Origin of the sequence: Williamsia limnetica, from assembly GCF_003217475.1 — a bacterium.
Classification (GTDB): Bacteria; Actinomycetota; Actinomycetes; order Mycobacteriales; family Mycobacteriaceae; genus Williamsia; species Williamsia limnetica.
In genome coordinates, this window is record NZ_QJSP01000008.1 from 226,748 (window position 1) to 311,461 (window position 84,714).

Annotated in this window: 79 protein-coding genes, 2 tRNA genes, 1 other RNA gene and 1 pseudogene (1 of these 83 running past the window's edge); 46 read left to right on the forward strand and 37 right to left on the reverse strand. The window is 64.1% G+C overall.

Going from position 1 to position 84,714, the window contains the following annotated elements; genetic code table 11:
• The 3 genes in view from DFR67_RS15195 to DFR67_RS15205 are tightly spaced (at most 49 nt apart) and all read right to left on the reverse strand, a layout consistent with a single transcriptional unit that may run on beyond the window.
• Window positions 1-227 carry the 5' portion of a hypothetical protein gene (locus DFR67_RS15195; RefSeq protein ID WP_110470325.1) on the reverse strand. Its footprint begins 124 nt before the window's first position, so 227 of the gene's 351 nt are visible here — the first part of the coding sequence; it begins with the start codon at window positions 225-227; its stop codon lies off the left edge, out of view.
• Between the two features lie 27 nt (window positions 228-254).
• On the reverse strand, window positions 255-1,148 hold the full coding sequence (locus tag DFR67_RS15200) for a pseudouridine synthase (RefSeq protein ID WP_245937968.1): 894 nt from the start codon (window positions 1,146-1,148) through the stop codon (window positions 255-257).
• Between the two features lie 49 nt (window positions 1,149-1,197).
• Entirely contained in the window at window positions 1,198-1,638 is a 441-nt protein-coding gene (locus DFR67_RS15205) for an SRPBCC family protein (RefSeq protein WP_110470326.1), read from the reverse strand.
• A 149-nt stretch (window positions 1,639-1,787) separates the two neighbouring features.
• On the opposite strand from DFR67_RS15205, the gene DFR67_RS15210 reads away from it, so the two are divergent.
• Together DFR67_RS15210 and DFR67_RS15215 are read left to right on the forward strand one after the other, a co-directional pair.
• Window positions 1,788-3,212 (forward strand): FAD-binding oxidoreductase, encoded by a 1,425-nt coding sequence (locus DFR67_RS15210; protein ID WP_110470327.1) that lies wholly within the window; start codon window positions 1,788-1,790, stop codon window positions 3,210-3,212.
• A complete protein-coding gene (locus DFR67_RS15215; protein WP_110470328.1) occupies window positions 3,209-4,534 on the forward strand; it encodes a class I SAM-dependent methyltransferase in 1,326 nt (441 codons plus the stop codon). Before DFR67_RS15210 ends, DFR67_RS15215 begins: the two co-directional genes overlap by 4 nt.
• A gap of 13 nt (window positions 4,535-4,547) precedes the next feature.
• On the opposite strand, the gene DFR67_RS15220 is transcribed toward DFR67_RS15215, so the two are convergent.
• Window positions 4,548-5,102: a TetR/AcrR family transcriptional regulator gene (locus tag DFR67_RS15220; protein WP_110470329.1), complete on the reverse strand. Its 555-nt coding sequence runs from the start codon at window positions 5,100-5,102 to the stop codon at window positions 4,548-4,550.
• A 121-nt stretch (window positions 5,103-5,223) separates the two neighbouring features.
• Here DFR67_RS15220 and DFR67_RS15225 point away from each other — a divergent pair, with 121 nt between their 5' ends.
• A complete protein-coding gene (locus tag DFR67_RS15225; RefSeq protein WP_110470433.1) occupies window positions 5,224-6,927 on the forward strand; it encodes a nitroreductase family deazaflavin-dependent oxidoreductase in 1,704 nt (567 codons plus the stop codon).
• A 36-nt stretch (window positions 6,928-6,963) separates the two neighbouring features.
• Here DFR67_RS15225 and DFR67_RS15230 read toward each other — a convergent pair whose 3' ends face one another.
• The 5 genes from DFR67_RS15230 to ffs form a co-directional block, all read right to left on the reverse strand.
• The gene (locus tag DFR67_RS15230; RefSeq protein WP_110470330.1) at window positions 6,964-9,183 is read right to left on the reverse strand and encodes a DNA polymerase III subunit gamma and tau; all 2,220 of its coding nucleotides are present in this window, start codon (window positions 9,181-9,183) and stop codon (window positions 6,964-6,966) included.
• 37 nt (window positions 9,184-9,220) lie between these two features.
• On the reverse strand, window positions 9,221-10,555 hold the full coding sequence (locus DFR67_RS15235; RefSeq protein WP_245937969.1) for a glycosyltransferase 87 family protein: 1,335 nt from the start codon (window positions 10,553-10,555) through the stop codon (window positions 9,221-9,223).
• A 31-nt stretch (window positions 10,556-10,586) separates the two neighbouring features.
• Window positions 10,587-11,876: a glycosyltransferase 87 family protein gene (locus tag DFR67_RS15240; protein ID WP_245937970.1), complete on the reverse strand. Its 1,290-nt coding sequence runs from the start codon at window positions 11,874-11,876 to the stop codon at window positions 10,587-10,589.
• On the reverse strand, window positions 11,860-13,140 hold the full coding sequence (locus tag DFR67_RS15245; protein ID WP_110470332.1) for an aspartate aminotransferase type Ic: 1,281 nt from the start codon (window positions 13,138-13,140) through the stop codon (window positions 11,860-11,862). The genes DFR67_RS15240 and DFR67_RS15245 overlap by 17 nt, the downstream gene beginning before the upstream one ends.
• An 86-nt stretch (window positions 13,141-13,226) precedes the next feature.
• Window positions 13,227-13,321: signal recognition particle sRNA small type (gene ffs, locus DFR67_RS15250), an RNA gene on the reverse strand.
• A 128-nt stretch (window positions 13,322-13,449) separates the two neighbouring features.
• On the opposite strand from ffs, the gene DFR67_RS15255 reads away from it, so the two are divergent.
• Window positions 13,450-13,538, forward strand: a tRNA-Ser gene (locus DFR67_RS15255).
• 625 nt (window positions 13,539-14,163) lie between these two features.
• Here the strand turns inward: DFR67_RS15255 and DFR67_RS30530 are convergent.
• From DFR67_RS30530 to DFR67_RS15270, 4 genes are all read right to left on the reverse strand, one after another.
• Window positions 14,164-14,556, reverse strand: coding sequence for a PA domain-containing protein (locus DFR67_RS30530; RefSeq protein ID WP_158539967.1), 393 nt, complete (start codon window positions 14,554-14,556; stop codon window positions 14,164-14,166).
• 169 nt (window positions 14,557-14,725) lie between these two features.
• The gene (locus tag DFR67_RS15260) at window positions 14,726-15,151 is read right to left on the reverse strand and encodes a hypothetical protein (protein WP_146240448.1); all 426 of its coding nucleotides are present in this window, start codon (window positions 15,149-15,151) and stop codon (window positions 14,726-14,728) included.
• A gap of 35 nt (window positions 15,152-15,186) precedes the next feature.
• Window positions 15,187-16,197 (reverse strand): hypothetical protein, encoded by a 1,011-nt coding sequence (locus DFR67_RS15265; RefSeq protein WP_146240449.1) that lies wholly within the window; start codon window positions 16,195-16,197, stop codon window positions 15,187-15,189.
• Window positions 16,198-16,232: 35 nt separating this feature from the next.
• The gene (locus tag DFR67_RS15270; RefSeq protein ID WP_110470335.1) at window positions 16,233-16,868 is read right to left on the reverse strand and encodes an MspA family porin; all 636 of its coding nucleotides are present in this window, start codon (window positions 16,866-16,868) and stop codon (window positions 16,233-16,235) included.
• Between the two features lie 906 nt (window positions 16,869-17,774).
• Between DFR67_RS15270 and DFR67_RS15280 the strand changes: the two genes are divergently transcribed.
• Window positions 17,775-18,107: a histone-like nucleoid-structuring protein Lsr2 gene (locus DFR67_RS15280; RefSeq protein ID WP_110470337.1), complete on the forward strand. Its 333-nt coding sequence runs from the start codon at window positions 17,775-17,777 to the stop codon at window positions 18,105-18,107.
• A gap of 20 nt (window positions 18,108-18,127) precedes the next feature.
• Here DFR67_RS15280 and DFR67_RS15285 read toward each other — a convergent pair whose 3' ends face one another.
• From DFR67_RS15285 to DFR67_RS15295, 3 genes are all read right to left on the reverse strand, one after another.
• On the reverse strand, window positions 18,128-19,849 hold the full coding sequence (locus tag DFR67_RS15285; RefSeq protein WP_110470338.1) for a cation:proton antiporter: 1,722 nt from the start codon (window positions 19,847-19,849) through the stop codon (window positions 18,128-18,130).
• 65 nt (window positions 19,850-19,914) lie between these two features.
• Entirely contained in the window at window positions 19,915-20,958 is a 1,044-nt protein-coding gene (locus DFR67_RS15290; protein WP_211325060.1) for a DNA polymerase domain-containing protein, read from the reverse strand.
• The gene (locus DFR67_RS15295; protein WP_110470339.1) at window positions 20,958-21,998 is read right to left on the reverse strand and encodes an ATP-dependent DNA ligase; all 1,041 of its coding nucleotides are present in this window, start codon (window positions 21,996-21,998) and stop codon (window positions 20,958-20,960) included. Before DFR67_RS15295 ends, DFR67_RS15290 begins: the two co-directional genes overlap by 1 nt.
• A gap of 1 nt (window position 21,999) precedes the next feature.
• Between DFR67_RS15295 and gluQRS the strand changes: the two genes are divergently transcribed.
• The gene (gluQRS, locus tag DFR67_RS15300; RefSeq protein ID WP_110470340.1) at window positions 22,000-22,944 is read left to right on the forward strand and encodes a tRNA glutamyl-Q(34) synthetase GluQRS; all 945 of its coding nucleotides are present in this window, start codon (window positions 22,000-22,002) and stop codon (window positions 22,942-22,944) included.
• A 4-nt stretch (window positions 22,945-22,948) separates the two neighbouring features.
• On the opposite strand, the gene DFR67_RS15305 is transcribed toward gluQRS, so the two are convergent.
• Window positions 22,949-23,902 (reverse strand): DUF2189 domain-containing protein, encoded by a 954-nt coding sequence (locus tag DFR67_RS15305; RefSeq protein ID WP_110470341.1) that lies wholly within the window; start codon window positions 23,900-23,902, stop codon window positions 22,949-22,951.
• Window positions 23,903-24,365: 463 nt separating this feature from the next.
• Here DFR67_RS15305 and DFR67_RS15310 point away from each other — a divergent pair, with 463 nt between their 5' ends.
• Window positions 24,366-25,064: an RDD family protein gene (locus tag DFR67_RS15310; RefSeq protein ID WP_110470342.1), complete on the forward strand. Its 699-nt coding sequence runs from the start codon at window positions 24,366-24,368 to the stop codon at window positions 25,062-25,064.
• Window position 25,065: 1 nt separating this feature from the next.
• On the opposite strand, the gene tgt is transcribed toward DFR67_RS15310, so the two are convergent.
• The 3 genes from tgt to DFR67_RS15325 form a co-directional block, all read right to left on the reverse strand.
• Window positions 25,066-26,328: a tRNA guanosine(34) transglycosylase Tgt gene (gene tgt, locus DFR67_RS15315; protein ID WP_110470436.1), complete on the reverse strand. Its 1,263-nt coding sequence runs from the start codon at window positions 26,326-26,328 to the stop codon at window positions 25,066-25,068.
• Between the two features lie 52 nt (window positions 26,329-26,380).
• Entirely contained in the window at window positions 26,381-28,729 is a 2,349-nt protein-coding gene (locus DFR67_RS15320) for an MMPL family transporter (protein ID WP_110470343.1), read from the reverse strand.
• A 66-nt stretch (window positions 28,730-28,795) separates the two neighbouring features.
• Window positions 28,796-29,452 carry a TetR/AcrR family transcriptional regulator gene (locus DFR67_RS15325; protein WP_110470344.1) on the reverse strand — a complete coding sequence of 219 codons (657 nt, stop codon included), beginning with the start codon at window positions 29,450-29,452 and terminating at the stop codon, window positions 28,796-28,798.
• A 160-nt stretch (window positions 29,453-29,612) separates the two neighbouring features.
• On the opposite strand from DFR67_RS15325, the gene DFR67_RS15330 reads away from it, so the two are divergent.
• The 5 genes from DFR67_RS15330 (at window position 29,613) to DFR67_RS15350 (ending at window position 33,731) form a co-directional block, all read left to right on the forward strand.
• A complete protein-coding gene (locus tag DFR67_RS15330) occupies window positions 29,613-30,107 on the forward strand; it encodes a hypothetical protein (RefSeq protein ID WP_146240450.1) in 495 nt (164 codons plus the stop codon).
• A gap of 2 nt (window positions 30,108-30,109) precedes the next feature.
• Entirely contained in the window at window positions 30,110-30,685 is a 576-nt protein-coding gene (locus tag DFR67_RS15335; RefSeq protein ID WP_110470346.1) for a TetR/AcrR family transcriptional regulator, read from the forward strand.
• 76 nt (window positions 30,686-30,761) lie between these two features.
• Window positions 30,762-31,214, forward strand: coding sequence for a DUF6764 family protein (locus tag DFR67_RS15340; RefSeq protein ID WP_110470437.1), 453 nt, complete (start codon window positions 30,762-30,764; stop codon window positions 31,212-31,214).
• 100 nt (window positions 31,215-31,314) lie between these two features.
• Window positions 31,315-32,472 carry an acyl-CoA dehydrogenase family protein gene (locus DFR67_RS15345; RefSeq protein ID WP_110470438.1) on the forward strand — a complete coding sequence of 386 codons (1,158 nt, stop codon included), beginning with the start codon at window positions 31,315-31,317 and terminating at the stop codon, window positions 32,470-32,472.
• Between the two features lie 92 nt (window positions 32,473-32,564).
• Complete coding sequence (locus DFR67_RS15350; protein ID WP_110470347.1) at window positions 32,565-33,731, forward strand: thiolase family protein; 1,167 nt, start codon at window positions 32,565-32,567, stop codon at window positions 33,729-33,731.
• A gap of 126 nt (window positions 33,732-33,857) precedes the next feature.
• Here the strand turns inward: DFR67_RS15350 and DFR67_RS15355 are convergent, their stop codons facing one another.
• The 3 genes from DFR67_RS15355 to DFR67_RS15365 are packed head-to-tail and all read right to left on the reverse strand — an operon-like array spanning window position 33,858 to window position 36,809.
• On the reverse strand, window positions 33,858-34,877 hold the full coding sequence (locus DFR67_RS15355) for an acyl-CoA dehydrogenase family protein (RefSeq protein WP_110470348.1): 1,020 nt from the start codon (window positions 34,875-34,877) through the stop codon (window positions 33,858-33,860).
• Complete coding sequence (locus DFR67_RS15360) at window positions 34,877-36,007, reverse strand: acyl-CoA dehydrogenase family protein (protein ID WP_110470349.1); 1,131 nt, start codon at window positions 36,005-36,007, stop codon at window positions 34,877-34,879. Before DFR67_RS15360 ends, DFR67_RS15355 begins: the two co-directional genes overlap by 1 nt.
• Complete coding sequence (locus DFR67_RS15365; RefSeq protein ID WP_110470439.1) at window positions 36,000-36,809, reverse strand: crotonase/enoyl-CoA hydratase family protein; 810 nt, start codon at window positions 36,807-36,809, stop codon at window positions 36,000-36,002. Before DFR67_RS15365 ends, DFR67_RS15360 begins: the two co-directional genes overlap by 8 nt.
• 118 nt (window positions 36,810-36,927) lie before the next feature.
• Between DFR67_RS15365 and DFR67_RS15370 the strand changes: the two genes are divergently transcribed.
• The 17 genes from DFR67_RS15370 (at window position 36,928) to nuoN (ending at window position 57,110) form a co-directional block, all read left to right on the forward strand.
• Window positions 36,928-38,511, forward strand: a complete 1,584-nt coding sequence (locus tag DFR67_RS15370; protein WP_211325061.1) for a long-chain-fatty-acid--CoA ligase — start codon at window positions 36,928-36,930, stop codon at window positions 38,509-38,511.
• Between the two features lie 35 nt (window positions 38,512-38,546).
• A complete protein-coding gene (locus DFR67_RS15375) occupies window positions 38,547-40,706 on the forward strand; it encodes an MMPL family transporter (RefSeq protein ID WP_110470351.1) in 2,160 nt (719 codons plus the stop codon).
• A gap of 42 nt (window positions 40,707-40,748) precedes the next feature.
• The gene (locus tag DFR67_RS15380) at window positions 40,749-41,168 is read left to right on the forward strand and encodes a DNA-binding transcriptional response regulator (RefSeq protein ID WP_110470352.1); all 420 of its coding nucleotides are present in this window, start codon (window positions 40,749-40,751) and stop codon (window positions 41,166-41,168) included.
• A 265-nt stretch (window positions 41,169-41,433) separates the two neighbouring features.
• Window positions 41,434-41,829 (forward strand): NADH-quinone oxidoreductase subunit A, encoded by a 396-nt coding sequence (locus tag DFR67_RS15385; RefSeq protein ID WP_110470440.1) that lies wholly within the window; start codon window positions 41,434-41,436, stop codon window positions 41,827-41,829.
• Between the two features lie 35 nt (window positions 41,830-41,864).
• On the forward strand, window positions 41,865-42,419 hold the full coding sequence (locus tag DFR67_RS15390; RefSeq protein WP_110470441.1) for a NuoB/complex I 20 kDa subunit family protein: 555 nt from the start codon (window positions 41,865-41,867) through the stop codon (window positions 42,417-42,419).
• Complete coding sequence (locus DFR67_RS15395) at window positions 42,416-43,117, forward strand: NADH-quinone oxidoreductase subunit C (protein WP_110470353.1); 702 nt, start codon at window positions 42,416-42,418, stop codon at window positions 43,115-43,117. The genes DFR67_RS15390 and DFR67_RS15395 overlap by 4 nt, the downstream gene beginning before the upstream one ends.
• Window positions 43,117-44,442 (forward strand): NADH dehydrogenase (quinone) subunit D, encoded by a 1,326-nt coding sequence (gene nuoD, locus DFR67_RS15400; RefSeq protein ID WP_110470354.1) that lies wholly within the window; start codon window positions 43,117-43,119, stop codon window positions 44,440-44,442. Before DFR67_RS15395 ends, nuoD begins: the two co-directional genes overlap by 1 nt.
• Entirely contained in the window at window positions 44,439-45,341 is a 903-nt protein-coding gene (nuoE, locus tag DFR67_RS15405; protein ID WP_110470355.1) for an NADH-quinone oxidoreductase subunit NuoE, read from the forward strand. The genes nuoD and nuoE overlap by 4 nt, the downstream gene beginning before the upstream one ends.
• A gap of 1 nt (window position 45,342) precedes the next feature.
• Window positions 45,343-46,644, forward strand: a complete 1,302-nt coding sequence (nuoF, locus tag DFR67_RS15410) for an NADH-quinone oxidoreductase subunit NuoF (protein ID WP_110470356.1) — start codon at window positions 45,343-45,345, stop codon at window positions 46,642-46,644.
• The gene (locus DFR67_RS15415; RefSeq protein ID WP_110470357.1) at window positions 46,641-49,079 is read left to right on the forward strand and encodes an NADH-quinone oxidoreductase subunit G; all 2,439 of its coding nucleotides are present in this window, start codon (window positions 46,641-46,643) and stop codon (window positions 49,077-49,079) included. The genes nuoF and DFR67_RS15415 overlap by 4 nt, the downstream gene beginning before the upstream one ends.
• The gene (nuoH, locus tag DFR67_RS15420) at window positions 49,076-50,410 is read left to right on the forward strand and encodes an NADH-quinone oxidoreductase subunit NuoH (protein ID WP_110470358.1); all 1,335 of its coding nucleotides are present in this window, start codon (window positions 49,076-49,078) and stop codon (window positions 50,408-50,410) included. The genes DFR67_RS15415 and nuoH overlap by 4 nt, the downstream gene beginning before the upstream one ends.
• Complete coding sequence (gene nuoI / locus DFR67_RS15425) at window positions 50,403-50,966, forward strand: NADH-quinone oxidoreductase subunit NuoI (protein WP_110470359.1); 564 nt, start codon at window positions 50,403-50,405, stop codon at window positions 50,964-50,966. The genes nuoH and nuoI overlap by 8 nt, the downstream gene beginning before the upstream one ends.
• Before the next feature lie 20 nt (window positions 50,967-50,986).
• Window positions 50,987-51,748 (forward strand): NADH-quinone oxidoreductase subunit J, encoded by a 762-nt coding sequence (locus DFR67_RS15430; RefSeq protein ID WP_211325074.1) that lies wholly within the window; start codon window positions 50,987-50,989, stop codon window positions 51,746-51,748.
• On the forward strand, window positions 51,745-52,044 hold the full coding sequence (nuoK, locus tag DFR67_RS15435) for an NADH-quinone oxidoreductase subunit NuoK (RefSeq protein WP_084892834.1): 300 nt from the start codon (window positions 51,745-51,747) through the stop codon (window positions 52,042-52,044). The genes DFR67_RS15430 and nuoK overlap by 4 nt, the downstream gene beginning before the upstream one ends.
• A 7-nt stretch (window positions 52,045-52,051) precedes the next feature.
• The gene (gene nuoL, locus DFR67_RS15440) at window positions 52,052-53,935 is read left to right on the forward strand and encodes an NADH-quinone oxidoreductase subunit L (RefSeq protein ID WP_110470360.1); all 1,884 of its coding nucleotides are present in this window, start codon (window positions 52,052-52,054) and stop codon (window positions 53,933-53,935) included.
• Entirely contained in the window at window positions 53,932-55,497 is a 1,566-nt protein-coding gene (locus tag DFR67_RS15445) for an NADH-quinone oxidoreductase subunit M (RefSeq protein WP_211325063.1), read from the forward strand. The genes nuoL and DFR67_RS15445 overlap by 4 nt, the downstream gene beginning before the upstream one ends.
• Complete coding sequence (nuoN, locus tag DFR67_RS15450; protein ID WP_110470362.1) at window positions 55,494-57,110, forward strand: NADH-quinone oxidoreductase subunit NuoN; 1,617 nt, start codon at window positions 55,494-55,496, stop codon at window positions 57,108-57,110. Before DFR67_RS15445 ends, nuoN begins: the two co-directional genes overlap by 4 nt.
• A gap of 130 nt (window positions 57,111-57,240) precedes the next feature.
• On the opposite strand, the gene DFR67_RS15455 is transcribed toward nuoN, so the two are convergent.
• From DFR67_RS15455 to DFR67_RS15470, 4 genes are all read right to left on the reverse strand, one after another.
• Window positions 57,241-57,331 (reverse strand) — tRNA-Ser (locus tag DFR67_RS15455).
• 81 nt (window positions 57,332-57,412) lie between these two features.
• Window positions 57,413-57,622 (reverse strand): CsbD family protein, encoded by a 210-nt coding sequence (locus tag DFR67_RS15460; RefSeq protein WP_110470363.1) that lies wholly within the window; start codon window positions 57,620-57,622, stop codon window positions 57,413-57,415.
• Window positions 57,623-57,833: 211 nt separating this feature from the next.
• Window positions 57,834-58,283, reverse strand: coding sequence for a nucleoside deaminase (locus DFR67_RS15465; protein ID WP_110470364.1), 450 nt, complete (start codon window positions 58,281-58,283; stop codon window positions 57,834-57,836).
• Between the two features lie 14 nt (window positions 58,284-58,297).
• Window positions 58,298-58,807: a tRNA adenosine deaminase-associated protein gene (locus DFR67_RS15470; RefSeq protein WP_110470365.1), complete on the reverse strand. Its 510-nt coding sequence runs from the start codon at window positions 58,805-58,807 to the stop codon at window positions 58,298-58,300.
• Between the two features lie 84 nt (window positions 58,808-58,891).
• Between DFR67_RS15470 and DFR67_RS15475 the strand changes: the two genes are divergently transcribed.
• Complete coding sequence (locus DFR67_RS15475) at window positions 58,892-59,848, forward strand: prephenate dehydrogenase (protein ID WP_110470366.1); 957 nt, start codon at window positions 58,892-58,894, stop codon at window positions 59,846-59,848.
• Between the two features lie 23 nt (window positions 59,849-59,871).
• Here the strand turns inward: DFR67_RS15475 and DFR67_RS15480 are convergent, their stop codons facing one another.
• The 8 genes from DFR67_RS15480 to DFR67_RS30535 all read right to left on the reverse strand — a co-directional run bounded on the left by DFR67_RS15480 (window position 59,872) and on the right by DFR67_RS30535 (window position 66,574).
• Complete coding sequence (locus DFR67_RS15480) at window positions 59,872-60,498, reverse strand: putative glycolipid-binding domain-containing protein (protein ID WP_245937972.1); 627 nt, start codon at window positions 60,496-60,498, stop codon at window positions 59,872-59,874.
• A 54-nt stretch (window positions 60,499-60,552) separates the two neighbouring features.
• Window positions 60,553-61,254 carry an ABC transporter permease gene (locus DFR67_RS15485; protein WP_110470368.1) on the reverse strand — a complete coding sequence of 234 codons (702 nt, stop codon included), beginning with the start codon at window positions 61,252-61,254 and terminating at the stop codon, window positions 60,553-60,555.
• Window positions 61,251-61,946, reverse strand: a complete 696-nt coding sequence (locus tag DFR67_RS15490; RefSeq protein WP_170135228.1) for an ABC transporter permease — start codon at window positions 61,944-61,946, stop codon at window positions 61,251-61,253. The genes DFR67_RS15485 and DFR67_RS15490 overlap by 4 nt, the downstream gene beginning before the upstream one ends.
• Window positions 61,943-63,043, reverse strand: a complete 1,101-nt coding sequence (locus tag DFR67_RS15495; RefSeq protein ID WP_110470444.1) for an ABC transporter ATP-binding protein — start codon at window positions 63,041-63,043, stop codon at window positions 61,943-61,945. The genes DFR67_RS15490 and DFR67_RS15495 overlap by 4 nt, the downstream gene beginning before the upstream one ends.
• Before the next feature lie 29 nt (window positions 63,044-63,072).
• Window positions 63,073-64,065 (reverse strand): ABC transporter substrate-binding protein, encoded by a 993-nt coding sequence (locus DFR67_RS15500; protein WP_245937973.1) that lies wholly within the window; start codon window positions 64,063-64,065, stop codon window positions 63,073-63,075.
• A 115-nt stretch (window positions 64,066-64,180) separates the two neighbouring features.
• Window positions 64,181-64,930 carry a class I SAM-dependent methyltransferase gene (locus DFR67_RS15505; RefSeq protein WP_110470369.1) on the reverse strand — a complete coding sequence of 250 codons (750 nt, stop codon included), beginning with the start codon at window positions 64,928-64,930 and terminating at the stop codon, window positions 64,181-64,183.
• Between the two features lie 3 nt (window positions 64,931-64,933).
• Window positions 64,934-65,707, reverse strand: a complete 774-nt coding sequence (locus DFR67_RS15510) for a class I SAM-dependent methyltransferase (protein ID WP_110470370.1) — start codon at window positions 65,705-65,707, stop codon at window positions 64,934-64,936.
• 9 nt (window positions 65,708-65,716) lie between these two features.
• Window positions 65,717-66,574, reverse strand: coding sequence for a flagellar basal body-associated FliL family protein (locus DFR67_RS30535; RefSeq protein WP_158539968.1), 858 nt, complete (start codon window positions 66,572-66,574; stop codon window positions 65,717-65,719).
• Window positions 66,575-66,788: 214 nt separating this feature from the next.
• On the opposite strand from DFR67_RS30535, the gene gad reads away from it, so the two are divergent.
• The 9 genes from gad to DFR67_RS15565 all read left to right on the forward strand — a co-directional run bounded on the left by gad (window position 66,789) and on the right by DFR67_RS15565 (window position 74,567).
• Complete coding sequence (gene gad / locus DFR67_RS15525; protein WP_110470373.1) at window positions 66,789-68,171, forward strand: glutamate decarboxylase; 1,383 nt, start codon at window positions 66,789-66,791, stop codon at window positions 68,169-68,171.
• Between the two features lie 91 nt (window positions 68,172-68,262).
• Window positions 68,263-68,901: a response regulator transcription factor gene (locus DFR67_RS15530; protein ID WP_110470374.1), complete on the forward strand. Its 639-nt coding sequence runs from the start codon at window positions 68,263-68,265 to the stop codon at window positions 68,899-68,901.
• A gap of 46 nt (window positions 68,902-68,947) precedes the next feature.
• Window positions 68,948-69,910 (forward strand): cation diffusion facilitator family transporter, encoded by a 963-nt coding sequence (locus DFR67_RS15535; RefSeq protein WP_110470375.1) that lies wholly within the window; start codon window positions 68,948-68,950, stop codon window positions 69,908-69,910.
• Between the two features lie 200 nt (window positions 69,911-70,110).
• A complete protein-coding gene (locus DFR67_RS15540; RefSeq protein ID WP_110470376.1) occupies window positions 70,111-70,500 on the forward strand; it encodes a hypothetical protein in 390 nt (129 codons plus the stop codon).
• A 95-nt stretch (window positions 70,501-70,595) separates the two neighbouring features.
• A complete protein-coding gene (locus tag DFR67_RS30260; protein ID WP_146240454.1) occupies window positions 70,596-70,982 on the forward strand; it encodes a hypothetical protein in 387 nt (128 codons plus the stop codon).
• Window positions 70,983-71,032: 50 nt separating this feature from the next.
• A complete protein-coding gene (locus DFR67_RS15550; RefSeq protein WP_110470378.1) occupies window positions 71,033-71,566 on the forward strand; it encodes a glutathione peroxidase in 534 nt (177 codons plus the stop codon).
• Between the two features lie 71 nt (window positions 71,567-71,637).
• The gene (locus DFR67_RS15555; RefSeq protein WP_110470379.1) at window positions 71,638-72,864 is read left to right on the forward strand and encodes an NAD(P)/FAD-dependent oxidoreductase; all 1,227 of its coding nucleotides are present in this window, start codon (window positions 71,638-71,640) and stop codon (window positions 72,862-72,864) included.
• A gap of 40 nt (window positions 72,865-72,904) precedes the next feature.
• Complete coding sequence (locus DFR67_RS15560) at window positions 72,905-73,513, forward strand: class I SAM-dependent methyltransferase (protein WP_158539969.1); 609 nt, start codon at window positions 72,905-72,907, stop codon at window positions 73,511-73,513.
• A gap of 82 nt (window positions 73,514-73,595) precedes the next feature.
• Window positions 73,596-74,567, forward strand: coding sequence for an NAD(P)/FAD-dependent oxidoreductase (locus DFR67_RS15565; protein ID WP_110470381.1), 972 nt, complete (start codon window positions 73,596-73,598; stop codon window positions 74,565-74,567).
• A gap of 334 nt (window positions 74,568-74,901) precedes the next feature.
• On the opposite strand, the gene DFR67_RS15570 is transcribed toward DFR67_RS15565, so the two are convergent.
• On the reverse strand, window positions 74,902-76,002 hold the full coding sequence (locus DFR67_RS15570) for a hypothetical protein (protein WP_110470382.1): 1,101 nt from the start codon (window positions 76,000-76,002) through the stop codon (window positions 74,902-74,904).
• Window positions 76,003-76,726: 724 nt separating this feature from the next.
• Between DFR67_RS15570 and DFR67_RS15575 the strand changes: the two genes are divergently transcribed.
• The 7 genes from DFR67_RS15575 (at window position 76,727) to DFR67_RS15605 (ending at window position 83,907) form a co-directional block, all read left to right on the forward strand.
• A complete protein-coding gene (locus DFR67_RS15575; protein ID WP_146240455.1) occupies window positions 76,727-77,308 on the forward strand; it encodes a tetratricopeptide repeat protein in 582 nt (193 codons plus the stop codon).
• Window positions 77,309-77,497: 189 nt separating this feature from the next.
• Complete coding sequence (locus tag DFR67_RS15580) at window positions 77,498-78,334, forward strand: hypothetical protein (protein WP_146240456.1); 837 nt, start codon at window positions 77,498-77,500, stop codon at window positions 78,332-78,334.
• 261 nt (window positions 78,335-78,595) lie between these two features.
• On the forward strand, window positions 78,596-79,009 hold the full coding sequence (locus DFR67_RS30265) for a hypothetical protein (RefSeq protein WP_146240457.1): 414 nt from the start codon (window positions 78,596-78,598) through the stop codon (window positions 79,007-79,009).
• Between the two features lie 904 nt (window positions 79,010-79,913).
• On the forward strand, window positions 79,914-80,705 hold the full coding sequence (locus tag DFR67_RS15590; protein ID WP_110470386.1) for a class I SAM-dependent methyltransferase: 792 nt from the start codon (window positions 79,914-79,916) through the stop codon (window positions 80,703-80,705).
• A gap of 306 nt (window positions 80,706-81,011) precedes the next feature.
• A complete protein-coding gene (gene lpqS / locus DFR67_RS31675; RefSeq protein WP_110470446.1) occupies window positions 81,012-81,401 on the forward strand; it encodes a putative copper homeostasis (lipo)protein LpqS in 390 nt (129 codons plus the stop codon).
• A gap of 104 nt (window positions 81,402-81,505) precedes the next feature.
• On the forward strand, window positions 81,506-82,618 hold the full coding sequence (locus DFR67_RS15600; RefSeq protein WP_110470387.1) for a PLP-dependent cysteine synthase family protein: 1,113 nt from the start codon (window positions 81,506-81,508) through the stop codon (window positions 82,616-82,618).
• Window positions 82,615-83,907 carry an MDR family MFS transporter gene (locus tag DFR67_RS15605; RefSeq protein ID WP_110470388.1) on the forward strand — a complete coding sequence of 431 codons (1,293 nt, stop codon included), beginning with the start codon at window positions 82,615-82,617 and terminating at the stop codon, window positions 83,905-83,907. Before DFR67_RS15600 ends, DFR67_RS15605 begins: the two co-directional genes overlap by 4 nt.
• Before the next feature lie 228 nt (window positions 83,908-84,135).
• Here the strand turns inward: DFR67_RS15605 and DFR67_RS15610 are convergent.
• Window positions 84,136-84,714: pseudogene (locus DFR67_RS15610) on the reverse strand (Fe-S oxidoreductase); the annotation flags it as partial.

Here is an 84,714-nt window from a genome sequence, read left to right on the forward strand (position 1 = left end):
GCGGCCGCCTTGGCCGACAGGGCGAACCCGAACTCGTCGTCGACCCGTTGCCAGGCGATCACACCCTGCTCGACGGGCGCACCGACACCCGCGCTGATCTGGTACGACCCCGGGGTAGCGGGCAGATCGCATTGGATCTGGAAGCAGTCCCCGGTCTCGTCGTCGAGGAATACGACAACCTCACACTGCAGGTCGTCGTAGTGGTCGTAGGAGACGACAATCGCCATGAGGGCTACCTCCCGGGTCGGTGCGGTTCAGCCGAGTGATCGGCCACTGACGAATCGCCGACGCGCGCCGGACAGCGGATCGTCGAACTCCACAGCGTAGGCCAGCAGCTGCAAGGGGTCGGAGAAGTCGCCGTGATCGGGCGCGGCCGCGACCTCGGGCCGCACGTGCGGGTAGAGCGGGTCTCCGTCGATCGGGATGCCGAGCCCCGACATGTGCAACCGGAGTTGGTGGGTGCGCCCGGTCTGCGGCAGCAAGCGGTAGATCCCTCGGTCAGCTGACGTGTCGAGCAGCTCGATCGTCGAGATTGCGTTCTCGGGGCCGGGCTCGAGCCGGGCACGTAAGTCACCGGCGTCTTTCATGATCCGGTTGCGGACGGTGACCGGGAACTCGAGACCGTCTCCGATGGGCGCGCGGGCGCGATACTCCTTGCTGACGAGGCGGTCGGCGAACAACTGCTGATACGGCGCCCGGGCCTGCGGTCGGGCGCTGAACATCAGCACCCCCGCGGTGAGCCGGTCAAGCCGGTGCACGGGACTGAGCGCCGGATTGTCGAGGCGCCGACGCAGGCGTACCAGCGCCGTCTGCACCACGTGCGCTCCGCGCGGCATCGTCGCGAGGAAGTGCGGTTTGTCGACGACGACGAGGTCATCATCAGCGTGGAGGATGTCGAGCTCGAACGGGATCTCGGTTTCCGTCGGCAGGTCCCGATAGAAATAGATGGGCCGACCCGGCGTCGCAGGCGCCGACAGATCGACTCGTTCGCCGCTCACGTCGAGCACCTGACCGCTGTCGGCACGAGCTGCCAGATCAGCAGAGGTCAACCCAGCACAGGCCGGAGCGGCCAGCATCGCGTCACCGACAGTGCCCTCGCCGCTTCGCAGCACCACCCGGGTCGCGTCGACCCCGTCGCGCAACGGCAAGGGTGCTGGTCTGCGATTCCTCACCGAACCGGCCTATCCCCCGAATCGATCAGCCGCGTTCGACGTGCGACTTCAGGTTTCCGAGCAGTTCGGCCTGGATCTTGGCCAGTCCCTTGGGCGCGAAGGTCTTCTCGAAGAAGCCGCCGATCCCGCCTGCGCCCTGCCAGGTGGTGACGGTGGTGACCTTGGCACCCGAACCCGCCGGCTGTACCTGGTAGGTGGTGATCATCGACGAGTTGGCGTCGGTCTCCGTGATGGTCGATCCGACCAGATCCACCGAAGCCTGCACGTTCCTGGAACGCTTCTTTGTCGCCTGCAGCGTCCACTTCGCGACGGTGCCGGCACCGACGCCACCTTCGAGGACTGCGTAGTCGAGGTACTGACCGGGCAGGATGTTCGGGCGCACGGTCTGGTAATCCGACAGGGCGGTGAGGACCTGCTCGGGTGCGGCATTGATGTCGATCGACTGGGATGCGGTTACCTGTGCCACGAAGAATTCACCTTCCGATATGCGAGCAATTCACTCCAGAGCCTGCCAGAACAGGCCCGGCTGCTCCCGGGCGGTCCACAATCGGACAAATACGGCCCGGCCCTGGTATGAAGTGGAAAGTACTGGACGGTAGTCCTAGGCTCTAACCTGTGTCGAAGGTAAGAGGGGTCGAATCGGGTCGCGACGCGTTCGACCAGGGGGTCGCGAACTTGCTGGCGAGCTACCGTGCGATTCCCCCTGAGGGTCGGGTTCGCCTGGCGAAGAAGACCTCGAATCTGTTCCGCAAACGCGCCAAGAATCCGTTCCCCGGCCTCGACGTATCGGGTTTGGACCGCGTGATCTCGGTGGATGTCGGAGCCCGTACGGCCGACGTCGCAGGCATGTGCACCTATGAGGAACTTGTCGCCACCACGCTCAAGTATGGGCTCGCCCCGAAGGTGGTACCGCAGCTCAAGACCATCACTCTCGGCGGCGCGGTGACCGGCCTCGGCATCGAGTCGACGTCGTTCCGCAACGGACTACCGCACGAGTCGGTCATCGAGATCGACATCCTCACCGGCGCCGGCGAGATCGTCACCACGTCGGCAACGAGCGACAACTCTGACCTGTTCTTCGGTTTCGCCAACTCGTACGGCACCCTCGGATATTCGACGCGGCTCAAGATCGAGCTCGAACAGGTCGCCCCGTTCGTCGAGCTCCGCCACGTGCGGTTCTCAGACCTGCAGACTCTGCAGGACACCATGAATCAGATCGTCGACGACCCGCAGTACCAGGGTGAACGCGTTGATTATCTTGATGGCGTCGTCTTTTCGGCGACCGAGAGCTATCTGATCCTGGGTCGACAGAGTGCTGATGCGGGACCGGTCAGTGACTACACCGGCGATCAGATCTTCTATCGCTCGATCCAGCACGGCGCCGATTCCACTCCGCTGCGTGACCGCCTCACCATCGCCGACTACCTGTGGCGCTGGGATACGGACTGGTTCTGGTGCTCGCGTGCATTCGGCGCCCAAAACCCACGAATCCGGCGATTCTGGCCGAAACAGTTGTTGCGCAGCAGTTTCTACTGGAAGCTCATCGCCCTCGACCATCGTTTCGACATCGGTGACAAGCTCAACGCCCGAAAAGGCGAACCGCCGGGCGAGCGGGTGGTCCAGGACATCGAGGTGCCCATCGAGCGGACCGCGGAATTCACGGCCTGGTTTCTCGAGAACATACCCATCGAACCGATCTGGTTGTGTCCGCTTCGGCTTCGCGACCCGTCTCCGGCCGGCGCCGACTCGAACCGGCCATGGCCGCTGTATCCGCTGGAACCACACCGCACCTACGTGAACATCGGGTTCTGGTCGGCGGTGCCCAAGCGCACCGATCAACCCGACGGCTATGCCAACCGGCAGATCGAGATCAAGGTGTCCGAACTCGATGGCCACAAATCCCTCTACTCCGAATCCTTTTACAGCGAAGAGGAGTTCGACCAACTCTACGGCGGCGAGCCCTACCGCCTACTGAAGAAACACTACGATCCCGGGTCGCGGCTACTCGACCTCTACGCAAAGGCGGTGCAACGTCAGTGACCACATTCAAAGAAGGCGAACTCTCCCCCACGTCCGTGGTTGGTCCGAAACTCAGCCTCGCCGAGGTCGTCGAGGCGGTTGCCGGTGGCGATCTCAAGGTGCGGGTGACAGCGTACGACGGTAGCTCCGCAGGCCCTGCCGATGCCGAATACGGCGTCGAATTGCTGACACCCCGCGGCTTGACCTACCTCGCAACAGCTCCCGGCGATCTCGGGCTCGCGCGGGCATATATCTCCGGCGACCTGCTGCTGCACGGCTCCCACGGCGGCGACCCTTATGACGCCCTGCATGCCCTGTCCGAGGACATCAGTTTTCAACGGCCGTCGGCACGGACGATGGCTCAGATCACGCGGTCGATCGGCCTCGAACACTTCAAGCCGATCGCCCCGCCGCCGCAGGAGCAGCTGCCCCGGTGGCGGCGCATCGCCGAAGGACTGCGGCACAGCAAAACCCGTGACGCAGAGGCCATCCACTACCACTACGACGTCTCGAACACCTTCTACGAGTACGTTCTCGGTTCTTCGATGACGTACACCTGCGCGTGCTACCCGAATCGGGAGGCGACGCTGGAAGAAGCTCAGGAGAACAAATACCGGCTCATCTTCGAGAAGCTCAAGCTCAAGCCCGGTGACCGGTTGCTCGACATCGGTTGCGGTTGGGGTTCGATGGTCCGCTATGCCGCTCGACGTGGAGTGCACGTCATCGGTGTGACCTTGTCCGCCGAGCAAGCCGAATGGGCGCAGCAGGCCATCGCCGACCAGGGCCTCGGCGAGTTCGCAGAAGTGCGTCACAGCGACTACCGCGACATCACCGAAACCGGCTTCGACGCGGTGTCATCGATCGGACTGACCGAGCACATCGGCATCAGCAACTACCGCTCGTACTTCAGATTCATCCGCGCGAAGTTACGCGATGGCGGAATCCTGCTGAATCACTGCATCACCCGGCCGGACAACCGCAGCCGCGGCAAAGCAGGTCCGTTCATCGACCGGTACGTGTTCCCTGACGGGGAGCTCACCGGATCGGGCACCATCATCACCGCGATTCAAGATGTCGGGTCGATGGAGGTGGTGCACGAGGAGAATCTGCGCGAGCACTACGCGATGACCCTGCGCGACTGGAACCGGAACCTCGTCGCGAACTGGGACAACGCCGTCGAGGAAGTAGGCGAAGGCACCGCCCGCCTGTGGGGTCTGTACATGGCGGCATGCCGATTGGGATTCGACCGCAACATCATTCAGCTGCACCAGGTGCTCGCGGTGAAACTCGACGACAAGGGCGGCAACGGTGACCTGCCGCTGCGCCCGTGGTGGGACGCCTGACCGGACCGGCTTCTCAGCGCGGCGAGTGCAGCTCGATCAGTTCGGTGATGTGCTTGGTCGCCTGCTCGAGAGGTCGCGTCGACCGCGCTGCCTGAGACAGGATCACTGCGCCCTCGACCGAGGCGATGATCGTCGTGGCCAGGGACTCTGCGGTCGCGGCATCGATCCCGTCTGCGGTCAGCCGCGTCAGGATGGCATCGCTCCACTCACGGAAGATGGCGGCCGCGGCGTCCGCAGCGTCTGGAGCCTCGGCTCGGCCCTGAACTGCTGCGACCACAGGGCAACCACCCTCGAAATTGCTGTCCATCAAGAGCTTCGACCACATCTGGCCGATTGCGGCCACCGGATCCGGCCGGCTGGTGAACGTCTTCAGCAGTGCCGTCATCGAATCGCCCACAGATCGGGTCGCGGCAGTCACCAGCTCGGACTTGCCTCCGGGAAAGTTCAGATAGATCGATCTTCTCGCCACACCGCTGCAGCGCAAGATCTCGGTGACCCCGGTGCCCGAAACCCCGTGCCGCCGCATCAGATCAGCCGTCGCCCCCGTCAGCCTGTCGCGCACACTCACACCGTCACCTCGTCCATCGCTCACCGTCAGGTTTGAAATATACCATTCGTTCTACTAGCGTCATCGAGGAGTAGAACGATCGATATAGCTTGACTCGAACCCAGGGATGGAGCACCACATCATGACGAAGACCGTGTCGTTGTCGACGCCACTGGATCTGCCATGCGGACAGATCCTTCCCAATCGGATCATGAAATCGGCCCTGAGCGAGGGACTCGGCACAGCGCATCATGCTCCCGATGTCCGCCTCGAACGCCTGTATGCACGCTGGGCGGCCGGTGATTACGGGCTGATCGTCACCGGCAACGTGATGGTCGACCGGCGGTATCTCGGCGAACCGGGCAACGTCGTCCTCGAGAACGACAGCGAACTCGACGCATTCCAGCGCTGGGCCAAGACGGCTCAGGACGGCGGCTCCCCGATCTGGATGCAGCTCAACCACCCTGGTCGGCAGGCCAATCCGATCACCACCGACGGCCCGACCGTCGCCCCGTCGGCCGTCAAACTGGACATCCCGGGCATCCCCACTCCCCGCGAGCTGACCGACACCGAGATCCGCGACGTCATCGAGCGGTTCGCCGTGTCGGCCGGCATCGCCGAGGTCGCCGGGTTCGACGGAGTCCAGATCCACGGCGCGCACGGCTATCTCATCTCCCAGTTCCTCTCCCCCCTGGCCAACAAGCGATCCGACCGCTGGGGTGGATCGACGGCGAACCGCGCACGGTTCGTCCTGGAAATCATCCGGCGGGTCCGCGAAGCCGTTGGTCCGGGGTTTGCCGTCGGCATCAAACTGAACTCTGCCGACTTTCAACGCGGCGGCTTCTCGGAAGAAGAGTCGCGCACGGTGGTCGAGATGATCGCGGCGGAGCGAATCGACCTCATCGAGATCAGCGGTGGCAGTTACGAATCACCGGCGATGATGGGCCGCCCGGCGGTGTCGGCGCGTACCCGTGCCCGCGAGGCATACTTTCTCGATTACGCCGAGACGATTCGCGAAGTCGCGGCAGACGTACCACTGGCCGTGACCGGTGGCTTCCGCACCCACACCGGCATGGCCGACGCCATCGCCTCGGGCGCCTGCGACGTAGTCGGTCTCGGACGCCCGACAGCCTTGGCCCCCAAAGCGGCACAGGGCGTTATGGCGGATACCTCGGCGACGCTGCCGACCACGCAACGATCCGTCAAATTGCCGCGTCGCCTCACCGGCACCGCCCAGGTCAAAGCCCTCAATGGCGCCCTGGACCTGCAGTGGCACACCGATCAGCTGCACACGATGGGGGCCGGTGGCGACCCTGATCCACACCGACCACTGTGGCGCACAGCGGTCACCACCGTCCGACGCAATGGGATCGACGCGTTTCGGAGTCAGCGTGGGCACCTCGGCACCTCAGACAAGAAGGCCGTTCGGAAGTTCCGGATCGAACGCGCCGTCGGCCGGTACGTCGCGAACCCGGTGGTGGCCGCGCTGACGAGGGTCGGCATCACCACGACTTTCGCTACCGAACTCGAGACCATCGGACGCCGAACCGGGCTGCGTCGGACAGTTCCCGTGTCGGCGGCCTTCGACGAGACCGGCGCCTGGGTGATCAGCCAGCACGGCGCGCGGTCGGGCTGGGCGAACAACATCAGCGCCAACCCGACGGTTCGCATCAAGCAGGGACGACAATGGCGAAGCGGCACAGCCGAACTTGTTCATGATGATGACGTAACCAAGCGGGTTCGTACTTTCGCGCCGAATCCGGTGTTCGCGTCGTTGACCGCAGCCTCGTTCCGGGCCCTGCAGAGCGACCCGGTCTCGGTGCGCATCTCGTTCACCGACCGGTAGTAGGACTACAAAAGCACCTCGGTCAGTCACGACGGGCTAGAGCAGCGGCTTGGCGCCCAATTCGGTGGCCAGCAGCGCGATCGCGATCTGCTCGGGATCCTGCCGCGGGTCGGGCTTGGAATCGCGTGCGGTGGCGATCATCTCGTCGCGTTCGTCGTCGGTGAGATCTTCATCGCTGACTGGTTCGGGCTCTGGAGGAAGCGGTTCCGGTTCCGGTTCAGGCTCCGGTTCAGGGGGCTCGCCGTCTCCGGCGTGCGACGCAACACCGCCGCCCCTGCTGGGGCGAACGTAAGGCTGCTTCGTCTCGGGTTTACGGGCTTTGGTGGGAGTCGCCGCAGCAGGTTTCGGTTCGGCGGGCAACGACGACGCGGAATGCACCGACACCTGCCAGGTCCCGCCGAACACGTAGTGGAGCGCCGAGGTGATGACGTCGACCGCATGCTTGGAACTCAAGCGCTCGACCAGGGGCGCGGACTCATGACTCAGGATGAGGGTGCTGCCTTCGACACCGCGCACCGACGCTCCCGACAACATCACCTCGGTGACCTTGTTGGCGGTCCGGACCGCAGTGCGGACCTCCTGCCACTTGGCCTGCACCGCAGCAAGATCGGGGCCGTCCGAGGCAGCGGGCGCCGCTGCGGCGGCGACAGGCTCTGGATCCGGCTCGGGTGCGGGCTCTGGTTCGAACTCCGGTTCCGGCGGCAGCGGGATGTCGGGTTCCGATGCCGCAACCGGCTCCGGAGTGGGCTCGGGTTCCGGAGCAGGTTCCGGCTCAGGCGTCGGGACCGGTTCGGGGGTGGGAGCTGGTTCGGGAGTAGGCGCCGGCGCAGGGGTCGGAGCTGGTTCCGGGGTGGGAGCTGGTTCCGGAGTGGGAGCTGGTTCCGGGGTGGGCGCAGGCGACGGGACCGGAGCGGCCTCTGATGTCTGAGCCTTGTCTTCCTGGGGCTTGTCTTCCTGGGGCTTGTCTTCTTGGGGCTTGCGCTGGGAGGGACGCACGAACTTCGCAGCCGGATCGTCCGCAGGTGCAGGCGCGGGCGCCGACCCCTGGAGCGCCACTGGCGCCCCCGGCCTCACCCCACCTGCGGAAGGTACCGGCGCGCCGCCTGCCAGTTGCGCCTCGATGCGTTCGATACGTTGCAACACCGCAGATTCGGAGTCGGTGGCCGCGGGCAGCAGCATCCGGGCACACATCACTTCGAGCAGCAGCCGAGGGGACGTGGTGCCCCGCATCTCACCGAGTGCAGCGTGGACGGTCTCGGCGAAACGGGCGAGCGTGCCGGGTGCCAGTTTGGCCACCTGCGCCTTCATCGCCTCGACCTGATCGTCCGGGGCCTCCACCAGGCCGCGCGCAGCGGCGTCGGGCACGGCGTCCATCAGGATCAGGTCGCGCAACCGCTCGAGCAAGTCAACAGCGAAACGGCGGGGATCATGACCGGCGTCGACCACCGACTCCACCGTTCCGAACAGTACGGCGCCGTCGTGGTCGGCGAGCGCGTTGATCGCGCTGTCGATGAGTGCCACATCGGTGACACCGAGCAGCATCAACGCGCGCTGATAGGTGACGCCCTCGGGACCTGCTCCGGCGAGCAACTGATCGAGCACGCTGAGCGAGTCACGAGGCGAACCGCCGCCTGCTCTGATGACCAGCGGGAAGACCGTCGGCTCGACCGTCACCTGTTCGCTGGCACAGATCTTCTCGAGAAGAGTCCTCATGACCGTCGGTGCGAGCAACCGGAACGGATAGTGGTGGGTTCGCGAGCGGATCGTCGCGAGCACCTTCTCCGGCTCGGTGGTCGCGAACACGAAGATCAGATGCTCCGGCGGCTCCTCGACGATCTTGAGCAGCGCATTGAAGCCGGCGGGGCTGACCATGTGGGCCTCATCGATGATGAACACCCGGTACCGCGACTCCGCGGGCGCGTAGAAGGCCTGGTCCCTCAGTTCACGGGTGTCGTCGACGCCACCGTGGCTCGCGGCGTCGAGTTCGATGACATCCATGTTGCCCGGCCCGCCCGGTGCCAACGCCACACACGACGAGCACACCCCGCACGGCGTCGAGGTCGGTCCCTGCTCGCAGTTGAGCGAACGCGCGAGAATGCGGGCCGATGAGGTCTTACCGCAGCCGCGCGGACCGGAGAACAGGTACGCGTGATTGATACGCCCCGAATCCAGCGCACGTCCCAGCGGCTCGGTGACATGCTCCTGTCCGACGACCTCGGCAAACGTCGCAGGGCGATAAGTCCGGTATAGAGCCACGCTGCGAGACTACCGGCGGGGTGTGACGACCGCGGCGTCAGGCAGAAGCCGGCGCGTGATCATCGGCACCACGCGTGCGCCATGCGCGCACTTCGCCTGGTCCCCACACGATCAACGTGCTGACGGCGCTCACACCGAACACCCAGAGATACGGGGCCGCAGAGAACCAGCGCAGCCAATCGGGGAACGGGGTCATGAACATGCCGGTGCCATAGAACGGCTTCATACCCAGCGCGCCACCGGGAAGATAGTTGCGCCAGACGAACACGGTGACGAACAGGGCGGGTGCCGCGAGCAGCGACCATCCGGCGGCCGTCCTGCTGCCCCGGCGCCACGCCGCGATGGGCAGATGTACCGCGATCACCAGCAACGGAACGAACCACACCCAGTGATGTCCCCAGGTGAAGGGCGACACCGCGGTGGTCGTCATCCCCGTCAGGCACAACGCGAGTAGTTCCTGACCGTGCCGATAAGCCAGGTACGCCGCAGACAGGCCCAGCACCACAGCGACCGCGGACAGCACCAGCCACAGCGCGTCACTCGGTGTCGTGGTGTGGAAAACGGTGGACAGCGCACCCTTGATCGACTGATTGCTCGGGGCGTCGGTCGGTCCCACCCGGCCCGAGTTGATCACCCGGTCGGTCCAGTAATTCCACGACTGCCTCGGGGTCACGAGGGCGCCGATGACGACGGTCGCCACGAAGGTCGCGATGGCCACCGTCACAGCTCGCCATCGCCGGGTGATGGCGAGATAGAGGATGAAGAACGCAGGGGTGAGTTTGATGCCGGCCGCGATCCCGACCCCGATCCCCTTCAGGCGGCTGCCATCGGGGCGCAGGAGGTCGGCGAGCACGATCGCCATCAGGAACACGTTGATCTGGCCGTACCAGATCGTCGTCCGCACAGGTTCCATCAACGTCGAGATGCAGACGATCGCCCCCGCCACCACCAGCAGGCGCCAGTCGGCGCGATAGCCCAGGCTCCGGAAGGACGCGACGACCACCCAGTACAGGGCCACGAAGATCGCTGCACTCCACAGCTTCACAGCCATGCCGACACTCACCCAGGTGGTCGGCTGGAACACGATCGTGGAGAACGGCGTATAGGTGTAGAGAAGCCCATTTCTGAGCATCGGGATGTCGTAGAGCGGCCTGCCGTCGGCCAGATGCTCGGCACCCGCGCGGTAGACGTCGAGGTCGACCTGGTTCTTGAAGAGCCCGAAATGTCTGGTGTCGAGAGGGATGAACTTCACCTGCACATACACCGCGATCAGTGCACCCACCACGAACGCCACCAACACCAGTGGGCCGGCCGGGAACCGCACCCGGTCCACCGCTTGCGTGCCGCCGGCCCCCACCTGCTCCGCTGTCACCTTCACTCCTCACACCCCGTCTGAAGGGATGCTAGCCCGCTTCGACCACAGCGGCCTGCACGACAGGGCGGGACTGCATTCGCAACCACAGGACGGCGGCGACTGCGGCAACCACGAAAACCCAGTTGTACGGGTCGTAGGTGAACCAGCGCAGCCACGAGATCCCGAACTTGTGGAACAGGCCCGTGTAATAGGCGTCAGGAACCATACGGTCGATCTGGGTGACCGGGAATCCGCGATAGGTCCGCCAGACGAACGTCGCCAGCAGAAGACCCAGCACGGCTGACACGGACAGCAGCAGGGTCACCCACCGCCGCGACTGCAGCACCATGTGCACTCCGATGACCAGCAACGGGACCACCCACACCCAGTGGTGACCCCACGACATCGGCGAGACGACCGTCCCGGTCATCCCCACCATCGTCACCGCCAGCAACTCGTGGCCCCGCCGATGAGCCATGGAGGCGGCCACCATCCCCAGCACGAGTGCGGCTACCGCCAGAGTGATCCAGACCAGCGCGTTGGGGTGCTCGGTCTGCCACAGATTGGCCAGCGCGCCGCGGATCGACTGGTTCCCGACGGTGTTGGGAGCACCCACACGCTTGGAGTCGATGAACGTACCGGTCCAGTACTGCCACGAATCACGGGGCAGGATCGCGAAACCCAGCGCGATGGTTCCGACGAATCCGGCGCAGGCCAGCCACACTGCCCGCCAGTTGCGGTTGATCACCAGATACAGCACGAAGATCAACGGGGTCAGCTTGATGCCGGCGGCGATACCGACACCCAGCCCACGAACGCGACTGTGTTTGCCCTGCAGCAGGTCCCACATGATCAGCAGCATCAGGAAGACGTTGATCTGGCCGTACCACATGGTGGTGCGCACCGGTTCCATCAGCGTGCTCACCAGCACCAACGCGATCGACAGCGTACGGATCGGCCAATTGATCTGGTAACCAAGGTATTTGAAGCACATGACGATCACGAGATACAGCGCGATGAAGATGCCCGCCATCCAGACCACCCGCGCCATCTCGACGGTCATCAACGCAAAGGGTATGAAGACGACGACCGATGCCGGGGCGTAGGTGTAGTCCATGACTCCGACGAACTTCGCCTCGTAGAGACGATCGCCGTCGAGCACCGCCTGCGCGCCCTGGCGATACACCTCGAGGTCGAGTTGATTGCCGAACAGACCCCAGTACGGGGTGTCGAGCGGGACCGCGAGATGTTGCAGGTACACGGCCAGCAAGCCGAGGACCACCGCTCCCCCGACGATCAGGGCCGGGCGCGGCAGGGTCGGGTCAGATTTGTTCTGCAAGCAACTTGTCCGCTGCAGCCAGCAACACACACGTTGCCACCCCATCCATCGCCGAACGGAGTTCTTCGATGCCGGGGAATGTGGGCGCCAAGCGGATGTTGCGGTCCTCGGGGTCGCTCTTGTACGGGAATGCCGAGCCCGCACCGGTCAGCGAGATCCCCGCCTCTTTGGCGAGTTCGATCACACGGCGCGCGGTGCCGTCCACCACGTCGAGGCTGACGAAGTAGCCGCCTTCAGGGTCCGTCCAAGACGCGACCTTGGCATCACCCAGCCGGTCGGACAAGATCTCCATGACCAGCGCGAACTTGGGCAGCAACAGGGCGCGGTGTTTGGCCATGTGCTCACGGACACCGTTCGCGTCGCCGAAGAAACGCAGGTGGCGCAGCTGGTTGAGCTTGTCCGGGCCGATGGTCTTCACACCGGCGTGGCGCTGATACCAGGCAAGGTTCTCGGCCGACGAACCGAAGAAGGCGACGCCGGCACCGGCGAACGTGATCTTCGAGGTCGAGGCGAACAGGTAGACCCGGTTGGGGTGGCCCGCGTCCGCGGCGAGACCGAGGATGTCGATCGGCTCGGGCGGCGCCTCGAGCAACGTGTGGACCGCGTAGGCGTTGTCCCAGAAGATCCGGAAGTCAGGGGCTGCGGCCGGCAGCGACACCAGAGCGCGAGCGACCTCGTCGCTGTAGGTGGCGCCGGTCGGGTTGGAGTACGTCGGCACGCACCAGATCCCCTTGATCTGGGGATCGGCCGCAACGAGTTCGGCACACACCGCGACGTCGGGGCCGTCGGGGTTCATCGGGACCGCGATCATCTCGATGCCGTAGGACTCCGCGATGGAGAAGTGCCGGTCGTAGCCCGGCGACGGGCACAGGAACTTGATCGGGCCGTGCGCCCACGGAGTCGCCGAATCCGGTGTGCCGTGCAGGAGCCCGAAGATCACGAGGTCATGCATGTACTCCAGGCTGGCGTTTCCACCGGCGAGCAGGTTGTCGGCGGGTACCCCCAGCAGTTCACCGAAGATCTCGCGGAGTTCGGGCAGGCCGGTCAGACCGCCATAGTTGCGGCAATCCGTTCCGCTCGCGTCGCGGTAGACATCGGCCCCCGGCAGCGACAGCAGGTCGGCCGACAGATCAAGCTGCTCCGGCGAGGGCTTGCCACGGGTGAGGTCGAGCGCGAGACCGGCTTCGATGAGCTTCTGGTACTGCTCCCGCAGGTCAGCCTGGGTGGCGGTCAGCTGGCTGGCACTCATCGAGTGGAAGTTCACGTCGGCCTTTCGCCCGGAACATCACTCGCCCCGGAACTGTAGTTGTGGGCGCGGGCACCCTCGACGGCGCAAGTGCTCCGAACAAAATTAGGGGACCCCGCGCACCCGACAGAGCCCGCTGACCCTTGCTGCCTTCCGGCCCTGGGGGAGTTCACAGGATGCACGCCGCGCGGGATCCGTTGTCGAGTGTAGCGGGCGCAATCCATGGGAGAAAACCCACCGACTCCCCGAGCCCGCTGCGCTGCGTCTGGCATGCCCTGGAGCAGGCGAGTTTGGGGAGGTCACCGGATTACCGGTAGGCTGCCGGACGGAGGATTCGCCTAGTGGCCTATGGCGCTCGCCTGGAACGCGGGTTGGGTTAATAGCCCTCAGGGGTTCGAATCCCCTATCCTCCGCCAAGTGGTCGTTATTCGAACCCGGCGCGCACGTAAGTGCGCGCCGGGTTCTTTTTGGTCCGGTGAAGCTGAGTAGCGCGCCACTCCAAGCCTCCGGCTCGGGCTCGGGCTCGGGCTCGGTAGCGCCTATAGATCCGGCAGCCCGGGCCTCATTCAAGAGCCTGTCCACGACGGGCTTCGCCCGCGCCGCCACCGTCGTGTCGGGGCCGGGGCCGGGGCCGGGGCGGGGCCGATAGTCATGATGCTCGCCAACGGCGCGCGCACGTCGGCGTACTCAACGCTTCCATCCTCGTCGAGGAAGAGCTTCGCAAACATGCCCTGGTTCAGCCTGAACCCATTGGAATGACTGCAACCACGGACAGAAGCGCCCCGGCAGCGGCGTATGGAAGGTAGCCGACACCCCGGCTACCACCGCCCCAGCCGCCAAGGGCAACGTCATCCCTCCGTATAACCAGATGGCTGTGCTCACTCAAGGCCCTGGTTCCGTATCTAGAGGCAACGATCTATCCCAAGGACAGGATTCATCCACCAGATGGAAGCCAATCGAGAACATCCGGATTTCACCTGAACGTGACGAATTGAGAAGGCGCACTAGGACGATCGGGCGCGCGTTCTTGCAGACAGAGCTTCAGTTCTCGCTCTCTCCAACTGACGCAGCGAACTGGATGCTGACCGCACCGCCCTTCTTCAACAGCTCTGCCGAGTCAGGCGACGTGCTGAACAGCACGGGAATGCCAGTCATCGTCAGTGGCGGCGAACTCCACTGACCAGCCTGTTCGTCAAGCGGAGCCACCTCTGCGACCAACAGGCCTGACGCGCCCGCCTTCACGGAGTTCGCATACTTGCTATCGATGGGGCAGCCGCCCGGTTCAACGACGACCACTGAACCTGGGCTATCGCCGAACGCCTCACCATTGCATCCATCCCCTGCTTGGACGATCGAAACGTTCGCGATATCAGCGCCCCGAGAGAACCCGAAGGGTCTGAGAGCAACTTCTGCGCCGTCGACGCTCGCGACCACCGGCCCCGGCGTGTAGGAGAAGGTCGCTACGGGAGGGCTACTACTACTCGGCGACACGGCATAGGCGCTGCTACTGCCGCTGGCCAACTGATCGTTGCCGTCCGTGGCGCATCCCGCCAACCCAGCGCATAGCGCAAGGACAGACAAGACGCTAGCTGCTCTATGTGATCTAGACATCGCGGCTTCTGCCCCTTAGAGACTTGATTTCAGCCACCGAAGCGGGAGCTGAAGACGGAATAGGTGAGCTCGGCGGCATGCTGCGCCAGTGAATCGCGTCTGCGTCTGACGAGCGCACTTCCGGGTAACGGTTCGGCTCGACAATCTCGAACATGACAATCGAATACGCGACCGCCGCCACATCGATCCCTTCAGGATGCTCAGCTTCGTCTCGTATGTCGAACCTCAGTCCCTGTGTGGCGAAAGGCTCATGCCGCGAACGGAATACCGCGATCACGGCGTACCGTTCCGACCAGCACGCAATCAGCTCGACATCCTCCGCGGCAATGAACGAGCGTCCTTGAACGAGGGTCGCTTCCACCTCGCCGGCCACTCGACGTGCAACCTCATCCCAACCGACGGATTCAGATGGCACCATGTCACCCTCCTCGAGCATTCGGCCTACCTGAATGATCATGCGTCTGGCGGCCTCTGACCGCCCTCGTCCTCAGGGTTCATCGAAATGCCATTGACCTTGTCGATCTGATCTCGGCTCGACATCCACTGTGGGCACTCGATCATCCCGACACAGTATCCAGTGACCACTCCCTGTGGCTTTCCGTCCGGAATCTGCTCCCCACCGGGAAGTGTTCCTTCCATCTGCACGACTGTCCTGAACGTGATCGGAGGAGGGACGCCTTCGCAACGTACTTGCCACGCGTTGATCGAATGGCACTCCTTACGCCAGAACTGCTTTTCGTAGATCAACGTCCGCCCCCGAGTGTCGTTTTCATCGAGCTTTCCACACTGGGATTCGATGGTTTGTTTGACGACATCGCGTTCGGTCATTTTGTGCTTGTGGAAGATCTTGTCCCACCCCCTCCCCTTGTCGGTACCCGCGTTGTAGTAGCCGCGCCGAAGGGGTACTTGGTTGCCGCACTGGTCCTCGTACGTACCAAGTATCTCGTTGGTGGGGTAATTGGCATCAGCGTCGTGCCGAGCGTCGGCGAGTACATCAGGCAGCGACAATGTCGGTAGATCCACCAAGCCGTTCCTGGTTTGGGGCCCTCCTGGGACTGGAACGATTGGCGTGGCACCCGGCGCCGGGATATCGGTCGGCGCGTGAGCGCCGACATTCGGTCCGGTCGGAATCTCGGGTGCTGTGGTCGGGATGCCCGGAGCCACAAGTTCAGGGCTGGTGGGCGTCGTGGTTGGTGCCTCACCTGGGTCTCGGCACACGTGCGGCACGGGCGGTGGCGGCGCCTGAGAAGGGTCGCTGCCCGGGTTGGCGGCCGACCAGCTGGCGACCCACGCCGCGTGGTAGGCGGCAGTTTCGCGGGCGCATCGCTCGGCGGGCGTTTCGCTGTTCGCCGATCCGGCAAAAGCGATCGCGACCAGCATCGAGGCTGTCATCAGCAGTGTCGCCAACAATGCGAGCACAGGCCGCGACTTGGGGTGGCCGATCGCCCAAGCAGTTTTTGACATAGGGGTGTCCCCTGAAGTCGTCACAGAGATAGCCGCTACAGCCAGGTACGTGCGGAAAACACGTTCAACGTGTCATCGGCAGTCGCCGTGGATACCGACATCCGCGCGCCGGACCGGATACTGACCGGTCCCCAGCAGCCATCCACCTTGATGTGGACTCGCTTGGCGGTGATCGACGCCCGATCCTTCTGGAACGTCTTCTTACCCAGAGGTATCTCGGTGATGGTGCCGGGCTTGATCGTCGTCTGTACCGACGGTCCAACGCTTGCCGATGCGCCCAGGTTTGCCGACGGCCCGGTTGGTCCGATCGAGACGCCCACGTTCGGGCCCACCGAGGCCGTCAAACCAACTGTCGCACCGGAAGATACGTCGATCTGACATCCAACGATCAGATACTGCTCGACGATCGCCGCCTGAACCGCCTCGGTTCCCTTGCCCGCGATCGTGCCGGCCACCTTGGCGGTGAACTCACCCTCCCGCGAAAAGGGACTCTGGGCGAGATTGTGCATCGGATTGGCAACCAGCTCAGTGGCATTGAGATCGAGCTGCCAGCCATCATCGGTCACCGTCGAATCGTGCTTGGACTCCAGCGGCGTCGGCGTCGCAGACGCCACCCCTGAACCTAAAACTGCCGCAGCCGCCACCGCGACCAAGACAGCAGACATCCGCATAGCTTGAGACATCAAGACCCCCGTTTGAATTTCAAGATCAAACACTGCGAAGAATATTGCATACACTAAACCCGAGCGCAAGCTGACCCCTACCTGGGTTGGAGCGTGTCACGTCGCCCCGCCCGTGCCCGTAGTCCGAACGGTCTGAACCTGACCTCGCCAAAGACAGACCGAGGCGCCAAGTCCCCTACTGCTTGGCTAAACATGGGCGGTCTGAGTGGAACCGCACTGCCCGACAGCGCGTCCGCGCATTTGCTGCCTGGCCTAGACCTGGTTCGATGGAATATGGAAACGACAGGCAGCCCTGATGCGGAGCTGACGACCCTCCCGCCTCTTCTATTGCTGCGCGGCTCCGACTTCGCCGTAGTCACCTTCGAGAAACGCCGACTCGCCACACGCATCCTCAGATCAGCAAACAACCTCCCCTAACCCCTCATCTCACGTACTGGGAACCTCGTGGAACATCCATCGACAACTGGCGCACCCATCGCGACAGAACACCAAGCCATCGGCTTCCGCTGCCCTCCACGGCCTCGAAGTCTTCCAAGCCGAACTTGCCGACGATCCGCTTCGCCTCCATCACTAACCCAGTTCCCGACGTTTCCGCAGGTCAGCAAAGTACTCAAGCACACGCTCGACCTCTTGTAGAGGGTTCGAAAGCCGTCCCGGTAGCTCCGCCACGAGCACGACGGAACCGGCGTACACGAGCAGTGTGCGCCGGTTTTCTTTACTTCTGGAGAGATACAGACCAGCGGTTCCGGTCTTCGAGGGCACATTCCCCTGCCCCGTCACCGCAGGCGATGTATTTCACCACCGAATCGAAATCAGCGATCCTACGGACCCTTTTGCTATAGTTCTCGGTTGAGACAGATACGTCCAACAAATGGCGCAACTACTGGGGGCTCGATGGCTAGGAAACAGATCGTTCAATTCATCGACGACATCGACGGCAGCGTGCTCGATGATTTCGTCACCGTCCGATGGGGACTCGGCGACAAGCAGTACGAGTTCGACACCTCCCCGGAGCATGCCGACGAGTTCTACGAGTCGCTCGAGAAATATGTGTCGATCTCACGCCGTGTCGAGTCTGTCCGACAGGGCCGCAACACCTCCCGCGGCGCACCGGCCTCCCGCGATGTATCCGTCATTCGGGAATGGGCTCGCGAGAACGGCTACGAGGTCAATGCCCGCGGTCGTGTTTCGGCCCCGATCATCGAAGCGTTCGACGCGGCGCACTGATTCACTCCACGACCGACAACTCACAGGCGACTCTCCAGCCGCGCTGACAGACCCGCCTCCTGCAGATCGAGACGTTCGAGCATCGCACGTACGGCTTCATCGTCGATGTCGCCCGCGTCGCGACTCTCGATCAACGCGTCCCGTTGTGCCTGCAGCACACGGCGGTACAGCGTCGCAAAGGTCTCGGCCCGTTCTGTGTGGGCGTCGGGATCCGGCATCTCTTCGACGTCACGAGACTGCCTCGCGACGGTGGTGCGAATGAAGTCGACGGTGGAGGAGTCGAGACCATCTGGCGGCGAGGCGACGAAATCCTCGATCACGCCGTCGGATGCAAAATGCACGATGCTCTCTGCTTTCGACGTCTCGCGCTGGACGTACCGTTCCTCTTCTTCGGAATGCAGATGCAGCCGGGCGATCATCCACGGCAGCGTGGTGCCCTGGATCAGAATCGTCCCGACGGCCACCACGAACGCGATCGCCTGAATCGCCGATCGCTCCGGAAACGGCTCACCGGATTCCAGAGTCGCCGGTATACCGGATGCCGCGGCCAAGGTCACCACACCGCGCATACCGGTCCACGAAACCACCAGACTCTCTTGGAAAGTCAGCTTTCTGCGGTCTATCTTGTCCCGCCACGACTTCACCTTCGCGCTCGAGCGGCGCGGGGCCTTATCGGGTTTGTCGGTCGTCTTTTTTCGCGGACGCGGAGCCCGCGGCCCCGCGGAGATCTCCAGCTCCGCCGCATTGCTGGACATGTGACTGCTCAGCAATCCGCGGCCGAACATGAGGAATACACAGAGCGGCCGAGTTACGAGAACGGCGAACAGGACCACCAGCGAGGCCAGCGCGACCCCGACCAGTGATTCACGCGCCTCTCGTAGGTCATCGATGATGAATCGCAGCTGTAACCCGATGTAGGCGAACACAAAAGCTTCCAACAGAACATCCACCGAGTTCCAGACGTATCGCTCCTGCAGTCTGGTCTGGTAGCCGGCATGTACCGATCCCGACCCCACCACGAATCCGGCGATCACCACCGCGAGCACCCCGGAGGCATGCAGGTACTCGGCGGCGACGAAGGCCGCGAACGGCACCACGAAACCGAGGACCGTTTCCAGCGCCGGGTTCTTGAGGTGTCGGCGGATCCACAGCGTCCCGAATCCCATGACCACACCCACGATGGGACCGAGGACCGCGTTGTAACCGAACAGCAGCAACGGGTTTCCGATGAATGAGTGGGTACCCGCGATCTGCGACACCGCGATCGCGAACAGCGACAGCGCTGCCGCATCGTTCACCAGTGACTCCCCGGTGAGGATCGCCATGACGCGCCTGGGAAGACCCAGCTTTCGTCCGATGGCGACCGCCGTCACCGCATCCGGGGGCGCCACGATCGCACCGAGCAGCAACGCCAGCAAGAACGTGAACTCGGGGATGAACAGGGTCGCCACCAATCCCACGGTGAAGGCCGTGACGACCACCATCGCGACCCCGAGGCCGAGAATCGGCTTGATGTTGCGCAAAAAGCTCGGGAAGGAAAAGCCGAGAGCCGCCGAATACAGCAGTGGCGGCAGGACAACCGTCAGCAGGATATGGGACTCGAGTTCCACCCGCGGCAACCCGGGAATGAACGAGATGAGCAGTCCGACCACCAGGATGATCAAGGCCGGTTGCATGCCACGGCGATCCGCGAGCGCGGTGACGATAACGGCGCCCACCAGCACCAGAAGGAGCAGTTCCATGGGCGGATTGTGTCAGCTGGAAGGTGTTCCCGCTGGGTGTCGGCCCACCGCCCACCCCTGTCTTGCTAGTCGTCGCCAGGTTCCTCCGGCCGCGCCTTGGACGGTTGCACCCGCTTGGGCTCCCCCGGCATCTTCGGATAACTCGGCGGGTACGGCATGTCTCCCAGCCCGTCGCGCTCGTCCCGTTCGACGAGTTCGATCAGTGAGTCGAGACTGCCGCGGCGCGAATCGATGTCGGCCATCGGATCACCGCGACGCGCGAGCAGCGCCGGAACGGTGGCGATGGTGCAGTCGAGCGGATCGACATCGACCAATTCCTCCCAGCTCACCGGGGTCGACACGGTCGCGGTCGGGGTGCGCCGCGCCGAGTAACCGGCCGCGATGGTGCGATCACGCGCGTTCTGGTTGAAGTCGATGAAGATCCGTTCCCCGCGCTCCTCCTTCCACCACGACGTGGTGATCGAGGAACTGTCACGACGTTCCAGCTCACGGGCCAGTGCGATCACCGCGCGGCGGGCCACGATGAAGTCCCACCTGGGCTCGATCGGCACATAGACGTGTAGCCCGCGACCGCCCGAGGTCTTGGGATAGCCGTGCAACCCGAGCTCGTCGAGCAGCGGCCGCAACACGTCGATAGCGACGCGGCGGGCATCGGAGAAGTCGGTCCCCGGTTGTGGATCGAGATCGATGCGCAGCTGATCCGGATGGTCGTTGTCCGGCGCGATCGTCGGCCACGGATGGAACGTGACCGTACCCAGGTTCGCGGCCCAGACGATGTCCGGCGCGCTGGTGGTGCGGATGGCATCGGCCTTGCGCCCGGACGGGAAGGTGATCGACGTCGATTGCACATGCTCGGGACGTTTTGCCGCGACCCTTTTTTGGTAGATCTCCTCCCCCTCGATGCCGTCGGGAAACCGCTGAAGGAATGTCGGCCGGTCGCGCAGCGCGTTCAACAGGGCGCCGTCGACTGCGACGGTGCGGTAGTACTCGACCAGATCTCTTTTGCGGCCGCCCTTTTCACCGAGCTGCGGAAAGTAGATCTTGTCAGGGTTGGACAACCGGACGGCGGTGCCGTCGACGTCGAGTTCTTCGGCGGGTGATCTGGCCATCAGTCCTGTCCCTCCAATACATCGAACAGGTCGTAGGTCAACGGGACCTCCAGCTGCTCGTAGCCACAACTCTCGGGGTCGCGGTCGGGGCGCCACCGTACGAACTGCACGGTGTGCCGAAAGCGTGGTCCTTCCATCTGGTCGTAACCGACCTCGACCACCAGCTCGGGCCTGATCGGGATCCACTGCGCAGAACCCTTTTCCTTCCACCTGCTCGGCTCGCCCTCTGCGACGTTGTCGGGGTCCAGTCGCATCGGTTCGAGTAGCTTCTGCAGCTCGATCCGCTTCGCGTCGGAGAACGCACCCGCACCGCCGACCATGCGCAGTTCACCGTCGGCATAAAGCCCGAGGAGCATCGAGCCCAGTCCGGTGCCGCTCTTGTGGACGCGGTAACCGATCACCACGCAGTCGGCGCTGCGCTTGTGTTTGACCTTGATCATCTCTCGTTTGCCCGGCACATAGAGTCCATCGAGGCGCTTGCTGACCACACCGTCGAGTCCTGCCCCTTCGAACTCGGAAAACCAGTTCTGCGCCAGATCGGCATCGGTGGTCACCCGGCTCACGCGACAACGTCCTGCACCCGGGATGGCTTCGAGAAGCGCTTCGCGCCGCACCGAGAACGGCTCCTTGGTCAGATCTTTGTCCCGAGTTGCCAGTGCGTCGAAGCCGATGAACATCGCCGGCGTCTGTTCGGCGAGCATGTCGACCCGGGACTTCGCCGGATGGATCCGGATCGAGAGGGCGTCCCAGCTGAGCCTGCGGACCCCGTCGAACACCGCCTGCACCCCGATCTCGCCGTCGACAACGACCCTGTCCGGCAGCTCTTCTCGCGCCGCCTCGACAAGCTCTGGAAAGTAGCGCCCCAAGTCCTTGCCCCCGCGGGAGCCGATGACGACCTCATCGCCGTCCCGAAAGATGATCGCCCGGAACCCGTCCCATTTCGGCTCGTGTGACCACGCCGAGGCACCCGGATCATTCGGGATCTTCGCAGCCGCTTTGGCCAGCATCGGCGTCACCGGAGGCATCACTGGGAGGTCCATGATGAACCATCCTTCCACTTGTAGGGTCGGAACCGTGGAAAAACGCCCTGCCGGACGCTACGCACCGTCACCGTCAGGCGACCTGCACCTGGGAAACCTCCGGACTGCCTTGTTGGCCTGGATGTTTGCACGCACCACCGACCGCGCGTTCATGATGCGGGTGGAGGATCTCGATCGAGTCCGCCCAGGATCGGAGCAGCGACAGCTCGACGATCTCGCGAAGGTCGGAATCGAGTGGGACTCGCCTGTGATGCGCCAGTCGCAGCGACTGCCCCATTACGACGCCGTCATCAACGACCTCCGCGAGCGCGGGCTGACCTACGAGTGCTTCTGCACCCGACGCGAGATCCTGGAAGCACCGAGCGCGCCACACGCCGCGGCGGGCGCCTACCCCGGGACCTGCCGCGATCTGAGTGCCTCCGCCCGTCAGGCGAAAATCGACGCAGGCCGCCCACCCGCCATCAGACTGCGTTGTGACCGTGACGAGTTCACGGTCGTCGACACCGTCCAGGGTCCGTATACGGGTGCAATCGACGACTTCGTGCTCCGGCGGGGTGACGGGGTGGTCGCGTACAACCTTGCGGTCGTCATCGATGACGACGCCCAAGGCGTCGACCAGGTGGTGCGGGGGGACGATCTGCTCAGCTCGGCACCTCGGCAGAGTTATCTCGCAGACCTGCTGGGCCTTCCGGCCGTCACGTATGCCCACGTACCACTGGTACTGAACACCGACGGGAAACGACTGGCCAAGCGGGACGGCGCAGTGACGCTCGAGGACTTGGCGCGCACTGGCGTGGATGCGCAGCAGGTCTTGTCACTGATCGCCGAATCCCTGGGACTCGGCGGACCGGGTGAGCGCATCTCAGCACAAACGATGCTCGGCCGGTTCGATCCGCAGACGCTGCCGAAGCATCCGTGGCGAATCGAACCGGCCGAACTGTGCTGAGGAGTCAGGCGGCTACGGGAGCCACCGGTCCACCGGTGAGCACGCGGTATGCGTAGACACCGGCCAGCAAGGTGACCGGGATGGTGACGAGCAGGCCGACGAGGCACAGGATGGCCCCGCCGATGTTCAACAGCACGCAAACCAGTGCAAGTGGGAGAAGCTGGCCCACATTCTCCGTCGTCAACTTGAAACTCGCCTTGATCGCAGCGATCGGATCGAGGTCACGATCGATCACGAACGTCAGCGAGTACCAGAGCAGATAACCGGTGATGAGGACCGGAAGGAAACAGAGGATGAACGCGACCGCGTTGATCAATCCGACCAGGATGGCGACGCCGAAAACCGGGGCCAGGGCCTTGAATCGGAAGAAGTCGCCGAAACCCGGCTTGACACCGTCGGTTTCGCTGAGCGCACCGCGGGTGAACGCCGCCTGGAAGATGATCGACACGATGACCGACACCAGCGACCCGATGATGCTGAGGAGCGAGAAGCTGGCGGATACGGTCAGATCGTCCGAGTTGGTGTATCTGTCCCAGCTGAACGCCGCATTGATCACGCCCGACACCACGACGGCGATCAGGCACATGCCGATCCAGACGCCGGCGTTGCCCTTGAAGCGTGCCCAGCCGTAGCCGAGCGCGTCACCGACGCTCACCGTGGCCGGCTGACCCCCGAAACCCGGCTGACCAGCGAATCCCGGCTGACCCGGACCGCCGTACGGCGGTGGCGGTGGGAATCCGCCCGGCCCCTGTCCGGGCGGCGGGTAACCGCCGGCCGGCGGCGGGTAGCTGCCCTGAGGCGGTGGGTAGTTGCCCTGCGGCGGTGGATAGCTCCCTTGCGGGGGTGGGTAATTGCCGCCCTGCTGCGGATAGCCACCGGGCGGTGGTGGCGGCGGGTTCGAGCCATCCGGCTTGTTCAGAGTCGGACCGTCGTCATTCGGGGGTTCGTTGCTGGTCATCAAGACTTCCTGTGTCGTTGTCGCTGCAATGCAGCTGCCGGCCGGGCCACAGGATGTGCCCCGAGCACGCGATAACCATATCGGCCACACGCCGAACGGCAGGCGCGAAAAGCTCTTCGAGCCGGTCCCTTTCGCTAACGGAGCCCGCGCCCAGGGCCCGAACCGATCGGCCTAGGGCATTTTCTCGCCCGTGAAGTCATTCGGACAACAGAACTTCACCGGCATTCGGTTCACGGCGCGAATAACCGCACTCGGCCACCGCACCGGCGGATGTGGGGCGGACGCCAGACCGCCTCACCAGCACTTACGCCGATGATGATGCTGCCTCAGGGTTGACGAACACCACGTCCCTGGGGCGCTCCCGGGCACGAATCCGGAGGCATCGCAGGGTTGTCCGGTTTACACTCACACCACACATCGGCGAACCGCGGAGCAGCGACTTCGCGTGAGAGGATCACACGACATGAGTGGACCGCAGTACCCAGGCCCCGACCCCACGAATCCCGCCGGCAATCCCCAAGGCCCGGATCTGGGCAAGGGCGGGCCGGCAGGTCCGCCCCCCGGTGCTTATCCGCCACCGCCGCAGGGCAACTACCCGCCACCGCAGGGCAGCTACCCGCCGCCCCCACAGCAGGGAGGGTTCCCGCCCCCGGCCCCGCCGGTGAACGCCGGACAGTACGGACAGCCCGGCGCCGTTGCCGGTGTCGGCGAGACGGCAGGCCTCGGGGTTCGCTTCGGAGCCCGTGTCATCGACTCGCTTGTGGTCGGCATTCCGGTCTACGTCATCAACCTGGTGCTGTTCTGGTCGGCGCCATGGGTCGTGGCACTGCTCGTCTCGATCGTGCTCGCGTTCGCCGGTTTCCTCTACTTCGTGTACTTCGAGACGCAGAAGCAGGGCACCACCGTCGGTAAGAAGCTGCTCAAACTCAAGGTCGTCGGCGCTCAGGGCGGGGTGCCGACAACGGACGAATCAGCCAAGCGCAACAGCTGGATGCTGCTCGGCGTCCTGTCGTCGCTGCCGATCATCTTCCTCGGGTTCATCTTCGGCCTCATCTGGCTGGGTCTGGTGATCGCCATCGCCGTCACCATCAATGGTGACCCCCGGAACCAGGGCTGGCACGACAAGTTCGCCGGCGGAACCACCGTCGTCCGCACCGGATAGTTCACGCCTTCTCGGCACCCGCGTAGTACCGGCGAAGGAACTCGTCCCGGTACTCGTAGTAGGTGCCATCGATGATGGCCTGGCGGGCCCGCTCCACCAACGTCACGATGAAATGTTCATTGTGGATGGTGCACAGCGTGGCCGCCAGGCCTTCTTTGGCTTTGAAGAGATGATGGATGTAGGCGCGGGTGTATTGCGTTGTGTAGTTGTCCATCTCAGGGTCCAGCGGCCTGAAGTCGCGGCGGAATCGACTATTTGTGACGTTGTAGCGACCATCGAGTGAATAAATCGCCCCGTTGCGCGCCACCCGCGACGGCGACACACAGTCGAAGGTGTCGATGCCACTTTCGATCGCGGTGAAGATGTCGTCGGGTTCACTGATACCCAGCAGATGCCGCGCTTTGTCCTCCGGCAGTTCTTCGTTGACCCAGCGGACGATCGTCCCCAGGTTCTGCTTTTCCAGCGCGCCCCCGATGCCGTAGCCGCCGAAACCCCGCCCGCCCTCGGCGACGTCGATGTCGCTCATCGCCCTCAGGTCACGGGCCGCCTTGCGGCGCAGGTCCTCGTACTGGGCCCCTTGGATCACACCCCACAGCGACTGCACCGGCCGGTGAGCACGTGCCGCGGTGAGCCGATTGTGCTCGGCCAGACAGCGAATCGCCCACAACCGGGTGCGCTCGAGCGAGGTCTCCTGATAGGCACGGGTATTCATCAACGTGGTCAGCTCATCGAACCCGAAGATGATGTCGGCACCGAGTTGGTGCTGGATCTGCATCGATATCTCGGGAGTGAACCGGTGGGTGGACCCGTCCAGATGCGACTTGAAGGTGACGCCGTCGTCGTCCACCCTGGCCAGGCGCTCCTTGCCCTCGGCAATCACCTCGTCGTTCTGCATACCGGTGACGTCCATGGCGATGACCTTCTTGAACCCGGCACCGAGCGACATCACCTGAAATCCACCGCTGTCGGTATAGGTGGGTCCGGGCCAGTTCATGAACTTCCCGAGCCCACCCGCCTCATCGATGATGTCCGGGCCCGGCTGCAGGTACAGGTGATACGCGTTGGCGAGCACCGCCTGCGCCCCCAGGTCGCGCACGGCCTCGGGTACAACCGTTTTCACGGTCGCCTTGGTACCGACCGGCACGAAGGCGGGGGTGTTGATCTGACCGTGCGGGGTGCTGATCACCCCCGTACGGCCGAGGGTGCCAGACAAAGAGGTCCCGACCGTAAATGTACGGTCGGGACCTTGATCGGTATCACTCACCGATGCATCTTCCCAGTCAGTGGCCCTGCCCGGCAAAACGCTCGGCAATCGATCAGACCTTCAATGCCTCTCGCTCGTCCGACGCCTCCTGCTCAGCGGCGAGGGTCTTGTTCAGCTTCTCGCCTTCGATGTCGACGTTCGGCAAGATCTTGTCCAGCCACTTCGGCAGCCACCACGCCTTGTCGCCGAGCATGGCGAGCACTGCCGGGATCAGGGTCATCCGGACGATGAAGGCGTCGAAGACCACTGCCACGGCGAGCGCGAAACCGATCGCCTTGATGAACACCATGTCCTGCAGCATGAACGCTGCGAACACCGAGATCATGATGGCTGCAGCGGCAGCGACCACCCGAGACGAGTGACTGAACCCGCTGATCACAGCCTCCTTGGCCGGCGTTCCGTGTATGTACGCCTCACGCATTCGACTCACCAGGAACACCTGGTAGTCCATCGCGAGACCGAACACGATGCCGATCAGGATGATGGGCAGGAAGCTGACCAGCGGTTGTGGGTTGCCCACCAGACCGAAGTCACCGTTGGTGAAGATCGCCACCGTGGCGCCGAAGGTCGCACCGATGCTGAGCAAGAAGCCCAGCGCGGCGGTGAGCGGAACCAGGATCGACCGGAAGACGATCATCAACAGGATGAAGGCCAGCCCGACCACGACGATCAGGTACGGGATGAGCGCCGAGGACAACTGGTCCGACACGTCGATCTCGATGGCGGTCTGACCGGTCACGCCGTAGGTCAGGCCGGTGTCGTCGGCGACACTCGACTCGAGCCCACGCAGATCCTTCACCAACTGCTGGGTGGCATCGTCGCCGGAGGCGCTGGCCGGGAGCACCGAGATGATCGCGGTGTCTTTCGCCTCGTTGAGGTCTCCCGGGCTGATCATCGCGGTGGCGACATCATCGACGCCCTTGATCTGGTTCACGAGGCCGTCGAAGGCCTCGATCCGCTGGCCTTCGTCGGCGATACCGCTGCCGTCGGCGACCACCACGAACGGGTTGTTCTGGCCCGGACCGAAGCCCTCGGCCACCAAATCGTAGGCCTTGCGCTGAGTGGTGCTCGGATCTCCGTTGCCGTCGTTCGGCAGGCCGAGCTTGAGTCCACCGATCGGGATGGCGAGCAAGCCGAGGATCACGATCGACCCGATCACGAAGATCGCGGGACGCTTGACGACCTGGTTCACCCAGCGCTGACCGTTGTGGCGACGGGCCGGGTCGTGCGGCGTGACGTCCGGCGGGTTGAGGAACTTGAGCCGTCCGGCGAACACCTTGTTGCCGAAGACACCCAGGATCGCGGGCAGCAGGGTAAGTGCCACCAACACGGCCACCAACACGGTGCCGGCAGCAGCCAGACCCATGGCGGTCAGGAACGGGATGTTCACGATGAACAGGGCCGCAAGCGCGATGAACACGGTCGCACCGGCGAAAACGACTGCCGAACCCGCTGTGCCCACGGCCTTTCCGGCCGCTTCGGCGCGGCTCTTCGAGGTGTGCACCTCATGCCGGTACCGCGAGACGATGAACAGGGCGTAGTCGATACCGACGGCCAGTCCGATCATCGTCGCGAGGATCGGGGTCTCCGAGCTCAGGTCGAAGAAGAACGTCGCCGCGGTGACACCGAGCATTCCGATGATGACGCCGACGAGTGCGGTGATCAGTGGCATGCCCCAGGCCACGAGCGAGGCGAAGGTCAGGATCATCACGATCGCGCCGACGCCCATACCGATCAGTTCGGAGGTGAACCCGATCGCCGGCTGCGGCAACGCCGTACCCGACATCTCGACCGTCAGACCGCTGGCCCGCGCCGAGTTCGCCACGTCCTCCATCTGGGTGTGTGCTGTGGAGGAGACATCTGCTGCCGCCTCGACGTCGAAGGCCGCTCCGAGTTGAGCGATGGTTGCATCTTGGTTGATCGGTGAACTGGCCTGCGCATCAGCCTCGGCCGATGCGGGCGACTTCCCGAACGTCTGTTCTTGGTACTCGATCACCGCGTCGCGGCCGGGACCCGGATTGTCCTTCGTTCCATAGGTGTCGAACGGATTCGCGATCGACTCCTCGGGGGCCTTCGCTTTGTCGAACTGCTTCATCTGCTCGACCATGGTGTTGATCGCAGCCTGATATTGCGGCTCGGTCAGGTTCGCACCGGCAGGAGCCTTGATGACGTACTTGACCGAGACGTTCTCGTCGAATTTCGGCTTCTCCGGAAAGGCCTCGACCATCTGGGTCTGTGCCTTCTCCGAGGGGATGCCCGGGATCGAGAAGCTCTCGGATGTGGGCTTCGACAGCGTCGCGGCGGCGACTCCCATCCCGACCAGCACCAGCAACCAGATCGCGATCATCTTGAATTTGTTCAAATAGGCCCACTTGCCTATTCGATAGAGATATGTGGCCACGTGCTGGTCCTTCCGTTCAGGTTTGTTCGGGGAGGTTGTCGTCGACGCCGCAGATGCGACGATCGGTCAGTTGTGTGCCGGCACCGGGCCGCCCAGTCCGCTCTTGGTCATGCGAAATGCCTCGCCGAGGAACTGCCGCAGGTCGCCGTCCCTGTCGACGCCGTGCGCCGTCTGCGTACCGACGCAGCCGGTGTCGATGTCCTCTGTCCACATCTCCAGCGCTACCCGCAGCGTGCACAACGCGTTCGTGAAGACAAGCCGCTCGAACAGTCCGAGTTCGGTGGTCTGACCGCGAGTGCTCAGGACTTCCTCGAACCGGTCCTTTTGCACGCTGACCATCGCGTCGCTGTGCTTGTGCTCGGCCAACGCCGGGTCGCTTTCGAGCAGCCGGATCAGCGTCATGAACTGGCCCGCTTCTGCCTCCGGGTCACAGGCGATCTCGGTGAGGGCGTATTCGACCACGTCCCAGAGGTTGTCGTCGGACGGACGCGACTCGATGAGGTCGGCCATGCGATCGAGCATGACGCCGACGAAGTAGATCAGCGCATCGTCTTTGCCCGAGAAGTAGTTGTGGAAGGTTCTCGTCGAAACACCCTCTTCTGCTGCGACCGTGTCGACAGAGACCGACTCGAGTCCGCCATCCGCCGCGTGACGAAGTACCGCGGTCGCCAAGGCCAGCCGGGTGGCTGCCTTCTTCGATTCACGTAGACCCATCTGTTGCATGACTGCCAGAGTACGGAACTTGCAGAGCCATGCAAATTTTCCTGCCCATGCAATATTGTCGAATCAGTCACTCACTCCCGTCGCTATGACCGGCCTCACACATGACTGCCACGGTCACCGAACGTCACTCACCCGCGCTTCGTTCGATACGGTTGACGGCATGCGCACACGTCTGGCCCGATCCATCGGAGGAGCCGTGATGGTCGGGGGCCTCATGGCCGCACTGACCGCCTGCGGCGGAGACGATTCGACCGCGTCGGAAACGCCCGCCGACACGACGCAACCTGTGTCTTCGGCGCCCGCGGGCACCAGCCCGAGCCGCACCGCGTCCGCCGAGAATTCCAATGCCCCCGCAGTACCCGGACCGTCGCTTCCGCCGGCGACGTCCATACCCGATTCGAAGAAACTGCCCGACGTCGAGGGCACCCGGTGCGAGACTGTGAACGGCCCCGACGGTGCCTTGCACGTCGTCATTTTTCCTGGAGGTTCTGTGGACTGCGCTGTTGTGATGCCGATCGCAAAGGAATACAGCCCAAAGATCGCTACCGGCAGTCCGCAGCAGGTCAGCGGTTGGGATTGCGGCCCGTCGCAGACCCGGGGAGTGCTGTCACGCTGCACCAAGGGCAGCGACGCCTTCGGATTCTCGATCGAATAGTCATGGGAACGCCGGCGTCGCGCGACGCGTATTTCGAGACCGGGCTCGACATCCTCGCCAACGAGGGATACGGAGACCTGAAGCTTTCCGAGGTGTGCAACCGCCTCGGTGTCACCACGGGATCCTTCTACCACTTCTTCAAGAACTGGGGCGCCTACACCGACGCGCTGCTCCAGTACTGGCTCAAAACCCGAACGGTCCGGCAGATGGAGGCCGCACGGGCCATCACCGACCCCTTCGAGCGCGTCAGCCTCCTCATCCAGGTGGGGCTGGCTCTCCCGCACGGCGCCGAAGCGGCGATTCGTACCTGGAGCAGTGTGAGCCCCGAGGTCCGGCCCATCCAAGAAGAAGTGGACAAGAACCGCTACGCCATCGTCTACGAATCAGCGCTCGACCTACTGGGCGACGTCGACAAGGCGCAGGGATTCGCCAGCTGGGCGATCTACATCCTCATCGGTTACGAGCAGGCCGCGCTGCCCCACGACGTGAGTTCACTCGGCTGGGTTGCCCAGCAGATGCTCGACTCACTCGCCGCGCAGGCAGGGTTGAACGTCAGCGGTAGTTTAGAAAATCAATAGTTTAGGAACCATCCCTATCAGGTGGGGCTTCGAATAACAGAGGCCTGCTAAACCGCACATGATGAGGAGAGTTCAGATGATTCGAATCGCGCGTACAACCTTGGGTGTTCTCGGAGCCACAGCCGGCGCCGCCGCACTGGCCTTTGCCGCCGCCCCCGCAGCCTCAGCGGCGCCGCCGCAGGTGTCCATCTGCCCCGGCCTCCCCGGCCAGGCGTCATCCACCGACCAGTGCATCGTCAGCTCCGGCCCGACCGGGCTCACGCTCGCCATCACCATCGACGGTGGCGAGGCCAGCGTGACCGGCGACAACTTCTCGGGACCCGCGGCCATCGCCATCGGCGAGGGAGCCACAGTTAACATGACGGGCGTCAACCCCGGCCTCTCGATCGGTATCGCCGGCCCGGGCGGAGAGGTCACCGTGGACGGCAAAACCGCACCGACCTGCGTCGGCGGACTCGGCTTCGCAGGCGATTTCCAGACCGGCAAGGGCTGCATCAACAACGGCACCATGCAAATTCCTCTCGGCTGAGAAAACCGATACAGCTCTCACTTCGTCCACAGGTGCTCTAAGTTCAAATTCGCACCTGCGTCGCACCGTCGCGGCCTGGGCACCTGTGGATGGAGGAGCAGTGCTTCGGACAGTGTTCGACGAGGAACATGAGGCTTTCCGCAAAGTCGTACGCGACTTCATCAGTCGCGAGGTCGCTCCGGTGCACCACGACTGGGAGCAACAGGGCCACCCACCACGCGAGTTCTACAACCGGCTCGGTGAGCTGGGCATCCTCGGGATCGAGGCTCCGGAGGAGTTCGGCGGTGGCGGCGCGAAGACATTCAAGTTCACCGCGGTCGTCACCGAAGAGGCGGCCCGCGCGGGCGTCACCTTCGGTTCGTACTCGGTGCACTCGAATTTGATCTTGCCGTACCTCGTCGAATATGCGACCGACGAGCAGAAGAAGCGCTGGCTCCCTGGCTTCGTCTCAGGCGACATCATGACCGCGATCGCGATGACCGAACCCGGAACCGGATCTGATCTGGCCAACATCTCCACCACCGCCAAACTCTCCGAAGAGGGCGATCACTACATCCTCAACGGCGGTAAGACGTTCATCACCGGCGGAGCGCTCGCCGACCTCATCCTTGTGGTCTGCCGCACCGCGGCCAGCACCGAAGAGAACCGCCGATCCGGCCTGACGATTCTCTGTGTCGACACGAAGTCCGAAGGCTTTTCGGTCGGTCGCAAGATCGACAAGATCGGGCTGAAGGCCTCCGACACCGCCGAGTTGAATTTCGACAACGTCCGGGTTCCCGTGACCGATCGCCTCGGCGACGAAGGCGAGGGCTTCAACTATCTGACCCACAACCTCGCCCAGGAACGGCTCACCATCGCGCTGCAGGCGTCCGCGTCCGCGCAGGCGGCACTGCAGCACGGGATCAACTACGTCAAGGAACGCACGATCTTCGGCAAGCCCTTGGCCGCATTCCAGAACACCAAATTCGTCCTGGCCGAATGCGCGACCGACGTCGACGCCATCGTCCTAATGGCCGATCGGGCATTGGAACTCCACGACTCCGGCGACCTCTCGGTGGCCGACGCCGCGAAGGCGAAACTGTTCTGCACCGAAGGTGCCGGCCGGGTGATCGACAAATGCCTCCAGCTACACGGCGGCTACGGGTACGTCACCGAATACCCGATCGCCCGGCTGTACGCCGACTCACGGGTGTCACGCATCTACGGCGGCACCAGCGAGGTCATGAAAACCATCATCGCCAAATCCCTTGGCATCTAATTCGGCGATAACGGGTAGATCTGGCGAGCAAAACGCCAGGTGGGCACCGCCACAAGGCCCCATCATCGGTGCAACAGAGGAGTGAAACACACATGCGCGATGCAGTGATCGTCGATGCCGTCCGCAGCCCCGTCGGCAAACGCGGCGGCGGTCTGTCAGGACTCCATCCAGTCGACTTGTCAGCCCAGGTGTTGCAGGCACTTGCCGCCCGAAACAATCTGGATCCCGCCCGGGTCGACGACGTCATCTGGGGATGCGTATCGCAGGTCGGTGAGCAGGCCGGTTGCATCGGCCGGTACTCCGTACTCGCAGCGGGCTGGCCGGAAGAGGTACCGGGCTTCACCGTCGACCGCCAGTGCGGATCGTCGCAACAGGCCGTGCATCTCGCCGCTGCCGGGGTCATCGCCGGCCACTACGACGTCGCCGTCGCCGGCGGCGTGGAGTCGATGTCGAGGGTTCCGATGGGTGCGGCGAAAGCAGAAGGCGCACACGGTAAACCGTTCGGGCCCATGGTTCGCGAGCGGTACAACAATTTCGCGTTCAACCAGGGCATCGGTGCAGAGATGATCGCCGACGAATTCGGCTTGAGTCGAACCGATCTGGATCAGCACGCCCTCGACTCCCACGAAAAAGCCGCAGCCGCCATCGACGAAGGACGCTTCGACGACCAGATCGCACCGATCACCGTGACCGCCGACGACGGCACCACCACCGTGATCACCACCGACGAGGGCATTCGTCGCGGCGGCAGCCTCGACAAACTCGCCGGCCTCAAAACCCCGTTCAAAGAGGATGGCGTCATCTCCGCAGGCAACGCCTCGCAGATCTCCGACGGCTCAGCCGCGCTGCTGATCACCACCAGCGAACTGGCATCGGTCTACGGCTGGACCCCGATCGCACGAGTCCACGCGGTGTCGGTCGTCGGCGCAGATCCGATCACCATGCTCAAAGGTCCGATCCCCGCGACCGCCAAAGTGCTCGCACGGGCGGGGATGTCGATCGACGACATCGGCACCTTCGAGATCAACGAAGCGTTCGCGTCGGTCTCACTGGGCTGGCAACGCAGCACCGGTGCCGACTACAGCCGCCTCAACCCAGACGGAGGCGCAATGGCACTGGGCCACCCCCTCGGCGGCTCCGGCGCGCGACTGATGACCACGATGATCCACCGCATGCGCGCACAAGGGATCCAGTACGGTCTGCAGTCGATGTGCGAGGGAGGCGGCATGGCGAACGCCACTGTGTTAGAGCTCTGCTAACTGCTCGCTTCAGGCTGGGCCTTGTTGCGCGTTCTTCGTTCGTCACGTGGACGCTTCGCGCCGCGTTCCTCTCTGCATCACGCGCGGCCCAGCCCTCCGCTCACGCAGAGGCGGGCCCAGGCGCGCTCAGCCGCCACTCACCAACAGAGGCCAAAGTCCTTCAGATCCTGCGGCTGACGCTGCCCGCGTCAGCTCGTCATCCCATGATCTGACGGATCCGTATTCGCTTCGCCAGGAGAGCAATCGGTTGGTGTAGCGGTGCAGGTCGTGCTCGCGGGTGAAGCCGATGGCACCCAGCACCTGGTGGGCGTTTCGCACCACCACCGAGGCGGCGTGCCCGGTCACCGATCTCGACGCCGCGACCGCCAGCGCCGTTCTCGGGTCGCCGAAGCCGTGTGTTCCGGCCAGGTCGGCCGCTGCGTCGGTGGTGGCATCCGCGAGGGCGGTCTCGGCAGCGAGGTCGGCGACCATGTGCTGTACCGCCTGGAACTTCGCCAATGGGCGACCGAATTGCACTCGGGCTCCCGCGTGTTCGATGACGATCTGCTGGATCCGGCTCATCGCGCCGACCATCAGGTGGCTTCTCGTCAGGGCACCGCGCAAGCGGAGTTCACCCACCACCGCCGCGGGCACCGGGGTTCCGTCCAGTTCTGAGGTGTCCACCACCACCGCATCGCGTGACTCCCCGGCCCTGTTGTGTCCGGGCTCGATACGCGCCCGCGAACGCGCGAGGGGGACGACCTGCCAATCATCACCGCTGCGCCACAACAGGACCAGCTCGTCGGCCTCACCCGCCCAGGGCACGGCACCAGATCGCCCCTCGTGATCCAGCACCGCCACGGTACGAATATCGTTGTCGCGCGCCGCGATACCTGCGGTGTCGAGCAACCAACCCGCCAGCACATCATTCTCGGCAACCGGCACCCGGGCCGCGTTCATCCCGACAGCGCGCAGCAGCTGAGCAGACTCGGCCCATCCGGCCTCGCCGCCCTGCCGGTCGGGGCCGCCGGTGAGCCGGTCGAGCCCGGTCTCGCGCAAGGTCGCCCACAGGTCCAGATCGATACCCGCGGAGTTCGGCGCCGAATCCTCATGACGGCCGAAGAGCGACGAGAGCAGCTCGGCCAGTTCGTTGTTCGGAGTACTCATCAGCGCATCCCCAATCCTCGTGCGATCACACCGCGGAGCACTTCGGTGGTGCCTCCACGCAACGTGAAGCCGGGCCTCTGGGTCACTCCGACGTCGACTCGGTGCACGAAATCCTCTCCGCACCCGGCACTGTCGTCGACCATGAGGTCGAACAGATCCACGATGTCACCCTCGGTGCCCGTGCCGAGCATCTTCACCACCGCAGCGTCGACGTCGGCGTCCTCACCGCGCGACAGGGTGGTGGCGACGTTGCGAGAGAGCTGATGCAGACCGAACATCCGGGCGGCCAGCCGGCCGACCGCCGGATCCTCCGGCAGCCGGCCCGCCGACATCTCGTCGCACGCCGACGCCAGCACCCCGAACGTCGACATGAAACGTTCGGGTCCGCTGCGCTCGAACCCCAGCTCCGACGTCACCTGATGCCAGCCGTCACCGATCTTTCCCAAGACCAGGTCGTCCGGCACGAAGACGTCGTCGAGACGCACCTCGTTGAAATGGTGGTCACCGCCCATCGTGATGATCGGACTGATCTCGACGCCGGGCGAATCGAGCATCACGATGAATTGACTGAGTCCCGCATGCCGGTTCGCGGGGTCGACCGGTTCGGTTCTCGCCAGGGCGAAGAACCCGTGTGCCAGGTGGGCTCCCGACGTCCACAGTTTGGTCCCGTTGATCGTCCAGCCGTTCTCGACCCGGGTCGCCTTGGTGCGCACGCTCGCGAGGTCCGATCCGGACTCCGATTCGCTCATCCCGATGGCCCAGAAAAGCTCGCCCGCGGTGATGGCGGGCAGGAAGCGTGCCTTCTGGGCGTCGGTGCCGAACCGCACGAGCGTCGGTGCCGCCTGGCGATCGGCGATCCAGTGAGCCGCCACCGGAGCACCCACGGCGAGAAGTTCTTCGGTGACCACGAACCGTTCGAGAAATCCCCGCCCGTGGCCGCCGAGTTCAACCGGGATGGTCATCCCCAGCCACCCCTGCTCAGCCAGCATCCGACTGAAATCCGGATCCCAGCCGGTCAGCCAGCAATCGACCGCCGGAGTGAAATCACCCTCTGCCACACAACGATTCAGGAATCCGCGCACCTCGACACGTAACTCGTCGAGTTGTTTCTGTGACGGAAGCTCACTCACCGGTGAACTCTCCGACCCGGCGTTCCCCGAAGGCAGCGAGCGCTTCGCGATGATCGTCGGTGGGGTGCGAAAGTGCCTGCATCGCCGCGGACAGTTCGAGGAATCCGTCGAAGTCCTGCCGCCCGGATTCGCGCAGCAGTCGCTTTGTGGCCCGCAATGCGTGGGGCGGGTTGACGGCCACCCTGGCGGCCAGATCGTTTGCAGCGCTGAGCAGTTCATCCGGTTCCACCACCCGTGAGACCAGACCCCACTCGAGCGCGGTGGCCGCGTCGACCCGATCGCCGGTGAATGCCATCTCCGCGGCGCGGGCGGCACCCACGGCACGTGGGAGCAACCAGGCACCGCCGTCGCCGGGAATGATGCCGAGTTTGACAAAGCTCTCGGCGAAAAACGCTTTGGTAGACGCAATCCTCATGTCGCACATCAGTGTCAGGTCGCACCCTGCACCGACTGCGGGCCCGTTCACCGCCGCGATCAGCGGGAGCTCGCAGGAATACACCGCGCGGGCCAGCTTCTGGATGCCCCGCCGGTACCCCTGATAGATCTGATGCGGCTTGCCACCGAACATGCCGTTGCCGTCGACCATGTCCTTGACGTTGCCGCCCGCCGAGAAGGCGCTACCAGCACCGGTCAGGATCACCACCCGGGCCTGCGGGTCGGTGTTCGCTGCCTCCACCAGCTCGACCAGCCGCTGCACCACATCGTCCCCCGAGATCGGGTTCCGGGAGTCGGGGAGATTCAGGGTCCACGTGGTGACGTGGCCCTCGGTGTGGGCAAGGACGACATCGGTCGATTCAGACATCATTCGATCCGTTCGGGTCGGGGGTCGTACGGCGTGGATCGACCCGCGGCAGGGCCGGCGTACCACCAATTCAGCACAAGGGCCCAGCCTAGCCACCGCACCGCGATACAAGTGGAGGATGCAGTTTCGAGATTCGCCGTCCGCAGGCGGCGGGATGACGCTCAGCGATCAGGTGGCGCGGCACGCGCGCCGGACCCCTGACGCGACCGCGATCCGCCACGATGACACCGGGACCAGTTACCGCGACCTCGACCAGCAAGCGGGCCGGCTGGCCCGGGTATTCGGCGAACGCGGAATCGGGGCCGGAGACCGGGTCGCGGTGCTTGCGCACAACCATCCGGTGATCGTCGTGACGTTGCTGGCCTGCACTCGGATCGGCGCGATCGCGGTACCGCTGAACTTCCGGTGTGTGGCTGCGGAAATCGAGTACATGCTGAGCGATTGCGGCGCGGTCTTCCTCATCGTCGACGCCGAGTGCACATCGGTGGCGGCCGCCGCGCTGCCGGGAGCCGGCGGTATCCGGGGCGGACTGGTGGTCGGGGGTGCGCGTGCGACATCCCTCCCACAGTTCGATAACTACGCGGTCACACTGGCGGCCACCGCCGACGTTGCGCACGAGTCCCCGGTGGACGAGAGATCGCCGGCCCTGATCATGTACACCTCCGGGACCACCGGGCGGCCCAAAGGCGCGGTGCTCAGCCATCTCAATCTCTTCGTCCAGGTGACGAGCCGCATCGCTCATTCGGGTACGCCGACCACGTGCCGGGTCTGGCTTGCCGCGACCCCGCTGTTCCACATCGGCGGTATCAGCGCCGTACTTCACTCGGTGTATCTCGGCGGCACCCTGGTCATCGGCGGGTCACGCGAGTTCGATCCCGCGGCCATCGTGGATATGTTCGAACGCGAAAAGGTCTCGTCCTGTTTTTTGGTTCCGCAGCAATGGCAGGCAGTCTGCGCGGTGCCGGGGATCGCGGAGCGGGATCTGTCCGCGTTGACAGCCATCGCATGGGGCGGTGCGCCGGCGTCGACGACCCTGTTGCGCACCCTGATCGACACGTTTCCGGGCGCAGAGCTGAGCACCTCCTTCGGGCAGACCGAATGCAGCCCCGTGACGACGGTGCTCCGCGGCGCCGACGCGACCCGCAAGATCGGATCGATCGGCACTCCGCTGCTGAACGTCGAGGTTCGCGTCGTCGACGCCGACATGAACGACGTCCCGCAGGGCATGGTCGGCGAGATCGTCTATCGCGGTCCGACTGTCATGAGTGGCTACTGGAACAACCCCGAAGAGAACGCAGCAGCGTTCCGGGGCGGCTGGTTCCACTCCGGAGACCTGGTGCGTGAAGACGAGGACGGCTACCTCTTTCTGGTCGACCGCCTCAAGGACATGATCATCTCCGGGGGCGAGAACATCTATTGCGCAGAGGTCGAGAACACGATCGCCGCCCATCCGGCAGTCGCCGAGGTCGCGGTCATCGGACTGCCGGACAGTAGGTGGGGCGAGGTCCCGCATGCAGTGATCGTCACGCGACCGGACGCCGTTGCCCCCTCTGATGCCGACATCGAGCAGTGGTGTCGGGCGCATCTCGCGGCGTACAAGTGCCCTCGGAACATCACGCTCACCTCTGAGCTGCCACGCAATGCGGGCGGCAAGGTGATCAAGGCAGAACTTCGGGAGCGGGTGCAGTCCGACAACAAGTGAGTCCAACGCCGCCTTGCTCCGAATAGGATCTGCCCATGTTCGCATTCATAGCGCGAGTCGTGGTCGGCCATCCGTGGCGTGTTGTTGCCGGCTGGGTCCTCGTGGCTGTGGCGATTGCGATCTTCTCACCGAGTCTCGACGATCACACGAGCGGCAACGAGCAGGACTTCTTGCCGAGCTCGTTCGAGTCGATCAAAGCCCAGGAACTGGGCAACGAGTACTTTCCGGAAACCGCCGGAGCCACCGGTTCGCTGGTGGTCTCCCGGCCCGATGGGGCGCCGATGTCGCCGCAGGACCAACAGACGGCCCTGAGTTTGGCGACCACGCTGCAGAACGAGAAGATTCCCGGGGTGACGGGGGTGGTCGGCAGCCCTGCGTCGTTCTCCCCCGACGGGAAGGTGGCAGCACTGCAGGTCATCTTCGCCGGACAGCCCGGTGAAGACGACGTCGACGCCGCGGTTCCGCTCGTCCGCGCAGACGCGAACAAAGCCCTGCAGGGCACCGACCTCGAAGCAGGCCTGACGGGTAACGCTGCCATCGAGGTCGACACCGTCACCGCCTACGGCGACGCCACCAAGGTCATCACCATCGCCACGATCGCCCTCATCCTGCTCACCCTGGGACTGGTCTTCCGCAGCCCGATCATCGCGATCCTGCCGATCGTCGTCATCGGGCTGGTCTTCACTGCGGTGCAAGGCGTGACGGCGATGGCCGCGAGCGCCTTCGACTTCGAGGTGAGTACCTCGCTCAGTGCGATCCTGGTGGTCGTACTGTTCGGCGTCGGCACCGACTACATCGTCTTCCTTCTCTTTCGCTACCGCGAAGAACTGCGGCAGGGCGACAATCCGCCACACGCCATCGCCCTGTCCACCAGGGTCGTCGGCCGGGTCATCACGTCGTCCGCTCTGACGGTGATCGGCGCCTTCTCTGCCCTGTTCCTCGCAAAACTCGGATCATTGAGTTCTATGGCGCCCGGACTGATCATCGCTGTTGCGCTGATGCTGATCACGGCACTGACCCTGATCCCCGCCGTGTTCACCATCGTCGGCAGACACCTCTTCTGGCCGCTCGGGCCCGGCCGCGAACCCAAGCGATCCCCGTACGGAGCACTCGGGAGTTTCGTCGGACGCCGACCCGCCATCGTGGTCGCGGCCGTCGTCAGCGGTCTCATCGTGTTGGCCGTCTTCAGTTCTGGCTACAAGGCCACGTACGACACGCTCGCCGAGATGCCGTCGGATACGCCGTCGCAGGAGGCGTTCGACACCCTCGCCGAATCCCTCCCGCCCGGTGCGCTGAGCCCGACTCAGGTATATGTGAAAACACCCGGCCCCGTGCCGCAGGACGAGTTGGCGACGCTGGCAACAAATCTCGGCAAAGTACCCGGCGTGTCAGCAGTCGAGCCACCGAAACTCAGCACTGACGGCACCGCGGCGTTGGTGAACGTGATCCTGACCGAGGGCCCGTACACGACGGACGCGATCGACACGGTCGAGGGACCGGTACGCGACACGGCACGCAGTTCGGTTCCCGATGCAGAGGTCGAGGTCGGCGGTCAGACCTCGACGCTCGTCGACGTCCGATCCCAACTCACCGCCGACACCAAGCTCGTCATGCCGGTGGCCTTTCTCATCGTCGGCGTGATCCTGGGATTGTTGCTCATGTCGGTTCTCGCCCCACTCAATCTGCTGCTGGGAGTGGGACTCACGTTTGCCGCGACTCTCGGCGCGGTCGTGATCGTGTTCCTGCACGGTGCGGGGTTGGTCGGGATCGACTTCTCCACGCCGATCGTGCTCTATCTCTTCGTCATCGCGATCGGGACGGACTACAACATCCTGCTCGCCGAGCGATTACGGGAAGAGTTCGGTAACGGGCACTCACCACAGAAGGCCGCGCAGATCGCCATCTCCAACGACGGCCCCACCGTCGCGGCGTCCGGCACGATCCTCGCACTGACCTTTGCTTCACTCGTGCTCACCGGACTGGACAACCTCAGGGAACTGGGCGCAGGCGTGGCGATCGGGGTACTGCTGGCCTCGTTGGTGATGGCACCGATGCTGGTACCCGGACTGTCGGTGCTGCAGCGCAGCGCATTCTGGTGGCCCGCGAACAAGGCCAAACACGCTGGGCCCGGCGATGATGCGGAGCTACCGCCCGGTCCGACGGACCCGGACGACTCGACGCTGGTCAAATCGTGAACATGACATTCCGCCGACAGGCAGACGAGTAGCATCGGCGACGTGACCGACGCCCCGGTACGCGCCACCAATCGCCTCGACGCCACCCGTGTCCTCGTCTACAGCGACGACGCGAGCGTTCGACGGCAGGTCATCGCCGCGCTCGGGGACCATCCGCCGTCAGGATTGGCCCCGTTTGTCTACGTCGAGGTCGCCACGGCTGCGGGGGTACTCCGCGAGATGGATGCGGGCGCCATCGATCTGGTGATCCTCGACGGCGAGGCAGCGCCCGCCGGCGGGATGGGCATCGCCAAACAGCTCAAGGACGAGATCGATCGGTGCCCGCCCGTTCTGCTCCTGACCGGCCGTCCTGAGGACCGCTGGCTGGCACGATGGTCGCAGGCCGAGGCCGTGGTACCGCGACCTATCGACCCCTTCCGGCTCACCGCAGCTGTCATCGGGATCTTTGCGCCTACGGTGTAATCCCCTGCAGTGCCCTGATTCCTCACGAGATGGGCGCTGCCGGCATCAGTCATTTATGAGCAATACAGATAACTGCAATGACAAATCGGCACCTTTTGCGGGGCTCATAACGCGGGCATCAGGACCATCGCCGCCGGTAGTGTGTGTCTCAGATCACACGCAGCCCTGGGTGGTCGCCACGACCGGACGTATCGGCTCGTCAATCCCCCGGTCGCCCGACCGCCTCTCCGCCCGCCGTTTCGCGCGAAAGGAGGAACGTCCGCCGATGAACCTCTACGTCCCGATTCTGGTGCTCGGCGCCATCGCGGTCGCATTCGCCGTCGTGTCGGCGATGCTCGCGAACCTGGTCGGCCCACGCCGGTACAACCGGGCCAAACTCGAAGCGTATGAGTGCGGTATCGAACCCGTCCCGAATCCGCTGGGCGGCTTGGGTTCCGGAAATCTTGCCGCCAGCGGCACCGGACAACGCATCCCGGTCAAGTATTACCTGACCGCGATGCTGTTCATCATCTTCGACATCGAGATCGTGTTCCTCTATCCCTGGGCCGTGTACTTCGACTCCCTCGGACTCTTCGGTCTCATCGCCATGGCACTGTTCGTCTTCAACGTGTCGGTGGCGTATGCCTACGAGTGGAGGCGTGGCGGCCTCAGCTGGGATTGACCGCACACCAAGCAGTTTCGGAAAGAGTGACCACCATGGGTCTGGAAGAAAAGCTACCGAGCGGATTCCTTCTGAGCACCGTCGAGGGACTCGCTGGATACATGCGTAAGGGCTCTCTGTGGCCGGCCACGTTCGGACTGGCCTGCTGCGCCATCGAGATGATGGCCACCAGCGGTGGCCGGTTCGACATCGCCCGCTTCGGAATGGAAGCCTTCCGGGCGTCCCCCCGTCAGGCCGACCTCATGATCGTCGCCGGCCGGGTCAGCCAGAAGATGGCCCCGGTACTCCGCCAGATCTACGATCAGATGGCCGAGCCCAAATGGGTTCTGGCGATGGGGGTCTGCGCGTCGTCCGGCGGGATGTTCAACAATTACGCCATCGTCCAGGGCGTCGATCATGTCGTCCCGGTCGACATCTACCTCCCCGGTTGCCCACCGCGTCCGGAAATGTTGCTGCACGCCATTCTCAAACTGCACGAGAAGATCGGTGAGATGCCGCTCGGCGTCGACCGCGAAGCGGCGATCGCAGCCGCAGAACAGGCCGCGATGGCGGCGACGCCGACCATCGAGATGAAGGGTCTGCTGCGATGACACCGGACGGCACTGACCAGAGCCGCGAGGGCGACCGCGAGGTCATCGGGATCCGGCGTGGGCTGTTCGGGGTCCGCGGCAGCGGCGACACCTCGGGATATGGCCGCCTGGTCCGCCCCGTCTCACTGCCCGGCAGTACGCCCCGACCCTACGGCGGCCACTTCGACGAGATCGTCGACCTGTTGACCGAGGCGTTGTCGTCGGAGGGGCATCCCGGCGCCGAAGAAGCACTGGAGAAGGTGGTGGTGTTTCGCGACGAACTGACGTTGCACGTGCGCGCGCAGCATCTTCCGGTGGTCGCTTCCGTACTCCGCGACGATCCTGCTCTGAGATTCGAACTCAGCCTGGGCGTCAGCGGTGTGCACTATCCCGATGAGACCGGCCGCGAACTGCACGCGACGTACCCACTGCTGTCGATCACCCACAACCGGCGGGTGCGCCTGGAGGTTGCCGTGGCCGACAGCAGTCCTCACATCCCGTCGCTGTACGACATCTATCCCACCTGCGACTGGCACGAACGCGAGACGTACGACTTCTTCGGGATCATCTTCGACGGCCATCCGTCGCTGACCAGAATCGAGATGCCCGACGACTGGGAGGGCCACCCGCAACGCAAGGACTATCCCCTCGGTGGGATCCCGGTCGAGTTCAAGGGCGCTCGCATCGCCCCTCCCGATCAGCGGAGGTCGTACAACTGATGAGCGAACACGTCGAGCAGAACAACATCGCCGAACCGCAGGGGCGCCTCTACAGCGCGTCCGGTCAGGACTGGGATGAGGTGGCGAGCGCCGCCACCGAGGCAGGCGAAGAGCGCATCGTGGTCAACATGGGGCCACAGCACCCGTCCACACACGGCGTCTTGCGACTGATCCTGGTCCTCGACGGAGAAACCGTCACCGAGGCCAGATGCGGAATCGGCTACCTGCACACAGGAATCGAAAAGAACCTCGAGTTCCGCAACTGGACCCAGGGCGTCACCTTCGTGACCCGCATGGACTACCTCTCCCCGTTCTTCAACGAGACGGCCTACTGCCTGGGTGTGGAGAAGCTGCTCGACATCACCGACGCCATCCCGGAGCGGGTCAACGTCATCCGCGTCATGCTGATGGAACTCAATCGGGTGTCGTCACATCTGGTCGCCTTGGCCACCGGCGGTATGGAACTCGGCGCGGTGACCGCGATGTTGTTCGGCTTCCGAGAGCGAGAGCTGATCCTCGACGTCTTCGAGATGATCACCGGACTGCGAATGAATCACGCGTTCATCAGGCCCGGCGGACTCGCCCAAGATCTCCCCGACGGTGCGGTGGAAAAGATCCGTGACCTGCTCAAGGTGATGCCGGGACGACTACGCGACGTCGAAGACCTGTTGAGCGAGAACTACATCTGGAAAGCACGTACCCAGGGGATCGGGTACCTCGACCTCACCGGATGCATGGCACTCGGAATCACCGGTCCCGTGCTGAGGGCCACCGGCCTGCCCCACGACCTGCGCCGGTCTGCGCCGTACTGCGGCTACGAGAACTACGAGTTCGATGTCATCACCGACACCGCATGTGACTCGTATGGCCGCTATCAGATCCGGATCAAAGAGATGAAGGAGTCGCTGAAGATCGTCGAACAGTGTCTCGATCGATTGCGGCCGGGTCCGATCATGGTCGAGGACCAGAAGATTGCGTGGCCCGCCGATCTCACGGTCGGCAAGGACGGACTCGGCAACTCGCCCGAGCACATCTCCAACATCATGGGTTCGTCCATGGAAGGTCTCATCCACCACTTCAAGCTTGTCACCGAGGGCATGCGGGTGCCCGCGGGGCAGGTCTACGTCTCCGTCGAATCGCCGCGCGGCGAACTCGGGGTGCACATGGTCAGCGACGGCGGCACCAGACCCTATCGCGTCCACTTTCGCGACCCGTCGTTCACGAATCTGCAAGCGGTGGCGGCGATGTGCGAGGGCGGGATGATCTCGGACGTGATCGCGGCAGTCGCGGGCATCGACCCGGTGATGGGAGGTGTCGACCGATGACGGCAGAACCGGTGTTCATCGATTTCGCGATGCACCACGAGACCACGGTGCACCGATATGCGAGTGACATCCTCGCCCGGCTCGAGGCCGACGCCGCCGAGATCATCGCGCGCTATCCGAGTCCACGGTCGGCGTTGCTCCCGCTACTGCACCTGGTCCAGAGTGAGGACGGGTACGTCACCCCAACCGGAATCGGTTTCTGCGCAGACCAACTGAGCCTGACCCCGGCAGAGGTCACAGCGGTGTCGACGTTCTATTCGATGTACCGGCGCCGCGAGACCGGCGATTACCTGGTCGGGGTGTGCACCAACACGCTGTGTGCGGTGATGGGCGGCGACGAGATCCTGGCCGATCTGAGCGAGTACCTCGGCGTCGAGGCCGGCGGGACGACTGCCGATGGCACCATCACCCTGGAGCACATCGAGTGCAACGCCGCCTGCGACTACGCACCGGTGGTGATGGTCAACTGGGAGTTCTTCGACAACCAGACGCCACGCTCGGGCCGAGAACTGGTCGACGCATTGCGCGGCGGCGAGCAGGTGACACCCACTCGCGGTGCACCGTTGTGCACGTTCCGCGAGACAGCGAGGTTCCTGGCCGGTTTTGCGGACACCCGCGCCGGCGCTTCTGATGCCGCCGTGCCCGGTGACGCGACGCTGGCGGGCCTGCGGATCGCTCGTGAGCAGGGCATGGAGACACCGGCACCGGAAGCCTCGGGCGATGCGTCCGGTCCTGATGACCAACGGGCGGCCGCCGAGTCGGTGGCAGACAAGCCCGCACCAGCACCGGGAACGACGGCGCCACCTACGTCGGGTTCCTCCGAGACCGCACCTGACAGTCCTGTCGCAGACGGCCCAAAACACCCTGTCGGAGACAGCCCCGAAGACAAGGAGGCGTGAGATGCCTTTGTCACCGGTGCTGTCACGTCATTGGGACGAACCCGAGTCGTGGACCCTGGACAACTACCGCCGCCACGATGGCTACGAGGCGCTGCGCCTGGCCCTGAAGATGGACCCCGACGCGCTCATCGCCTCCGTCAAGGCATCAGGTTTGCGTGGACGCGGCGGGGCGGGCTTCCCGACCGGCATGAAGTGGTCGTTCATCCCGCAAGGCGATGGCAAGCCCCACTATCTGGTGGTCAATGCCGACGAGTCGGAACCGGGTACGTGCAAGGACATGCCCCTGCTGCTGGCGACCCCGCACGTACTGATCGAGGGGATCATCATCGCCGCGTACGCGATCCGCGCGGCCAAGGCGTTCATCTACGTACGGGGCGAGGTGATCCCGGTACTGCGCAGACTGCAGACCGCCGTGGCGGAGGCCCGGGAGGCAGGCCTGCTCGGCACCGACATCCTCGGTTCGGGTTTCGACCTCGACGTGGTCGTACACGCCGGTGCCGGGGCCTATATCTGCGGTGAGGAGACCGCGCTGCTCGATTCGCTGGAAGGCAGACGCGGGCAACCTCGCCTTCGTCCCCCGTTCCCCGCCGTTGCCGGCCTGTACGCCAGTCCCACCGTCGTCAACAATGTCGAGTCGATCGCCAGTGTGCCGCCGATCATCCTGCACGGCAACGACTGGTTCCAGAGCATGGGGACCGAGAAGTCACCCGGCTTCACGCTCTACTCACTGTCAGGCCATGTCACCACGCCGGGTCAGTACGAGGCCCCCCTCGGCATCACGCTGCGTGAGCTCCTCGACTACGCGGGTGGTGTGCGCGCAGGCCACGAACTCAAGTTCTGGACCCCGGGCGGCTCGTCGACGCCGATCTTCACCGCAGATCACCTCGACGTCACGCTCGACTACGAAGGCGTCGGTGCAGCCGGTTCCATGTTGGGTACCAAGGCCTTGCAGATCTTCGACGAGACAACCTGCGTGGTACGGGCCGTGCTGCGGTGGACCGAGTTCTACGCCCACGAATCGTGCGGCAAGTGCACGCCGTGCCGTGAGGGCACATATTGGCTGGTGCAGATCCTGCAGGGACTCGAGGAGGGAACCGGCACCGCCGACGATCTCCAAAAGCTCCTCGACATCGCCGACAGCATTCTCGGCAAATCGTTCTGCGCACTGGGTGACGGCGCAGCGAGCCCGATCATGTCCTCGGTCAAGTACTTCCGCGACGAGTACGTCGAACATGTGCGCGGCGCCGGTTGCCCGTTCGATGCCGCCCGATCGACCCTGTTCGAGAAAGTGGGCGCGCCATGACGGTGACCAACAACTCGGTGCCGGCGGACACGGCCCCGGCCGACCTCATGTCCATCACCATCGATGGAAATCCGCTCCAGGTACCCAAGGGCATCTTGGTGATCCGCGCGGCAGAACTCATCGGGGTGCAGATCCCGCGCTTCTGCGATCATCCACTGCTCGAACCGGTAGGCGCGTGCCGACAATGCCTGGTCGAGGTCGAAGGGCAGCGCAAACCGCTCGCCTCGTGTACCACCACGGTCACCGACGGCATGGTGGTCAAGACCCAGCTCACCTCGGAGAGTGCTGAAAAGGCGCAGCGCGGCGTCATGGAACTGCTGTTGATCAACCACCCGCTGGACTGCCCGGTCTGCGACAAGGGTGGCGAGTGTCCACTACAGAATCAGGCGATGTCCACCGGCCGCACCGAATCGCGATTCGATGGCGTCAAACGTACGTTCCCCAAACCGATCCCACTGTCTTCGGAGGTATTGCTCGACCGCGAACGCTGCGTGCTGTGCGCGCGCTGTACCCGGTTCTCGGAGCAGGTCGCCGGAGATCCGTTCATCGACCTTCTCGAACGCGGTGCCCAGCAGCAGGTCGGGATCGCGCAGGACGAACCCTTCGAATCCTACTTCTCCGGGAACACCGTGCAGATCTGTCCGGTGGGCGCGCTGACCGGTGCGGCGTACCGTTTCCGGGCCCGGCCTTTCGACCTGGTCTCCACCCCGAGCGTGTGTGAGCACTGCGCGAGTGGGTGCGCGCAGCGCACCGACCATCGGCGCGGAAAAGTGCTGCGCCGACTGGCCGGTGACGATCCCGAGGTCAACGAGGAATGGAATTGCGACAAGGGGCGCTGGGCATTCACCTACGAAACAGCTCGCGACCGCATCACCACCCCGCTGATCCGGGGCGCCGACGGCACCCTGGAGGCGGCGTCGTGGTCTGCCGCGCTGGCCATTGCGGCCACCGGCTTGAAGGCAGCCCACGGCCGGGCAGGTGTCCTGGTGGGCGGCCGGGCCACTGCCGAAGATGCCTACGCCTACGCCAAGTTCGCGCGAACGGCACTGGGCACCAACAATGTCGACTTCCGGAGTCGCGCGCACTCGCCGGAGGAAGCCGGATTCCTGGCCGCCCACATCGCAGGGCGACCGATGAACCTGACCTACGACGACCTCGAGAAGGCGCCGGCGGTGCTGCTGGCCGGCTTCGAGCCGGAAGAGGAATCGCCGATCATCTTCCTGCGCCTGCGCAAGGCGGTGCGCAAGAACGGGCTGACCGTGGTGTCCATCGCGACGCACGCCAGCAAGGGCCTGCAGAAATTGTCCGGCGGACTCCTCCAGGTGATGCCCGGCACCGAACGCACCGCACTCGAACGACTTCGCGATTCGGAATTGTTGCGAGCGCCGGGGTCGGTGATCCTGGTCGGCGAACGTCTGGCAACGTCACCCGGGGCTCTGAGCGCCGCTGCAGCTCTGGCGATCACGACGGGCGCCCGCATCGGGTGGGTGCCTCGCCGCGCCGGCGAACGAGGAGCGCTCGAGGTCGGCGCCCTGGGCAATCTGCTGCCCGGAGGTCGGCCCGTCGTCGACGCGCAGGCGCGTCGACAGGTGGCACAGATCTGGGGAACCGAGCCGCCCGCTGCGGAAGGACTGGGCACCGACGAGATCCTGGCGCAGGCGGCCTCCGGCGATCTCGGCGCCCTCCTCATCGGCGGCGTCGACGTGTCCGATCTCCCCGACCCCGTGGCGGCCCTGGCGGCCGTCGATGCCGCACCGTTCGTCATCAGCCTGGAGTTGCGACAGAGCGCGGTGACCGACCGCGCCGACGTCGTGCTGCCGGTGTCGACGGTGGTCCGCAAGAGCGGCACCTTCGTCGACTGGGAGGGACGGCCACGCTCGTTCGACGCCGCCCTGCCCAGCGACGGGGCCATGGCCGACCACCGCGTGCTCGACGCCCTCGCCCACCAGATGGGCCGTGAGCTCGGGCTACCGACCGCTGAGCATGCGCGCGACGAACTCGCCCGGCTCGGTCCCTGGGACGGAGACCTTCCCGGCGGACCCTCACTACGCGAGACCTTGTCCGGTACCAGCCCAACCCCTGCCATCGCTGCGCCGGCTATCGGCGCCGGTGAAGCGATCCTCACAGGGTGGCGCATGCTGCTCGACGCGGGACGCCTGCAGGATGGTGAACCGCATCTGGCCGGAACCGCCCGGCGGCCGGTGATCAGGTTGTCGGCCGCCACAGCCGCCGAGAACGGCCTGGCAGCAGGCGAACTCGTCACGGTCAGCACGGACCGGGGTTCGATCACCCTGCCCCTCGAGGTCACCCGGCTACCCGATCGCGTGGTGTGGGTGCCCCTCAACTCTCCAGGGAGTGCGGTGTACCGCGATCTCGGACCCGTTGTCGGAGCTCCGGTCCGGATCAGTCGAGCGAATCGGACGGAGGACGCATGACCGACCTCTCCGCCTTCGGCCACGACCCTTGGTGGCTGATCCTCGCCAAATCACTCGGCATCTTTGTCTTCCTGCTCCTGACACCGCTCGTCGCGATCCTCGCCGAACGCAAGGTGATGGCGTGGATGCAGACCCGGGTCGGACCCAACCGGGTCGGGCCGAAAGGTCTGCTGCAGAGCCTCGCCGACGGGGCGAAGCTGGCCCTGAAAGAAGGCATCATCCCGAGCGGGGTCGACAAGCCCATCTACCTGCTCGCCCCGATCATCGCGGTGGTGCCGGCCATCATGGCCTACGCAGTCATCCCATTCGGACCGGTGGTCTCGATCTTCGGGCACCAGACACCGCTGCAGCTGACGGACATGTCCGTCGCGGTCCTGTACATACTCGCCGTCACCTCGGTCGGGGTGTACGGCATCGTCCTGGCGGGTTGGGCATCGGGTTCGACGTATCCGCTTCTCGGCGGCCTGCGCTCGAGCGCGCAGGTGATCTCCTACGAGATCGCCATGGGTTTGACGTTCGCCGCGGTGTTCCTCGATGCCGGCACGATGTCGACATCAGGAATAGTCGGTGCGCAGGACGGCACCTGGTACATCTTCCTGCTGCTCCCCTCTTTTGTCGTCTATGTGTTCTCGATGGTCGGTGAGACCAACCGCGCGCCGTTCGACCTGCCCGAGGCAGAAGGCGAGCTGGTCGGCGGCTTCCACACCGAGTACTCGTCGTTGCGGTTCGCGATGTTCATGCTCGCCGAGTACATCAACATGGCGACGGTGTCTGCGCTTGCCGCCACGCTGTTTCTCGGGGGATGGCATGCGCCCTGGCCCATCTCGCTGTGGGACGGCGCCAACTCCGGCTGGTTCCCGCTCATCTGGTTCGTCGCAAAGGTCTGGGGATTCCTGTTCTTCTTCATCTGGCTGCGGGCGACCCTGCCACGATTGCGATACGACCAGTTCATGAACCTGGGCTGGAAGGTGCTGATCCCCGTCTCGCTGGCCTGGGTCATGGTGGTCGCCACCGTGCGAGCGCTTCACAACGAGGGGTACGGCATCAGCACCGCGGTGATCGGTGTCGCAGGAGTCGTGGTGGCACTCGGACTTCTCGCGCTGCTCTGGAAGATGTTGCGCAGCAGACGTGATCGTGCGGAGGCCGACCGCGACGCCGTCGAGTCGGCGCGCGCTTTCGACGCCATGGCCGGCGGGTTTCCGGTGCCGCCGATGGCACCACCGGTGCCGCCTCGATTGCGCCGGGTCGATCATCCCGCCCACCCCGATCACGACAACGCCCCCCGAGGTGTCACCGAAGGTGTCGCAGAGAAGGAGAGCACCGATGCGTAATCCACTGGAACCACTCGCCGGCTTCGGCGTCACGTTCTCGTCGATGTTCAAGAAGAACAACACCGAGTTCTATCCCGAGGTGAAGACCCCGACAGCGGCGCGCTATCACGGCCGGCACCAGCTCAATCGGTATCCCGACGGTCTCGAGAAGTGCATCGGGTGCGAACTGTGCGCCTGGGCGTGCCCCGCCGATGCGATCTTCGTCGAGGGCGCCGACAACACCGAGGACGAAAGATACTCGCCCGGTGAGCGATACGGCCAGGTGTACCAGATCAACTACCTGCGGTGCATCGGATGCGGCCTGTGTATCGAGGCCTGTCCGACTCGGGCGCTGACCATGACCAACGACTACGAGATGGCCGACGACAACCGGGCAGACCTCATCTACGGCAAAGACAAGCTCCTGGCCCCACTCGCGGAGGGGATGACCGCGCCGCCGCACGCAATGGTTCCCGGCAGCACCGACGAGGACTACTACCGCGGCAACGTCCTCGGCGAGATCATGCCCGACACGCCAACAGATGTCCGGCCACGTCCCACCCCTAAGGCGTCGTGAACGCCCTGTTCGCCGCGCCGATCCTGGCTGCGGAACCCATGACCCAGACCTCCACCGCCGAGGCGATTCAGTTCTGGGTCCTCGGGACCGTCGCCGTACTCGGTGCGCTCGGTGTCGTGTGTTCGACGAAAGCGGTGTACTCGGCCGTCTTCCTGGCGATGACGATGATCATCCTTGCCGTGTTCTACATCGCCCAGGGTGCCTTGTTCCTCGGGGTCGCTCAGGTTGTGGTGTACACGGGCGCGGTCATGATGTTGTTCCTGTTCGTTCTCATGCTCGTGGGAGTGGACTCCTCCGACTCCCTGGTCGAAACCCTCCGAGGGCAGCGCCTCGGTGCGATTGCCGCGGGGCTCGGGTTCGGGATACTGCTGATCGCCGGGATCGGAAGCGCCTCCGTGACAGCCTTTGTCGGCGTCGACCAGGCCAACGCCGGAGGCAACGTCGAAGGATTGGCCGAGCTCATCTTCATCCGGTACCTCTGGGCCTTCGAACTCACGGGGGCCTTGCTGATCACGGCGACCCTCGGGGCCATGGTGCTCGCGCACCGAGAGCGACTCGGCGACAGAGAATCGCAGCGGGAGATGTCGATCCGCAGATTCCGGGAGGGTGCCCGGCGCACACCACTGCCCAACCCCGGTGTGTACGCGCGGCACAACGCCGTCGACATGCCTGCCCTTCTCCCCGACGGGACGTACTCCGAGCTGTCCGTCAGCGATGTCCTGGAGCCGCGTGACCCTGCCGGCCCCAACCTCGGGGCCTCGAATGCGCAGGGGCGATCATGAATCCCGAGAACTACCTGTACATCTCCGCTTTGCTGTTCACCATCGGCGCCGGTGGCGTGCTGGTACGCCGCAACGCCGTGGTGGTCTTCATGTGTGTCGAGCTGATGCTCAATGCCTGCAACCTGGCGTTCGTCACGTTCGCTCGCATGAACGGCAACCTCGACGGGCAGGTCATCGCCTTCTTCACGATGGTCGTCGCGGCCGCCGAGGTCGTGGTGGGCCTCGCGATCATCATGACCATCTTCCGCACCCGTCACTCGGCCTCGGTCGACGACGCAGACCTGCTGAAACTCTGAGCCGGCCATGGACTCCTCGATCTGGATTCTTCCGGCACTCCCCCTGGCCGGGGCGGTGGTCCTGCTGCTCGCCGGACGCCGCAGTGACGCATGGGGCCACCTCCTCGGCGTACTGATGGCGTTGGCGTCCTTCGCCTTCGGGCTGGTCCTGTTCTTCGACATGCTCGGCCGGGCCACGGACGAGCGGTCGATGACCGAGACGCTGTTCACCTGGGTTCCCGTGGGTGCCCTCCAGGTCGACTTCGGACTGCAACTCGACCAGCTCTCGATGTGCTTTGTGCTGCTGATCACCGGTGTCGGCACACTCATCCACATCTACTCCATCAGCTACATGGCCGACGATCCCGACAGGAGGAGGTTTTTCGCCTACCTCAACCTCTTCCTGGCCGCCATGCTGCTGCTGGTCCTGGCCGACAACTACCTGGGCCTCTATCTCGGCTGGGAAGGCGTCGGGCTGGCGTCATATCTGCTGATCGGCTTCTGGCATGAGCGACCGAGCGCAGCGGCAGCAGCCAAGAAGGCATTCATCGTCAACCGTGTCGGTGACATGGGCCTGGCGATCGCCATGATGATCATGTTCGCGACGTTCGGTTCGGTCGGATTCGGCGACGTCTTCGGCGGCGCCGGGGAGGCCGGCGAGGGTACGTTGACGGCGCTGGGTCTGATGCTGCTGCTCGCGGCCTGCGGCAAGTCCGCCCAGGTACCGCTGCAGTCGTGGCTCGGCGACGCCATGGAGGGCCCGACACCGGTATCGGCGTTGATTCACGCGGCCACCATGGTCACCGCCGGTGTCTACCTCATCACGCGATCCGGTCCCATCTTCAACCTCGCACCCAATGCCCAACTGGGCGTGGTGATCGTCGGCGCGGTGACCCTGCTGTTCGGTGCGATCATCGGCTGCGCGAAAGACGACATCAAGAAGGCGCTCGCCGCATCGACGATGAGCCAGATCGGCTACATGGTGCTCGCGGCCGGACTCGGTCCCGCCGGGTACGCCTTCGCGATCCTGCACCTGATCACCCACGGGTTCTTCAAGGCCGGCCTGTTCCTCGGAGCGGGTTCGGTCATGCACGGCATGGACGACGAGACCGACATGCGTCGCTTCGGCGGGCTGCGCACCCTGATGCCGGTGACGTTCGTGACCTTCGGCCTCGGGTACCTCGCCATCATCGGTGTCCCACCGTTCTCAGGGTTCTTCTCGAAGGACAAGATCATCGAAACCGCCTGGGCGGCAGGTGGGGTGAAAGGCATCATCCTCGGATCCGTCGCAGTTCTGGGTGCCGGGATCACCGCCTTCTACATGACGCGGGTGATGCTGCTGACCTTCTTCGGCGAGAAACGCTGGAAGCCCGACACCCATCCTCACGAGTCCCCGGCCACCATGACGATGCCGATGGTCGTGTTGGCGCTGGGTTCGGTGTTCGCCGGCGGGCTGCTAGTACTGGGCGGTTCCCTGCAGCACTGGCTGGAGCCGGTGGTCGGCGAACATCACGGCCATCTCTCGGTCCCGATCTGGGTCATCACGGCCGGCACCCTCGCAGTCGTCCTCATCGGGGTCGGTATCGCGTACCGGCAGTACGCCGGCCGATCCGTGCCGACCTCGGCACCCGACGACGTGTCCGCCTTGACCGAGGCCGCCCGCGCGGATCTCTATGGCGACGCATTCAATGAGGCGACGTTCATGCGGCCCGGCCAAAAACTGACCACCGCACTCGGACTGGCCGACACCAAAGGTGTGGACGGAGTGGTCAGCGGCGTCGCCGCGGCGGTGTCCGGCCTGTCGACCCGCGTGCGTCGACTGCAGACCGGGATGGTGCGGTCGTACGCGCTCTCGATGTTCGCAGGCGCCGCTCTGCTGGTCGCGATGATGATGGTGGTGAGGGTGTGGTGAGCGACTTTCCCTGGCTGACCCTGCTCTGGGCGGTACCGGTTCTCGGTGCCGTCCTCATCCTGACGCTGCCCCCGAGGCTGCGGCCCCACGTCAAATGGCTGGCCCTGGCGGCCTCACTGGTGGTGCTGGCGATCGCCATCGGATTGGCCATCGGCTTCGACCCCGGCGGCGACCAGTACCAGTTCGTCGAATCACGCTCGTGGATACCGGCGTTCGGTACCGAGTACGCGCTGGGCGTCGACGGTATCGCACTCGCCCTGGTGGTTCTCACCGCTGTGTTGCTGCCCCTGCTGCTCATCGCGGGCTGGAACGATGCCGATGAGGACCGCCGTCGGGCCACCCACCGTTACGTCGCGCTGATGTTGCTCGTCGAGGCGATGGTGATGATCTCGTTCACCGCCCTCGACATCCTGCTCTTCTACATCTTCTTCGAAGCCATGCTGATCCCGATGTACTTCCTCATCGCGGGGTTCGGCGGTCCCGCGGAGGCAGGCCTGCGCTCGCGCGCCGCCGTGAAGTTCCTGCTGTACAACCTGGCGGGCGGTCTGATCATGCTGGCCGCGGTCATCGGCCTGTACGTCGCCACCACCGACACGGGTAGCGGGACCTTCGATTTCCGGGAAATCGTTGCAGCGATCTCCTCGGGCTCACTCGACATCGACCCGACTGTCGCCAAGGCGCTGTTTCTCGGATTCATGTTCGCCTTCGCTGTGAAAGCCCCGCTGTGGCCCCTGCACACCTGGCTGCCGGACGCCGCGGTACAGGCCACGCCGGCGAGCGCAGTACTCATGATGGCCGTCGTCGACAAGGTCGGCACGTTCGCGATGCTCCGCTACTGCGTTCAGCTTTTTCCGGACGCCACACGGTATTTCACGCCGCTGATCATCACGCTCGCCGTCATCGGCATCGTGTACGGCGCCATCCTGGCGATCGGGCAGACAGACATGATGCGCCTCATCGCGTACACGTCGATCTCCCATTTCGGTTTCATCATCCTGGGGATCTTCGCCCTGACGAGTCAGGGGCAGGCGGGATCGACGCTGTACATGGTCAATCACGGCATAGCGACTGCCGCCCTGATGCTCATCGCGGGCTTCTTGATCACCCGGCGCGGCACCCGCAACATCGCGGACTACGGCGGGGTGCAGAAGGTCGCGCCCATCATGGCCGGCACGTTTCTCGTCGCCGGGTTGGCCACCCTCTCGTTGCCCGGTCTCGGGCCGTTCGTGAGCGAGTTCCTGGTTCTCATCGGCACATTCACCCGCTACCCGGTCGCAGCGGTGTGCGCCACCATCGCACTCGTCCTCGCGGCGATCTACGTGCTGTGGATGTATCAGCGGATCATGACCGGTCCGGTCACCGCGGGGAACGAGAAGATACCCGACCTGAAGCGACGAGAGCTGGCGGTGGTCACCCCACTCATCGCACTGCTCCTGGTGTTGGGCATCTATCCCAAACCGGTGATGGACGTCATCGATCCTGCAGTGGGACACACGCTCACGGTGATCGATCAACGTGACCCGGCACCCGCCGTGGCCGAACCGGACGGAGGAGGGCGATGACGTCTCCAGCACTGGCAGTAGAGGTCCTGCCGGCGCCATCGATCGAATACGCGCAATTGTCTCCGATGCTGATCGTGTTCGGCGTCGCTGTCGTCGGGGTCCTGCTCGAGGCCTTCGCACCCACGCAATATCGGTACAGCGGTCAGCTGGTGCTCAGCCTCGGAGGCCTGGCGGCCGCGTTGGTCGCGGTGGCCGCCCTCGCAGGGACCAACTCCTCGGCAGCGGTGGGGTCGGTGGCCGTGGACGGTCCCACGCTGCTGTTGCAAGGGACTATCCTCGTTGTCTCCGCTCTGGCGATTCCACTGATGGCTCAACGGACCGGCGTCGGAGTGATGGTCGGTGCAGCGGCCGGCGCGAGCTCCGGCGCAGGGTCGGCCGGTAACCGGAAAGTTCTCGACGCCTTCGCCTCTCAGGCATCCTCCGTCCCCGGTAGTCCCGCGGAGGAGAACGCGACGCGGGCAGGTATCGCTCAGACCGAGGTCTTCCCGCTGGTGATGTTCGCCGTCGGCGGCATGCTGCTCTTCCCTGCCTCCGACGACCTGCTGACGATGTTCATCGCACTGGAAGTGCTGTCCCTTCCGCTGTACATGCTGTGCGGGCTCGCTCGGCGACGTCGTCTGCTCTCGCAGGAAGCTGCGCTGAAGTACTTTCTGCTCGGCGCGTTCTCGTCGGCGTTCTTCCTTTTCGGTGCAGCGTTCCTCTACGGCTACGCAGGATCGGTGCAGCTGGGCGAGATCGCCACCACCATCGACGCCGAGGCCGGCGACCGCACGCTGGCCCTGATCGGTGCAGGCCTGCTGTCCGTCGGTCTGCTGTTCAAGATCGGGGCCGTGCCGTTCCACTACTGGGTGCCGGACGTCTACCAGGGCGCGCCGACGCCCATCACGGCGTTCATGGCCGCGGCCACCAAGATCGCCGCGTTCGGCGCGATGCTCCGTCTGTTCTACGTTGCCCTGCCCGGGCTGAAGGACGATTGGCGCCCGGTCCTGATCGTGATCGCCATCCTGACGATGGTGATCGCCTCCGTCGTCGCCATCACCCAGACGGATATGAAACGCATGTTGGCGTATTCGTCGGTCGCGCACGCCGGTTTCATCCTCACCGGAGTGGTGGCCATCAATCGGGCGGGTCTGTCGTCGACGATGTTCTACCTCGTTGCGTACGGGTTCAGCACCGTGGGTGCGTTCGCCGTCGTGACCCTCGTCCGCGACAAGTCCGGCGAGGTAACCGACATGTCCCGCTGGGCCGGGCTCGGCCGTCGGTCTCCCTTGGTGGCGGGCGTCTTCGCGTTGTTCTTGCTGGCGTTCGCGGGGATTCCGCTGACGAGTGGTTTCGTGAGCAAGTTCGCCGTCTTCCAGGCCGCGGCGTCAGGGGGTGCGGTGCCGCTGGTGATCGTCGGCGTGATCAGCAGCGCGATCGCGGTCGTGTTCTATGTCCGCGTCATCGTGCTGATGTTCTTCTCCGAGCCCGACACAGATGCACCCACCGTCGTCGTGCCGAACGTCGCCACCACCATCACCATCGCGCTGTGCGTCGGGGTGACCGTGCTCCTCGGCATCTTCCCGCAACCCCTCCTCGACCTCGCCGACAACGCAGCAGTCTTCCTCCAGTAGCCCCGATCACAAACCCAGGTACTCCAGGGAGAATCAGGTGTTGCAACACCTGGGTTTCCCTGGAGTACCTGGGTTTGTGTGGGTGAACAAGAAACAGCCCCTCACCTGCATCAGGTGAGGGGCTGCTCTGTGGCGGTGGCGGAGGGATTTGAACCCTCGGTACGGGGTTACCGTACACAGCATTTCGAGTGCTGCACCTTCGGCCGCTCGGACACGCCACCGCCGAAAACTGTACCGCAGCACCGGGCTGAGTCAGCAATCAGCTGGTCAGCACCGGTTTACGGTCAGATCCGGCGCAAGTGTCAGTGGCCGGTCAGCTTGTCCTTGACGGCGTTCGTCTTGTCCTTGACGGCGTCAGCAGCGTCGGTGACCTTCTGCTTGACGTTGGCGCTGGCCTGGTCGCCCTGGCCCTCTGCCTTGAGATCTTGGTTGTCCGTGGCACTGCCCGCGGCTTCTTTTCCGCGGCCCTTGAGCTCTTCGGCCTTGTTCTTTGCGTCGTCTGCGAGACCCATGGCTAACCTCCGTATATCGGTAGATCACTCGGCTTCTTCTTCAGCGTGCGAGCCGCACGCCTGCCGATACGCTCCGTCTACCCAGAGCACTACCCTCCAACGTGCCATAGGGTGCGGGCCGCTGCCACCGCCTTTCGCTCACTTGATGTGGCGATTGTGACAATGGCAGCCGAAATGTTTATGACGCCTGGTCGCGGGGTATTCTCGGCTTTCACCGACGCCGGGCGAAGAACTCCCGCAGCACGTCGCCGCACCGCTGCTCCAGCACTCCGCCCCGTACTTGCGGGCGATGCACGTTGCGACGGTCCCGGACCACGTCCCACAGCGACCCCACGGCCCCCGTCTTGGGCTCCCAGGCACCGAACACCAGCCGATCGAGCCGGGCGAGGGTGATGGCGCCCGCACACATCGTGCAGGGCTCCAGGGTCACTGCAATGGTGCACCCCTCGAGCCGCCAGCTGTCGCCGATCACGGCGACGGCGGCGCGGATCGCCAGCACCTCGGCGTGTGCGGTCGGATCGGACGTCGCCTCTCGGGCATTGGCCGCCGATGCGACGACGCGTCCGTCAGCGTCCACGATCACCGCACCGACCGGAACATCCCGCGGATCGGCACCTCGCGCGGCCGCGAGCGCAGCCTCGATCAGTTCTTCGTCCGACACGACCTGGCTACGACTCAGTGATTGAGCTTCTCGAGGGTTTTCGACAGCTCGTCGGCAAAGCCCAGTCGAGCTGCGATCATGCCGATCTGTTCGTCCGCATAGAGATCGGTGTCTCCGACGATCACGCTCATGACCGCTTCCGGTAAGCCCAGATCGGCGAGCACACCGAAGTCGCCCTCGGCCCACGGTTCGACATCGTCGAGTTCGTCGGGGTCGATGTCCGGGATATCGACATTGAGCGACTCCAAGACGTCCGCGGCAATGTCATAGTCGATGGCGGCGGTGGCGTCGGAGATGAGGAGTTTGGTCCCGGACGGAGAAGGCCTGACGATGATGAAGAACTCGTCGTCGACGTCGAGCAGACCGAACACGGCGCCTGCGCTCCGCAACGACCGGAGCAGGTTCTCGGCGTCGCCGAGTTCGCCCAAAGCGCTGGTGTCCATGGTGGTGAGGGTCCATTTGCCCTCCTCACGGACTACCGCAATGGCGAAACCTTCTACCTCATCCGCGCTCGCACCAGCCATAGCGGTTCACGGTAGCGGTCAGCGGGGGTAAACCCAACTCCCCGCATCCCCTGCGGGCTGCACCGATGTGCGAATCTGGATCCCGTGACCCACTCTGCGCCGCAACCACCCGTCTGCGTACTCGGTCTGGGACTGATCGGCGGTTCGCTGCTGCGGTCCCTGCACGACGGGGGACGACGGGTTTTCGGCTACAACCGCTCCGCAGAGACGGTGTCCGCCGCCGGCGCCGACGGGTATGACGCCTCCACCGACCTGGTCGCGACCCTGTCCCGCGCTGCTCAGGAGTCGGCGCTGATCGTGCTCGCCACGCCGGCGACGACGATCGACGCCATCCTCGACCAGATCGCGACGTATGCACCGAACTGCCCTCTCACCGACGTGGTGAGCGTGAAACAGCAGGTGGCGGACCAGGTCTACGCCCATGGTCTGAGCGAGAACTTCGTCGGCGGACACCCCATGGCGGGCAGCGCAGAGTCCGGCTGGCAAGCCACGGACCCGGGCCTGTTCACCGGCGCCGTCTGGGTGGTCGCGACCGACGACGGCGCCGATCCGCAGGTGTGGCGGGCCGTCGCACAACTCGCGCTCGACACCGGTGCACGGGTGATCCCGGCCGCGTCCGACGAACACGACCGCGCCGTCGCAGGCATCTCCCACCTGCCGCATCTGACCGCAGCCGTGACAGCAGTCGTCGGAGCAGGTGAGGGCGAACTGGCGCTGCGCCTGGCGGCCGGATCCTTCCGGGACGGCACCAGGGTGGCCGGGACCGCCCCACACCTGCAGCAGGCGATGCTCGAGGCGAACTCCACCGCGTTGCTGGCCGCGCTCGGCGAGACCATCGACCGACTGACGTTCGCCCGCGATCAGCTACGCGACGCAGGCACGGTCGAGACGCTGGTCGCCGACGGATTCCGGGCCCGAAAACACTACGAGAAGATCCACGCTGCGACCGACGAACCGGCGATCAGCGTGGAACCGGGCAGCACCGGTTGGGAGGCGGCATTCCGCAACGCTGCCCGAACCGGCGCGGTCTGGACGGGCTGAGCATTCGGTGGGATCGGCCCGGCTCAGACCCGTTCGGCGAGCCCCGGGTAATTGACGACGAAACCGTTCTCGTCGACGGTGATGGTCGTCTGCGCGACCGGCGAGACGATGTCGAAGCCCGCCGCCGACGGTGTGTAGCTCAGCGTCGCCGGGGTGACCTCGCCTGACGGGAGGTAGAGATAGGCCACGGGGACCTCTGCGGGGCCGGAACCGGGTTCACCGAGCCCGAGGCGCCGGATCGGCAGGGTGTTGAAGAACGGGCTCAGCGCGAGCTCGACGTCCTGGGCGCCGCCGAAATCGCTGCGTTCCACACCGCGGGCGCTCTGCACCAGCCAGGCGTCCTGGCCGTCGCGGGTGATGGAGATCTGCGTGTCCCCACCCGCTCGTACCAGATGCAGGGAGAGCCGCTTGGTGGCTCCTGCATCGTTGGTTATCAGGTCGTAGGAGGCGCTGAACGCCTCCTGCTTGTCGGTCGCGGCAGCGACGATCCGGCCATAGGCCTTGATCCGTTTGCCGGTCACGGTGACCCGCACCTGCTCGAGGCGTTCTTCACCGATGCCACGCCAGGTCAGCACCGTCTTGAAGCCACCACTCTCGGACGCCACGGGCTGGGGCGCTACGGGATCTTGGGACACGTCTGGGGAACTCACCTCTTCAAGGTAGGCGACTAGGCCACCTGTTACCGAACCAACCGGCGATATCGGCTAGGCAATCGCCAAATCGGGTACACGGCGCAGTCGGCCCGTCCCCGGAGCCGACGCCCAGGCCACCCCGGCGATGATGCTGTCGAGGACGAGCGCCAACAGTGTCACCAGAATCGAACCGGCGATCATCGGTGGGTAGTCGTAGGTGGCGAGCCCGTCGAAGATCGGCCTGCCGAGGCCGCCGAGTCCCACGTACGCGGCGATCGCAGCGGTGGCGACCACCTGCAGCGTCGCATTGCGCAGGCCTCCGAGGATCAAGGGCAGCGCGTTGGGGAACTCGACCTTCAACAGCACCTGCAGACTGTTCAGACCCATCGCCCGGGACGCATCCACCACCGATTTGTCGACGTTCGCCACTCCTGCATAGGTGCCGGCGAGCAACGGAGGCACCCCGAGGAGGACCAGCGCGATGATCGTTGGGGTCAGCCCGAGGCCCATCCACAGGGTGAACAGCAGCAGCAGACCCAGGGTCGGCAGCGACCGCAGCATGTTGACCAAGCCGACCACGATCACCTCCCCTTTGCCGGTGTGACCGACGAACAGGCCGATCGGCACCGCGATCAGGGCGGCCAGCCCCACCGCGTAGAAGGTGTACTCCAGGTGCTGGGCGATTTCGATGAGCAGACCGTCGGTGTCCGCGGTGCCGGTCCAGTTGCTGGCAGTCGTGAGATAGCTGACCGTGTCGCTGAAGATGTTGCTCATGCCGGCGCCGCCTCTTTGCTCAGATTCATCCTGGCCCGCGACAAGCGACCGGGCCCCTTGCCGACCCGCGCCCACGGCGTGAGGAACCTGCCGAGGACAACGAGCAACAGGTCGATGATCAGCGCCAGCACCACCACCGCGATGATGCCCGCGACGATCTCGTTGGTGTAGTTGCGGCTGTAGCCTTCGGTGAACAGTCTGCCGAGACCACCGAACCCGATCACCGCGCCCACCGACACCATCGAGATGTTGGTGACCGCAACGACGCGCACGGTGGCGATCAGGACCGGGATCGCCAGCGGCAGTTCGATCTTCAGGACACGATGCCACGGCTTGTATCCGATGGCGGTTGCCGCGTCCACGGCCAGAGGCGGCACCGCATCGAGAGCCTCGGGAACGGATCGGACGAGCAGGGCTGTGGAGTACAACGCCAGCGCGACCATCACGTTGACGTCGGACAGGATCCGGGTGTTGATCACCGATGGCAGCACGATGAAGAGCGCGATCGACGGGATCGTGAAGACGATGGAGCCGAGAACGATCGTGATCCTGCGGGCCGTCTGCGACCGATACACCAAGAGCCCGAGCGGAATCGCGATGATCAGCGACACCAGCAGGGGCACCATCGAGAGCTTGATGTGCTCGAGCGTCAGCTCCCAGACCTTCGGGAAGTGGTTGAGCAGATAGTTCACGAGGCCGACTTCCGCTGCAGCTCGAGCGCGGCGAGCACATCCGCGGCCCGGACCCCGCCGCTGACCGTGCCGTTCCCGTCGACGACCACGCCGGTACCTGACGGCGACGACAACGCCGAGTCGAGGGCTTGACGCAACGTCCCGCCCTCGGTGAACAGTGAGCCGCCCGCAGAGCAGGACTCGTACAGCGACGCCCCACCGCTGTGTGCCGTCACCCCTTCGGCGTCCACCCAGCCGAACGGGTTGCCGTCGATGGTCACGAGCCGCCACTCGTCGACACCCAGGATCTGCGAGTCGATCTCGGCCTCGCTGATCGGTGTCAGTGGCTCCAACTGGACGTCGGCACCCGAATTGAACTGCAGCTGACGGTAACCGCGGTCGCGACCGACAAACGACGACACGAACTCGTCCGCCGGAGCTGCGAGCAACCGGGCCGGGGTATCGAACTGTCGCAGCTTGCCACCGGCACCGAAGATCGCGATGCGGTCGGCAAGCTTGACGGCCTCATCGATGTCGTGGGTGACGAAGACGATGGTCTTGCGCAACTCGCCCTGCAGTCGGAGCATCTCGTTCTGCAGGTCTTCGCGGACCACGGGATCCACAGCACTGAACGGCTCGTCCATGAGCAGGATCGCGGGGTCGGCGGCGAGCGCGCGGGCCACCCCGACGCGCTGCTGCTGCCCACCCGAGAGCTGGCCCGGGTATCGGGTCGCGACAGCCCGGTCCAAGCCGACGCGCTCTAGCAGCTCGAGCGCGGCATGCCGCGCGGCCTTCCGCGATTGACCTTGCAGCACAGGAACTGTCGCAATATTGTCGACGATCCGCTGATGCGGCATCAAGCCTGCGCTCTGGATGACGTAGCCGATGCCGCGGCGCAGCGAGACGGCGTTGGACGACCCCACGTCTTTCCCGGCGACCCTGATCGTTCCGGACGTCGGCTCGATCATGCGATTGATCATCCGCATCGACGTCGTCTTACCGCATCCCGACGGACCGACGAAGGCGGTGAAGCTGCCTTCCTCGATGTCGAGGGTCAGGTTGTCGACGGCCGTCGTGCCGTCGGGGTAGGTCTTGGTCACCGAATCAAAGGTGATCATGTGGTTGCTTCCTTCCGGGTGGGCCACTGTCACGACCCGAGCGCTTTGTTCAGATTCTGTGCTTCGACCCAGCGCTTCGCCGCGTCTTCGACCTCAAGCTTTTCCTTGCCCGACACCAATTCGTTCAGGTTCCGCAACTCCTCCACCGTGAGCTTCGACGACACCGCGTCGAGCACCGCCCGGAGTTTCGGTGAGTCCTTGGACTTCGCCAGGACGGGCACGATGTTGTTGGCCGGGAAGTTGTGCTTGGGATCGTCGAGCACCACCAGGTCCTCGGTGGTGATCGCCGGGGTCGTGGTGTAGATGTCCGCCGCCGTGACCCGACCGCTGGTGAGCTCGTTGATCGTGGCCTGGCCGCCACTGTCGTTGTTGGGCCGAAAATCGACCTTGAGTCCGTAGTTGCGTTCGAGTCCCGGAACCCCGACCTCACGCGTGGCGAACTCGCTGTTCGCCATGAAACTGACCTTCTCCGTTTGCGATACCCGGGCCAGGTCCTCGATCGACCTGAGATTCCACTTGTCCGCTGACTTCTGGGTCACGGTGACCGAATCGGAATTGGAGCCCGGGGCAGGGGTATAGGTCAGCAGGTCGTCGCCCTCCACCGAGGGCAGCGCCTGTTCGATGTCCTCCAGCGACGTCAAAGCCGAATACTCGGCGATCCGGTCCTCGGTGAGGCCCGGTGCGGTCGACGCGAGATACTGCATCAGGTTCCCGATGTAGTCGGGGACGAGGTCGATGTCGCCTGACCGCAGGGCGGGCAGATACCGCTCACGGGTTCCGGAGTTGAGTTGGTTCTCCACGGTGAAACCGTTCGCCTCGAGCGCATCGATGTAGATCTGGCCGATGATCTGGCTCTCCAGGACTCCTCCCGAGCCGACGACGATGTGGTTCGGATCCGGATCGCGTGATCCGGCTCTGCTTAGCGGGTCGAAGCATCCGGCAACCAGGGCCGCGATGAGCAGGAGGATGGCGGGCAGCAGCGTCAAGCGGAGCCACGCATCCCTGCGGGTGAGCGTATGCACCCAGTCAATAGAACACGACTGGGTGTGTTTTCGTCACTCCGTCCGGTAGTTTTCGCCCAGATTGCCTGGATTTTAATTAGGTCGCGCGGAAGGGTTTGGCTTCGGGAAGTTTCGGCTACCCCGTCTGGTCGAGAGTTGCCAGAAATACGTGTGTCCGATACGGCAAGACGATTGTTCCTTCGGGATCGGCGACCTCCGCCGCGAGTCGACGGACGTGTTCGAGGATGTCTGCGCGCTCGGATTCCGCGGCCGTGATGATCTGACTCCGCGAAACGACCATGGCCAGGAGCTGCTCGGTATCGAGTCGGCGATCCCAATCGAACGTCTCATGAACAGGCGCGCTGAACGGCAACTCGAGTGTCGGGCCACCGTTGGCGACGAATACCTCAGCCTCGCTCGCGGCGATGATCTCCGTCAGTCTGGCGACCCACGGCACGGTCTCGTCTCGGATGTTCCAGATCAGACCCAGCGTGCCGCCGGGCCGCAGTACCCGGGCCGCCTCGGCGACGGCCGCGGCGGGTTCGACCCAGTGCCACGACTGGCCGAAGGTGAGGGCGTCGCACACTCCGTCCGCGAGTGGGATCTGCTCGGCGGTTCCGATCAGACCGTGCACGGACGGTAGTTGGGCGCTCAGTGTGTCGAGCATGTGGCCGTCCGGCTCGACTGCGTAGACCGTGCGTCCTGGGGCGAGGAGCGACGCCGTGAGTTTTCCTGTGCCCGCACCGATGTCGGCCACCACCATCGCGTCGGGTGCGACGAGCCGGGCAACAGCCTGCGACGGATAGTCCGGCCTGCCGGCACTGTAGGCGGCCGCCTGCGTACCGAACGAGGTCGCCCGTTGCTTCCGAGACTCCGGGTCAGGCACTTCTCATCCCTTCCGAGTGGCCAGCACCACGACGTAGGGGACGGCGAACGAGACCGATCCGTCGGAAAGGGTCAGATCATCGAATGCGGCGCGAAAACCGTTGACAACACGTTGCTTCCGGTCATCGTCCAGACTGCTCAGCATATTGACGTGCACCGGCGACTCAGTAGTCACGAATGCGATCGCCTCATCCAAAGACCCGAACTGCCAGGTGTACATGTGCTCTTCGATCTCGACCGCGGTGAAGTACTCGCCGAACGCGACGGGGTCCGGAGTCGCCCAGACGTCCGGCGACGCAGCGCCGGCCGGAGGGGCACCCACGACCTCCGCGATCGGACGACGCAGCGGCTGGTCACCTGCCGGCGACCAGGCGCTGTAGGCGAACGTCCCACCCGGCCGCAGCAGCCGGCCGATCTCAGGGAGCGCTACGACAGGATCGACGAAGATGATTCCCATACTGGAGACCACGGCGTCGGCACCGGCGTCCGGAAGTCCCGTGGCGCTCGCATCGGCCAGCAGCCATCGCACGTCGAGACCGGCACCGGCGGATTCGATGGCCGCCTGATCGAGTAGCTCCTGCGTGAAGTCGACCCCCGTGACCGCGGCACCCGCAGCCGCACACTGCAATGCCACAGCGCCGATACCGCACCCCAGGTCATACACGGTGGCACCGGCGAGATTCACCCTGGTCTGCGCCGACGTCACCAATTGCGTTGCCACCGGCCTGATGTGGTCGGCCACGCTGCGGTACCGACCTTGCGCCCACACGTTGCTCATCTGCGGTACTCAGGCCCCGATGTCGACGCAGATCGCGAGTGCCGATTTGTCGCTCGCAACGGTCTTACCGTCCACCTTGATGCTGCAGGACACGTCATCGCCATTGGCGGTGAATGCACTGAGCTGCAAGGGTGGTTCCAGATTGTCGAACGTCTTCGTCCACGGTGTACTCGGCGACGTTTCTGTTTTCTGTTCTCCGCCGGCATCACTGTAGAGAATCATCGAGGCGTTACCTGTCACCTCGTAAACAACTGTGCCGCCCGAACTTCTGGTCGTCGTGGTCGTCGTCGTGGTGTCCTCGGTGCTGGTGCTGTCCGTGGTCGTTGTGGTGGCGCTCGACGTGGTCGAGTTGGCAGTCGGCGAATCGTCGTCACCGTCACTGTTCAACACCAGGGCAGCGGTGGCACCGCCGGCCACCACGAGCAGGGCGATCACGACGGCGAAGATGATCAGCAAGGTCTTCTTGCTGCCACCGCCGTTCGGGCCCTGCGGAGGCTGACCGTACCCACCGTCGTAGGGCGGACCACCATACGGCGGCTGCCCGCCATAGGGGGCATTCCCGTAGGGCTGCTCGCCATAGGGTTGCTGGCCGTACGCCTGCTGGCTGGGATCGGGTTGGCCGTACTGGGGTTGGCCGTATTGGGACTGGCCGTACTGGGGTTGGCCGTACTGGGGTTGGCCGTAGTCGGGCTGGTTGTAGTCGGGCTGGCCGCCTGCGGGCATCTGACTGGTACCGCTGGGGCCGTAGCCACCCTGATCAGGTGGCTGATTGCCGTAATACGGTTGTTGATCGCCGTAGTAGGGCTGCTGGCCCCCGTAATACGGCTGATCAGGATTGTTCGGATCGTTGCCGTATCCGGGTCCCATGGACACCACTCCTCGTCGTCGGCAGCGTTAGATGCTCACACCCTACCGGCGACGTGACCGCGAATCGCCCTCACAACTGCGGCATGACTGTCGTTTGCGCAGCTCACCAACGGTGCACAGTTGGAGAACGCCAGTGCGCGTGGCCACTTCGGCGGTACCATCAAACCGCTCGAGCCTCGGCATTTCCCGTTAAACAAGCAGCGATGGAGTTCATATGTCAGACGTCGACAGGGGAATGATCACCCCCGCCTACACCGGCCGTTTCGCGGTCTCCGGCATTCCAGCCCTTCAGATTCCGGACGACTCGATGGATCCGGAGGTGGCCTACCGCTTCATCCACGACGAGTTGATGCTCGATGGGAACTCACGTCTGAACCTCGCCACCTTCGTCACCACGTGGATGGATCCCCAGGCCGAAAAGCTGATGGCCGAGACGTTCGACAAGAACATGATCGACAAAGACGAGTACCCACTGACCGCCGCCATCGAAGAGCGGTGCGTCGCGATGGTGGCGGATCTGTTCCATGCCCCGGACCTCGACCCGTCGGTGGCGTCGAGTGCGACCGGCACGTCGACCATCGGATCGTCGGAGGCCGTCATGCTCGGCGGCCTGGCGCTCAAGTGGCTCTGGAAGGCGAAGCGTTCAGGAGATGGTGGGACACCCACCGGCACTCCCAACCTGATCCTCGGTAGCAACGTGCAGGTGGTGTGGGAAAAGTTCTGCCGCTACTTCGAGGTCGAGCCGCGGTACCTCCCGATGGAGAAAGACCGCTACGTGATCACCCCCGAGCAGGTGCTCGATGCGGTCGACGAGAACACGATCGGCGTGGTGGTCATCGCAGGTACCACCTACACCGGTGAGCTCGAACCGGTGAAAGAGATCGCTGATGCTCTCGACAAGCTCGCCGCCGACGGAGGTGTCGACGTACCGATCCACGTCGACGCGGCCAGCGGAGGCTTCGTCCTGCCGTTCCTGCACCCAGACCTCGAATGGGACTTCCGGATCCCGCGAGTGGTCTCCATCAACGTGAGCGGTCACAAGTACGGCCTGACCTACCCCGGTGTCGGATTCGTCGTCTGGCGCGACAAGACCTGGCTCCCCGAAGACCTCGTGTTCCGCGTCAACTACCTCGGCGGCGACATGCCCACCTTCACCCTCAACTTCTCCCGACCGGGCAACCAGGTGATCGGGCAGTACTACAACTTCCTGCGCCTGGGTCGGCAGGGTTACACCGACATCATGAAATCGCTGTCCGACACTGCCCGCTGGTTCGCCGGACAGATCGAGGAAGAGGACGAGATCGAGATCGTCACGGACGGTTCGGCCATCCCGGTGGTCACTTTCAAGCTGCACAGTGACTGCGAGTTCACCGCGTTCGATGTGTCGCACGGGTTGCGGGCCTATGGCTGGCAGGTCCCTGCGTACACGATGCCCGACAACGTCTCCGACCTCGCGGTCTTGCGAGTTGTCGTCCGCGAGGGGTTCTCCCGCGACATGGCCCGCGTCCTGCACCAGCATCTCGTCGAGGTCATGAAGGAGCTGCGGCTCATCAAGTCCGACGGGCAGCTTCCTCAGAAGCAGCACTTCGCCCACTGACGTGGGGGTCTTCCGACCTTCGGTGGTCGGCCGAGAATTCGGGTAGTGCGCTACTCGCGGCAACGCAGCCTGGTTCGTCGACCATCGACACATGCGCAATCACGGTGGTAGTCGAGTCAGCACTTACGTCTACGCGAACGATCCGATCCTGCAAGCCGGCGTGACGAGCACCCTCCGCATGTGTGCGGAGGTCCGGCTCGTTGCCGGGTGCGGGCTCGACAGCGCCGAGGTGGCGGTGGTGGTTGCCGATGTTCTCGACGAGACGGTGCATCGCACGCTCAGGGCGATCCAGCGCGGTGGTGCCCCTCGGACGATGCTCGTGCTCTCATCCCTCGACGAGAGCGCGGTGGTCGCGGCGGCCGAGGCCGGTGTCAGCGGACTGATCCGTCGCGCCGACGCGACCCGCGACAACCTCGTCGCGCAGATCAAACAGGTTGCGGCCGGTGGCGGTGCGGTTCCCGCCGATCTGGTCGGCAGCCTTCTCGAGGCGGCCGGATATCGCCGGCGCCGAGGCGGTTTTCCGCGCGCTGCCGACTCGGCGCCGTTGTCCGAGCGTGAGATCGAGGTGTTGCGGCTGGTCTCCGAAGGATTCGACACCGCCGCGGTCGCCGATGAACTCTGCTATTCCGAACGCACGGTGAAGAGCGTCTTGCACGACGTCACCACTCGGCTGCACCTGCGCAATCGAACTCACGCGGTGGCGTATGCGATGCGCGAGGGGCTCATCTGATCTGTCCTGACTTCAGGTGGGGCGCATACTGGCCCGGTGAGGTCCTATGGCAACCACTGAGCCCGACACCGCGCAGGCCGGGGGCGGCGACAGCTTTCTGACGGTGGTCATCGCGTTCGTCGCGAACCTCGCGATCGCCATTGCCAAGACCGGCGCCGCGATGCTCACCGGATCCGCGTCACTGGTGGCCGAAGCCGCCCATTCGTGGGCCGACACCGGCAACGAGGTCCTGCTACTGATCGCCGAGCGACGCTCCCATCGGGTCCGCGACACCCGGCACCCTCAGGGCTATGGCAAAGAGGCCTACATCTGGTCGATGTTCGCGGGTTTCGGGCTCTTCGCCGTCGGTGCGGCGGTATCCATCCAGCACGGCATTTCTGAGTTGATCTCCCCGGAGCCGGCAACCGACTATCCGGTGGCCTACGCGGTGCTCGCAATCGCGGCTCTGCTCGAAGGCGTGTCCTTTCTGCGGTCGTATCAGCAAGCCAGGAAAGGCGCGGTCAAGCGCAGGATAGGACTGCTGAACCAGGTCTTCAGGACCTCCGACCCGACCCTTCGGGCCGTCTTCGCCGAAGATGCTGCTGCTCTCATCGGGCTGGCCATCGCCTTCGTCGGGATCCTCCTGCACCAGGTCACCGGTTCCCCGACCTACGACTCCGTCGGATCCATCCTCGTCGGCGTTCTGCTCGGGGTGGTGGCCGTGGTGCTGATCAATCAGAACCGCAGATTTCTCCTCGGCCAGGCCGTCGACGACAGGATTCGCAAGCTGCTGTTGGAGATGCTCCTGAGTCACCCTGACGTCGACCGCGTGACGTACTTGCATGCCGAGTTCACGGGACCCGGGACGCTCTATCTGGTTGCAGCGATCGACTTCGTCGGCAATACCAGCGAGAACGATCTCGCCAGGATCCTGCGCCGACTCGAGGCCGAGATCGAGGCCGATCCGAGGGTCACCGAGGCCGTACTGACGTTGGCGACGCCCGACGAGACGTCGCTCGGCGCCAACTGACCAAGCCGGTCCCAATGATCGCAACCTCAGGTTTGCCATCTTTGATACTTCGCTGACCAAACAGTCGCCGGAAATCTAATTGCACATTTGAACGCACTAACCACGCCACGGAAAGTCGACTGACCTGCAACAAAACACTCAACTCGTGCGACGGTCGAGTTGTTGGCCAATTGGCCGACAATCACCCGGCGAGGAGAGTCATGATGCACACGCTGAGCAACCGGCCCATGACGGCCACAAATGCGGTCGATATCCATTCTGAGGCCCATTTCGACAGACGCGGCCCCGGCGACACCGGAACCGATGCCCAGCGCACGCCTGAGCGAACCGATGCTCCCCCACGACGACCGGGCAGCACCGACCCCAAGCTGATGCTGCGAGTTGCCAATGCGATTGAAGAACACGGCGATTGGACGCGCGTGATCAGCAACGTGTCGATGGGGATGTGGTTCGCCGTCGCGGTCCGCCCCGGCGCCTGCGGGTCACTGCTGAGCGGATTGGCAGCAATGTACTTTCCCGAAACCCCCGTGTTCGGCGAGCCCGGCAAAGCATTTCACACGGCCGTGCAGGAAGCGTTGGTGATGAGTTGAGCGAAATACGCAGACCGACGTCCGAACAATTGACCACCGGCGGTCGAGGCTTTCGCCCCTCGGCATCACCGACGAAAAGTCTAAGGAACCCCAACGTGAGCGAAGTCACCCTCCGCCATTTCGGCCCGGCGAGCAATACGCCGAAATATGCCAATACGCCGACAAAAGCGCAGATCACCCGCGTGCTGCCGGCTCCCGACCCATCTCCTACGCTGGGGCCCAGAACCGACAAGGAGACACATCTGATGCCGTACCGAGACGCCGCACTGGCCGCCGAAGGGGTCGCCGCGATCCATCTCGGCGATGCGCATGTCTCGGTGCCCGCCGGTCTGGCCGCAGACATCTCCCGTCAGCTCGAGTCGTTGCCCAAGGCGGCCCGCGCGGTGGTCCTCACACTCAGCGACAACGCGTGCATCCTCATCACCCCCGATGATCCTCTGGTGATCTTCGTCCCGCGCGCGGCCATCGGTGCCGAAGGCTGATCGCCGATGGAGAACGACCTCGTCGTCGGTGATCTGATAGGAACAAGGCCATGAGCGCACACGATTTCGACGCAACCACGCCCGACGGCGGAAGCCAACCTTTGAAGGACTACGCCGGGCAGGTCCTGCTGGTCGTCAATGTCGCGAGCAAGTGCGGCCTGACGCCGCAGTACGAGGGCCTGGAGCAGCTGTACCGGGACAAGAAGGACAGCGGATTCCACATCCTCGGATTCCCGTGCAACCAGTTCGGGGGCCAGGAGCCGGGTACCGCCGAGGAGATCGCAGACTTCTGTGACACCAACTTCAACGTCACGTTCCCCATCTTCGGCAAGATCGACGTCAACGGCGACAATGCCGACCCGCTCTACACCTACCTGCGGTCCGAGGCACCGGGAGATTTCGGCCCGGATGCCGGCTTCCTCTACGACCACGTGAAGAAGACCAGCCCCGACGCGATCGGCACCGACGACGTCAAGTGGAACTTCACCAAGTTCCTCGTCGGCCGCGACGGAGCCGTCATCAAACGCTATGAGCCGACCGTCACCCCTGAAGAGATCAGCGCCGAACTCGACAGCCTGCTCTGACCGCCGGCGAACCCGGCCCCTCTCGTCAAGGGGCCGGGTTCGCTGTGGCTGATTCGGGGTAAAGCCACCAGATGACCTCTGATGGCCTCGCTGCGGCCGACTCGCTGCCCGACGAACACTTCGATGTCCTGATCATCGGAGGCGGCAACGCCGGGATCAGTGCGGCAGGCCGGCTGCTCCATAAGGGCGTTCGCGATGTCGCGGTCATCGAACCCCAGTCCGTGCACACCTACCGGCCGCTGCTGTCCTACGTCGGCGGTGGACAGGCCGGCCTACGCAGCGCCGAGCGCACCCAACGTTCGGTGACGCCGAAGGGCTGCACCTGGCTCCGGGACTCGGCGGTCAAGGTCGATGCAGCCGCTCGCGTGGTGCACTGCGCCTCCGGCCGACGGTACCGCTACGACGACCTGGTCCTCGGTCCCGGTCTGGTCCCCGACACCGCGGCCCTGCCCGGCATCTTCGCTGCGCTCGAGACCCCTGCGGTGGCGAGCAACTACCTCGACCGGGCCGAGGAAACCTGGGAGCTGGTGCAGTCCATGCCCGTCGGTGGACATGCCGTCTTCACCGTTCCGCGGCCGCCGGTGAGTTGCACCGGTACGACCATCAAGCCCCTGTTCCTGGCCGCCGCCCACTGGCGTCGCACTGGCCGACTCTCCGGCATCGACATCACCCTGGTGATCGACCGACCGCAGCTGCTCGGGGTCGAGGGGCTCGACGAACGACTCCGTGGCCACCTCGATGACCTCGGGGTGCACGTGCGCCTGGGTACCGCCGTCACCGCGCTCAGCCCGAGCACCCAGGAGATCACCGTGTCCGATGAAGCAGGGACCGCCGAGGTGCTCTCGTACGACATGCTGCATCTGGTGCCCCCGTACCGCGGTCCGCACTGGCTCCAGGACTCCGGCCTGACCGGAGATGCCCCACACGGCGTCGTCGATGTGGACGGTAAGACCTTCCGCCATCGCGAGTACCCGAACGTCTGGGCGGCGGGAGACGGCGCCGCCATCGACACCGATCCGTCGGGCGGTGGTCTGCGACGCCAGATTTCGATCCTCGTCGACAATCTGCTCGCTACACGCTCACGGGAGCCGCTCCAGGAGTACGACGGCTACACCGTGGCTCCGATTGCCATCGACGCCCACACGCTCATCGCCGCGGAGTTCGACCGGGACGGGACCGTCACGTCCTCACTGCCGTCATTCCTGGACCCGCTGAAGCCACGCCGTTCCGCGTGGGCATTCGACCGATACGGACTGCCACAGACATATTGGAACCTGATCCTCAAGGGTCGGCTCTAGAGGCGACCATCCGATGAACTCGCTACGAGAGAAGTGGTACATGAGCTTTGAGCGCTTGGAACAAAACGTCGCCGACGCACGCGAGCAGGGTTGGTTCGTCGAAGGGTCCGCCAATGCCGAGCAACTCGCATTCCTCAGAGCTGCGGCAGCGGCGGTGGAGATCCGTCAGATCGCCGAGATCGGATTCAACGCCGGGTACTCCAGTCATGCGTTCCTCGAAGCGAATCCGAAGGCTGAGGTCACGTCTTTCGACCTGGCGGAACACAAGTACCTGTCAACGGCCAAGGAGTACATCGACGACGAGTTCCCAGGACGGCACACGCTGATTGCCGGCGACTCGCAGCAAACCGTTCCGCGGTTCGGCGACGCAGGGCGCACTTTTGATCTCATCTTCATCGACGGCGGACACACCTACGACATCGCCCGCGCCGACATCGCCAACATGAGCCGACTGGCGCATGAGAAGACCGTGCTCATCTTCGATGACCTACTGCCGCACAAGCCTTGGGGCGAAGGGCCCATTCAGGCATGGCAGTGGGCGCTCGACAGCGGAACCGTTGTGCAGACGGGCTTGTTCCAAGATGGGGTCGAAGTCGACGCGGTGAGCGCGGACGCAGCTCGCGCATGGGCCGTCGGGCGATACCTCTGAGCCGCGTCGTCTACAACAACCGGCGGCGTCGTCACTTCCATAGTGGTCGGGTCGAGACAAGTTGCGTGAAGGGAGATTAGATGTGACCGATGACCTTCCCGCCGCCGTCGACGTCATCGTCATCGGCGGTGGTCCGGCGGGACTGTCTGCGGCCACCTGGCTCGGCCAGTATCAACGGTCCACCCTCGTCATCGACGCCGGACAGCAGCGCAATCTGGCCGCCGACGAAATCCACGGCACGCTTGGGCCCGGCCCGAACACCCCACGACGCTTCTACACCGAAGCCCGGGACAGCTTGAAACGGTATGCCCACGTGCAGCTCCACAACGGGACTGTCACGGCTCTGCGGCAGAAGAGTTCTGACGATTTTGTCGTCACCGTCGATGGCGCGAAGGTGCGCGCGAAACGGATCGTGTTGGCCACCGGTGTCCGCGACCGGCTGCCACAGGTCGAGGGCATCCAGAAGCACTACGGCACCGACGTCCATCACTGCGCGGCCTGCGACGGCTACGCAGCACGCGGCAGAACGGTGATCGTACTCAGCAACGGTGAGCAAGCAGCCGCGTACGCGTCCGAGCTGTTGGACTGGGCGGCAAAGGTCCGCGTCGTCACCGAGACCGCAGGCGATCCCCTCTTCGGCGAGCAGCAACGCAACGTGTGCGCCGAGCACGACATCGAGGTCGTCGACGGAATAGCCCAAGCCCTGATGGGTGATCCCGGCGCGTTGACCGGTGTCCGGTTGGCCGACGGACGAGTCGTCGAGGGCGACAAGGTGTTCTTCTCCTACGCACATCAACCGACCAACAACCTCGCGCAACAACTCGGATGCGAACTCGACCATGAAAGCGAAATCGTTGTCGACGCAATGCAACTCAGCAGCGTCGACGGCGTCTATGCCGCCGGGGACATCACCGCGGGGCTGCAACTGATACCGATCGCTGTGGGCAAGGGTGCGGCTGCAGGCGTCGCGTGCGCGACATCTCTGCGCGGACATTCCACGACCTGCGCAGCACCCGATCCGGCTCCACCCGCGCAGCAGTTCACTGGTTCGTAGGGTCTTTCTTGACCGTGGCGAACCCCGAAGGGGTCCGTAAGTTGGCCCCGCTCGAGCTCCCAAGTACCGATGCGCCACCCGCCCGGCTATGGGTGTTGAGTTCGCACTGTTAATTGGCTCTGGCTTCGAGTGACCGCGTGAGAATCGAACGATCAACTTCCTGCGCTATCTGGTTTTATCATCAGATGTCCTACCGGACTGCATTGCCGACCGCGATGTTGAAGGGACATAATATCTAGTATCGGCATACAAGCGGCGCTGCAACCTGTTTCGTCCGCAGCGAAGCACCGTGCGGACTCGCACTGGTCTATTCGAGTCCGTGATCCCGACGACCTCATGTGGCCGGGCTGTCGGTCGCGTCTTTGGCCCCTCCTGCTTCTGTGTGCCGACTTGTGACTAGCTCCAGGACTAGACCCAGGCTGGAGAAGATCACGCCCGCGGCAAAGGGAACGATTAGGTAGAGGGCCACGATGATGTCACCGGGGCTGCCGGCGAGAAGAGTGCGGATGAGGTCACCCGCGGCGTACCACCAGAAATAGGCGCTGCTGGCGAGCAAGACGACACCACCCGTGATGCTGAAAGCACCGAACCATGGCAGCCAGGGAGGCTGTTCGTCCTGCCCTCTGCGTCGGAGTAGGCGGCTCAGTGCCTCCCGCGATCTCATCGAGAGGTCTGGTTCGTCGAGGAGGTCGGACAGAGCGACCTGACCGTCGACCTCAAGTATCGGCAGCGCATTTTCAGCCATGTTCACCAGACCTAGGATGGCTACGCGCCAGCACACCGCGTAGATCAGGACGGTCGACGAGACTTGCGCAACCATCAGGAGAATTGCGGTGGTCACGACGTCTACCGCGAGTCCAGCCAGGGCGTTTACTACTCGTGCCCGCCGGGGCAGAGTGACCGCGTCTGTGGAGTCGACGTAGAAACAGAGGGCGCCCCAATAGAATCCGCAGCCAGCTCGTCCCGGTGTTCGGCCGTAGTGGACGAGCGTGACTGCATGTGCGAGCTCGTGTGCGGCCGAGCAGCTCAGAGCCAGGACGATGCCCAGCAGGGCATCGATGGAGGGGTGCTCGCTGACCTGTGGTCCAGCGGGGCGACCGAGCGCGAGTGCAACAATTCCACCGACGACGACGGCGATTAGAAACAACCGCCCGAGGCGGGAACGGACGACGGGTGCGACAACGCGGTAGAGCAGGCGTGCGATCGTTTCGATGCCCGATATCTCGAGGCCTGAGCGGGTGAGCGAGAACCGTTTGGGCTGTACATACGGGTCGGTGTTTCCGTCCGACGCCGCTTCGACGAGAATTCGCTCCTCGAACAGATCTGTCACGAGTTGTTGGTCGGCGGGGGTGCCGCCGAGTCCGGCGACGAGGTCTTTCGGGTCGGAAGTCGCTGAAACGATTTGCGGAATGACATGCGCCCGATGATGTTCCACGAGTAAAGGCGGGCTGCCGGGTACGCGCACCACAAGGCCTCGCTGCGATCGTCGCCATGTGACCCCATCAGCCAGCAGCATGCGAGTTACTCCACGGGTATTGTCTGGCCGAGGCCCGGCTCCGTTTACGGAGCCGGGCCTCGGTTGACCAGGACTAGGCCGCTTGGCGGCGCCTTCTGATCGGCGCTGACATTGAAACAGGTTTCCTTCGGTCAGCACATGGATGCAAGTACAACGTCAGTAGCGGCGCGTGCGGCCACGGGTCAGACGGCGTGCAAGTCGACGAATCATGGTTCCTCCTTTCAGTCCAGTGGCACCTGGGCCATTAGATAACCCACAGGAAACTCCACTGCAGCTACGGCAGCCGCCAAGAAGCCTTTCTAACTCGACGCAAAGTATGACTGATCAACGATTCCCAAGTCTCGTTTGTTACACGAACGAAAAACAACGTCCGGAGCGCGGGTCGCCGTGTCAGTCGCACGAGGGACACTGAACCACCCCCGCGCGGGGTGCGGGTGCGGGCGCGGGTGCTCGAGAAGTTCGTCGAGTTTGCCAAGAACTACCCGAGTGAGCTCGTTCAGTACGAGGCCGGTCAAGATGGCCGAGATCCCGTGGCGAGGTTCACTGGACGTCTCTGACTTCACCTCGCAGACTCAGAACATCAACGCCGAACGCGGGATGATTCGGCAGCGCCTTGATCCGTTGCGACCTTATGATTTCTATCGTGACCGCCGACCTCGCATCCCAGCAGACCACTGCCCAGCAACTGTTCCAGAGCCAGAGGTACGACGACGCTCTTGGGGTTTTCACTGTCCTTCGGAAGCTCCGCCGGCGCCAGGAAGGCGCCGCGTCGGCGATGTATCTGTCGAATCTTCACTCATCGGTGTACTGCCTCCATCAACTCGGGCGGTTCGCTGAAGCCCTCCCTTTGGTCGAGGAGTTGTCAACGACGCGTGAGCGCGCCCTGGGTCCCGGCGACCCGTCATCGATCGACGCCAAACGCTGGTGGGTGTGGACCTGCCGAAAGGTCGGCGACTTCTCGAAGGCCTCCGATCTCGAGGTCGAGATCGCCGATGCGCTGTACAGCGCAGGCGATACCGCGGGCGCAGAACGCGCGGTGGCAACCGCGGTCTACTACGAGAACCAAACGTCGACGGGCCAGCCCGAAGATGTTGTCGCCGCCAGAGCAGCGACAGCGAGCAATGGCGACAAGCTCAAGGGGATGGTCAAGAAGGTCGGTGGCGGGGCGCTGGCTGCCGGGGTGACCGCCGCCTTCGAGGGTGTGGTCGGTGGACTCTTCGACTAACCCGATCCATCCTGGGTTACATCGTGATCCGACGGCATAACCACCCAATCGCTGACCTGAAGGTTCATACGATCATGTGACACCGTCAGGCTGTATGTTTGTCATCGTCGCTGGCAGACTTTTGCTCACTGAACTAACTACGGCCGCAGCGCCCGTTCGCACCTTCAGGCCGCTGGAGGCGTAACTCTGTTGCCCGTCCGCACGCACACTGGAGAAGACGCTATGACCTACCCTCGCACGCTCCTCGCCGCAGCCCTGTCCGCTGTGGCTTTTCTAGGTCTGGCCGCCTGCGGATCCTCCGATCAGGGCGCCGCGAGTGAAGGCAACGACAGCACTCCTACCACGCTAGTTCCTACGCAATCGCAGGCGACCGCTTCGGGCACCGCCAGCCCGGCCACCTCGCCGACACGTCCTGCGCAGCAGCCCATCCTGCAGCACAGTTGGGAAGACGACGACGGCTACACGTACCAGGTGGAGATCGATGAACCAACAATCACGGTCACCTCCGATACCCTCAACTCCAAGCCCGGTCATACAGATCTCACATGGCGGTTCGCCACAACAGCACGCCTGACCAACACGACACCAGGCCGCAATGCCCCCTTCCCCGAAAACCTCAGCGTTCAGCCGGTATGGGCCGCGAGCACGCCGCTGTGCACGAGCCAAACAGCGCGCACCGACATCGGGGTTTCATCCAACGACGAGACTGTCGAGGACGCCTGGTGCACTCTGACGAATATGCCGATGTTCCTCGCCGCCGCCAGCATCTCCGAACAAGGAGGGGCTCAGCAACTCTCGGGGCAACTCACCGCTGGCGAGACAATGGAGCTGGCATCCAAGGCCACCAACCTCAATGTCTGGACAATCCCCGAATCTGACTATGCCACCCTCGCCGCGACGATCAAAGCTCCGACGCTATACGTACTCGGCGCAAGCTACACAGATCGTCCCGACAACGCCCAGTGCCTTCTGATGACAGGGGTGTCCGTGTTCACAGAAACGCAGCGAACGGGATGCCTGACATGACCCCCGGACACTCGCGACGCGCCTTCGCCCGTCGTTGCCAACTATCACCCCGTCAGGAACTCAAAGCCCAGCTGGCCTCCTATCCGACACCCCTCGTCCGATGAGAGTGCACAGCACACCCCGCAGTCGATGACAACGATCGGACTGTGTCCGTGGATGATTGTGTACATGCGGGAAGATCAGACCTACGACAGAAGACAACAACGAGGCTGGAGGGAGCCGCTCCGCGTGTACCGACGAGCTGTAGCAGGGACAGCGATCGTGGCAATCTTCCTCGTTGGTTGCAGCAGCGAGCCGAGCTCCACTAGTGGTGGCGAGCCGAGCTCCAGCACCAGTGGTGGGGTATCTGGACGCTCAGGCAGTGCTTCGTCATACGAAGCACTGTGCATCGAGAACACTGACAAAGTCGTCAACGACTCCCAGCTGAGCGCTATGGGATTTGCCAACATGACTCTGGCAGAAAAGATTTCCGGAATAACAGATGCGACGCTGGAGGCCGCGGACGACTGGTATTCCACGACATCCATGACCTTGGGTGACGAGCAACGTACAGCGCTCGAGTTCAGCGTCGACAAGGTCGTTAACGAATATCCCAACCGCTCGAACTACACCTTCAAGACCTATGCAGGCGATCCGAACGATGCGAGCACACACGCTTGGTGCCTCAGCAAGTAACAACTTAGCGGCGGCCATCAGCTGGTGATGATCGCACATTTGGCGCAGCGGGCAGTACGAAATGACCAGTGGCGGACGCCCCGAAAGGCCAGCGATCGCGTGCCTTCCGAGCACTAATCGTGTCCACACGGGAGACCTACTCGCAGACATATGTCACGAAGGGCGATGGTGAATCTGCTTCTCTTGCAGGCACTTCGAGCTTCTACCTTACATAGTCTATATTATCGGCGTAAACAGTTGTGGCACAATTTTTTTCGTCACCAGTGACAAAACGTACCTCAAATCCCACACTCCGCGCGTTGGGTCCCTGAGCACAATGGCACGTACCACCTTGATCACTTTCCGTGCCAACGGTAACCGGGCTGGAACGGCCGGGCCAGTTCCACTTTCGCCGGTTCATCCAACAGACTCATACATCAACCCAACTCATCCGGCAACCGATCGCATACGCCCAACTACTATGCATTATAGTAGGTAAATGCACCCGTCCAGGAACGGTGGGCCAAGCCGCATGGGGTCAGGAGTCGGTCGAGAAACCACTACCTGCGCCAGTAACTCGTCCGTGAGCACCGATCAGGCAATACTTGCATTCATGCGCTTGTTACTATGCGCTTGGCTGCATGGGTAGTTGAGCAGGGTGGCACGCCACGAACTTGCGTAACCACTTGTGCTACAAACTTTTTCATCTGTGGTTACAGCGCGGGGCCCCAGCCGGGCTAGCGAGCACTTGACCGGGTCGGCCTGGATGCGGAAGTAGGCGTCCAAGTTCACCGACGCCTACTTCTCGTGGTACCGGCCAGTGGCGTTCGTACTGGTCATCGCCTGGCCACCGTAGCGGTTACGTTCGCTGTGGCGGCCCGCTCGGCGGCGTGCCGGCATCGCGCAGTCGTATATCGTCGCAGCAATGAATGAGCCGAACATCGAGGGCCGGTCGGCGCGGCGACCACTGCAGAACGTCCGTCAGGCGATAGAGCGGATTCTTCCACACCAATCAGCGCGACGAAGGCTTGCCGATGCTGCGGACTACTGGACGGATGACACAACTGCGGCGTGGGCAGCCAATTCGCACTGGCGTGGAGGTCTCGACATAGAAGACTGGACACGGTTGGGAACGGAGCATCTCGAAATGTTCCGAACATTTGCGAAAGCGCTTGGCGTGGCACCAAACCCGAAGCTAATGATCGAATGGGGCTGCGGAGGTGGGGCCAACGCTGTGGCGTTCGCGCCGCATGTGGGCCGACTACTAGTTGCAGATGTGTCGGCGCCGAGTGTCGCCGAAACCATACGTCAGGTGGCTGCGGTATGTAGCACCCCTGTCGGGGGGATCGAAGTCGACATCGCATCGCCGGCAACTGCCGCGGCAGGGCTGGAAGATCAGTGTGATCTATTCCTGTGCGTATACGTATTGGAGTTGGTGCCATCGCAGCAGGACGCGATGGAGATCATAGAGATAGCTGAGCGGCTTCTCGTCTCCGGTGGAGTTGCTTTGATCCAGGTCAAATATCACACCACCAGCCGATGGACTCGCGGCAGGCGACGCAACTACCATCGCAACTTGGCGAACATGACCACATTTGGAATCGACGAGTTTTGGACAGCTGCTACCGAGCGTGGATTGACAGCCAAACTTGTAACGTTGGTACCCGAAAACGCCCTCGACCGCCGATATGCGTATCTCGCCCTGCAGAAACCCTAACAGCCCGGCCTCTACCAACCTGGCTACAGCCGCCCCGTGGTGGATTGCATCCAATCATCCACTCATTCCTCAGTCACCACAGCCCGGCTGCACTCTTCTCGGCGGGCACGTAGTTAGCTACTACCTGACCCGAGTCACAGGCATCAAGTCTTTGCGTGATCGGGATCACTCGCAATGCACCTGACCCGGGCTGACCTGGTGGGGCGAGTCTGAAGCTATCTGAACTCGAGGTTGACGAGCCGAGTCCGAAAATTTCGCTGCTACAGTCGGGAAATTGTGACGGATCATGCGATACGCCTCCCGCGTGTGCGGACCATTGTCGCCTTCGCGTCCGTTCTGTATTTGCTCACGCACGCCTTCACTCAGTGCGGGTTCTTCCCTGCTAATAGTCACCCGGACCGCGACGTCCATGTCATGACCTCGTCAACGTTCTTTGCTGGCGAACAAATGCCCGGCCACGCACATAGCGACGACGGGTCCCCGCACATGGATCACGAAACGCACACCGTCATCGCCACGCCGCGGTCTGACAACCCACTCCGCCCCCCTACCGTCGCCGCTCTCATCGCAATAACTCTTTTCATCAGCGCGGTACTGCTGTGGGCCCGGCTCACCTCCCGGTCTCCACCAGATATGCCTATCCCCGTCCGACTCGGCCGGACCACCCTAAAGAACCTCTGTATCAACAGGTGCTGATCGGCAGCCAGGCCATTTGAGGTTTGCCCTCATGGCTAGCTAAATGCTGTCCACCAATCACTTACTGCGTTGTCGCAGTCGTACATACAGAGGTTTCCTCGCTCATGAACAATGCTGTTCCCACCATGTCCACTTCCCCGTCCGACACCCTGTCGCCAGCTCCTGCTAGTCAGTGTTCACAACCAAGCCCCATGATCGGCAATACGCCGGTCCTGTGGATTGGTGAACCGTTCGCCGCCAGCGGACGGGGCTTTTGGGCGAAGCTCGAGGGAGCCAATCCCGGTGGAATGAAGGACCGACCCGCGCTGCACATGGTTCAAAGAGCCAAAGCTCGCGGCGACCTCGCGCCAGGGGCGAGAATCATTGAATCCACAAGCGGCACACTTGGTTTAGGTCTGGCTCTGGCGGGAACCACCCATCACCACCCAGTCACCCTCGTCACCGATCCGGGACTAGAGCCCATCGTGCATCGAATGCTGACGGCATACGGCGTGCACGTAGAACTGGTGACCACGCCGCATCCCACTGGCGGATGGCAGCAAGCTCGACGCGAAAAAGTTCGCGAACTTCTTGCTGCTTACCCAGGCTCGTGGTGTCCCGATCAGTACACCAATCCTGACAACGTCGACGCTTACGAATCACTGGCACACGAACTGATTGCCCAGCTCGGACGTGTTGACACGCTCGTGTGCTCGGTGGGAACCGGCGGACACTCCGCAGGCGTTGCCCGCGTGCTTCGCCAGTACCGTCCCGACCTCAGGCTGGTCGGCGTTGATACCGTCGGATCGACCATCTTCGGGCAACCTGCCGGCAGCCGACTCATGCGTGGGCTGGGCTCTAGCATCTACCCCGACAACGTCGACTATTCAGCCTTCAACGAGGTGCACTGGGTGGCCCCGCATGAGGCGGTGTGGTCCTGCCGCACACTAGCTTCTACCCATCACGCCAGCGGCGGGTGGAGCGTCGGCGCCGTAGCTCTCGTTGCTGGCTGGAGTGCACGCACTAGTCCCCCAGCGACGCGTGTCGCAGCCATATTCCCCGATGGGCCGCAGCGCTACTTCGACACCATCTACAACGACGAATACTGCAGCCGACACGGCCTATTGGACGCGGACCCACCCACCGAGCCAGCGACCATCGGGCATCCCACAGATGAAATTGTGCAGAGGTGGACCCGGTGCGCAACCGTAGTCGATCCTACGAAAGATGTTTCATGAGAATGCTTTGGACCCAGTTCCGCAGTTTTGATCGCCCCAGTCAGGTACTGATGGTGAATCAGTTCACTATCAATGTGGGCTTCTACATGCTGATGCCCTATCTGGCTGGGTACTTGGCCGGCCCGTTAGGCCTGGCCGCCTGGGCCGTCGGATTGGTTCTAGGACTTCGGAATTTCTCTCAGCAAGGAATGTTCCTCCTGGGTGGAACGCTTGCCGACCGCCTGGGATACAAGCCCCTGATTGTTGCTGGTTGTCTACTCAGGGTCGCGGGCTTTGTGTTGCTCGCCGCGGTGCAATCGTTGCCGGCGATCCTGATCGCCTCGGTTGCTACTGGATTTGCCGGAGCCCTGTTCAATCCAGCTGTGCGGGCATACCTCGCCGCAGACGCCGGACCACGACGGGTTGAGGCCTTCGCCGTCTTCAACGTCTTTTACCAGGCGGGGATACTGCTGGGACCGTTGATCGGCCTGGCCTTAATGACCTTCGACTTCCAGCTCACCGCGCTGGCAGCAGCAACGGTTTTCGCTGTACTGACTGTTGTGCAGATCTGGGCGTTGCCCTCGCACCGCCCCGAGAAACCCGACGCCAAGACCCGAGTGCTCGAGGACTGGCGTGTCGTGATCTCCAACCGACCCTTTGTGCTGTTCGCGTTGGCGATGGTCGGGTCCTACGTTCTCTCGTTTCAGGTCTATTTGGCGCTGCCGCTGCAAGCAGCGGCGATAGCCGGGAACGAACGTTCGGACACCATCCTGGTGACCTCACTCTTCGTGGTCTCAGGAGTGGTGGCGATAGTTGGACAACTGCAGATCACGGCGTGGTTTTCCCGGAGATGGGGATCGGGTCGCAGCTTGATCATCGGCATGGCCATCATGGCACTAGCGTTCGTCCCACTCACGGTGTTCTCCAGCCCCGCCATCTGGGGCGGGTGGGCCGCCGCAGGAGCACTAATCCTGACCGCCGCGCTGCTGGCTGTGGGCACAGCGGCAGTCTTCCCATTCGAGATGGACACTGTCGTCGCCCTCTCAGACAACAAGCTTGTGGCCACCCACTACGGCTTCTACAACACCGTCGTCGGATTCGGCATTTTGCTCGGCAACCTGGGTACCGGCGCAGTGTTCGGAATCCTTAGCGACGCACATCTGGGGTCACTAATCTGGGTTGCTTTGGCCGTCGTGGGAACGATCTGTGTAGCCGCCCTGTATGGGCTCGAACGGTCCGGCCGATTGTCCCCCTCCCCTGCCGAAACTGCACCTGTCAAGGCTGGCGGCAGGCACCGGCAACGAGCATAAGCCTGCACAACACGGTCCATAACCACACGCCTCACCGTTGTCAGCCAGTACCCGAAGCCAGCAATTCCTCCTCCAAGACCGCCCGATTCTGTCCCAGCGGACGCTATTGCCCGACGAGTGAATTTGCATGTGCGAGAAGGCAGTCAGTCTGTGGGTGGGTTAGTGGATGCTCCTGGTCGCGTACTTGAGGCTTCAGGACGCTTCGCCCTGCCACCGATGGCAAGACCCTTAACCGGTGCAGCCGGGCTTGTCGGCGGCTTCCTCGGTTGCGGTGTCGCTCGCCGTCGCAGTGGACTCGGTGTCCGCGGGCTTGGCTTCTGCGGCCGGCTTGGCGCCGCCTGGCTTCTTTGCCGCACCACCGGGTTTCGGTGCTCCGGGACGCTTGGCGCCGGCACCGATGGACAGTCCCTTCGCCGGTGCTGCTGCCTTCTCCTCGGCCACGGCGGCGTCGGGTTCGGCTGCCTTCGCAGCACCCGGCTTGGGCGCTCCGCCTGGCTTCGGTGCCCCGCCGCCGGGCTTCTTCGCTGCGCCACCCGGTTTCGGTGCTCCGGGACGTTTGGCGCCGCCACCGATGGACAATCCCTTCGCCGGTGCTGCCGCCTTCTCCTGCGCCGCTGGGGCTTCGGGTTCAGCAGCCTTGGCCGGTGCGCCACCTGATTTCGGGGCACCGCCTGGTTTCGGGGCACCGCCTGGTTTCGGGGCACCGCCTGGTTTCTTCGCTGCGCCACCCGGTTTGGGGGCTCCGCCGCCGGGCTTCTTCGCGCCGCCGCCGATACCGAGGCCGCCGCCGACCTTCGGCTTCTCCTT

What these genes read in the sequence shown, in the direction of transcription:
- DFR67_RS15225 (WP_110470433.1), top strand. Translation starts at nt 5,224, where the DNA reads ATGACGAAGACCGTGTCGTTGTCGACGCCACTGGATCTGCCATGCGGA.
- DFR67_RS15260 (WP_146240448.1), bottom strand. Translation starts at nt 15,151, where the DNA reads ATGGTGCCATCTGAATCCGTCGGTTGGGATGAGGTTGCACGTCGAGTG.
- DFR67_RS15265 (WP_146240449.1), bottom strand. Translation starts at nt 16,197, where the DNA reads ATGTCAAAAACTGCTTGGGCGATCGGCCACCCCAAGTCGCGGCCTGTG.
- DFR67_RS15270 (WP_110470335.1), bottom strand. Translation starts at nt 16,868, where the DNA reads ATGCGGATGTCTGCTGTCTTGGTCGCGGTGGCGGCTGCGGCAGTTTTA.
- DFR67_RS15280 (WP_110470337.1), top strand. Translation starts at nt 17,775, where the DNA reads ATGGCTAGGAAACAGATCGTTCAATTCATCGACGACATCGACGGCAGC.
- DFR67_RS15285 (WP_110470338.1), bottom strand. Translation starts at nt 19,849, where the DNA reads ATGGAACTGCTCCTTCTGGTGCTGGTGGGCGCCGTTATCGTCACCGCG.
- DFR67_RS15290 (WP_211325060.1), bottom strand. Translation starts at nt 20,958, where the DNA reads ATGGCCAGATCACCCGCCGAAGAACTCGACGTCGACGGCACCGCCGTC.
- DFR67_RS15295 (WP_110470339.1), bottom strand. Translation starts at nt 21,998, where the DNA reads ATGGACCTCCCAGTGATGCCTCCGGTGACGCCGATGCTGGCCAAAGCG.
- gluQRS (WP_110470340.1), top strand. Translation starts at nt 22,000, where the DNA reads ATGAACCATCCTTCCACTTGTAGGGTCGGAACCGTGGAAAAACGCCCT.
- DFR67_RS15305 (WP_110470341.1), bottom strand. Translation starts at nt 23,902, where the DNA reads ATGACCAGCAACGAACCCCCGAATGACGACGGTCCGACTCTGAACAAG.
- DFR67_RS15310 (WP_110470342.1), top strand. Translation starts at nt 24,366, where the DNA reads ATGAGTGGACCGCAGTACCCAGGCCCCGACCCCACGAATCCCGCCGGC.
- DFR67_RS15325 (WP_110470344.1), bottom strand. Translation starts at nt 29,452, where the DNA reads ATGCAACAGATGGGTCTACGTGAATCGAAGAAGGCAGCCACCCGGCTG.
- DFR67_RS15330 (WP_146240450.1), top strand. Translation starts at nt 29,613, where the DNA reads ATGCGCACACGTCTGGCCCGATCCATCGGAGGAGCCGTGATGGTCGGG.
- DFR67_RS15335 (WP_110470346.1), top strand. Translation starts at nt 30,110, where the DNA reads ATGGGAACGCCGGCGTCGCGCGACGCGTATTTCGAGACCGGGCTCGAC.
- DFR67_RS15340 (WP_110470437.1), top strand. Translation starts at nt 30,762, where the DNA reads ATGATTCGAATCGCGCGTACAACCTTGGGTGTTCTCGGAGCCACAGCC.
- DFR67_RS15350 (WP_110470347.1), top strand. Translation starts at nt 32,565, where the DNA reads ATGCGCGATGCAGTGATCGTCGATGCCGTCCGCAGCCCCGTCGGCAAA.
- DFR67_RS15355 (WP_110470348.1), bottom strand. Translation starts at nt 34,877, where the DNA reads ATGAGTACTCCGAACAACGAACTGGCCGAGCTGCTCTCGTCGCTCTTC.
- DFR67_RS15365 (WP_110470439.1), bottom strand. Translation starts at nt 36,809, where the DNA reads ATGTCTGAATCGACCGATGTCGTCCTTGCCCACACCGAGGGCCACGTC.
- DFR67_RS15370 (WP_211325061.1), top strand. Translation starts at nt 36,928, where the DNA reads ATGCAGTTTCGAGATTCGCCGTCCGCAGGCGGCGGGATGACGCTCAGC.
- DFR67_RS15375 (WP_110470351.1), top strand. Translation starts at nt 38,547, where the DNA reads ATGTTCGCATTCATAGCGCGAGTCGTGGTCGGCCATCCGTGGCGTGTT.
- DFR67_RS15385 (WP_110470440.1), top strand. Translation starts at nt 41,434, where the DNA reads ATGAACCTCTACGTCCCGATTCTGGTGCTCGGCGCCATCGCGGTCGCA.
- DFR67_RS15390 (WP_110470441.1), top strand. Translation starts at nt 41,865, where the DNA reads ATGGGTCTGGAAGAAAAGCTACCGAGCGGATTCCTTCTGAGCACCGTC.
- DFR67_RS15395 (WP_110470353.1), top strand. Translation starts at nt 42,416, where the DNA reads ATGACACCGGACGGCACTGACCAGAGCCGCGAGGGCGACCGCGAGGTC.
- nuoD (WP_110470354.1), top strand. Translation starts at nt 43,117, where the DNA reads ATGAGCGAACACGTCGAGCAGAACAACATCGCCGAACCGCAGGGGCGC.
- nuoE (WP_110470355.1), top strand. Translation starts at nt 44,439, where the DNA reads ATGACGGCAGAACCGGTGTTCATCGATTTCGCGATGCACCACGAGACC.
- nuoF (WP_110470356.1), top strand. Translation starts at nt 45,343, where the DNA reads ATGCCTTTGTCACCGGTGCTGTCACGTCATTGGGACGAACCCGAGTCG.
- DFR67_RS15415 (WP_110470357.1), top strand. Translation starts at nt 46,641, where the DNA reads ATGACGGTGACCAACAACTCGGTGCCGGCGGACACGGCCCCGGCCGAC.
- nuoH (WP_110470358.1), top strand. Translation starts at nt 49,076, where the DNA reads ATGACCGACCTCTCCGCCTTCGGCCACGACCCTTGGTGGCTGATCCTC.
- nuoI (WP_110470359.1), top strand. Translation starts at nt 50,403, where the DNA reads ATGCGTAATCCACTGGAACCACTCGCCGGCTTCGGCGTCACGTTCTCG.
- nuoK (WP_084892834.1), top strand. Translation starts at nt 51,745, where the DNA reads ATGAATCCCGAGAACTACCTGTACATCTCCGCTTTGCTGTTCACCATC.
- nuoL (WP_110470360.1), top strand. Translation starts at nt 52,052, where the DNA reads ATGGACTCCTCGATCTGGATTCTTCCGGCACTCCCCCTGGCCGGGGCG.
- nuoN (WP_110470362.1), top strand. Translation starts at nt 55,494, where the DNA reads ATGACGTCTCCAGCACTGGCAGTAGAGGTCCTGCCGGCGCCATCGATC.
- DFR67_RS15460 (WP_110470363.1), bottom strand. Translation starts at nt 57,622, where the DNA reads ATGGGTCTCGCAGACGACGCAAAGAACAAGGCCGAAGAGCTCAAGGGC.
- DFR67_RS15470 (WP_110470365.1), bottom strand. Translation starts at nt 58,807, where the DNA reads ATGGCTGGTGCGAGCGCGGATGAGGTAGAAGGTTTCGCCATTGCGGTA.
- DFR67_RS15485 (WP_110470368.1), bottom strand. Translation starts at nt 61,254, where the DNA reads ATGAGCAACATCTTCAGCGACACGGTCAGCTATCTCACGACTGCCAGC.
- DFR67_RS15495 (WP_110470444.1), bottom strand. Translation starts at nt 63,043, where the DNA reads ATGATCACCTTTGATTCGGTGACCAAGACCTACCCCGACGGCACGACG.
- DFR67_RS15510 (WP_110470370.1), bottom strand. Translation starts at nt 65,707, where the DNA reads ATGAGCAACGTGTGGGCGCAAGGTCGGTACCGCAGCGTGGCCGACCAC.
- DFR67_RS30535 (WP_158539968.1), bottom strand. Translation starts at nt 66,574, where the DNA reads ATGGGACCCGGATACGGCAACGATCCGAACAATCCTGATCAGCCGTAT.
- gad (WP_110470373.1), top strand. Translation starts at nt 66,789, where the DNA reads ATGTCAGACGTCGACAGGGGAATGATCACCCCCGCCTACACCGGCCGT.
- DFR67_RS15530 (WP_110470374.1), top strand. Translation starts at nt 68,263, where the DNA reads ATGCGCAATCACGGTGGTAGTCGAGTCAGCACTTACGTCTACGCGAAC.
- DFR67_RS15535 (WP_110470375.1), top strand. Translation starts at nt 68,948, where the DNA reads ATGGCAACCACTGAGCCCGACACCGCGCAGGCCGGGGGCGGCGACAGC.
- DFR67_RS15540 (WP_110470376.1), top strand. Translation starts at nt 70,111, where the DNA reads ATGATGCACACGCTGAGCAACCGGCCCATGACGGCCACAAATGCGGTC.
- DFR67_RS15550 (WP_110470378.1), top strand. Translation starts at nt 71,033, where the DNA reads ATGAGCGCACACGATTTCGACGCAACCACGCCCGACGGCGGAAGCCAA.
- DFR67_RS15555 (WP_110470379.1), top strand. Translation starts at nt 71,638, where the DNA reads ATGACCTCTGATGGCCTCGCTGCGGCCGACTCGCTGCCCGACGAACAC.
- DFR67_RS15560 (WP_158539969.1), top strand. Translation starts at nt 72,905, where the DNA reads ATGAGCTTTGAGCGCTTGGAACAAAACGTCGCCGACGCACGCGAGCAG.
- DFR67_RS15590 (WP_110470386.1), top strand. Translation starts at nt 79,914, where the DNA reads ATGAATGAGCCGAACATCGAGGGCCGGTCGGCGCGGCGACCACTGCAG.
- DFR67_RS15600 (WP_110470387.1), top strand. Translation starts at nt 81,506, where the DNA reads ATGAACAATGCTGTTCCCACCATGTCCACTTCCCCGTCCGACACCCTG.
- DFR67_RS15605 (WP_110470388.1), top strand. Translation starts at nt 82,615, where the DNA reads ATGAGAATGCTTTGGACCCAGTTCCGCAGTTTTGATCGCCCCAGTCAG.